Source organism: Pseudonocardia aurantiaca (genome assembly GCF_039526725.1).
In the GTDB taxonomy this organism is placed as follows: domain Bacteria; phylum Actinomycetota; class Actinomycetes; order Mycobacteriales; family Pseudonocardiaceae; genus Pseudonocardia; species Pseudonocardia aurantiaca.
Map to the genome: position 1 here is coordinate 1 of NZ_BAAAJG010000004.1, position 111,867 is coordinate 111,867.

Below are 111,867 nucleotides of genomic sequence, written 5' to 3' on the forward strand. Positions count from 1 at the left end.
CCGACCGCCCCGACCGCCCCGACCGCCCCGACCGCCCCGACCGCCCCGACCGCCGAGCTGACCGGATGGATCCGGAAGGCCTTCACCGGCGCCGGGATTACCCACGACTGCTTCGAGAAGGGCACCGGCCCCGGCGTTGTGCTGCTCCCCGAGGTGCCGGGCATCACACCCGAGGTGCTCGGCCTGGCCGAGCACCTCGTCGGCGAGGGGTTCACCGTCGTGATCCCGTCGCTCTACGGCGTGCCCGGCCAACGGGAAACGGTCGGATACACGATGCAGGTGATGGCCAGGCTGTGCGTCGCCGCCGAGTTCGCCGCGTTCGCCACCAACGCCCACCGCCCGGTCGCCGACTACGTCCGCGCGCTGGCCCGCGACCTCGCCGGCCGCACACCGGGCCGTGGGGTCGGGGTGATCGGCATGTGCTTCAGCGGTGGGTTCGCGCTCGCCGCCGCCGTCGACGACACCGTGCTCGCGTCGGTGCTCAGCCAGCCGTCGGTGCCACTTCCGCTCAACGCGGCCCGGCGGGCGGACCCCGGCCTGTCGGGTGGCGAGCTGGACCGGGTCGCGGAGCGCACCACGGCCGACGGCTTGTGTGTGCTCGGGCTGAGGTTCAGCGAGGACCGCCTCGCCCCCGGCGAGCGGTTCGCGTCGCTGCGCAGGCGGCTCGGTGACGCGTTCGAGGTGATTGAGCTCGACTCGTCGCGCGGCAATGCGGCGGGCTTCGGCCGGGCCGCGCACTCGGTCCTGACGAGGGAGGTCCGCGAGACGCCCGGACATCCGACGCCGGCTGTCCGGGCACGGGTGAGCGAGTTCCTTCGCGAACGGCTGGAGCTCGCGAACGAGTGAAGTCGTAGGGAGTAGAGCGGTGATCGTCGAGACGTGATGTGTGGGGGCGACAGATCCGTCGCCCCCACACCATTCCTGACGATCGTTCCTCGGGCGCGGCTACCTCGGGTGCGGTTACGAGCCGTCGAGCACCTCGCGCAGCCGCTTGGCGAAGCCGTCCGGCTCGCCGGGCATGCCGTACTCGTCGCCCAGGAACCCGCCGTGGTCACCCGGGAAGCGGACAAGCTCGGCCCCGATCGCCTTGGCGACCGCGTCCGCGCCGCGCGCGGCCATCGTCTGGCCGGAGGCCTCGCCACGGGCCATCACGATGCGGGTGCCCGCCGCCCGCAGTGCCTTCAGATCGGGCTCGAAGCTTGTGCAGTTGCGCAGGTTCTGCCCGAGGAGGACATCGTTGCGGCTGCCGTCGTCCTCCACCGGCAAGCCGAACTGCGCGGGGTCGACCGGCGGGTACTGGTAGCCCTCGGGCACCTCCCCGTCGTGACCGACGAGGATCATGAACTTCGCCATCCCCGGGCCGAGCCCGTCGCGCTGGTAGGTCTCGTGCATGTCCTCGATCGCCGCGGTGAGCGCCTTGTGGTCGGGCAGGATCGTGGCCAGCGGAGGTTCGTGGGCGACCAGCGTGCGCACCTGCTCGCCGTGCCGGGCCACCCAGGCCAGGGCGTTGACGGCGCCGCCGCTGCTCGCGAGCACGTCGACCGGCCCGCCGCCGATCGCCTCGACGAGCCGCTGCAGGTCACCCGCGTGGTCGTCCGGCGTGATCTCGCCATGTCCGTCCGTGCGCGTGCTGCGGCCGGTGCCCCGGGGGTCGTAGGTGATGACCGGGCGGTCGGTGAAGTGGCCTGCCAGCGTGGTGAATCCCGCCGCGTCCATCGGGGAGCCGATGAGCAGCAGGGGCGTGGCGTCGCCGAGCTCGCCGCGTACGTCGTAGGTGATGGTGGCGCCGGGCGCGTCGAGGGTGCGAGTGGTGAGAGCGGCGGTCAACGTGGCCTCCTGAGGGGTCGGTGCGTAGTCGCGGACAGCAGTGTGGACTCTCGGTTGGCCCAGAACTCATCGGCCCGCGCCGACCGGACGGCGCGGAGCCGGCAAGCGCGTTGACCGATTCCGGGGAAATGTGAAGACTCGCGGCGTGCCAACGACGGACAGCTCCCCACAGACCGGCTACGCCCCTGTGAACGGCCTGCAGATGTACTACGAGATCCACGGCTCGGGTGGTACACCGCTGCTCCTGCTGCACGGCGGGCTGTTCAACATCGACCTGCAGTTCGGCCGGCTGATCCCCGGGCTGGCAGCGACGCGCCAGGTGATCGCCGCCGACTTCCAAGGCCACGGGCGGACCAACGACATCGACCGGCCGCTCACGAGTGTCGACCTGGCCTCCGACCTCGTCGGCCTGCTTCAGCACCTGAACCTCACGCAGGTCGACGTCTTCGGGTTCAGCGTGGGCGGCGCGACGGCCCTCGACCTGGCCATCAAGCATCCGGAGCTGGTCCGCAAGCTGATCGTCTCGTCCACCTCGTTCCACCCGGACGGGAACCGCCCGGAGAACAGCGAGGCGGTGGGCCAGATGACCGTCGAGATGATCGCCGGCACGCCGATGGAGCAGGAGTACCGCGCCAAGTCCCCGCACCCGGACAAGCTGCAGGACCTGCTCGACAAGCTCGGCACGTTCAACGAGGGCTCCACCGGGTGGTCCGACGCCGAGATCGAGGGGATCGCTGCGCCGACGCTGATCACGATGGGCGACTGCGACGCGTTCAAGCTCGAGCACGCCGTCAGGTTCCTGCAGCTGCGTGGCGGCGACGTCAACGGCGACTTCGTCGGTGTCCCGTCCTCGCAGCTGGCGGTTTTTCCGGGGACCACGCATTTCTTCGGGCTCGCCCGCACCGAGCTGGTCCTGGACGTGGTGCGTCACTTCCTCGATGCCCCGATGCCCGCGCACTGACCAAGTGCGGAGCATGGCCCCTCCGTTCGCGGCCCGAGCCTTGCGGTAGATATTTACGCCGTTCGCCCCTATCCGAGGGGGCGTGCGGCGCAGCCGCCGTTCCAACTGTGCGGCGGATCGTCCCGTACGCACGGGCTCAAACGATGCGGGCTTCGATGGACGTGGCTCCGGCAGCGAAGACTAGGGCGGCCGCTCCAGCCCGGGACCGGGGGCTCCGGAGAGAGCTCGGCGACTGTCCACATTGCACACTCCGCCGTGCTAGTGTCCGATTCGTGCCCATCGTGCGGATCGCAACCGTCGTACAAGGCCCGGCGCTGCCTGGCTGATGGTTCGATCTTCCGTGATCACCCGGAGTGACGAGCAGGCGTGTCGATTTGCCGTCCGCCTGCCGACGGCCGCCCAGCAGCTCGCCTGCGATGGCGACACCCTGCGCCCGTCGACCGTCGCGCGGGTTCGCCTCCGCCCCGAATCGGCACCGCGGCACCACGTTCCTGTAGTGGCTCACCACCCCTGACCAAGGAGAAGACGTCACCGATGGTGTTCAAGAAGCTGCTCGGCGCGCTCGGCGTCGGCGGTCCGAGCGTCGACACCGTGCTGTCCACCTCAGCTGCGCGTCCCGGCGCGCTACTGACAGGACGTGTGGACGTCGTGGGCGGCACGCAGGCCGTCGACATCGAGCACATCACCTTGTCGCTGGTGACCCGCGTCGAGGTGGAGAGCGGGGATCACGAGCACGACCGCAGCGTCGAGTTCTACCGCGCACAGGTCGCGCGCTCCATGACGCTGCCGGAGGGGCAGCAGCAGTCGATCCCGTTCTCACTGCATGTGCCGTGGGAGACGCCGATCACCGACGTGTACGGCCGGCACCTGCGCGGCATGACCGTGGGCGTGCGCACCGAGCTCGCGATCGCCCGCGCCGTCGACAAGGGTGATCTCGACCCCCTCCAGGTCCACCCCTTACCCGCCCAGGAGGCCGTGCTGGATGCCATGGGCCGCCTGGGGTTCCGGTTCCGTTCCGCGGACCTGGAGCGTGGGCACATCCGCGGCAGCCGCCAGACCCTCCCGTTCTTTCAGGAGATCGAGTTCGACGCCGCCCCGCAGTACGCGCACGCCTGCAGCCAGGTCGAGCTCACGTTCGTCACCGATCCACACGTCGTCGGGGTCGTGCTGGAGGTCGACAAGCGCGGTGGGCTGTTCTCCGGCGGCCACGACGTCTACCACTCGTTCCAGGTCCCCCATGCCGGCGGCGACGGCACCGACTGGGCACAGGTCATCGACGCGTGGTTCCAGCGTGACGTCCTGTCGTACGGCCGCGGGCACGGCGGCGCTCATGGGTACGGGCACCACGGGCACCACGGCTCCGGCATGGGCGGGATCGTCGCGGGCATCGGCGCCGGGCTCGTCGGCGGCTATGTCGCAGGCGAGATCATGGACGAGGCCTTCGAGGGCGACGAAGAGGGCTGACCGTCCCACGGATGGTGGCTAGCTCCACGAACGTTGCCGGCGTGATCGCGGGATCAGGGGCGGCGGAACGGGGGCGGGCAGGCGTGCGTTCGAACTCCATGGACGGACCGCACGTCTCTGAGCGGCTCGCAGCGGAGCGGGAGGAGACGGCCGATCGGATTGCCGCGCTGGAGCGGCAGGTCGGGTGGTTGGCCGAGCAGCAGGCGCTCGACACGTACGACGACGAGCACGACCCGGAGGGCGTGACCCTCTCGGTCCAGCGTGCGCAGTTGCTGGGCCTGCTCGGCGGCGCCCGCCGTGACCTCGCGGCTCTCGACCGGGCGGCGGACCGCGTCGCGGCCGGTGTCTACGGAAGGTGCGTGCACTGCGGGGGAGACATCGGCGAGGCCCGGCTGGAGGCACTGCCCGCCGCCGAGACCTGCATCGCCTGCGCGGAGAGCCGGCGGCGCCCCCGGCGGTGAACGGCAATCCGCCAGTTGCGCATCGCGCAACTCGTTGACCGATCCGAAGCGCAGCGGTAGCGTCCTCGCACGCTGCGTGAGGCGAATTCGGGGCGATATCCGAATCGTACTCAACGCCGTGAAAGCCACTACGGACACCGGAGTCCGACTGCGGAGAATGTCGGGGCGTCCGTCGTCCCTAATACTGCCCGCGGTCGGTGAACTGATCCGGAATGATGGAGCCGTAGATGTCGAACGGTGCCCCCGCTGTCCTTCCCCACCACAACCAGCCCTCGGTCGACCAGTCCGACCGCTTCGTCCCGATCAACCTCCGCCAGACCGGCCCGACCCCCGTCGAGATGCTCATCTCCACGCGGATCCGGAAGTCGCCGTACTGGCACCTCTCGATGGCGGCCGGGTGCTGGCGAGCGGAGGTGTACAACCGTGTCTACCACCCGCGCGGGTACGTCCGCCCCGAGGACGGCGGCGCGATGGCCGAGTACGAGGCGCTCGTCAACGACGTCACGATGTGGAACGTCGCGGTCGAACGGCAGATCCAGGTCAAGGGCCCGGACGCCGAGGCCTTTGTGAACTTCGTGATCACGCGGGACGCCACGAAGATTCCCGTGATGCGCGCCCGGTACGTGATTCTCTGCAACGAGGACGGCGGGATTCTGAACGATCCCGTGCTGTTGCGGATCGCCGCCGACGAATTCTGGTTCAGTATCTCCGACTCGGATCTGATGCTGTGGCTACAGGGGGTCAAAGTCGGGCAGTCGGCGTTCGACGTGAAGATCACCGAGATCGACGTCGCGCCGGTCCAGATCCAAGGGCCCAGATCGGTCGACCTGATGACCGACCTCTTCGGTACCGAAATCGCCTCGTTGCCCTCGTACGGATTGATGGAGAGCACGGTCGCCGGGCTGCCGGTTGTGGTCTCCCAGACCGGGTTCACCGGCGAGAAGGGGTACGAGATCTACCTCCGCGACGCGACCCGGCACGCCGAGGAGATGTGGAACGCCGTGCTGGAGGCCGGGCGGCCGCACAACCTGAAGGTCGTCGCCCCCGCCCACCACCGGCGGGTGGCCGCCGGGATCATGTCGTGGGGCCAGGACATGGACGCCGAGACGCTGCCGTTCCAGGTCAACCTCGGGTACCAGGTGCCGCGGACGAAGGAAGCGGACTACGTCGGCAAGGCGGCGCTCGAGCGGGCCCGCGCGCTGATCGAGGCTGGCAGCCCGCCGTTTCGGATGGTCATGGTCGGCATGCGGGTCGGCGGCAAGCCGATCGACGACTACGCGCCCGACTTCTGGCTCGTCCGGCAACACCCCGACGCCGCGCCGGTCGGCTACCTGACCTCGCCGTGGTGGTCGCCGGAACTCGGCACGAACATCGCACTCGGATACGTGCCGGTCGAACTCTCAGGTCTGGGTACCGCGCTCGCGGTCGACCTCCCCGACCAGTTCGCCGACGTCGCGGGCCGTCCGGTGGAGGCGGAGGTGGTCGAGGTTCCGTTCCGGCCGTCGGTCAACCCGAACACGCGTGAACGGCTGAAGGAGCGCGGGCTCGACAGCGCGGTGTGAGCGCGGTCGGGCGCCATACGCGGGCCCGGCAGAGTCGGGTCCCTCGCCGAGCCCGGGCTGCGCGGGCAGGGTGGATGCATGCGCGCGTGGGTGGTGACCGATCCGGGTCCGATCGACGGTGGGCCGCTGCTTCAGGTCGAGCTGCCGGAGCCGGAGCCAGGATCTGGTGAGGTCCGCGTCCGGGTGCTGGCCTGCGGGGTGTGCCGCACGGATCTGCACCTGGCCGAGGGGGACCTGCCGCCGCGCCGGCCCCGGACGGTGCCGGGGCACGAGGTGGTCGGCGTGGTGGACGCCCGCGGTGCCGGGGCGGACCGGTTCGCCGAAGGCGACCGGATCGGGATCGCCTGGCTGCGCGGAACCTGCGGGCGCTGCCGGTGGTGCCGCACCGGCCGGGAGAACCTCTGCCCCTACGCGGTGTTCACCGGCTGGGACGCCGACGGCGGCTACGCCGAGTACGCCGTGGTGCCCGAGGCGTTCGCCTACCGGCTCCCCGCCGAGCTCGGGGACGCGGAGGCGGCACCGATGCTGTGTGCCGGGATCGTCGGCTACCGGGCGCTGAAGCGGGCGGAGCTGCCGCCGGCCGGCCGCCTGGGGATCTACGGGTTCGGCGCGTCCGCTCACCTCGTCGCGCAGGTGGCGATCGCCCAGGGGGCGCGCGTGCACGTGCTGACCCGGTCGGAGGATGCGCGGAAGCTCGCCATCCGTCTTGGTGCCGCGTCCGCGGGCCCGGCCGATGCGGCTCCCCCCGAACCGCTCGACGCGGCGGTGCTGTTCGCACCTGCGGGCGAACTCGTCCCGGTCGCGATGCGAGCCCTCGACCAGGGCGGCAGCCTCGCGATCGCGGGCATCTACCTCACCGACGTGCCGCGCCTCAACTACGCCGAGGAGCTGTTCCGGGAGAAGCAGATCCGTAGCGTCACGGCCAATACCCGCGCGGACGGTGAGGAGTTCCTGCGTCTTGCGGCGGCGCTGCAGGTGCGGCCATCGGTCACGATGCGGCCGCTGGCCGAGGCCGACCGGGTGCTGGCGGACCTGGCCGCGGGCCGGATCACGGGCGCCGCCGTACTCGTGCCCTGACCTCTCGCGCTGACTCCCGGTCAGCTCGCGGAGCCCTCCGGGCGGCACAGGGTGAGCGGCAGCATCCGCAGCGCGCGGGCGTGCAGGTCGGTCAGCGCCGTGGGCGCGCCCGTCAGGTGGCGGAGCAGTGCGTACTGGAAGAGCCCGTCGAACATCGCATAGGCCTCCGGCGATGTGACGGTGAGCGGCGCGCCGCTCAGCTCCGCGTGGCGCGTGACGATGCGCCAGATCATCTGCTCCAGGCCGGCGTCGAGCTCGAGGACGTCCGCCCGGAACGACTCTTCGAACAGCGCCTGGGAGCGCATGTCGTACCAGAGCCGGTGCAGGTACGCGTCCTCACGCAGCGTGGCCACCAGGGCGTCGGCGAAGCCGTGCGCGAGCCCGTCGGCCGTGCGCGCTGAGGTCACGATCTCGTCGTAGCGCAGCACGCACTGCGTCTTGTACTGCCGCACGCAGTAGGTGATCAGCTCGATCTTGTCGGCGAAGTAGTAGTGCAGCACGCCGTGGGAGAAGGCGGAGTTCTGCGCGATCTCCCGCAGGCTGGTGCGCGCGTAGCCGAGCTCGGACAGCGTCTGGATCGCCGCCTCGGCCAGCTCGCGGCGGCGCTCGGCGAACTTGTCGACCTGGCGGCGGGAGACCCGGTCAACCCTTTCGTCGGCTCTCGTCACGCGGGAATCGTAACTCAGCCCTGCCGCACCGCAGGCTGGAACTTGACAACTGTCCAAGAAAATCTTGACAAGTGTCCAGAGATCTCCCTACGTTGTGGTCCGCATCACTGGCGATGGCGAGGAGTGTCGGATGAGCGTTTTCGAACTGACCGGGCGGCGAGCCCTGGTGACCGGAGGGGCGCGCGGGCTCGGCGCGGGCATGGCGCAGGCGCTGGCCGCCGCGGGCGCATCGGTCATGATCGCCGACATCCTCGAGGACGTCGGCGAGCAGACCGCCAAGACGATCTCGGCCACCGGCGCCACGGCCGGGTTCGTGCGGCTGGACGTCACGAGCGAGCCCGACTGGGAGGCAGCCGTCGCGCACACCGTCGGTGAACTCGGCGGGCTCGACATCGTGGTCAACAACGCGGGCATCGAGGTGACCCAGCTCATCGTCGACGCCGACCCCGACGACGTACGGCGGATGCTCGAGGTCAACGTGCTGGGCACGACCCTGGGCATCAAACACGGCCTGCGCGCCATGCGTCCCGGCGGCGCGGCGGGCAACGGCGGCACGATCATCAACATCGCATCGGTCGCCGCCACCATCGCCTTCCCCGGGATCTCCGGCTACTCGGCCACGAAGTCCGCCGTCGACCGGCTCACCCGCGTCGCCGCGATGGAGTCCGGCAAGCTCGGTTACGGCGTGCGCGTCAACTGCGTCTACCCCGGCCTCGTGCCCACGGACATGGGCATGAAGCTCGCCGTCGAGACGGCCGGGCTCGGCCTGTTCGCGGGCCCGGAGGAGGCCGTCGCCGCCGTCGTCGAGCTGACCCCGTCCGGGCGGCTGGGCGAGGTCGCCGACATGGCCGACGCCGTGGTGTTCCTCGCCTCCGACGCGTCGCGGTTCGTCAACGGAGTCGGCCTGCCGGTCGACGGCGGAATGGGGATGTGATCGGCCGTGACTGAGCCCACCAGCAAGCCCGTCGTCGTCTACGGCGTCTCCGGCTACACCGGCCGGCTGATCTGCGAGTACCTGCGCGAGTACAACGTCCCGTTCATCGCGGCCGGCCGCGACGGCAAGAAGGTGCAGGAGGTCGTGGACCGGATCCCCGGTCTCGACACCGTCGACCACGAGGTCGTCGAGGTCGCCCACGACGTCGAGTCGCTGACGTCGCTGTTCCGCGGCGCCTCGGTCGTCTGCAACACCGTCGGCCCGTTCATCAAGTTCGGCGGCGAGGTCGTCGAGGCCGCACTCGCGGCCGGCTGCCACTACCTAGACACCACGGGGGAGCAGGACTGGGTGCTCGACGCGCAGGCGCGCTTCGGCCAGTCCTACAAGGACGCGGGGCTGCTGCTCTCGCCCGGCGTCGCGCAGATGTACACCACGGGCGAGATCGCTGCGAACATCTGCCTGGAGACTCCGGGGCTCGACACCCTCGACATCCTGGTGCTCTGGAAGGGCTTCCCGACCTACGCCTCCACCCAGACGATCTTCACGATCCTCAAGGCCGACTGGTTCCGCCTCGAGCAGAACCAGTACGTCGCCTGGGACCACACCACCACCCGCGAGTGCGTCGTGCCCGGCCAGCACGGCACGGCGCTGACCGTCCCGTGGGGCGGCACCGCCCACCCCGTCTGGTTCAAGGACGACCCGCGCGTCTCCACCGTCACGGCCACCGGCGGTGTGCTCGACCGCGCGGTGATGGACGGGGTCGTCGCGACCACGGCGATGTTCGAGGAGCAGATCCGGCCACTTGACCCAGCGGCGCAGGAGGCCGCGCTGGCCGACATCGCAGCGGGCCTGCAGGCCGGGATGCCGCCGCGGGAGAACCCGCGGATCAACACTTCGGTCGACTCGGTGCATGCGTCCGGGCCGCTGGGCCGCGCGCACTGCGTGATCCACGGCAACAGCAACTACAAGCAGACTGGGCTGCTGCAGGCCTACGCCGCCTACTCGCTGCTGCAGCAGCCGCCCCGGCGCACCGGGCTGGCGTCGGCCTGCCAGGCGTTCGGGCATCGGGAGCTGCTCGGCGCGCTGCGCAGCTTCGGTCTGGTGCTGGAGCCGGTCCTCACGGTCCACTCCTGACATGAGCCTGACCCAGTACCTGGACAAGGGCGCGTCGCTCGGACGCGAGGCGCCCTGCCTGACCCTCGGGGACGACACGCTGTCCTACGGCGACGTCCAGGACCTGAGTTCGTCGGTCGCCCGGGCGCTGCGGCGCTCGGGCGTCCGGCCCGGGGACAAGGTCGGAATCCTTTCGGGCAACGACCCGGTCGCGTTCGCCTGTGTCTTCGGCATCGCGCGCCGCGGCGCCGTTTGGTGCCCCATCAACCCTCGTAATGAGGCCGAGGAGAACCGCGAGCTCCTCGACCTGTTCGACTGCACGTGCCTGATCTTCCAGAGCGCGTTCGCGCCGCTCGTGGCGCGGATAGCCCCGCAGCTTCCGCAGCTGACGGTGCTGGTGTGCCTCGACGCCGACCTGCCGGACGCACCGTCGCTGCAGGGGTGGCTCGCCGAGGCCGGCGCGGACCCGGCTGGTGACGCGGCGGGGGACCCGGCGGACGCGCCCCCACCCGACGACGTCTCGCTGATCGTGGGTACCGGCGGCACCACGGGACGACCCAAGGGGGTGGTGCTCACCGGCCGCAACATCGAGACGATGTCGGCGCTGACGCTGATGGGCTACCCGTTCGACGGGCGGCCGGTCTACCTGGCGCTGGCCCCGCTCACGCACGCGGCCGGGGTGCTCTGTTTCCCGATCATGGCGCTCGGCGGGCGCGTGATCGTCATGGCGAAGCCCGACCTCACCGAGTTCCTCGCGCTCGTGGCTCGCCACGGTGTCACCCACACGTTCCTGCCGCCGACCCTGATCTACATGCTGCTGGCGCACGACGACCTGGCGTCGACGGACCGATCGTCGCTGCAGTGCTTCTGGTACGGCGCCGCGCCGATGTCGGCGGCACGGCTCGAGGAGGCGCTCACCGCGATCGGCCCGATGGCGCAGCTGTTCGGGCAGAGCGAGGCGCCGATGATGATCGCGATGATGTCGCCTGCCGACCACTACCGCCCCGACGGCACCGTCGCGACGGAGCGGTTGTCGTCGGCGGGCCGGCCCGCGCCGCTGGTCACCCTGGCGATCATGGACGGCGAGGGACGGCTGCTGGAGCGGGGCGAGCGCGGCGAGATCGTCGTCCGCAGCTCGCTGGTCATGGCGGGCTACTACAAGAACCCCGAGGCGACGGCGGACGCGTCACGTCACGGCTGGCACCACACCGGCGACATCGGCTACCTCGACGACGACGGCTTCCTGTTCATCGTCGACCGCGCCAAGGACATGATCATCACCGGTGGCTTCAACGTGTACTCGGCGGAGGTGGAACAGGCGCTGATGGCGCACCCGGACGTCCGGGACTGCGGGGTCGTGGGCCTGCCCGACGACAAGTGGGGGGAGCGGGTCACGGCGGTCGTCCAGCTCCAGCCCGGGGGCACCGCCACGGCCGACGAGATCGTCGCGTTCGTGAAGGTGAGGGTCGGGAGCGTGAAGGCGCCCAAGCAGGTGGAGATCTGGCCGGACCTGCCGCGCTCGAAGGTCGGGAAGGTGCTCAAGGCCGACATCCGGGCGCGGCTGCTGCCGGTCGCGACCGAATGAGCGTCCACCTCGGACGAGCTTCAGCGGCGCTCGCGGCACCGATGTTCGTGACCGGGGTCGCGCTCGGCGCAGACGCGGCACGGCTGGCCGTCCGGAGCGACCATCGAGGCGGGTGTGACGACGTGGCCGCAGACCGCGGAGTAGTAGCCGTTCTGGTAGCTGTTGGCCGAGGCGATCTCGGTGTCCCGCACGGCGTGTGACAGCCCGTCCGAGATGCACGTGATGGACACCGTAGCGGGCCCCGTCCCTACCAGTTCGTGCCCAGCCAGGTGGTGCGCTGCCGTTCGCCACGCCGGATTGCCCACGATCCCCACTCCGCCAGTCGCCGGACAGCTCCGCTCGCGCTGGGAGCGCCCAGAGCACGCCGTCGGGGACAGCTTGTCGGCTGCGGCGTGGATCGGCAAGCGCGCCTGTGTAACAACGTCTGCACGTGCGTCTGCAAGATGCGTCGAGCAGGGTTGACACGCCGGCCCCACGGTCGGGAGACGACCTGTCGCGAATCGGGAGGCGTCGGCACCGATGGGCCGGGCGGCGAACCGGACATGCAGGTCAGGCGCTACGGGTGTGCTCCGGCGAGACGTTCACTGTGGACGGTGCCTGGACAGGCGTTGTCATTGCGGTAGCATCTCCGCGCCGTGGAGTCGATCAACTACCGCCCGTGTTGCACCGGCTCGATGCCTAGCGGCTCCCCGCTGACCTGCCCCGGACAGGAAGGACACGATGCCGTCGCCCGCCCCGCCCATTCCGCACGGTGAGCCCCACCAGAATGGCTACTTCAAGGGGCGCGCGTCGCCCGAGAGAAGTGCGCAGGTCGTGGCGGAGGCCAAGGTGAGAAGGTCACGGTCCGGCCTCCTGACGATCGGCTGGGTACTGCTGGCCGTGTTGGTTGTCGGCGCCGCTGCAGCCATGGTGGCGATCTCGACCGGCACCGTCATCTCGTCCGCGATGGCGCTCGTCGTCATCGCCTCGACGGTCCTCGTTGTCGTCGTTGCGCTGGTCTGCGCACTGGTGGTCGTCCGAAAGGCGCTCGCAGCGGAGGGAGACAACTCTCCGCAGGCCGGCGCCGAGACAAGTGACGACAATCACGAGCAGCGCCCGGCAGCCCAGAGCTCCGACGAATCCGGTGGGCCCGAGCCCGCGGTAGGGCAATGGGAATCGGGGCAGCCGGGGGTCGAGCAGAACCACGAGGTATTCGGCCGGATTGCGAGCCGCCTGCAGGCGAAGGTTGCCAGGGCGTTCGTCGACCTTGACACCCTGGAACGGAGCATCGAGGACCCTGAGCTCCTGGCCACGGTTTTCAGTCTCGATCACCTCATCACGCGCATTCGGCGTGAGGTGGAGAACCTCTCCGTTCTGGGCGGCGATACCCCGCGGACCCGCTCGAGCCAGCCGGCCGAGGTCAACCAGGTGCTGCGGCTCGCCGTCGCTTCCACCGAGGACTACCAGCGGATCATGACGTTCCCACTGCGTGGGACCAAGATCCATGGTCACGTGGTCGCCGAGCTCATCAACCTCCTCGCCGAGCTGCTGGACAACGCGACGACGTTCACCCCGCCGCAGGCGCCGAAGATCGCTCTCAGCGCGTCGCGGGTCGCGGCCGGCCTCGCTATCGAGGTTCACGACCGCGGCATCGGCATGCCTCCTGAGGACATCGAGCGGGTCAACCGCCTGCTCGCCGGCTACGCCGACGTCGACCTGCACCAGCTGTTGGGGGAGGGGCGCATCGGCTTCGCGGTGGTCAACAAGCTGGCCCCGCGGCACAACATCAGGGTGCAGCTGCGTGCCAACATCTTCGGCGGTATCGACGCCGCGGTGGTCATCCCGCAGAACCTGATCAGCGAGCCGGAGGAGCTGTACGGGCCCGCCCATGCGCGGGGGACGTCGATGCGCCTGGAGCCAGGCGCCGGCCGCACCCAGCCTCCCTTGACGGGCGGCCAGCAGCCCCAGCCGCGATCCCGGTTGGCGGAGTGGCCGCCGGACGGGCGGCGGAGCGATCCGGCTACCGCCGCAGCGGCCGGCAACCAGCCCTCTCCGTTCCCACGATCCTGGTCGCGGGAGTCCGAGGACGGGCAGGACGGGCCGCGCCCACCGCGCCCGGCGCCCGGCGACGCGGCCCGGCCTGCGGCTGTTCCGCCCGCGGAACGCCCGCCGCTTCCCCAGCGCGGGTCCGCGACCTACCTTCGGCCGGAGCTGCGTGAGCCACCCCGGATCCCCAGGACCAGCGTCGGCCACAATCCCGACCTCTTGGTCGACGTCATGCGCGGCCGCGAGGACGCAGAGCTCGAGAACAGCGATGGCGGGCAGTAATGGATGATCTCAACTTTCTTCTCGAGGACCTCGTCAAAACCGTTCCCCAGACCAGGTGTGCAGTCCTGCTGTCGGTGGACGGGATCAAGACACACTGGAGCGGCGTCGGGGCCGACGACGCCGACGTCCTGGCCGCAATGGCTTCCGGCATGATCTCTCTCGCCCACCAGGTGGGCGCGAAGTTCGGCGGCAACCAGGACAGCGGCGTCCGTCAGGTCATCACGGAACTCAGCGGTCTGTACCTTTTCGTCACGGCGGCCGCAGGCGGCACGGTGCTGACGGTACTGGCCGGGCGCGACGTGAACACCGGGGCCATCAGTTTCGAGATGGCGAAGCTGTGCAAACGGGTTCCGACCCGCATCGCCACACCCGCCCGACGGAACACGGCCACCGGCACTGGAATTCGCTGAACGATGATTGACGGCGATAGCGACCCCGAGCTCAACCCGGACGGACATTCGCAAGCCGGAATCGAAGCCGATCCGTGGCGGGCGCGGCCGTTCACCGTGACGAACGGGAGAACGGAACCGAGCGCGAGCCTCGACCTGATGACGTTGGTCAGGGCATCCAGTCGCGCGACTCCGTCGTCCGACTGGTTGGGGATCGACCACGGCCCGGTCTTCGATCTGTGCCGCTCCTCGATATCGGTCGCCGAGGTCGCCGCCCGTCTGGGGCTCCCGCTCACGGTCGCGAAGATTTTACTCGCCGACCTCGTCAAGTTAGGAGTTGTCATCACCAGGGCGCCGACCGAACTCAACGAAACCGACCTCACCACCTTGGAGGCAGTCCGCGATGGTCTCCGGGCCCTATGAGGAGCGGGAGCAGTTTCCGACGCAACTGAAAATACTCATCGCGGGTGGATTCGGCGTCGGCAAGACGACCTTTGTGGGGTCGGTCAGTGAGATTCCACCGCTGACCACCGAGGAACACCTCACGGCCGTCAGCGCCGGCACCGACAAGTTGGTCGGTATCGAGAGCAAGACCACCACGACGGTGGCGATGGACTTCGGCCGCGTCACCCTTCAGGGCAACATCAAGCTGTACATGTTCGGAACGCCCGGCCAGGACCGCTTCTGGTTCATGTGGGACGAACTCTGCCGGGGCACCCTCGGGGCCGTTGTGCTCGCGGACACGCGACGGCTCGCCGACTGCTTCCCGACCATCGAGTTCTTCGAGTCCCGCAACATAGGCTTCCTGGTCGCCCTCAACGAGTTCGACGGAGCCTTCCGGTACGACACCGAAGAGGTGCGGGCCGCGCTGCATCTCCACCCGCTCGTTCCGATCATGCATTGCGACGCCCGAAGCTTCGATTCCGCCAAAAGCGTCCTCGTGTCGTTGCTCGACTTCGTGATCAAGCGAACCCGAGCCGAAGCAGCGACCGGCGACGACCCGATCACAACGGTCAGGAGCATGTAATGACCTACGACCCGGCTGGCAGCTTGGCCGACGCGCTCGACAACCGATTCGTCGCCGCTCCCAGCGACCCCGCCGCCCACCACCGGGTGCAGCGGTTGCGCGCGCTTGGCCTCGGCACCGCGCCGGACCCCGAGTTCGACGAGCTTGCCGCCAAGATCGCCCGGATGGCCGGCACGCCGTACGCCATGGTCAACTTCGTCCTCGACACACATCAGTTCTTCGCCGGGCTCTACGAGGCGTCGTCCACAGGTGCTCCCGCGCTCGAAGCCGCGCAGGCGGCAGCACGCGGTCCTGTGGCCCGCACGATGGACCTCGAGCACGGCTTCTGCCCACACGTCGTCGACATCAAGCACGCCCTTGTGCTCGACGACGTGTGCGCGTGGCCGCGGTTCGCCGGCAACCCTGTTGTCGACGAGATCGGCATCCGGTCCTACATCGGGGCGCCGCTGGTCGACAGCTCCGGCATGGTGCTCGGCACGGTGTGCGCCATCTCCAGCCGCCAGAGCACATGGGGCAGCCCCGGCGTTGAGATGATCAAGTCGATGGCGGCCGAGGCCATGGAGCTGATCGCCCGACGCGAGCGAGGGGGGTCCTGAACAACTCGGGACTACTGCGCGAAGCCAAGGCGGCGCCATCGCCGCGGTGGAGTCGGGCCCGATACAACAGTGGTATCGGGCCTCCCAGGACGCCGCCCGCTACGGCCGGAGTCGTTCAGGACTGCTTGGCCTAGGCAACTCGCAACGCAGCGCTGCTGGCCCGCAGCTCCGCGGCCAGCAGTTCCGACCACTCAGTGCGTTGCGGCGCTGAGTGGAGGGCTGCCTCGGCAAGGCGCAAGCGCTGAATGTCCGAGGTGCCCGCCGGGGCATAGATGTGGTACGCGTCGCGGACGAGGCGTTCGAGTCGACCGTCGGCGGACAGCCCGTGTGCGGCGTGCACCTCCATCGCGGTGCGCGCGGAGTCCAGCGAAAGCTCCACGTTCTGCAACTTCGCGTTCATGAGGTAGGGGTCGCAGGGGATCCCTTCGTCCAGCATGTGCGATGCGTGGTAAGCGAGCACTCGCGCGGTGATGAGCGAGGCGTTCATCTGACCCAGCTTCTGCTGGATTGCGGGCTCCTTGCTCAGCTCGTAACCGCCGTGCCGGCGGTTCGCGACGAACTGCCCGGTCTCCTCCAGGAGCGCTTGATGGATGCCGAGTGACACCGCGGCCAGATTCAACCGCCCGTACAGGACGCTCGACGAGTAGGCCACGTTGAGACCGCCGCCCTCCGGGCCCAGCCGGTTGGCTGCCGGAACACGACACTCGTCGAAGATGAGCTCGCCGAAGCTGAATCCGTTGAGCCCCATGGTGGGCCGGTACTCGCCCAGCGACAGGCCGGGCCGGTCGGACTCCACGATGAAGGCTGTGAGCCCACGGGAACCCGAGTCGGTGCGGACCACGACGCCGTGCAGATGGCCGATGTGGCTGTTGCCGACGAACACCTTCCCGCCGTTGAGGACGTACTCGTCGCCCTCACGCCGAGCCGTGCTGGTCATACCGAGAACGTGACCACCCGACTTGTGCTCGGTGACCGCGATGGTGGGCAGGTACTGACCGGCCGCGATGCCGGGCAGCAGGCGGTCCTTCTGCTCCTCCGTGCCGAAGTGAAGGATCTTCGCCACGCCGAGCATCGATGCCTGGGCCATCGCGCCCATGGCTCCGGAGACCCGCGCCAACTCCTCGATGATGATCGTCTTGGCCAGGTGGCCGAGCCCCATCCCGCCGTACCCGGGCCCGATGGTCACGCCGATCCAGCCCTGCCGGGCGATCTCCGTGGCCAGTTCGACCTCGATCGACCGGGATTCCTCCATGTCCGCGATTCGGGGTTGAATGACCGTTTCGGCGAAATCCCGGACCTTTTCCCGAAGTTCGTCGTGAATTTTCGTGGTGAAGGTGCTGGACGGTATTCCCTCGGATGTCACCTGACGGCCCCCCTGATTTGTCGCTGCCCCGACAAGGCTCCCCAGCGGCTGGGTCGCCTGATCATTTTGCCACTACCTGGAGAATATCGCAACGGTGTGAACGAGACGTTCCTGTGATCGTCGGCTCATGTCGGCGTCCAGGTCTGCGTGCCAATGCAGCACTCGACACTATTCGCAATGGCCGTTGACATCCCGGCGCGGTCATACTGCTCCGCGCGTGGCGTCGCCGAGTTCCGCAGATCAACCATAATGCGCGAATTGCCGGAGGGAAGGATCCCGCCGCTCGGCGTGGCTACCGTGCCCGCGGCGGAGCGCGGCTCGATGGGTGCCGGCAGCAGCAGCGGTGGTGCCCGTAGCGGCGGGCGAGTGTCTCGCGACGCGGAGTGGGGACCGCTGCGGAGAGTGCGCTGCCCTCGTCGCGAACCAGCCGTGTGAGCCGGCTCGCTCCGGCAGTTGCCAGGTTCATCGTCGACCCCGCACGGTCCGGGTGGCACGGGGTGGGGTGCTCGGAGCCACGTCGGCGTGTCGGTCGGCGCGCTGCTCGGCTCGGCCGCGCATGAGTTCCAGCCTGGATGTGGTGACCATCGGTCGGTGCTCCCCCTCCAACATGCACCGGCCGGTTTCCTCACCCGGTGCCACCACCCCTGGTGAACTTCAAAGAGTAATCGCTGGCGTGCGGATGGTCATGGGGCCGAACGGGTTCTGGTGACGGCGCGTGTTCGGGCGTATGTAGTTCGGTGGCGAGACCGGGCGAGCCGACCCGTACGGCTCAACCCGCTCACAGCGCGTGACCGTCGCCGGACCACAGCCGGAGGCCACCGCAGTGCCCCGAAGGTGACCACGGACGCACAGAGATCAATCGGATGGATCGGCCCATTGCCGCCCTTTTCCGGCCCGGATCCACACGTCGCGCACACTCCTGAAAGGCGGGGGTAAAGTCGGGCCCTAAGTGGGGCGCGTCACGCCGGCTCGTCCGCCCGCTGCATTGTCGCTAGGCTCGCGAATTTGGAATCGGCGGGTCTGGAGGCTAAGTGGGTCATGGATTGGATTGGTCGACCGAGTGGTTGATGAGCATTGTGTGGATTGTGGGTGTCGGCGCGGCGACGGCTGTCGGGTGTGCCGTTGTCGCCGTGCTGGTCACCCGCTTCACGGTCTGGGGTAGGCAATTCCGGCGCTTGGCCTTCGCTTACTTCTCGGTGCGCGTCGGCGGGTGGCGACCTCTGCTCACCGTGCTGCTCCTGCTGCTCCTGACTGTCGCCTCCGTGCGCCTCAGCGTGCTCTTGTCGTACCAGTCCAACGGCATGTACACGGCGCTCCAGAACCTCGACGGGGCCACTTTCGCCCGTTATGTGGTCATCTTCGGGGTCCTGGCCACGCTGTACGTCGTCCAGACGCTGATGTCGTACTACGTGCAGCAGGCGCTGGTCATCCCCTGGCGGGTGTGGCTCAACGACCGCGTCGTCGGCGACTGGCTCGACGGCCGGGCCTATCACCGAGGCCGGTTCACCCCTTCCGCGGTGGACAATCCGGACCAGCGCATCCAGGAGGACATCGCCACGTTCCCGGCCGACTCCGTCACCCTCGCCGTCGGCGCCGTGAGCGCGCTCGTCTCACTCGTGTCGTTCACGATCATTCTCTGGCAGCTCTCCGGGCCGCTGACCGTCTTCGGGTTCGGCATCCCGAGGGCGATGACGTTCATCGCGTACATCTTCGTGATCATCGCTTCGGTGATCGCGTTCCGCATCGGGCGCCCGCTGATCCGCCTGAACTTCCTCCAGGAGCGGTTCAGCGCCGCGTTCCGCTACGCGCTCGTGCGGATGCGGGACAATTCGGAGAACATCGCGTTCCACCGCGGCGAGCGCGTCGAGCACGACACCCTGTCCGGGCGGTTCCACGACATCGTCGGCAACGCCTGGGCGATCGTGTTCCGGAGCCTGAAGTTCCAAGGCTTCAACCTGGCGGTCAGCCAGATCTCGGTGGTGTTCCCCGTGATCATCCAGGCCCCACGCTACTTCGCCGGGCAGATCACGCTCGGCGACGTCCAGCAGACCGCTACCGCCTTCGGCCAGGTGCACGACTCCCTGTCGTTCTTCCGGAACGCCTACGACCAGTTCGCGAGCTACCGGGCCGTCCTGGACCGCCTGGTCGGCCTGCTCGACGCGAACGACCAGGCCCGCGCACTGCCCTCCGTCTCGATCGAGAAGGGCGAGGGCCTGGAGGTGCGCGACCTCACCGTGCGGTTGCCTGCGGACGGCCGGACGCTCGTCGATGCGTTGGATCTCAGCGTCGCCCAGGGCGGATCCCTGCTGGTCACGGGCCGGTCCGGCGGCGGGAAGACCACGCTGTTGCGCAGCATGGCCGAGCTGTGGCCGTGGGCCTGGGGGATGGTGCGCCGCCCGCTTGCAGAGGAGTCGCTCTTCCTGTCGCAGCAGCCGTACGTGCCGCTCGGGGACCTCCGGACCGCGCTGGCCTACCCCGGTCCGGCCGACCGCATCGACGATGTCCAGGCCGTGGAGGTGCTGCACAAGGTCCAACTGCCGCACCTCGTCGACCGGCTCGACGAGGTGGCTGACTGGGCCAGCCGGCTGTCGCCCGGCGAACAGCAGCGCCTCGGCTTCGCCCGCGTCCTGCTGACGCGCCCCCGCGTCGTGTTCCTGGACGAAGCCACCTCGGCACTGGACGAGGGCCTCGAGCACACCCTGTACACGCTGGTGCGTGAGGAGCTGCCCGACTGCACGGTGGTGAGCATCGGGCACCGCAGTTCGCTGCGCCAGTTCCACGACGACGTCCTCGAACTGCTGGGCGACGGCACCTGGCATACGGGAGCAACGCCGCGGTAGCCCAGCCCTCGTCGAGGTCCGCCTCATCACCTACTAGGTGGCTGGTCACTTGACACTGGTGACCAGCCACTCGTAGTTTGTGTGCCAGCTCATAGTCCGCGGTTGCGGCCGCTGCCTGGGGCGCCGTCGCTGTCCGGGCCGCCCGGCGCACGTCGAGAGGGGCGCGTCCATGGAAGAGAACACGGACCGGCCGCGGGCATACCGGCGGATCGACCGGGTGCGCGCAGCCGACCAGATCCTCGAGGACCTGCGCGATCGGATCCTGCGGGGCGAGCTCCCACACGGCTCGCGTTTCCCGGCCGAGCGGGACCTCGCGGAGCAGTACGGGGTGAGCTCGGGCACCGTGCGCGAGGCGGTGCGGGCCCTCGCCGCGATGGGGCTGGTGCGGGTGCGGCACGGCAGCGGGTCGTTCGTCACCGTGCGGTCGGAGACCATGATCGCGGTTTCGATGGCCTCCGCCATCCAGCTGGAGGGCTCGCCGGCCACCGACGTGATGGACATCCTCGGGATCCTCAACTCGCACGCCGCCGGGCTGGCCGCACGCAACGCGACCGACGGGGAGATCGCGGCGCTCCGGGAGGCGGCGGAGCGCCTGGCCGGCATCGACGACCTGGATCGCGCGATGACGGACCTGCTGCATTTCCTGCGGCAGCTCGCCTCGATCAGCCACAACGCGCTCCTCGCGGCGATGTGCGCCTTCCTCGCCGAGATCCAGGTGAATCTGGCGATCGAGCTCTCCGAGCGCCGGCTGCTCCCGCTTCAGGAGGTGGCGGGTGCCCTCTACCGAGACCGGATCGCGGTCGTCGAGGCGCTGGAGGCGAGGGACGCGGACCGAGCGGTACGGGTCACGAGCGCCTACCACGACCACGCCATGGAGCTGATCACCTCGTCGCCCACCGCCCGGCAGATCCGTGCCTCGGATCCGAGCTACTCGCAACTCCTCTCGTCGTTGATGAGCACCAAACTCGCGTCCTTCACCGGCTGAGGGTTCGCCTACGGCCGTTCGGCCACGCGGGCCGAACGGAGATCACAGGGTTTGTTCAGTGCCGAACATCTGAGGAGCCGCCATGAGCGCTGCCGGAAGACCTGACCTCGAGTCGATCATCAATCGCGGCGGGACGTCCCGCCTCCAGACGCTCATCATCGCCATCTGCACGGCGGTCATGATCGTCGACGGCTTCGACACCCAGCTCATCTCGTTCGCTGCCCCCGCCATCGCCGCGAGCTGGCAGGTCCCGCCCGCAAGCTTCGGCTTCGTCTTCGCCATCGGCCTCTTCGGCGGGCTGATCGGTGCGATCACCTCCGGTGTGATCGCCGACCGAATCGGCCGCAAGCCGACGCTCCTGATCACGGTTCTGCTCTTCGGGCTGGCCTCCCTCGCCACCCCGCTCGCCGGCTCGATGGCAACGCTGGGATTCATCCGGTTCATCACCGGCCTCGGCGTCGGCGGCGCGCTGCCCGGTGCCATCGCGATCGCCGCCGAGTACGCGCCGAAGCGGGCGCGGGCCACCGTCGCTGCGATCACCTTCTGCGGCATCCCGCTCGGTTCCGTGATCGGCAGTGTGCTGTCCTCGCAGCTCATCCCCGCCTACGGCTGGCAGAGCGTCTTCATCGTCGGTGGCCTGCTCCCGCTGCTGCTCGTCCCGCTCGTCGTCGTGTGTGTGCCGGAATCCATCCGTTTCCTGGCCCTCCGACAGGATCGGGAGGCGATCACGAAGCTGCTCACGCGGATGGGCGTCGCGGAGGAGGAGGCCGCCCGCGTGGAGATCAGCTCGGACGCCGAGCCCCCACGCGCCCCCGTGCGGAGCCTCTTCACCGAGGGCCGCGCGCTCGGGACCACGCTGCTGTCGCTCGCCCTGTTCCTGACGCTGCTGATGGCGTTCCTCATCGTCAACTGGATCCCCACACTCGCCACCCAGTCCGGGATCGGGACGTCGGCGGCCATCCTCGGCGTCGCGGCGCTGAACATCGGCGGCATCGTCGGCGCCCTCGTCATCAGCCGGATCTCGCTGCGGCGGCCGCAGGGGATGGTGATCAGCCTGTTCTACGCGCTGGGCGCGGTGGGCATCGCCGCTGTCGGGCAGGCCGGTTCGTCCGGCACCTGGTTGCTGGTCAGCGCGTTCCTCGCGGGCTTCTTCGCCATCGGCGCCCAGATGTGCACGGTCTCGCTGCTCGCCATCTACTACGACACCCGGTTGCGGGCGACAGGTGTCGGCTGGGCCATGGGCTGCGGCCGGATCGGCGGGATCATCGGCCCCGTCATCGGCGGCTCGCTGCTCGCCGCCTCGATCGGCATGGGGGCCATCTTCGCCGTCGCCGGCCTCGTCTGCGTGGCCTGCGCCGTCACCGTATTCGCCATCGGCCGGTTCGTGCTGCGCACCGCGTCGGACGACACTGCCCGGCCCGGCCTCGCCGCGGAGAGCGCCGCATGAAGATCGTCGCCTTCGACGACAGCGCCTGGGTCCAGGACCACCCGCTCGGCACGGTCTCCTTCCAGCACCTGCTCAAGGGGCAGCCGGACGCGCCGGACAACTTCATGTACATCCTGGGCCGGCAGGACGCCGACTTCTGGATGCCGCGGCACCGGCACAACTTCGAGCAGATCCGCCTTCCGGTCCGCGGGGACATGAACCTCGGGCGCGGCACGGTCCTGCGGGAGGGCGAGGTGGGCTACTTCCCGGAAGGCTTGGCGTACGGGCCGCAGGACGACCCGCTCGGCGACGCCGCGCCGGGCGAGCGCCTCCAGCTGGTCCTGCAGTTCGGGGGCGCGTCGGGCTGCGGGTTCATGAGCATCGAGCAGCGCCGCCAGGCCAGGAAGGAGCTCTCGGAGACCGGGAGGTTCGACGGCAACTACTACTGCCGGTCGGACGGCAAGGCGCAGTGGGGTCTCAACGCCATCTGGGAGCACGTCTATGGGGAACGGCTGCGGTATCCGCGGTCGCGCTACAAGGACGTGATCATCGCCGATCCGAAACGGTTCAACTGGCTTCCGGTGCCGGACGCGGACAACGTCCACCGCAAGCACTTGGGCTCGTTCTCGGAGCGGGGGGTGTGGATCGAGATGATCAGGCTGCGGCCCGGATCCCGCTGGTCGTCGGCCGATCCCCGCGGACGTCGGCTGATGGTCGTGCTGTCCGGCACGGGAGCAGGCGGGGAGACGCCGGTAGAGCGGCTGGCGGCCATTCAGGTCGAGTCCGGCGAGACGCTCGAACTCTCCGCCGAGACCGAGACCGAGATCTTCGTCGTCGGCCTGCCACCGGTGGACCTCCCGCAGGAGGAGTCGAAGGAGTTCGACTATGTGGAGATCAGCGACGCCGAAGGGGAGACGGCACAGGTCGCCGCTGAGGCCTGATCGGAGCCGAGGTGCGCTACCAGGCTCTGCACACATCCACGCACCGAGTGGCTCCGCGAGATGGACACGAGGGCTGTTCGATCAAGATCGAACAGCGCTGGTGCGAATCTCACGTGGCGCCCACGCCCCAACTGGACGCGTATGTGTGTGCAGAGCCTGTGTCAGAGCTGACGACACAAGGGCGACACAACTCTCTGTAGCACGTCGCCGCACGCGAGTACCCGCAGGCAGGGGCGGCGTCGTTCCGGCCAGCATCCAGGGGCTATGGCCGCTTGCAGTGATGCGGCTCATAGGGCTTCGCGTTGATGCTGGCAGAGCTGCGATCCGTGTTCGACCTTCAGGGCACCCGGGCCGCGGACGTACTTCATCCGATTTGCGGACCTGGGAGGCTCGAATGATCATCTGCGAACGCTGTGGCTGGCTGATCGCCGACGACTGCACCTGCCGCCGGCGCGCCGACTCGCTCTCGGTGGTCCGGGCCAGAAGCGTTGTGGAGAGTAGGCATCGGGAGGCGGTCGCCCGCGCGTACGCGGCGGGATGGCCCGCCCGGAGCTACCTGCAGCTGGGCCCGGAGCGCCGGGCCGCAGGGTGAGCTCAGGGGTGGGGGGTGTCGGCCACGCCGTGCGCGCGGCGAGGTAGGTCGACTCTCACCCAGCCACGTCAACCGGCCGTGCGACGTGCCCGAAGGTCGCGGCGCGGGGCGCGCCGGGGACCGCTGCGACGACGAGCGACCGCACCTCGTCGCGGGTGGTTTGGGCGCCGAGCGCGTGTTCGGCGGCGAAGCGGTCCACGCCCAGTGCCGCACGCACGAGCGCGGTGATCCGTTCGATGTCGGCGCGTTCGGTGGGCGCCGCGTGTTGGCCGCTCGCGGTGCGCGCCGCGTCGGCCGAGCCGAGTAGCCGGGCGGCGCGCTCGTGGTGCCCGGTGAGGGCCAGCGCGCCCGCCAGCCCGTCCACGGCGATCGTCAGATCGCGGGCGTCGGAGAACCGCGCCATGAGGTCGAGCGCCTCCAGGTGCGCCGTGACCGCGCCCACCGCATCACCGCGCTGCTCGGCGACGAACCCGAGTTCGGTCATGATCATGGGAAGGTGCGGGGGAGGGGTCTGTTCGGCGTCGGCGCGGGGGGTCCGGCTCAGCACGTCGCGCAGGTGGGTCTCGGCGAGATCGAGTCGGCCGTCCCGGCGCGCGACGAAGGCGAGACCGATCAGGGCGAAGATCTGCCCGCCCCGGTGCCCCTGCTCGACGGCGAGCCGCAGTGCCCGCTCACAGTGCGCCACTGCCTGCACATGTTCGCCCCGCTGCAGCGCGAGCCAGCCGAGCCAGCCCAGCCGGCCGGCGACCTCCGTCCACAGCCCCAGTTCCTCGGCCAGTCGCAGGCCGTCGCGGTGCTCCCGCTCGGCCCGGTCGTAATCGCCGGCCATCTCGGCAAGCGCACCGAGCCAGCCGGTGGCTTCCAGCCGGCCCCAGCGGTCGCCGACCTCGCCGAACATCTCAGCGCTCCGTTCGGCGTCGCGCTCGAGAGCGACCAGGTCGGCGCGAACGTGCGCGAGCTTCGCCCGGCCGGCGAGGGCCGCGGCCGTCCCCCACCGGTCGCCGAGCTCCTCGAAGACCGGCAGCGCCCGGCTCAACAGCTCCTCGGCGACGGTCATGTCGCCGAGGTCGATCCCGGCGTAGGCCAGGAACCACTGGGCCCGGGCCCGGCCGGCCGGATCGCCGGCGTCCTCGTAGCGGTCCAGCGCCGCCCTGCGGCGCTCGTCCCGGTCGGCGAGGTCGCCGTGGAGGAACCCGATGCCGGTGTGCCAGGCCAGTGCCCTGGCCCGCAGCGCGGGGGCTGCGGCATCCGGACCGGTGGTGTCCAGCGCCGCAGCCAGCGACCGACGCGCCTCGGCGAGCCTTCCGCGCAGGAACCAGTACCAGGTCAGCGCGTTGACGAGCCGCAGCGCTCCCTCGGCGTCGCCGTCCCGGACGGCCGCGCCGAGGGTGGCGCGCAGATTGGCGGTTTCGGCGTCGAGCCGGCGCAGCCAGCGACGTTGGTCGGACCCGTACAGGTGCGGCTCTGCCCGCTCAACGAGGTCGAGGTAGAAGCGCTGGTGCCGCTGCCGGATGCGTTCGGTCTCGTCCGCGTCCCGCAGGCGATCGACGCAGTAGGCCGCCACCGACTCCAGCAGCCTGTACCGCGGCAGGCCGGGGCCGTCGACGACGACCACGAGCGATCGGTCCACCAGCCTCACGAGCTGGTCGAGCACGCTCAGGCCGGCGTCCCCGCAGACGGCCTCGGCGGCCTCCAGGGTGCAGCCATCGGCATGCACCGCCAGCCGGCGCAGGACGGTCCGCTCGGGGCCGGTCAACAGCTCCCAGCTCCAGTCGATCATCGCCAGCAGGGTTTGCTGGCGCGGCGGGGCGCCGCGGTGCCCGGTGGCCAGCAGCCGGAACCGGTCGTCGAGCCGGTCGACCAGACCGTGGACGCCCAGCGCCCGCACGCGCGTCGCCGCCAGCTCGAGGGCCAGCGGGATGCCGTCCAGTCGGCGGCAGAGCACCCCGACGGCGCGTGCCGTCTCGTCGTCGAGCGTGAACCCCCGGGATGCGGCGGACGCGCGGGCGACGAACAACCGCACCGCACCGGCCCGGGTCAGCGTCGGGAGGTCGGCGCCGAGGTCGGGCACCTCCAACGGCGGGACGCTCCAGACCACCTCCCCGGCGAGCGCGAGCGGCTCCTGGCTGGTCGCCAGCAGCCGCAGCCCTTGGGCGCTGCGCAGCAGCAGCTCGCCAACCGCTGCGACCGACTCGACGACGTGCTCGCAGTTGTCCAGCACCAGCAGCAGCCTGCGCGACCGCAATACCTCCGCGAGCCGCTCGACCGCGCCCACCAGCTCCGCCGGATCCGGCAGGCCGGCGCCGATCCGGACGTCCAGCGCGGTCAGGATCATCTCCGCCAGCTGCGGCACCGCGTCCTGATCCGGGGGCCGCGCCAGCGCGGCCAGCTCGACGAACCACACGCCGTCGGGGAACGAGCCGGCCACCCGTCGCGCGGTCTCGACCGCGAGCCGGGTCTTGCCCACCCCGCCAGGTCCGGTGAGCGTCACCAGCCGGTCGCTCTGAAGCCGGTCGCACACGTCGGCGATGGCGGCGTCGCGGCCAATGAGGTCGGTGAGCGGCTCGGGCAGGTTCGAACCCGCCCAGGCCGTCGGAGGCGCGGCGACTGGCGCGACGACCGGCGCGGCGAGTGCGGGGTCCTGGGTCAGGATCGCGCGCTGCAGGGCGGCAAGCTCGGCGCCGGGTTCGAGCCCCAGCTCGTCGGCGAGCAGGGTCCGCAGCTCGTTGTAGCACGCGAGGGCTTCGCTCGGCCGTCCAGAGCGGTAGAGGGCGCGCATCTGCGCCGCGCGCAGCCTCTCGCGCAGCGGGTGCTCGGCCAGCAGTGCGCCGAGCTCTCCCGCCAGTGCGGCGTGCTCGCCCAGCTCCAGCCGCGCCTCCGCCCGGTCCTCCTGCGCGGTGAGCCGCTGCTCGGCCAGGCGAGTGATCGCCGCCGCGGCGAAGGGCTCGTCGGCGAAGTCGGCCAATGCGGCGCCCCGCCAGGTCGCCAGCGCGTCCGTCAGCAGCTCGGCCCTCGTCCGCGGGTCGGCGGTGCCCTCGGCCTCCGCGAGCAGCGACCGGAACGTGTCGGCGTCGGACGTCGCTCGCAGCAGGTAGCCGGATGGAGTGTGGACGACGAGGTCCCGGCCGCCCGGCTCGGCGTCCTCGAGCGCCCTCCGCAGCTGGGAGACCTTCACCGAGAGGGCCGCCGCCGGGTTGCCGGGCGGGCGCTCGCCCCACAGGTCGTCGATCAGCCGGTCGGCGGAAACCGGGCGCCCATCGTGCACCAGCAGGTCGGCCAGCAGGGCTCGTACCTTCAGACCCGGCACCGCGACGGGCACGCGGTCGGACGTCCACACGGCTACCGGCCCCAGCAACCCGAATCGCACGGCGGCCACGGTAACGGCCCGTTCTGGAGGGCCGTAAACCGGCGATAAACCTTCGGTAAGAGGCCCTGGGCAGGGTAGGTCAGGTCGAACCGGAGCCGATCGGAAGGAGGTTGATACATGGCGGACGACAAGCTGCGGTTGGCGGTGATCATCGGCAGCACCCGGGAGGGCCGATTCGGTCCGACGGTGGCCTCCTGGTTCGCCGCGAAGGCGCGTCGGCGCCCCGGTCTGAGCATCGACCTGATCGACCTGGCCGAGGCCGCGCTGCCGTCGACGCTCACCGAGTCCGACGACGCGCTACCACCGCCGGTGCGTGCCCTCGCGCCGAGGCTGGCCGCCGCGGACGCGTTCGCGCTGGTGACCCCCGAATACAACAGGAGCTTTCCGGCGCCGCTGAAGACCGCGATCGACTGGTACGACGCAGAGTGGAGGGCCAAGCCCGTCGCCGTCGTTGCGTACGGGAGGGAGTCGGGCGGCCTGCACGCCGTCGAGCAGCTGCGCCAGGTCTTCACCGAGCTGCACGCCGTCGCCCTCCGCGACGCCCTGATCCTGCCCCGCTACTGGGAGCTGTTCGCCGCCGATGGCACCTGGCCCAAGGCGTCCGCCGAGTGCAACTCCGCCGTCACGACCACCTTGGACCGACTGACCTGGTGGGCCCGCGCGCTACGCAACGCCCGTTCCGAACGCCCGTACCCCACCTGACCCCCGCATCTGATTCACACCGACCCGGAGGACGACCATGCGAAAGATCATCACTTCGACCTACGCCACGCTCGACGGCTACATCGACAACCCGCACCTGTGGTCGATGCAGTACATGGACGAGGAGGCCCAGACCTACGCCATGCAGCTCACCCTCGGCGCCGACGCCCTCCTGCTGGGGCGGGTCACGTACGAGGGCATGGCGCAGGCATGGCCGGCGATGGGGGGCAACCCCTACGCCGACCACGTCAACAGCATGGCCAAGTACACGGTCTCCTCGACCCTGGAGCCCTCAGCGCTGGCTGCCTGGAACAACTCGACCCTCATCCCGGGTGACGACCTGGTCACAGAGGTGACGAAGCTGAAGGAGCAGCCGGGCGGGAACATCCTCATCTGGGGCTGCGGCCGGCTCACCGACGCGCTCATGGAGCACGGTCTTCTGGACGAGTACCGCATCTGGGTCTGCCCCGTCATCCGCGGCGAGGGACAGCGCCTGTTCCGCGAAGGCGTCACCGCCTCCCTCGAGCTGGCCGATACCACGCCGTTCCGCAGCGGGAGCGTCGTGCTCAACTATCGGACCGTCAGCACGAACGCTGACACAGCGGCCACGGGCTGACCGAGGCTCGCCGATCGCGTGCAGCTTGTGGCCGAGCGCGGCTCACCCAGGGCTCCGCTCGTCTACCTGCTGTGCCGCTCGCGACGTTGTTTGTGGTCGGCTCGCGTTCGTCATCTTCGGTCGCCGGGCCGGTCGGCGGCTGCCCGAGCAGGTCGAGGCGGTCGCCTATTTCGCGATCTCCGCGGCGTTCATTGGACCCATCGGTAACCGTTCTCCGGCCGTCCGGTCTGCCCGTAGCGGGGGCGGACCTCCGCGAGCCCGGTCCGTTCCAGATGCTCCAGGTACCGGCGCGCGCTGACCCGGGCCATCCCGCACCGCTCCGCCACCTCGATCGCGGAGAGGTCGGCGCCGCCGGCCGCGCGCAGCGTCGAAGCGACGAGGTCGAGCGTGCGCGGCGAGAGCCCCTTCGGCAGGCTCTGCGGCGCGAGCGTGCGCTGCCGGGACTGCAGGATCCTGTCGACGTCGCTCTGCTCCAGCTTCGAGCCGGACTCGGCCGCGCGGCGGAGCAGGTCCTTGCGGGTCGCGGCATAGAGCTCCATGCGTTCGCGGAAGGTCTTCAGCGCGAACGGCTTGACGAGGTAGTGCACGACGCCGCCGGCCATGGCCCCGCGCACCGTCTCCATCTCGCGCGCCGCCGTGATGGCGATGACGTCGACGGGCGGCCCGGGGAGCGCCCGGATCCGGTGGAGCACCTCGATCCCGGACATCTCCGGTAGGTGGATGTCCAGCAGGACGAGATCGGGCGCGAGGGTGGCGACGGCCTCGAGGGCCTCCGGGCCCCGGTGCGCCTCGCCGACGACCTCGAAACCGGGCATCGACTCCAGGTAGCCGCGGTGGATCGCCGCGACCGCGAAGTCGTCGTCCACGACGAGCACGCGGACGGAGCCGGACGTCGAGGTCATCGGGCCGCCACCGGCTCGTCCACGTCCGCAGGCACGGAGAGCGGACCCAGCCGCACGATGACCCGGGTGCCGCCGAGCGGCGACTTCGACAGCACGGCAGCGCCGCCGCGGCGGCGGGCGATCCGGGCGACGAGCGCGAGCCCGATCCCGCGGCCGTGCGGGCGGCCGGCAGCGGCCTTCGTCGTCACACCCGCCTCGAACACCCTCTCGCGGTCGGCGTCGGGGACCCCGGGGCCGTTGTCGTCGACACGGACGAAGACCCCGCCGTCATCCTCCTGCTGGACGAGCACCTCGACCCGGCCGCCTGCGCCGACCGCGTCGACCGCGTTGTCGAGCAGGTTCCCCAGCACGGTCACGACGTCGTCCCCACCGGTGTCGAGCGCGCTGTCGGCGTCGAGCGTGACCCGCACCTGGCGCTCGCGGGCGACGGCTGCCTTGGCCACCAGCAGGGCGGCGACGGCGGCGTCCTGCACTTCCCCGAGCGCCGCGCCGTCGAGCAGCCGGCCGCCGCCGCCGATGCGCTCGATGAACCGCACGGCGTCCTCGCGGCGGCCCAGCTCGATCAGGCCCTGCAGGACGTGCAGGTGGTTGCTGAACTCGTGCGCCTGCGCCCGCAGGGTCTCGGTGAGGGAGCGCTGGCCGTCGAGCTCACGGAGCGCGGTGAACAGCTCGGTGCGGTCGCGCAGGGTGAGCAGGTCGGCGATGCGCCTGCCGCCGACCGTGGCTGTGGTGCGGTTCGCCAGCAGTGTGCGCTCGTGCGCCAGGACGAGCTCGTCGACGACAACCCGGTCGTCGGCGAGGAGGGGGAGCAGGGCCGGGTCCAGCACCTCGCGCGCCGGCCGCCCGGTCGGGTCGGCGTCGAGGCCGAGCAGGCGCAGCGCCTCGTCGTTGGCCAGGGCCACCTGCCCGCGCGCGTCGACGGCCAGCACGCCCTCCCGGATGCCGTGCAGCATCGCTTCCCGGGCCTCCAGCAGGCGGGCGATCTCGTCCGGCTCCAGTCCGTGGATGCGGCGGCGGAACATTCGCGCCAGCAGCGCCGACCCGAACGAGCCCAGCAGAGCCGCCCCGCCCAGCCACGCCACCACAACCGGAACGTCCTCGCGCAGGTCCTCGGCCAGCTCGCTCTCCAGGATCCCGACCGAGGCGGCGCCGATCACCCGGCCGTCCGGCGCGTGGACCGGGACCTTGGCCCGGAGGGTCTCGCCGAGCGTCCCCGTCTCGGTCCCGACGAACACCTCGCCCCCGAGCGTGGTCGCCGGGTCGGTGGAGACGAGCTCCCCGATGCGGGCGGGATTGGGGTGGGAGTAGCGGATCCCGTTCGCGTCGGTGATCACGACGAACGTCATGCCGGACGCCTCGCGGATCAGCTCCGCCAGCGGTTGCAGCGTCGCGGACGGGTCGGGCGTCGGGTACGCGTCGATCACGATCGGCAGCTGCGCGACGCTGGTCGCCACCGACAGCACCTGCTGCCGGTAGGCGTCCCGGATCTGCCGCTGCTGGAGGGTCAGGGCGAGGAGCCCTGCGATGACCACCGTGGCGAGGACGATCGTGACCTGCAGCAGGAGTAGCTGCAGTCCGAGCGGCATCCGGCGGCGCACGCGCCAAGTGTGCCCCACCGCGGCGCGCGTGATCGCGTGACCGAAAAGACCAGTATGAACGCTACGACCGCTAGATTTACCGATCGGCGATGCGTTCCTACCGTCCCCGCCAGCGAGCCGAACGGGGCTCCGGTCAAGGAGGATCGATGGAACGCACCCCTGCCCGTGGCTCCCGATCGCGGTGGGCGGCTGTGACCGCGCTCGGCGCGGCGCTCGTTGTCCTCGCCGGCTGCTCAGGCGGCACCGGCGGCTCGTCCGGGAACGCCACGGGGGACGCCGGCGCGATCAACCGGCTGCAGGTCATGGCCCCTGCCGATCCCGGCGGCGGATGGGACCAGACGGCCCGCGCGCTCGCCGCGTCGGCCGAGGACGCCGGGCTGGCCCGGAGTGTGCAGGTCTCGAACGTCGGCGGGGCCGGTGGCACCGTCGGGCTGGCCCAGCTCGCCAACGAGCGCTCCGAGGACTACCTGATGGTGATGGGCCTGGTGATGGTCGGCGCGATCGAGACCAACCAGTCCCAGGCCACCCTGGAGAACACCACGCCGATCGCGCGCCTCACGGCCGAGGACGAGATCGTGGTGGTGCCCGCCTCGTCGCCGTACCGCACGATCGACGACCTCGTCGCCGACATGGCGGCCCGCGGTCAGGCGGTGTCGATCGCGGGCGGGTCGGCGGGCGGCACCGACCACATCCTTGCCGGGCTCATCGCGCAGGCCGGCGGGGTGCCCGTGTCGAACCTCAACTACGTCGCGTTCTCCGGCGGCGGGGAGTCCCTCGCGGCGCTCCTGGGCTCGCAGGTCGCGGCCGGTATCTCCGGCATCGGTGAGTACGCCGAGCAGGTCCAGGCCGGTGCGCTGCGCGCGCTGGCGGTGTCCGGCGCCCAGCGCGTCGAGGGCATCGACGCGCCGACGCTGACCGAGGCGGGCCTGGACGTCGAGATGAGCAACTGGCGAGGTGTGGTCGCCCCGCCCAACCTCTCCGCGGAGACCCGGGCGCGGCTCACCACCCTGGTCGACCAGCTGTACGCCTCACCCGCCTGGAAGGAGCAGATGACGCGCAACGGCTGGACCGACACGTACCTGTCCGGCCCGGAGTTCGACGCGTTCCTGAAGGACGAGCAGGCGCGGGTCCGCGGGGTTCTCACCGATCTCGGCCTGGTGCAGTGAACGCGCCTGCTTCGTCCCCCGACCCGCCCGCTGCGCCCGACACCGGGCGGGTCCGGGGGTGGCCCTGGGCCGAGGTGCCGTTCCCGCTCGCGCTCGTGGCGCTCGGGTTGTTCACGGTGATCGAGGCGACCCAGATCACCGTGCCCGGGTCCACCAACGGGATCGGCCCGCGTGCCTTCCCGTACGCGATCGGCGCGCTGCTCGTCGTGACCGGGGTCGCGGTGCTCGTGGGCCTCGCCCGCGGGCAGCGCGGGGAGGCGGAGACCGGCGAGGACGTCGACGTCGAGGTCGGCACGGACTGGCTCCGGGTCGCCATGCTCGTGGGTTGCCTGCTCGCGCTCGTGGTGCTCATCGAGCCGCTCGGCTGGCCCATCGCGGCGACGGTGCTGTTCGGCGGGGCCGCTTGGACCCTCGGGGCCCGGCCGCTGTGGCGGCCGCTGCTGGTCGGCGCCCTGATCGCCGTGGTCACCCAGATCGTGTTCACGCAGGCGCTGGGTGCGTACCTGCCTGCGGGCCCGTTCGAGGGGGTGGCTTTCTTTGGGTGACATCGGGTTGCTGCTCGACGGCTTCGCCACGGCCATGCAGCCGGAGTACCTGCTCTACGCCCTGATCGGCGTGATCCTCGGGACGGCGGTCGGCGTGCTGCCGGGCATCGGCCCGGCGATGACGGTGGCCCTGCTGCTGCCGCTGACCTACAGCCTGGAGCCCACCGCCTCGCTGATCATGTTCGCCGGCATCTACTACGGCGGGATGTACGGCGGATCGACGACCTCGATCCTGCTCAACACGCCGGGCGAGGCCGCGTCGGTGATCACCACAGTCGACGGCAACGCGATGGCCCGGGCGGGCCGCGGGGCCGCCGCGCTTGCGACGGCCGCGATCGGGTCGTTCGTCGCCGGGACCATCGCCACCGTCGCACTCACCCTGGTCGCACCGACGGTCGCCAAGCTGGCGGTCCAGCTCGGCCCGCAGGACTACGTGGCGCTGATGGTCGTCGCGTTCCTCACGGTCGCGGCGCTGCTCGGCTCCTCGCCGGCCCGCGGACTGGCATCGCTCGCTATCGGGCTGTTCCTCGGACTGGTCGGCACCGACACCCTCACCGGGCAGCAGCGGTTCACGTTCGGCGTGCCCGCACTGGCCGACGGGATCGACGTCGTGGTGGTGGCGGTGGGTGTGTTCGCCGTCGGGGAGGCCCTCTACGTGGCGTCCCGGATGCGGCGCGGACCGATCCCGCTCACCCCGGTCGGGCGGGCGGGGATGACCCGGGAGGACTGGTCCCGGTCCTGGCGGCCGTGGCTGCGCGGCACCGCGATCGGCTTCCCGATCGGGACGATCCCCGCCGGTGGCGCCGAGGTCGCCACGTTCCTGTCCTACTCGGCGGAGCGGCGGCTGTCGAAGCGCAAGGAGCAGTTCGGCAAGGGCGCCATCGAGGGTGTGGCCGGGCCCGAGGCGGCGAACAACGCCGCGGCAGCCGGGGTGCTCGTGCCCCTGCTGACGCTCGGCCTGCCCACCTCGGCGACGGCGGCGATCATCATCGCGGCCTTCCAGAGCTACGGCATCCGGCCCGGCCCGCTGCTGTTCCAGAACGAGTCCGCGCTGGTGTGGGCGCTCATCGCCAGTCTGTACGTGGGCAACGTGATGCTGCTCGTGCTGAACCTGCCGCTCGCCCGGGTGTGGGTGAAGCTGCTGCAGATCCCGCGGCCGTACCTCTACGCGGGGATCCTCACTTTCGCCGTGCTCGGCAGCTACTCGGTCAACGCGCTGGCAGTTGACCTGCTGCTGCTGCTCGCGCTGGGTGTGCTCGGCTGGCTGATGCGCCGCTACGGCTACCCCATTGCCCCCGCGATCGTCGGCCTCATCCTCGGCCCCCTCGCCGAGGAGCAGCTGCGGCGTGCCCTGGCGATCAACCAGGGCGACCCGGTCGCGCTGGTCAGCAGCCCGTTCGCGATCGTCGCGTACAGCTCGATCGTGGTGCTGCTCGGTGTCGGGGTGTACCTCAAGCGCCGCGAGGCACGCGCCTCGGCCGAGCTCGCGGCGGCGCAGGACCGTCACCTGGTGGGGGAGCAGCGGTGACGGCAGCGGCGACCTCGGGCGTGCTGGTCGTGGCCTACACACCGCGGCCCGACGGCCGCGCGGCCCTGCACCGCGCGGTCGAGGAAGCGCGGCTGCGCGGGCTGCGGCTCGTGGTCATCAACGCCTCACGCGGCGACGCCCTCGTCGATCCCGGGTTCGCCCCGCCCGAGGACGTCGCCGAGGTTCGCACGTGGCTCGAGAGCACCGGCCTCACCTACGAGCTCCGCCAGCTGCCCAGCGGCGCCGAGCCCGCCGACCAGGTGGTCGATGCCGCCGCCGAGCTCGATGCCGAGCTGATCGTCATCGGCATGCGGCGGCGGTCGCCGGTGGGCAAGCTGCTGCTCGGCAGCACCGCGCAGCGCGTACTGCTCGACGCCGCGTGTGCGGTCCTCGCCGTGAAGCCCTGACCTCTGGGCAGACGGCTCGGCTTGTTCAGAGGACAGCCCAGAGCGCGACGACGGAGGCGGTGAGGGTGGCCGGCACGGCGAGCGCGCCGACAGCGCTGAACTCGGTGAGGCGCACCGGTTCGCCTGCCGCCCGCAGCACGTTGCGCCAGAGCAGGGTGGCCAGCGAGCCGGCGTAGGTGAGGTTCGGCCCGATGTTCACGCCGAGCAGCATGGCCAGGACCAGGCCCGGCGGGGCGTGCGGGCCGAGCACGCCGAGCAGCAGCAGCGTGGCCGGCAGGTTGTTGACGAGGTTGGCGAGCACGGCGGCGACGGCGGCGGTGACGAGCAGCCCGCCGAGGGTGGGCACGGTCGGTAGGAGAGTGGCGAGCGCGCCGCTCAGGCCATGCGTCCCGACCGCGATGACGACGACCCCGACGGCGAGGACGAACAGGCAGAAGAGCGGCGACGCCGTGCCCAGCAGGCGCAGCGGGGTGATCCGGCGCCGGACCAGAGCGCGCACGCCCAGCGCGGCGGCGCCGGCCGCGGCGGGCCACACCGGCTCGACTCCCACCGCGGACGTGACCGCGAACCCGGCGAGCGTGCACGCGAGCACGATCAGGGCGAACCGTGGTGCTCCCGGCTCGGCTCCGGCCGCGCCGGGAGCCGGGGTGGCGGGCGCGGGCCCCGAGGACTCCGACGCCGACGCCGGCGCGGCGAGCGACCCGCCGAACCACCAGGCGAGCACCGCGTACTCGACCGCCACCGCCGTGACCCACGGCAGCGCCATCAGTCCTGCGAACCCGAGGAAGGTCAGCTTCGAGGCGCTCAACGCGAGCAGGTTCGTCAGGTTCGACATCGGCAGCAACGTCGACGCGGAGTTGGCCAGGTGGCCGCACGCGTACACGTGCGGTTGTCGCGCGAGCCGTTCGCGGCGCGCTGTCGCCACCACCACCGGGGTCAGGAGCACGACGGTGGCGTCCAGGCTGAGGAAGGCGGTGGTCGTCGCGGCCGTGACGACCACCAGGGCGAAGAGCCGGCGCGGGCGCCCGGCGGACACGCGCGCCACCTGACGGCCCACCCAGGTGAACACCCCGTCGGTGTCGGCGAGATGGCCCAGCGCCAGCACCGCGGCGAGGAACCCGACCGTCGGGGCCAACCGGGCGAGCTCCGCGAGGGCGGCCGGGAGCCCGACCAGGCCGGTCGCGAGCGCGATCAGCGCCGCGGGCACCGCGCCGACCGCCTCGGGCAGGCCCGCCGGGCGGGCGACGGCCATCACGAGCACAGCCGCGAGCAGCGCCACCGACACCAGGAGTTGCGCGCCCAATGCTCCTCCGAGGACCGCCACGGGCGGCCGTCGCGCCCAGTTCCACGTAACCACCGCCGGCGTCGGCTATCGTCCCGGTCAGCGGGAGACTCAGGCTCCGGCCACCGGTAACGCGTGAGGGCGGCTGGCCGCGATGCCCGCCCGCGCAGCCGGGACGACGGTGGTGTCGTGCCCCAGGACGATGCGAGCAACCCCGAGCCGGCGGCGAGCCCCGCGGCGACGGGACCGGCGTCCCCAGCGGAATGGCAGCCCGATCCGAAGCGCTGGCGGGCGCTGGCCGTCACACAGATCGCCGCATTCATGAGCCTGCTCGACGTGAGCATCGTCAATGTGGCGCTGCCCTCGATCGAGCGCGGACTCGGCGCCTCCGCCGCGTCGGTCCAGTGGGTGGTGTCCGGCTACGCCCTGACCCTGGGGCTGGTGCTGGTGGCGGCGGGGCGGCTCGGCGACACGCTGGGCCGGCGCCGCATGTTCCTGATCGCCCTGTCGGCGTTCGTGGTGACCAGCGCGCTGACGGGCGCGGCGCCGACCATGCAGCTCTTGATCGTCGCCCGGCTGCTGCAGGGCATCGCCGGCGGGATGCTCATCCCGCAGAACTCCGGGCTGGTGCAGGACCTGTTCCGCGGCCCGGAGCGCGGACGTGCGTTCGGGATCCTCGGTGCCACCATCGGTCTCTCGACGGCAGCCGGTCCGATCATCGGCGGGCTGATCCTGTCGGCCTTTCCCGGTCCCGACGGGTGGCGGTGGGTGTTCTACGTCAACGTGCCGATCGGGCTGGTCGGGCTGTTGCTGGCCTCCCGGCTCGTGCCGGCCACGACCCGCGCAGCTCGGCGAGCCGCACATCTGGACCTGGTCGGAGCACTGCTGCTCGGTGGCGGCGTGCTCAGCCTGCTGTTCCCGCTCGTCAGCGCCGACACCGGCGACCTGGCCCGGGGGTGGCCGCTGTTCGTCGTGGCCATGCTGCTGTTCGCCGCGTTCGCCTGGTGGGAGGGCCGGACGGTCGCAAAGGGACGGGCGCCGCTCCTGGAGCCGCGGCTGGCGCGGACGTCGGGCTTCCCCGCGGGATCCGGTATCGGGCTGCTCTACTACATCGGCTTCGCAGGGATCTGGCTGGTGCTCGCGCTCTACTTCCAGGCCGGGCTCGGGTACTCGCCCCTGCGCTCCGGTCTGTCGGTGACGCCGTTCGCGCTCGGCGTGGCCGCCTCCGCCGCGATCGCGGGCCGGCTGGTGCCCCGGTTCGGGCGGCGGCTGACCGTCTTCGGGCTGGGGGCGACGATCGTCGGGCTCGCCGCCACGGCCATCGTGCTGCTGCACGTGCAGGGCGACGCGGCCGGATGGGCGGTCGCGGCTCCGCTGCTCCTCGGCGGGCTCGGCGCCGGGATGGTCACCTCCCCGAACATGACGCTGACCCTGCAGGAGGTGCCCGTGTCGATGGCCGGCGCCGCAGGCGGTGCGCTGCAGACCGCCCAGCGGATCGGCTCGGCGATCGGTACGGCCGTCCTCGCCGCCGTCTTCTACCAGGTGCTGAGCGGCACCGGATTCGACTACCAGGCGGCCGCGTCCGATGCGCTGCTGTTCGCCTGCGCGTTCATGGTGCTGGCGTTGCTGATGGCCGTCGCCGAGCTGGTGCTGCGCCGGCCCCGGCACCTGAAGCAGCCCGCGCTCGGCCAGGCGCACATGCACCACGTCTGACCGGCGGGCGGCGTGATCCTCACGAGTTCTTGACGCTCACTCCGGCCCCTGCCGGGGTTTGATGGTGACGTGCAGGTGGAGCCGTTCCTGCAGGCTCGTCGGTCGTTCGTCGTCGGTGTCGCCGCGGTGGTGCCGCTGGTGGCGTGCGCGGTGCTGAGCCTGTTCCGCGACAGCGTTGCGAACACCAACGCGGCCCTCGGGCTGGTGCTGGTCGTGGTGGCGGCGGCCGCCACCGGTATCCGGGCGGCCGGTGTGGTCGCCGCGCTGTCGAGCGCCGTCTGGTTCGACTTCTTCCTCACCCAGCCCTACCACCACTTCGTCATCACCGACCGCGCCGACATCGAAACCGCGGTGCTGCTGTTGATCCTGGGCGTCGCCGTGTCCGAGATAGCGCTCTGGGGCCGCCGTCAACAGGGGCGGGCCAGCCGCGAGCAGGGTTACCTCGACGGGGTGCTGACCACCGCGGCGACGGTCGGGGCCGGCCGCATCTCGAGTGGCGCGCTGATCGATCAGGTGTGCGAACAGATCGTCGACGTCCTCCAGATCGATCGCTGCCGCTTCGATCGGGGCACCGAACCCGTACTGGCGACCCTCGACGACCAGGGGACGGTGACGTACGACGGCCACCCGTTCAATGTCGACCGCTCGGGCCTGCCCATTGATGCGGAGATCGCGCTTGCGGTCCGGAGCGGCGGAATGGTTCATGGCCGGTTCCTGCTCACCGCGGCGACCCGGATCGTCAGGCCGTCATTGGAACAGCTCCGTGTCGCGGGCGCGCTCGCCGACCAGGTGGGTGCCGCACTCGCCGCATCGGGCCACCACGATCGCCGCCCGCCGGGCAACGCCCGCGCCTCGATGAACTAACTGAAAGGCGGGCGCAGAATGCCGGGATGGAGGGCATCTGCCTGATCCACCGGCTCTTCGCCGCGGCCGCCGTGCCCGACACGCGGCGCCACCGCTGATACGGGTGCGGCCGAGCGCTATCGCCGGGCGGCGGGGGTGGCGAGGACGGCGTACACCAGCCGCCGGGTGATCCCGAGGCGCGGGTTGTTCCGGCGGGCCCGTTCGACGATCTCGTCGGGGCGAAGGCCCATGTCGTGGTACAGGCGCACGACATCTTCCTGCGCGCGGGACCAACCCGGCCCCCCAGCAGGTGCGTGGCGGACCGCCGCGACCGCGGGCTGCTTCACCCCAGGCTGCTTCACCCCAGGCTGCTTCGCCCCGGGCTGTTTCACTGCGGGCTGCTTCACCGGCCGGTGGGGCGTCGGGACGCTCTCGCGGTAATCCAGCCCGAGGCGCGGGTCGCGGCCGGTGAACTCGCCGGACTCACCGCGCCTGACGATCTCGCGGTCGTCGCCGACCACCAAGGTGTCGGCGCTCTTGTGGACGCCGACCGTGGTGACCTTCAGGCCGCGGTGCCGCTTCTTCTGGCACATCGGTTCGGTGCAGTAGTCGTAGCCGAGCTCGACCCGCTCGTCGAGCAACACCTCACCGCACTCCGTACACAACACCCCGATAACAACGATTTGCCGGTTTCCCGTGTTCCGGCGGGTCACGGTCCGACTGGGACGCCTGCGTCCTTCCATTCGAGCGCGAGCGCGCGCGCCATGATCAACAGTATCGGCGGGCCCGAGACCAGAACCAGCAGCCCGCCGGCGAGCAGCGACACGTCGCCCATGATCGCTCCCGCTGCAAGCAGCAGCGTCGCCACGGCGGCCAACGCCCACGCGAACCGCCGGATCATGACCGCCATCCAGGACGGAAACCCGGGATGGCCCTTCAGCAGCCGCGCGAAAGCAGGGTCCTCAGCGGCCACGGCCCGCCCGAGCCTGCGCAGCTCCCTGCGCTCGGATCTGGTCAGAGGCATGCCTGAGCCCTCCGACGTGGGGTCCGGCTCGCATACTGCGCCCGTGTGCGCATTCATCCTCCGTCGGTAGGTCGACCGCGCGACCCTGTCGCGAGCATGGCGGGAGTCGGCCTATCCAGGGAGCCATGGCCAACGAGCTCGCCGACTGCTCGCGCCTGAGGGAGCGGCTATTCGATTCTGGCGGTCGGGGTGGGGCCAGCGCACTCACGAGTGGCGGGCGGCACAGCATGCGTGCCGCCGCGGCGGCCCGGCGATCAGCTGCGCGCGTACCCCGCACCACGAACGTGCTGTCGGGTGAGGGCGGCGGCGCACCCGGCAGGTCGCCCGGCCGGCCGACGGCGTGCGAGCGTCCGTTCGGAGGCTGTCGCCGTCGCCGTGGCGCTGCTGGCCGGGCTCCTTCCGATCCACTTCCTCGCCGAGATGACGAGCATCGGCACGCTCGTGGCCTTCCTGGTCGTCTCCGTCGGTGTGATCGTCCTGCGGCGCACTGCACCCGATCTGCCCCGCGGGTTCAGAGTCCCCGGCTACCCGGTCACGCCGATCCTGTCGATCGCGGGCTGTCTGTGGATCGTCGTCGGCCTGAGGCCGGTCACGATCGCGGTGTTCGCGATCTGGGTGGCCGCCGTGCTGGTCTGGTACTTCACCTTCGGGATCCGGCACTCGCGGCTGGGCGCCGCGGCCACGGAACCGCGCGAGGACGTGCTGTGACGCTTCTCGTCGGGCCGCTGCGCGACGACTGCGCGACCGCGGCCATGCACCTCGGCGGCATGCCGGCCCGCTCCCTCGTCGAGGACCTCGAGCGGCTGCCGCGCCGCCCGTCAGCGATCGAAATGGTGGTGGGCTGCGGCCACGACTGGGCGGAGGCGATCGAGGAGATCGGGTGGGAGGACGGGGACCTGCTGGGCGTCGGGTCCAGCACCGCCGGACCGCTCGACCGCGTTTTCATCGGCTCCCGCGCGTCGCGGATCGTCCGGCATTCGCCGGTGCCGGTGGTCGTGGTGCCGCGTGGCGCGGCGCACGCGCTCGCCCAGCGGGCGGAGCGCGCGTAGCCGCGGGGCGGTGGGGCACAACCCGTCGTGCTGCGATCTGTCGGCACGCCCGTCCTCGGGCGGGCGCCGTCGGATCACGTCCGGCCGCGCCAGGCCCGGTCGAAGTCGTGGGCAGCCCGCTCCAGCAACTTGTCGGCTCGCCGCTCCTCACGCACGACGCGCAGGGTGCCGTGCGGGTAACCGGCCTTGGCCGCCCGGTGCTCGGTCGCTTCGTAGAGGAAGACGAAGGAGTAGAGGAGCCCCACGATCGACCCGCCCAGGGCGCCCATCACCCGGACCCACAGCGGCCCCGGGACCACCGCGATCAGGACGGCGGCGACCGGCGCGAGCTGGGTGAGCAGCCGGGCCAGGTGCCGCAGCGGCCACGTCCGGCAGGTCAGGTCGTACAGGACCCACTCGCGGTACCGGCCGGGCAGCCGACCGCCGAGGGCGTACCAGAACCAGCGGATCGGGCCGGGCCGGCGTGCCGGCGCGTGCGGAGGGTTGCCCATGACGCTGCTCCCTGCGGCCACCGCCGACCGGCAGTGGCATACCCCAATCGTAGTCCCGGGGCCCCGCCGTCGTCCTGATGCTCCATGGCGATCTTTCGACGCGCAGCATCAGGGCGTGCACGCGGGTTGTGCTGACCAAGGAAGGCACTGCGGAGATCGGGAAACCGTCGCAGGGCGCGATCTCTTCACGGCGCAGGAAAGAAGATGCAAGATTGAAACCTTGCGCCCCGCCGCTGGGCCCGGCATGGTAGACCGCGCGTCGCGCGCCCTCCGAGGATCGGTCGGATCACGTTGATCTGAACCGAGGTCCGGGGTCGATTCGGGCTACCGCCCCGCATTGTGGCGGCGATCGGATGAGTCGGTGACGCCAGAGCGCCGCGCCTCATATACGGCGTCCCCCTGGAGGCGTGATGCGTCGTCGATTCAAGCTCACCTGCATCGCCGCCGCCGCCATCCTTGCGGCCGCCGTCGTGGTGAGCTGCTCCGTCGGTGGGCCTTCGCCCACGGCATCGGCACAAGCCGAGACGCCGCTGACGGATCCACCGGAGATCGTGAGCCAGAACGGGGTCTTGCGGGCGCAGATCGTGGTCGAGATGAAACCGGTGGACGTGGCCGGCCGCAACCTGTTGGCCCTGACCTACAACGGGAAATTCATGCCACCGACGCTACGATTCCGACCGGGAGACCGGATGGAACTGGCGTTGGAGAACCGGCTGGGAGAGAACACGAACCTGCATGTGCACGGGCTGCACGTGTCGCCGGCCGGCAATTCCGACAACATCTTCCTCCACATCCATCCCGGGCAGACGTTCCACTACTCGTATCAATTCCCGGAGAACCTCCAGCCCGGCACCTACTGGTACCACCCGCACCCGCACCCGACCAGCGCGCCACAGGTCGCCGGCGGGATGTCGGGCATCATCATCGTCGACGGGTTGAAGCAGTTACTACCGCCGGACCTGCGCGACATCACCGAGCACGTCATCGCGCTCAAGGACTTCCAGGTCGAGGGCGACGCGATCAAGACCGTGCCTCTGAAAATCAGCAAACCCACCAACCGCACGGTCAACGGCCAGCTGAACCCGACCGTGAAGATCCGGCAGGGCGAGGTCCAACTGTGGCGGCTGGCCAACATCAGCGCCAACATCTACTACAACGTCCACCTGCAGGGACAGCAGTTCCAGGTCATCGCCCACGACGCCAACCCGGTTGACCGGATCTGGGCGGCGGACTCACTCCTCCTCGCGGCCGGCGCCCGGTTCGACGTCCTCGTACGCGGCGGTCCGCCCGGCAGCACCCAACTTCAGACGCTGGCGTACAACACCGGGCCGGCCGGCAACCAGTTCCCGCAGGCGACCCTGGCCACCCTGGTCTCCGAAGGGGCGCCGGTGAGTCCGGTGGAGCTGCCCACCACATTCGGGACGTTCGAGGACCTCAGCAACGCCACGCTAGCTGCGCAGCGCACCATCGTGTTCTCCGAGACCAACAATCCCGACGCGTACTTCATCAACGGCAAGCTGTTCGATCCGAACCGGGTGGACATCCGATCCAAGCTGAACACGGTCGAGGAGTGGACCGTCCGCAATGACAGCGATGAGGAACACTCCTTCCACGTCCACACGAACGATTTCCAGCTGATGAGCATCAACGGACAACCGCACGAGGCCCACGGCTGGCAGGATGTTGCAAGCATTCCCGCCAAGGGGCAGATCGTCGTCCGGACCCACTTCCTCAACTACACCGGTAAGACCGTCCTGCACTGCCACATCCTCAACCACGAGGACCTTGGCATGATGGCGGTCCTGGAGATCGTCCGGTGATCAACGGTCCAGCAGTTGGGCAGCACCACGGAATCCGCGAAAGCCCGCGTCGACTCAGCTTCTCGCGTCGGGGGTGCCCAAGCGGCTGTTCGACCTGAGCCAGGAGGACAGGAAGGCGGCGAGCCCGGGGTCGGTCTCCCGGATCTCCTTGGCGCGCGGCGCGGATTGGGTCCGTGTGATGACCGCGTGGTGGTAGTCGTGAACGAGTTGGGCGGCCCGGGCGGCGTCCCGCTGCGCGATGGCCTCAACGATCTCCATTCGCATCTCGTGCAGGGCTCCCCCCACCTTCAGCCAGCCCTGGGGGCTGCCGCCGGAGAGCTCGACGGCGAGCCCGATCTGGATCTCCGTGATCACCCGGCACAGTGCGGCGAGCAGCGGGTTGTGGGAGATCGCGGACAGGGTCACGAAGAAGTGCTTGAGCGCGGTCGCCGACGACCCCACGTCCGGGCGTTCGCCCGCCTGCTCGGCCGCGTTCCGCAGGCCGGCGATGTCGTCGTCGGAAGCCCGCTCCACGGCCTGCTGCACGGCGTAGGAGTTGAGCGCCCCCAGCACGCCCAGGACGTCGATGGCGCTCATCTTCTCGAACTGGACGACCGAGGCGATGGACATCGCGAGGAGCGTGTAGCCGTCGGCGACGACCGTGGTCCGGCTGCCGTTCCTGGTGTTGAGCAGGCCCATGGCGGTCAGCACCCGTACCGCCTCACGGACGGTCGGACCGCTCACGTCGTAGAGGGCCGCCAGCTCACGCTCTGACGGCAGCCGGGCGCCGTCCGGCAGCGCGCCGCTGAGGATCTGGTTGCGCAGGTCCTCCACGATCTGGTCGGCCACCCGACCGCGGTACAGCTTGGCGGGTGGTTGCGGGGTCACCATGTGTGCTTCTCCTCGGACTCCCGGTACCGGCGGATCCCGGGGTGGGTGTGAATTCCCCGTCGGCTCACCGACCGTTCCAGGTGACCCTACCTGGTAGGCAGGGCGAATGCCTGTTTTGCGTCACCGCTCCCGGCGGCAGTGATCTCCGCGGCCGGCGCCGCGAGCCGTTCGGTGCGCCGGGCTGCGAGCTCGACCGCTGCGCCGCGTGTGGCCAGATCCCTCGCCGCCGTCGCACCGATCCCGCTCGACGCGCCCGTCACCAGCGCGCCCGTCACCAGCGCGCCCGTCACCAGCGCGACGGTTCCCTGCAGTCCCGCGGCCATCCCGGTACCCCTCTCGATCGTCCTTGGAGGTCTGGCGCCAGGCAAACGATCAAGCAACCTTCCTTGACAGTAACCTACCAAGAAGGTTTGATTCGAGCTGTCGGGAAGCAGCAGCGGACAGGCGGCCAGCGACTCCGGCCTTCCCAGCGCCACGCCGCGGTCGCGGCGGGCGCTCGCGTCCCGGAGAGGCGGGCACATCACAAGACGATTACGGAGGAACGCGATGAAGATCGCTCCGTTCGACGAATCCGGTTTTCACATGGACCACCCGAGGGGCACGGTGTCCTTCAACTACCTGCTGATGGGTGGGGAGCCCGAGAAGCTCGAGAACTACCGCTACATCCTGGGACGCCAGGAGGGCGACTTCTCGATGCCGCGGCACCGGCACACCTTCGAGCAGATCCGCCTCCCCCTGGTGGGCGACATGAACCTGGGCGAGCAGGGCATCCTGCGCGAGGGTGAGGTCGGGTACTTCCCTGAGGGGCAGACCTACGGCCCGCAGAACGACCCGCTCACCGAGCCGAAGCAGCTGCAGCTGGTGCTCCAGTTCGGCGGAGCGTCGGGCATGGGCATGGCCGCGGGCCGTGGCCGGGGACCGCGGTCCTCTCGCCCGCCGGCGGAGCGGAACCCGGAGCGGCGGCCCGTCAAGTTCCCCCGGCCCCGCTACCAGAGCGTCCTCATCATGAACCCCAAGCACTTCAACTGGCTGCCGGTCCCGGGTGCGGAGGGCGTCGAGCGCAAGCTTTTGGGCTCGTTCACCGAGCGCGGGTTCTGGATCGAGTTCATCAAGGTCGACGCCGGAGCGGAGTGGGTCTCGACGACCGACGCCGGCAGGCGCCTCATGGTCGCGCTGTCGGGCACGGCCACCGTCGAGGGCACCGAGATCGGGAAGCTGGCCGCGCTCCAGGTCGAACCCGACGAGAAGCTCCAGGTCAGCGCCATCGAGGAGACGGTGTTCTACAGCGTCGGCCTGCCTCCGATCCAGCTGCCGAGGGTTCCGTCCGACCAGTTCGACGTCGTCACGAGCGACGGCGCCATTCAGTTCGAGAACGCCCGCCAGTCGGTCTGACCACGCGCGCAGACGGCGGAGCAAGGACCGGGGCCGAGCTGGTCCGGGCAATCCCCGACCAGCTCGGCCCCGACCGGCCGCGACCCAGGCAAACGACACACAGGCAAACAGAGAGGAACCCGTGAAATGGCATTGTCACTGGCTCAGGCGTCCGACGTCGTCGACGCAGCGCTGCTCAAGGCGCGTGAGCTCGGGCTGCGCCCCCTGGTCATCACCGTGCTCGACCCCGGCGGGCACCCCGTGGTGATCAAGCGTGAGGACGGCGCTGGGATCCTGCGGCCACAGATCTCCCACGCGAAGGCCTGGGGATGTCTGGGCACCGGCTCGGGCGGCGCCGCGGGTGCCCGGCACGCGACCCGCGACCCCGCCTTCTTCGCGGCTCTCGCCGCCATCTCCGAGGGCCGCATCGCGTCCTCCCGCGGCGGCGCGCTGATCCGCGACAAAGAGGGGAACCTGATCGGCTCGATCGGGGTCAGCGGGGACCGCCCGGAGAACGACGAGGCGGTGGCCGTGGCCGGAGTGGAGAGCGCGGACCTGGTCGCCGACGTCGGCTGACCGCCCCGTATCCACGACACCAGCCTCTCAACGGCGGGCACCGGGCAGCGCTGCACGTCTGTCGCGCCGCTCGGTGCCGAGCACGACGTCCCCACCGCGGCGGTCCGCCGCTGTGAATCCCGCGTGTACTCGTCGAATTGTGGTGCCCTTGTGAAAACGGCCGAAGACATTCCTGGAACCGCTCAGCCCCAACGGTGGCATGCGCTCCTGATATGCCTAGCCGCCGGGTTCATGACCCTCCTCGACGTGAGCATCGTCAACGTCGCGCTGCCATCGATGGAGCACAGCCTGGGTTTGACTCCGGCCGATGTGTCCTGGGCCGTCGCCGGCTACGCGTTGACGTTCGGGCTGACGCTGGTGCCGGCGGGCCGGCTGGGCGACGAGTACGGGCGCAGAAAGATCTTCCTGATCGGCCTGTCGCTGTTCGCGATCACCGGGGTCATCTGCGGCGCGGCGCCGAACGCCACAGTGCTGGTCGTCGGAAGGCTCTGCCGTGGCGTCGCGGCCGGCCTGCTCGCGCCCCAGGCCATCGGGCTCATGCAACAGATGTACACCGGCCAGCGGCGGGGCAAGGCCTTCGGCTACTACGGCGCGACGGTCGGCCTGTCCACGGCGATCGGGCCGCTCCTGGGCGGGGTGATCCTGCAGGCGTTCGGACCGGCCGTCGGCTGGCGGTTCGTGTTCTACCTGTCGATCCCGATCGTCGTGCTCACCCTCGCCTTCGCGTACCGGGTGCTGCCCGCCGACCAGCCGGGCGGCGCCCACCACGGCATCGACCTCGTGGGTGTGCTGCTGCTCGGGCTCAGCGTCCTGGCCATCATGCTGCCGCTGCTGCAGACGACCGCAGCCTCCGGGTACCCCGGCTTGTTGTTGGTCGCCGCCGGGGGCGCTCTGCTCGTGCTCTTCCTCTTCTGGCAGCGGCGTCTCGGCTCCCGCGGCGGGCACCCTCTCGTGGACCTCAAACTGCTGACCGTGCGCAGCTACGCGGTGGGCGCCGGAGTCGCGACCGCTTTCTACTCGGGGTTCACCGCCATCTTCCTGGTCATGACCATGTACTTCCAGCAAGGACTGAAGTACACGCCGCTCGAGGCGGCGCTCTCCATGCTGATCTTCACCGTCGGCTCCGCGGTTTCGGCGATCATCAGCGGCCGGATCGTGCACCGGACGGGCCGGCGGAACGTCGTGATCGGCAGCGCGGTCGCGACGCTCGGACTGACTGCCGTCGCCGTGATGGCGCACTCGTGGACCGGCCCGGCCGCCGCGCTCGTCCTGGCCTTGCCGCTGCTGGTCGCGAGCTGCGGATGCGGCTTCGTCATCTCGGCGAACCAGACGCTCACCCTCCGCGAGATCACCCGCAGGGATGCCGGGGTCGCCGCCGGCGTCTACGAGACCGGGCAGCGCATCGGCACCGCCCTCGGCACCGCGTTGGCCACGGGGCTCTTCTTCGGCGCGCTCGCCCGGACGCACGGCGACTACCACGTCGCCGTCGGGCTCGGCCTCGCCGGCCCCGCGGTGCTGGTCGGCGTGGCCTTCCTCATCAGCCTCGTGGACTTCCTGCGACCGGTACGCGCCGACGTCCCCGCGGTCGAGGCCGCCAGGTAGGCCTCGCGCTCCGCACCACGGCCAGGGGCCACGTTCCTGCACTCGCCCCCTCATGCGGGAGCGTGGCCCCATTCTCGTCACCGCGTGTCGGCTGCCGCAGCCGGAGATCGGCCGCTCGCCGGGACCGTGGTCGCAGCGTCCGAGTCGCGCGCCGCCAGCGCAGGCCAGACGGCCAGGAGGGCGAGCGCGGCGACCACGAGAAATGCGACGCGGTAGGTGCTGACGTCCCCCGCGCGGGTTGCTCCGGGGGAGCCTGCTTCGACCAGCACCATGGTGGTCGTTGCGGCGGCGATACCGAGAGCGCCGCCGAGTCGCCGTCCGACGTTGAAGATCGTCGACGCGCGCCCGGACGACGCCTGCGAGATCGTGGCGAACGCGGCCGCCTGGGTCGACACGAACACGTGGCCGACGGAGAGGCCCATGCAGAGCAGCAGGACCCACACGCACCACAGGGTCGAGCCAGGTGCCAGCGACCCGAGCAATGCGATGAAGAGGCCCGTCCCGGCGACGCCCCCGGCCATGACCACGCGCGGCCCCAGGCGCGGGTACAGCAGGCGGCTCGCGATCTGCGATCCGAGCATCACGCCGAAGGCCTGCGGCAGGATGCTCATGCCGGCGACGAGCGGGCTGAGGCCGCGCCCGTCCTGCAGGTAGAGCGACACGGTGTAGACCGCACCGAGGAACGCGACCGACTCGACGGTCATGACCGTGGTGCTGGACCGGAACAACCGGTCCCGGAACAGCCCGATGTCAATCATCGGGGCCCGCCGCCGCAGCTCGAACAGCACCATCGCGGTGAGCAACACCGCGCCGACGGGGACGCTGAGCAGCACGGGCACGGCGGTCCATCCGAGGTCGGGGCCCTCGGAGATCCCGTACATGAGCAGTCCGAGGCCGGCCGCCGAAAGCACGAAACCGGCGACGTCGAAGGGTTCGGCGCGCCGCTCGCCGACGTCCCGGACGAACAGCAGGGCGAAGACGAACGCGCAGACCCCGACGGGAGCGTTCACGAAGAACACCCAGTGCCACGACAGGTTCGTGACCAGGAGCCCGCCGAGCGTGGGGCCGATCGTCGGGGCGAGGGCCGTGGCGATGGTGATCGTGGAGAGCGCCCGCACGCGTTCGGCCGGCGCGAAGCTCCGGAGCACCATCGCCATGCCGACCGGCGCGAGCATTCCCCCGCCGAGGCCCTGCAGGATGCGGTAGGCGACGAGCTCGCCGAGGCTCGAGGCGAGACCGCAGAGCACCGAGGCCCCGGTGAAGATCGCGATCGCGACCAGCAGGATCCGCTTGCCGCCGAAGCGGTCGCCGAGCCAACCCGACGCTGGGATGAAGACCGCGAGGCTGACGAGGAAGGAGATGGTGATCGAGTCGACAGATGTCGAGGGCACCGAGAAGGCATCACCGATGGACGGCAGCGCCACGTTGACGATCGTGGTGTCCATCGTGCTGAGGAAGATCGCCGCGACGTAGACGACGACCACCGCCGTCGTCGGCCGGATCATGGGGCGCATCTAGTCGTCGGTGCCGCGACGCACGGTTGCGAGGTCGGCTGCCCAGGACGACAACTCGTCGAGCATCTCCCCGGCGCTGTCGTCCAGGCGGGGGTTCGGGGTGAACTCGCCTTCGGCGGTGATGAGCCGGTTGATCAGCGGGATGTTGACCGAGCGCGCCGCGGGGATCATGCCCAGCACCGCGACGACCGGAATCAGGCCCTGGATCGATCTGGCCCCGCCGGCGGCAGCGCCGTAACCGACGAATCCCACCGGCTTGCGCCGCCATTCGTTGCAGAGATAGTCGAGGGCGTTCTTCGTCGCGGCGTTGTAGCCGCGGTTGTACTCCGGGACGACGAACACGAACGCGTCGCCCTCGCTGATCGTCGCGCTCCACCGCTTCGTGTGCTCGTGGACGTATCGGCCGAGGCGGGGATGGTTCGGCTCGTCCAACAGCGGGAGATCGATGGCGGCCAGGTCGAGGATCTCGACCGTGAACGCGTCGTGCTTCACCGCGATGTCCCGGAACCAGCGTGCGACGGCTTCGCCCGCACGGCCGGGCCGGGTGCTCCCGATGATGATCTGGAGATGCGGCTTCTGCATGTCTTTCCTCCGTCTGTTCACAGCTCACAGGGCACAGCCCGGCTCTGGGCTGCACCCTGTGGGCATTGCAAATGGTGTGGCGGGCCGCTCGTCAGTCCTGCAGCCAGGCCAGCGCGCGCCGCTGGAACAGGCCGATGATCTCGCTGCCGACGACGACCATCGCCACGATGATCACGAGGGCGGCGAACAGCCCCGCCGAGTCGAACTGCTGCGTCGCGGCCATCGAGTAGTGGCCGAGCCCCTCGTCCGCCGAGACGAACTCGGCCGCGATGACGCCGATCATGGCGAGCGGGACCCCGCCCCGCAGCGCGGCGAACAGCGGCACGCTGACCGACGGCAGGGTCACCCTGCGCACTATGTACGCGCGGGACGCACCCATCGACTTGGCGACGTCGACCAGTGGCTTCGGCACGTTTCGCATTCCGGCGTAGACGTTGTTGAACACCAGGAAGAACACGATCATGCTGGCGATCGCGACCTTCGAGCCGATGCCCAGCCCGAACCAGAGCAGGAACATCGGAGCCAGCGCGACCTTCGGGATCCCGTTGACGGCGATGATGATCGGCTCGAGCATCTCGCCGAGGAACTTCACCGTGCCGATGCACCAGCCCACCGCGGCTCCGGCAGCGGAACCCAGCGACCAGCCGAGGACGAGCTCCTGGGCGGTGACCGCGATGTTGTGATGCATTTCGGGGTCGCCGAGCACCTCGACCAGCTTCACGGCGACGTCGATCGGATTGCTGATGAGGAAGTCCTCGATCACCCGGCCGCTGAGGAACTGCCACGTCGAAAGAATGAAGAGAATGAATGCGATCCGGCAGACCATGATGAGCCGGTGCCGGCGGCGCGCGTCCGCCCCCGCCACACCGGAACCGCCGGAACGCTTGACCGGCAGCCGTACGTGCCCATGGCCGCCGCGCTGGGTATCCATATTCGAAGTCATCGCCGCAAACCCTCCTCAGGACTCGAGCTCGTTCTCCAGGAGCTGCCACAATTCGCGGCGCAGCTCCTTGAAGGTCGAGAGGTCGGTGATGTTGTAGACGTCCCGGGGCCGCTCGATGTCGACGTCGACGATCGCCCGGATACGGCCCGGTCGGCCGGTCATGACGGCGACGCGGTCGGAGAGCGCGATCGCCTCCGTGAGGTCGTGCGTGATGAAGATGACCGACGTCTGCCGTTTCTCCCAGAGCTCCAGCACGGTCTTCTGCAGAGTCGACTTGGTGATCGCGTCGAGCGCCCCGAACGGTTCGTCCATCAACAGCACCTCGGGCTCGTAGACGAGCGTCCGCGCGATGGAGCACCGCTTCTGCATGCCGCCCGAGAGCTGCCGCGGGAAGTGGTTCTCGAATCCGGCCAGGCCCACGAGGCGGAGCCACTCGGTGGCTCGCTCCACGCGTTCCTGCTTCGGCACCCCGCGGATCTCCAGCGGCACCATGACGTTCTGGATCGCCGTCAGCCAGGGGAACAGGTTCGAGTCCTGGGTGATGTACCCGATCTCCTGCTGCTTGAGGTCGCGGTCGTCCTTCACCAGGCGTACGTCTCCCGAAGACGGGCGGAGCAGCCCCGAGGCGACGTTCAGCAGGGTGCTCTTGCCGCATCCGCTCGGCCCGACGACGGTGAACCACTCCTTCTCCCGGACCGTGAACGAGACACCCTGCAGGATGTCCATCGTTCCGCCGTCGGGACTCAGGAACTGGTGCGACAGATTACCCATGATGACCGCTGGATTCTCGGCTACGAGGCTGCCCTGCTCCGTCATCGACTTACCCATCCTTCTCTGGTGGTCGCGGCATGAGGTTGATGTGATCGAGCGCGTCAGTTCTGGTAGGCGGCCGTGTATGCCGCTCGGGTGGAATCGGGGGAGGGGGCCTGGTCGAACATGCCCATACCGGTGAGCACCTCGACTCCGTGGAAGAAGTCCGACTCGCTCATGCTCCCGTCCCGGGCCCACTTGTACGTCGGCATGGCATTCTTGAGGATCTCGGGATCAACGGGCATGACGCTCTTGAGAGCCTCGGCCGCCCCGTCGGGGTTGTCGTCGAGGAAGTTGTTGGCCCGGCCGATGGCGTTGCAGAACTTCTTGGTCATGTCGGGATTCGCCGCGGCGAACTTCGCCGACGTGGCGATCGTCGACCATGCGACGTTGTCCATCTCGGAGAACAGCGGCGAGTCGCCGATGCTGTAGAGGATCCGGCCGGGCACGTGGGAGAGGACCTGGTCGGGCTGCGGCTGGGGCTGGAAGATCACCCCGACCTGCTTGTTCTGAAAGGCTGCGGTCGCCTGCGATGCGCCCGCCATCGAGAGCACCCCGATCCAGTCCCCGGGCAGCCCGTTCTTCTCGAGGAGGGCCTCCAGGAGCTTCGCGCCCGGGTTGACGGTCCGGCCGCCGACGGCCGTGATCTGCTCGCCCTGGAGCGCGGTCAACTGGTCCTTCAGCGACATGGACTCGGTCAGCCCGCGCCGGTTCCACGTGTCGTCACTCACCGCGAGGACGTAGGACGGGTCGACCTGCGTCACGCAGACGCCCTGCAGGCCGATGTCCTCGGACGCCGACTGCATGAGCGTGTTGGTGTTGACCGCCCCGTACTGCACCTGGCCGGTGGCGACCTGCAGCGAGGCGTTGGCGATCTCCCGGACCTCGACGTCCAGGCCTTCTTCCTTGAAGTAGCCGAGGGTCTCGGCGAGGAAGATCGGAGCGGCCGACGGCGCGGCGATCGATACCGATACCAAGATCGGATCGCCTTCCGCGACCGCGGCGCTCCCGGATCCGCATGCGGAGGCGGCGGCCACGGCCAGCGCTGCGGCCACGACCCGCACCCGGCGTCCGAGCCGTGGCCGTCGACGTGCACCTGCGAAACGGCGGTTCTCTGAAGCGGCGTCGCTTCGGTTCATCCCTTGACTCCTGACAGACGGCATCGCTGTGGCGTGTGGTGAGCACGCTCGTCATCTGGGAATTCGTGCGAGCTGGTTCAGGCCGGTGGGCGCCCGGGTGGTGGGCCCGCCGGTACGGCGGCGAGATGGCCCGACCTGCCGTGGCCGGCCGGGGCCGTGGAGACGCTCTGCCGTCCGAGGAACACGGCACTCGCCAGCGTCACGAGAAGGGCGACCGCGAAGATCGAGGTCGTGGTGGTCATGCCCATGGAGACAGCGGTGGGCACGTCACCCGAGGTGCCGGCGAGCCCGATGAAGTAGAGCGTCATGGCGAGCGGGACCCCGATGGACGAGCCGACCCTGAGCCCGGTCTGGTACACGCCCGCGGCCGTGCCGCCCTCCTGCTTGGGGATCTCCGACATGACCAGGGTCTGGTTCGGCGCGATGACCAGCCCGGCGCCCAGCCCGCCCACGAGCAACGAGCCCATCAGCAGGATGGTCGTGTCGCTGGTCCCGGTGCTCGCGACCGTCGCGGTCAGGCCCATTCCCACCGTGGTCACGAGACATCCCGCGGTCACGAGCCAGCGCCCGTACCGGTGCACGATGCGGCCGCCGACGATGGCCGTGATGGCGGATCCGACGGCATACGGCATGGTCGCCAGGGACGCCTGCAGCGGCGAGAACTGCATCCCGCGCTGGAAGTAGATCTGGCACAGCACGAAGATGCTGGGCTGCGCGGCGAAGAAGCAGAACCCGGTCAGCGCGGCCGTCGAGTAGCTGCGCATGCTCAGCAGCTTCAGCTTGACCAGCGGGTGCCGGTCCAACTGTTCGAGCCGCCGCTCCCAGACGAGGAACGCGGCGAAGATCGCGAAACCGACGGCGATGAGCCACCAGCTCGGCGTCGTCTCCGCCTCCCCGGCCTGGATCACCGGGAGCAGGACGGACACGACACCCAGCCCGAGCAGCCCCGCGCCCACCAGGTCGAGCCGCCCGCGTGTTCCCGGCACCTCCTGGCGCGGGAGGAGCCGGATGGCGAGGAAGAGGGCCGCCAGACCGATCGGCACGCTGACGTAGAACACGAGGCGCCAGCCGATCTCCGGGCCGGCGAGGGACATGATCGACCCGCCGATCAACGGCCCGACCGCGGTGGAGATGCCGACCGTCGCCGCGTACAGGCCGAAGGCCTTGCCGCGCTCCCGGCCGGTGAACATCTGCTGGATCAGGCCGACGATCTGGGGGTTCAGCAGGCCTGCGGTGAAGCCGCGGGCGACCCGCGAGACGAGCAGCCACGTGCCGCTCTGGGCGGCGCCGCAGAAGAGCGCGCTGATCAGGAACAGGACGATGGCGATCAGGAACATCCGTCGCCTGCCGTAGTCGTCACCGAGCCGGCCGGCCGTCACGAGGGTCAGGCCGAACGCCAGGATGTACCCCGAGAGCGTCCAGGTGACCTCGGTCGGAGTGAGATCCAGGCTCCGCTCGATGGACGGGAGCGCGACGTTGATCATGCTCCCGTCGAGGAGCACGAGGAACCCGGCGAGCAGGCAGGCGACGAGAGCTGCCCAGCGGCGTGGATCTGGTTCGGTCGCGGCGTCGTGCGCTGATGTCGTCATCGTCATCAACTACTTCCACGTGTGAATACAACAGTGGATATCGGTAGGACGGCGGGTGGACCGCCTGTCGAGCTGCCCCCGAGACAACGCCGCCGGGAAAACGCCGCGGAGCAGTGCTCAGCCGCAGCAGGCGACCGGACCTGCGCTCCCGAACGCGCAGGTCAGAACGGGTACTGCTGGATCGTTCCCTGCATCGTGAGCCACTGGGCCTCGGTGAACGCGTCCACATTTGCCGAAGCGCCGCCGAACCGGGATCCGGTCCCCGACGCACCGACCCCGCCGAAAGGTGCCACGGCCTCGTCACCGACGGTCTGGTCGTTGATGTGGACGATGCCGCTCGGAATCTGTTCCGCAATCGCCAGAGCCGCCATGACGTCCTTCCCGAGAATCCCGAGGGAAAGCCCGTACTCGGTGTCCCTGGCCAATGCCACCGCCTCGGCGACGTCGCCGAAGCTGATCACCGGCGCGACCGGACCGAAGACCTCCTGGGCGTACGCCGGCGTGGCCGGCGTGACGTCGGCGAGCACCGTCGGCCGGTAGAAGAGCCGGTCATAGGTGCCACCCGCGACGAGCCGGGCACCTGCGTCCACGCTCGCCGTCACGAGCGCATGGATCTTGTCGCGCTGGTTCGTGTCGATGATCGGCCCGAGCGCCACCTGCTCGGTGGCCGGATCGCCGACGGGCAGGTGGTCGGCTTTCTCGGCCAGGCGCGCGAGGTAGGGCTCGAGGACGTGCTCGTGCACCAGGTGCCGCCCGGTGGTCATGCAGATCTGGCCCTGGTGGAGGAACGACCCCCACGCGCCCGCTGACGCGGCGAGGTCGAGGTCGGCGTCGTCCAGCACGATGAGCGCCGAGTTGCCGCCGAGCTCGAGGTGCGCGCGCTTCAGGTGGCGGGCCGCCAGCTCCCCGACCCGCCTGCCCGCGGCCGTCGACCCGGTGAAGCTGATCGTCCGGACGTGCGGGTCGGCGACCAGCGCCTCGCCTGCGTCGGCGCCGCCGGGGAGGACGTGCAGCACGCCGTCGGGGAGCCCGGCCTCCTCGAAGATCCGGGCGATCGACACCCCGCCGGAGACGGCCGTACGCGGGTCGGGCTTCAGCACGACGGCGTTGCCGAGGGCGAGCGCCGGCGCCACCGATCGGATGGCCAGGATCAGCGGGAAGTTGAACGGCGCGATGACCCCGACGACCCCGACCGGGCGGCGCCGAACCAGGCTCAGCCGCGGCTGCGCGCTGGGGATGATCTCCCCGAGCGAGTGCGAGGCGAGAGCGGCGGCCTCGTAGCACTCCTGCGCCGCCGTCTCCGTCTCCACGCCCGCCTTCGGCGGGATCGAACCCGCCTCCCGCACCAGCCAGTCGCCGACGTCGCCCGCATGCTCCTCCCAGAGCTGCCCGGCCCGCCGCAGCACGGCGGCCCGCTCCAGGTAGGGCTGCGCTGCCCAGGCCCGCTGGGCCTCCGCCGCGCGGCGGGCGGCACGGGCGACGTCGTCGGCGTCCGCGATGCCGATCCGGCCGATCTCCGCGCCGGTTGCCGGTGCCGTCACGGCGGCCTCGCCTGCGGCCTTGACCCACCCGTCGCTGTAGACGGAGGCGTGCCAGGTGCTGTCGTCAAGGAAGCTCATGAGGTTCCTCCGGGCTGGGTGGCCGCCTCGTCGCCGGCCACGGAGATGTCGAGCAGCAGGGGTTCGGTCCGGGTGCTGAGACCGGGCAGGACGTCGTCGAACGTGCTGATCAGCTCGGTGTGTGAGGTGATGCGGCGAGCCGGGCAGTTCAGGGACCGGGCCAGCTCTGTGATGTCGATCTCGCCGAACGCCGGCCACGGGGGTTTGCCCCCGGCGTCGCTCGCGAGCCGGTCCATGATCGCGTAGCGACCGTTGTTCAGGACGATGTAGAGGACCCCGCACGCGTAGCGGGCAGCGCTCCACAGCCCCTGCACCGCGTAGAGCGACGAGCCGTCGCCGAGCACGGCCACGACGGGACGGCTGGGATCGCCCAGCCGCAGCCCGGCGGCCGCCGGCAGGGCGAAGCCGAGGCCGCCCATCGCGGCGCTGACGAATCCGCGAGGTGCGCGCGCAGGTAGCCAGCGGTGCAGGTCGGGGCGGGTGGAGGGGGTCTCCTCGACGAGCACGGTGTCGCGGGGCAGTCGCTGGGCGAGTGCCGCGAAGACGTTTGTGGGGAGCAGCCGCTCGTCGGCGCGGGGTGGTTCCAACTCCGGCGCCGGACGCGGGGCGGCGGTGAACGGACGCGGCCGCAGCCGTGCGGCGATCGCTGCGCACGCCGCCGCCACGTCCGTCAGCACGGCGACATCGGCGTGGCTGTGGTGCAGCTCGTCCGGGTCGTCGGAGATCACGGCCACGGTCAGCCCGTCGGACACCAGGGGCCCAGGCTCGTAGGCGTACTGCCGGAACGCGCCGGTGCCCACGACGAGCGCCACGTCGTGCGGGGCGAGGACCGACCGCAGGCCCGATCGGTTGGACGGCAGGTGGCCGGCGAACTGGGGGTGATCCTGCGGGAAGCCCGCGCGGGCGCCGAACGCCTCCTGCCACACCGGCGCGCCGAGGCCGCGGGCCAGAGTCACGAGCTCCGCCCAGGCCTGCGGTTCGTCGGCGCCCGCGCCCACGATCAGGACGGGGGACTCCGCCGATTCGAGCAGGCGGACCACGTCGTCGACGGCGGGTCCCGGTTCCAGGCGGCCCCGCGTGAGCGTGACCGGCCCGGCCGATCCCAGCGCGGGGTCGGACTCCGCCGACCAGTCGTCCATCGGCACTACGACGATGGCCGGGCCGCGGTGCTGCACCGCCTCGTGCCACGCCCGCCGCACCGCGCCGGGAACGTCCTGCGGCCGGACGGGCTGGTGCTCCCACACCGGATACCTGCCTGCGAGGCCCTGCAGCCGCCCGGCCAGGAACGGCTCCGCGGCCAGGTGGCGGCGATCCTGCTGGCCGACCAGCACCACCAGGGGAGCGCGGTTGACCCGTGCGGTCGCCAATGCGCCGACGGCGTTGCCCAACCCGGCTGTCGTGTGCAGTACGACCAGCGCCGGCTTCCCGGCGGCGATGGCGTAGCCGGTCGCCATACCCACGACGGTGCCCTCGTGCAGGCCCAGCACGAACTCGAGATCGTCGGGCAGGTCGGTCAGGAAGGGCACCTCGGTGGAGCCCGGGTTCGCGAACATGCGGTTCATCCCGCACTGGCGCAGGACGTCGAGCGTGGCGTCGCGGACCGTCGTCACGTCGCCGCCCCGTTCGTCGCTGGTCCCGTCGTGGCCGCGACCCGAGGCCCGGACGGGTCGAGGACCACCGCGTTCTCGTGGAAGCCGAGCCCGTCGATCTCTCCGCGCAGTTCGTCCCCGGGGTGCACCCGGCTCACCCCGGGCGGTGTGCCCGTCGAGACGACGTCGCCGGGTGCGAGCGTGAGTGCCTCGGTCAGCCAGGACAGCTGCTCAGGGATGTCGTGGAACATCTCCGACGTGTTCCCGTCCTGGCGGAGCTCGCCGTTGACCCAGAACCGGATGCCCAGCGCGTGCGGATCGGGGATCTCGTCCTTCGTGACGAACCAGGGGCCGACGATGCCGAACGTGTCGAACCCCTTCCCGCGGTCCATACGGTGGTTGTCCAGCTCGGCGACGTCTCGCGCCCCGATGTCGACGAAGGCGACGTACCCGGCGACCGCCGCCATGGCCGTCTCGCGGTCGAGGCCCCGGGAGCGGCGGCCGATGACCACACCCAGCTCCAGCTCCGGATCGACCCGCTCGCTCATCGCCGGGTAGCGGAGGCTGTCGTACGGGCCGGCCAGCGCGCCGGGTGCCTTCAGGAAGCCCTGGAGGCGACGGCGCGGCGTCCCGTTCTCCGGGGGCGGCGCCTGCCGGTCCCGCGGGTAGTTCGAGGTCATGCCCCAGATCGTGTGCGGACGGCCGACCGGCGGGCCGTAGCGCTCCGGCTCGGCGGACCACGTGCAGTCCTCCGCCAGGTCGCCGGCGCCGGCCGCCGCCGACGCCCACTCGTGCACCGCGCGCACGACCGCGAGATCCGGGTCTGTCTGCAGCAACTCCGGGAGGGTCTCGGCGATCTCCCGTCGCGAACGCGGTATCGCGTCCTCTCGGTGGCTACCGCGCGCCTCGAGCATGCGGGCGTAGGCCGCCTGCACGTCCACGAGGCGGCCGTCGATGACGTCCGGGAAGCTGAGCCGGTCGCCGAGGTAGGTGCGCCTGATCGCGAGTTTCACTCAGACTGCCTTCGTCAGGTTCTCGGGCTGGACGGCGTGCCGAGCCATATGCCACGCCGTGTCGATCGGAACGACCACCATGTCGAACCTCCAGGCTTTCCACGATGTCGAAAGTGCTCCTGACTCCGCCAAATCCCTCTGGCCAGGAGTTCTCTTATGGCGGACGCTAACCAGAGGCCCTCGAAGCGGGCAAGGATCGAACCAAGGATTTCCACGATGCCGAAGGATGAGCCCAACGACGCGGTGAGCAAGTCTCTGCGGGCGCTGCTCGTGCTCGCCGCCCACGAGTCGTTGGGGGTCAGCGAGCTGAGCCGCGAGCTCGACGTGGCGGTGTCCACCGCGCACCGCCTGCTCAACATCATGCGGCTGCACGATTTCGTGGAGCAGGACATGGACTCACGCCGGTACCGGCTGGGCCCGGCGGCGTTGAACCTCGCCTCGCAGGCGAGGGGTGACCACGACCTGGTCGCCGTCGGCCACCGGCATCTCGCGCAGCTGTGCGTGCAGCTCGACGAGACCGTCAACCTCGTCGTCCTAGAAGGGCCGGACGCGCTCTTCGTCGACGGCATCCAGTCCCGGCAGCCGCTGCGCGTCGCCACCCGTACCGGCGCCCGGCTGCCCGCCTACGCCACCGCGGGCGGAAAGGTCCTGCTGGCGCACACGCCGCCGTCGATCCTGCGCTCGTACTATCCGGCGGAGCTGCGGAAGGTCACCAGGCACACCCTGCCTGACCGGCAGGCGCTCGAGCGCGAGCTGGAACTGACGCGCGAGCGCGGCTACGCGCTCAACCTCGGCGAGCACCTCGCGGAGGTCTTCGCGATCGCCGTTCCCGTCAACGGCCGGCATGGCCGCCCGGCCGCGGCCCTCACGGTTGCGGGGCCGAGCACGCGGTGGACGCGCAGGCGGCTCATCGCCGCCGCGCCCATGCTCACGGCCACCGCGGCCGCAATCACCCGCGACCTTCGCGAGTACGGCGCCTGACCCGCCGGCGCCGCCCGTCACGGGTCACCCCGGCCGCTGGCGGCAGTAGTTGCGATGCCTCACGCTGTGGACCGGGTGCGGTTCGCCAGAACGATGGCGATGACGATCAGGCTGAGCAGCAACAGGACGACGGTCACCGGTAGCAGGATCAGCGCCAGAATCAGCACGGCGACCACTATGGCCTTTGTCCCCGGGCTCAACGCCGAGAATGCGCCCCTGATCGCTCCCCAGACTGGACTGCGTCCTTCGAGAGCAGCCTGGGCGCCACCGAACGCGGCGTGCAGAGTGATGCCGCCGCGGGCCGCGATCTGATCGAAAGTGCGGGCGAGCTGTTCGATCTTGTCGAGCGCGATCCCGAACCCGCGCTCGATCAGTGTCGCGAGCAGTGTCCGGAGGCTGGCCTTCAGCTGCTCGGTCGGCGTGGGTTGTGGTTCCTCCGCAGAGACCCGACCGGTGTCGTACTCCACTCGCACGGACGGTCTGGACAGCCGTCTGGGCTCCGGCCCGGTCGGGTCAGGCCGTCTCCGGGGGCGTGCGGTCATCGGTGACTCCTCCGGGCAGCGGTTCGGGTCCCGTGTCGATACGGCTTTGCGCACCTGCAGACGCGGCATACCCGGCACGCATCACGCCCAGACACACGTCCAGTCGTCCCCCGGTCCGCAGGCGGACGGCGGCCCTGCCTTCAGCGGCCCTCCCGCGCGGAAGGTGGCACCGGGCGGCCGGGCCCCGAGCCCCGGGCGGCGACGCGCTGGGCACGGCGGCGTTCCGTGGGGCGTTGCCGGCGCTCGCTCGGTTCGCCGGCCTCACCTGCGTCGTCCTGCTCCGGCCCGATCTCGTCTGCATCGGCAGCTTCCCCCTCGGAGGGTGCCGTGCGGGATCGGCGAGCGAGGCGCCGCAGAGCCTCGAGCACCTGCATGGCCAGGCGCTGCAGGAATTGCAACAGCTGAACGGCGCGGGCGACGACGAGGCTGAATGCGGCGCCCATCCGTGCGCGCACCACCGTTCCGGTCGCCTTCGCATCCTTCCGGTCCGACCGCGGCGTTGCGGGCCTGCCGGTCAGAGCCGCCCTGACGCCGGTACCCCCGCTCTCCGCGACGCGGTCGAGCCGGTCGGCGACACGGTCGACCCGCGAGACGGCCGTGTCGACCACCGCCGCGAGCACCGCATTGCCTGCCTTGCTCAGCACCTGGCGGGCGGCCCCGCTCGCAGCGCGGTCGGCGGCCCCTCGGCCGGCCTGCTCCGCACCGCCGGTGGTGCGTGTCACTGTGCGCGTCACGGTGTTGGTCATCAGGTCACGTCCCTTCTCGTGGCGCAGCGGTTTCGCGTCATCGGTGCGCCCGGTCCGTCCGCCTGGTCACCCGTGTCACGGGCCGGGCGGGGGAGGTCTCCCTGCTACCGAGCCTGGCCCTGGGAGACATGCGATGTCCACCCGTCGGTCTGCTATCCGGTCGTCACGCCGCTCACCCTTGCGTTCGGCGCTGCTCTGGCGCGCTTTGATCAAGCGAGACGAGAGTCAGGAGCGAGGCTCGCTGACCGCGGCAGGACGCCGTCCAGTGGCCAGCAGGACGCCCAGGACGACCAGGCCGACCACCAGCCAGGCAAAGCCGAGCGTCTGCGCCGCGACCTGCGCGTTCACCACGACATAGGCGAGGATCGCGAACCCGATCACCGGTACGGCGACGTGGCGCCAGTAGTCCGTGCTGCGCTGCCGCACGGCGTAGTGCACGACCACCGAGACGTGCAGCACGAGGAACGCCGAGAGCGCGCCGAAGTTGACCAATGTGGACAGCAGCGTGATGCCGTCGTCCCGGGTGCTCATGGCGATGCCCAGCACCAGCGAGACTGCGGCGACCAGCAGCGTGGCGTTGACCGGCACCCGGCGGACGGGGTGGACGCGGGCCAGCAGCGCGGGCAGTTGGCGGTCGCGGGCCATGGCGAACAACAGCCGGGACGTCGCAGCCTGCGCGACGAGGGAGTTGGCGAACCCCCAGGCGATCGCGGTGGCGACGGCGGTCAGGGTCGCGAGCCACGGCCCCCCGGCCACCGCCGCGGCGTCGTAGAAGGCGGTGCCGTCCGGGTCGCCCTCGGCGATCAGCCTGGCCGGGTCCGGCACCAGCAGGGCAGCGACCCAGGTCTGCACGATGAACAGCGTGCCGGCCAGCGCCAGCGCGGCGATCATCGCCTTGCCCAGCGAGCGGGCCGACTCCCGGTTCTCCTCGGCAAGGGTGGAGATCCCGTCGAACCCGAGGAAGCTCAGCACCGCGATCGAGACCGCACCGAACACCAGGCCGATCGAGAACGTGCTGCTGTCGTAGACCGGGCTGAAGTCGAACCCGTGCCCCGCTCCGGCCACCAGCGCGACGACGCCGAGGACCAGGAAGATCGCCAGCACCACGAGCTCGGCTACGAGCATGACCTTGTTGACCCGAGCGGTCGTCTCGATGCCGAAGTAGTTGACCACCGTGTTGAGCACCACGAACGCCACGACCCACAGCCACACCGGGACGGCCGGCACGATCGAGTTCATCGCGATCCCGGCGATCAGGTACAGCAGGCCGGGCACCAGCACGTAGTCCAGCAGCACCATCCAGCCGGCGAGGAAGCCGACGGGTTGCGCGATGCCCCGCCCCGCGTAGGCGTACACCGACCCGGCCATCGGGAAGGCCCGTGCCATCTGCGCGTACGAGGCCGCGGTGAAGGCCATGGCCAGCATCCCGACCGCGTAGGCCAGCGCGACCATCCCGCCGGAGGCCTGGAAGACGCTGCCGAAGATGCCGAACGGCGCGATCGGCACCATGAAGATCAGGCCGTACACCAGCAGGTCGGTGAAGCTCAGCGTCCGCTTGAGCTCCTGGCGGTAGCCGAACTCCTCCACCCCGCCGGACCCACCGCGCTCGGAGGTGCTTCCCGGGTCGTCCATGACGATCTCCTCCCGCCGGCGAGCAGCGTAAACGAGGGATGCCGATCACCGCTGTAGGCAAGGCGGGTGGGATGACGGGTGGGCTCGGGTAGGTCCAAGCGGCTCAGCGCAGCGCGGCGCTCACCCGCTCCGCCGCCGCCGCGACCGCCACCGGCCCCAGCTCTGGTCGGCGATCGCCCAACGCCGCTCCCGCACCTCGCGCAGCTCGGCCGTGAGGGCCTCGCGGTCGGTGATGGTCTGCGCGGAAAACCGCTCCAGCCAGCCGGTGAGCAGCCGGTCGACCTCGGCGTCGTGATACGGCACGATCGGGGATCGCGATGACCGTCGGACGGACGCTGGTGTTCGTTCCGGGTGACCGTCCGCGGCGCATCGCGACCGCGCTCGCGTCGGACGCCGAGAGCTCGCGCCCGCCATGCGCTGGCTCTCCACGGGAACGCCTGCCGGTCCGGTGCGCACCTGCCGACCGGGGCGCCCGGCGACCTGGTGGCCGAGCGCGGCACGGTCTCCGGGCTCGGCAAGTACACCGCCGCCGTGCTGGCCAGCTGGAGGAGGAAGGAGAACGATGACCGTCCACAACCGATGGCATGGCCGCGTCTACAAGGATTTCGTGGTGGGTGACGTCTACGAGCACCCGCTCGACCGCACGATCACCACCACGGACAACAAGCGCGGACACGGGCCGCGCGCCGAGATGGCATGAACCTTGCCGAGGAGAACGCCGCCCACAACGACACGGCGGCGAAAGCCGAGCTGCGCCGTGACCTGCGCGGGCTCGTCGAGCAGATCTGCGCCGACTACCCCGACGCGTATTGGCGCGAGGTCGACGCGGCCCGCCGCTACCCGGAGGAGTTCGTCGCGGCGCTGACGGGCACCGGGTGCCTCGGTGCGCTGGTGCCCGAGGAGTACGGCGGGCTGGGCCTGGGGCTCGGTGACGCGTCGGTGCTGCTGGAGGCGATCAACGCAGGCGGCGGCAACGCGGGGCCCGTTCACGCGCAGCTCTACACGATGGGCTCGGTGCTGCGGCACGGCAGCGAGGAGCAGAAGCGCCGCTACCTGCCCGGCATCGCCGAGGGCACGCTGCGGCTGCAGGCGTTCGGGGTCACCGAGCCGACGGCGGGCACCGACACCACGAGCATCACGACCACGGCCCGCCGCACGGACGACGGGTACGTCGTGAACGGGCAGAAGGTGTTCATCTCCCGCGTGCAGCACTCGGACCTGATGCTGCTGCTGGCCCGCACGACCCCGCGGGAGCAGGTGGCGCGCAAGTCCGACGGGCTGTCGTTGTTCCTGGTGGATCTGCGTGAGGCAGAGGGCGTCTCGCTGCGGCCGCTGCGCACGATGATGAACCACGAGACGAACGAGGTGTTCTTCTCCGACGTCCACCTCCCGGCCGACGCGCTGGTGGGCGAGGAGGGTAAGGGCTTCCGCTACGTCCTCGACGGCATGAACGCCGAGCGGATCCTCATCGCGGCGGAGTGCATCGGCGATGGGCGCTGGTTCGTGCGGCGGGCGTCGAAGTACGCGTCCGAGCGGGAGGTGTTCGGCCGGCCCATCGGGCGCAACCAGGGTGTGCAGTTCCCGATCGCCCGCGCGCACGTCCACGTGGAGGCCGCGGACCTGATGCGCTGGAAGGCCGCCGATCTGTTCGACGCAGGGGAGTCGTGCGGCGCCGAGGCCAACATGGCCAAGCTGCTGGCCGCCGACGCGTCATGGGAGGCCGCGGACGTGGCGCTGCAGACGCATGGCGGCTACGGGTTCACCGCCGAGTACGACATCGAGCGCAAGTTCCGGGAGACCCGGCTCTACCAGGTGGCCCCGATCTCGACCAACTTGATCCTGTCCTACGTGGGCGAGCACGTGCTGGGAATGCCCCGATCGTTCTGAGAACCGGAGGCGGGTGATCGACAGATCGGGTCCAGGGGGCCAAGCTAGTGTCCCGCGGAGCACTGGTCGACGACGATCGGGGGAGCCGACGTGGGTGGGAGCGACGGTTCGCCCCTGCTGCAGGCGCGCGAGCTGCGCAAGAGCTACGGCTCGGTGCAGGCGCTGCGCGGAGCGTCGTTCGGCCTCGCCGCCGGTGAGGTGGTCGCCCTGATCGGCGACAACGGGGCAGGCAAGTCGACGCTGGTCAAGTGCCTGAGCGGGGTCGAGCGGCCGGACGCGGGCGAGATCCTCATCGACGGGGCGCCGGTCGTGCTGGACTCGCCGACCGCCGCCCGTGCGCGCGGCATCGAGACGGCCTACCAGGACCTGGCCGTCGCGCCCGACCTCGATCCCGCCGCCAACCTGTTCCTCGGCCGTGAGGTGCGTCGCCCTGGACTGCTCGGCGCACTGGGCATGCTGGACAAGGCCGCGATGCGCCGGCGGGCCGCCGAGGAGTTCGCGCGCCTCGGCGTGACCCTCCAGGACATCGACGTCCCGATCGGATCGCTCTCCGGCGGGCAGCGGCAGAGCGTGGCGGTGGCCCGGTCGGTGGTGTGGGCCAGCCGGGTGGTGTTCCTCGACGAGCCGACGGCCGCGCTCGGGGTGGTGCAGCGCGAACGGGTGCTCGACGTCGTCCGCCGCGTGCGCGACACGGGCGTCGCGGTGGTGCTGATCAGCCACAACATGCCCGAGGTGCTGGCCGTGGCCGACCGCATCGAGGTGCTGCGGCTCGGTGCGCGGGTCGCCCGCTTCACCGCAGCCGACGCCACGCTGGAGCAGTTGGTTGGAGCCATGACGGGCGCGCTCGCCCACGAGGAGGACCGGTGACCGACGTCGAGTCCCGCCCCGGCACGTCGGATGTGGTGCGGCGCCGTCCGGTGCAGCGGCTCCTGGGCGTGTCGACGGTCTGGATCGCGCTCGTGCTCGTGGTGCTGTGCGTGCTGTTCAGCGTGTTGCGACCGGATGCTTTCCCCACCCTGTTCACCTTGCAGACGCTGCTGATCGAGGCGTCGGTGCTGCTGGTGCTCGCGGTCGGGATGACATTCGTGATCATCACTGCCGGGATCGACCTCTCGGTCGGGTCGGTGCTGGTGTTCGCAGGCGTCATCGCGGCCACGCTGATGGAGGCGCTCAGCCCCGGCGGTGACGCCTCCGCCGCCGGGCCGGGCGTGGTGCTGCTCGGCCTGCTCGGCGCGCTCGCAGGCGGGGGAGCATGGGGTCTGCTCAACGGGCTGCTCGTGGCCCGGGCGAGGATCCCGCCGCTGATCGTCACCCTCGGGTCGTTCGGTGCCGCGCTCGGCGCCGCCCAGCTCATCACGGACGGCGTGGACGTGCGGACGGTGCCGCGGGCGCTGCGCGACGGGCTGGGCTTCGGCCAGACCGCGCAGGTCCCGCACATGGTCGCGCTCGCCGCGGTCGTGACGCTGGTGGGCGCGTGGCTGCTGCACACCACGCGGTTCGGCCGCCGCACCTTCGCCGTCGGGTCCAACGCCGAGGCCGCGCGGCGGGCGGGCATCCCGGTGCGCGGGCACCTCGTCCGCGTCTACACGGGCGTCGGCCTGCTCGCGGGGCTTGCCGGTTTCATGTCGCTGGCGTATTTCGGCACCACAACGATCAGCGGGCACTCCACGGACAACCTGAACGCGATCGCCGCCGTCGTCCTGGGCGGGACCAGCCTCTTCGGCGGTGTCGGGACCGTGTTCGGGACGGTCATCGGCGTGTTCATCCCGGCGGTGCTCACGAAGGGTTTCGTGATCGTCGGGGTGCAGCAGTTCTGGCAGCCGGTGGCGATCAGCGCGGTGCTGGTGGCCGCGGTGTGGTTCGACCAGGTGCGACGGCGGTCGCGGGACCGCGCTTAGGTCCGTGCAGCAGTTCCAGCGGAAGGGTCGAGGAGGACCGGGATGAGGCACAGGGTGGCTGGAGCGGCGGTTGTGGCGGCGCTGGTGGTGCTCGCCGCCGGCTGCGGCGGCGGCACGATCGGCCAGGGTTCCGGCGGCGGCCAGGCCGCCGCCCCGGCGAACAAGAACCTGGTGCTCATGCCGGGGGTGAAGGCGGAGCCGTTCTACATTTCGATGCAGTGCGGCGCCCAGGAAGAGGCCGCCCGGCTGGGTTACCAGCTGACCACGCAGGCACCGGACAAGTTCGACGCGGCCCTGCAGACGCCGATCGTCACCGGCGTCCTGTCGACACGGCCCGCGGGCGTGCTCATCGCGCCCACCGACGACATCGCGCTGGCGAACCCGATGACCCAGCTCAAGAACGCCGGCATCCAGGTCGTGGAGGTCGACACCCGGCTGCAGGACCAGTCGGTGGCCCTCTCGACCGTCTCGTCGAACAACGAGCAGGGCGGGGCGCTCGCCGCGCAGACGGTCGCGCGGCTCATCGGTGAGCGGGGGAAGGTCATGGTCCTGAACACGAAGGCCGGCACCTCCACCACCGACGCCAGGGCCGCCGGCTTCGAGCGGGAGATCGCCAAGTTCCCCGGCATCACCTACCTGGGCCAGGAGTACACCGACAACGAGCCGTCGGTGGCGGCGCAGAAGGTATCGGCGAAGCTGTCCAGTGATCCGGACCTGGCCGCGGTGTTCGCCACCAACCTCAACTCCGGTGAGGGTGCGGCCACCGGGCTGCGCAACGCCGGCCGGACCCAGCAGGTGCGCCTCGTCGGCTTCGACGCCAGCCCCAACCAGGTGGAGGACCTGCGTGCGGGCGAGGTGTCCGCGCTGATCGCCCAGGATCCGGCGACGATCGGGCGGCAGGGTGTGCAGCAGGCCGTGGCGGCGATCGAGGGCAAACCGGTGGACCGCGAGATCCAGACCGATCTCGTCGCGCTCACGCAGGCCGACATGGAGGCGAACTCGCAGTACTTCTATCGGACGGCGTGCTGACCGACTGGTGGTTCCAGCCCGGTGCGGCGCGCCCGCGCGGGTTCTTCGAGGTGTTCGTGGTCAGCGACGTGTGCGCATGTCGTACGGTCACTCGTGTCGCCGGCGCGGGCGGCGCCCAAAATGTGACGTGTCCCCGCCCGGTGTATTGCTTCGTGTAGGTATCTGTCGGCTCGTGTGAATGGAACGTCCTTGGCGCAACACGTCTTGACCCGGTTGGTTGACGATCTCGACGGTTCGGAGGCCGTCGCGACGGTGTCGTTCTCGTTGGACGGTGTCAGCTTCGAGATCGATCTCTCGGAGGGGCACCTCGCCGAGTTCCGCGCCGCGTTGCATCCCTTCGTACGAGTGGCCCGGCAGGCGTCGGGTGACCGCGAGACGGAGCGGACCACCACGCGGACCGGGGCGAGCGCCACCACCCCGGCCCCGGCGGTGGCTCGGGGGCCCGAGGTCCCGAGGGAAGAGCGCGACACGCCACCCCCACCCCCACCACTTCCACTTCCACTTCCACCGGCACCGGCACCGGCACCGGCGCCGGCGCCGGAGCGGGAGGTGGTGGACGAGGTGGCGCTCCCCACGGCACCTCCGAAACGCAAGCGCGCGCCATTGGTGACCGACCCGTTCAACCCGATGCGCACCGGCTGAGTTCTGGACGGCGAGGGATCGCGGGACGTACGGAAACGTGCCTGTCGCTATCACGATCTGGTCACAGTCTCCCTGGTGGCGAACCTGACCGCGGCTGCGGGGCGGCCGGGCTACCCGCCGAGGACCCGACGACAACCGGCTGCCAGACCTGCGTCATCAGTGCATAGCCCTTCCCGCTCGAGTGCGCGCCCTCGGGGATCTGGTCGCCGGCCTGTGGCCCGCCTGCGCCCATGTCGGCCGGCAGGACGCGCTCGCCCGCGGCGGCTCGTTCGGCCACCAGGCGGGCGAACGCCGCGGTGGGACCCGTACGCGTAGCCGTAGGTGATCGACGCGCCCAGCGGGAGTATTCGGACGGGCCCGCCCGGCAGGGGCTGCGCAGTCGCCCGGGGCAGGGATTGGACGGTCGGTCCCACAGGCGGCGACACGACGGTCGGAACCCCCGGCCGGCGCCACCATCACCGCGAGCGCCTCGTCGCGCCTTTCGTTCGTGGCGATTGCCGCCCACACGTTCGTGCGCAGATGCGACACGGAAGGGTGTTCGCCGACGGCCTTGACACGACCTCCGAGAGCCCGGCAAGCTGCGCTCTGCAAATCGATTTGCATCGTGGGCTGGGAACTCGGGCACGAGGAGGTGCGATGAGGCAATCGGTCACCATCAGCGACGTCGCGGCTCGTGCCGGGGTCAGCCCCACGACCGTGTCGCACGCCCTCAGCGGGCGCCGATCGGTCTCTGCCGCGACGCTCGCCCGGGTCCGGCAGGCCGCCGACGAACTGGGGTACCGCCCGAGTCCGGTCGCCAGCAGCCTGCGCACCAAGCGCACGCACATGGTCGGACTCATCGTCCCGGACATCGCCAACCCGTTCTACCCGGCGGTGGCGCGTGGCCTGCACGATGTGATCGCCGCCGACGGCTACTACACGATCATCGGCAGCACGGACGGGCAGCGGGACACCGAACTCGGGTTCCTCGACGGGATGGTGCGCCGCTCCGTGGACGGGATCGTCATGTTCTCGTTCGCGATCGAGGAGAAGGACCTCACGAAGGTCGTCCCGGCCCGCACCCCGTTGGTCGTGGCCACCGGAAACCTGCCGAGCGGGCACGACCGGGTGGGCACGGACGACGCCGGGGGTTCGGAGGCGGCGACCCGTCACCTCCTGGCGCAGGGCATCACGGAGATCGCCTTCGTCAGCGGGCCGAAGGGGAACGGGCCGGGCGACCGGCGCCTGGCCGGCTACACCCAGGCGATGCTCGCGGCAGGCCTGGCCCCGGCCGAGGCCGACATCGTCCGCAGCGACTACACCGTCGCGGGTGGACGCGAGGTCGTCGGAGAGCTTCTCGGCCGGCGGCGGCCACCGCGTGCCGTCGTCTGCGCCAACGACCTGATCGCGATCGGCGCGCTGGAGGCCGCGCAGGCCGCCGGCGTGCCCGTCCCCACTGCGCTCGCGGTGATCGGCTTCGACGACATCGACGCCGCGAGCCTCGTCGCTCCACCCCTGACCACCGTGGCCAACCCGGCCTACGAGTTCGGCAGGCAGACCGGACAGCTGCTGCTGGACCGCCTGCTCGACCGCTACGACGGTCCACCGCGGACCGTCGTCGTCCCGACGCGGCTGGTCGTTCGCGCGACCGCCTGAACCCGGCACCACCGTCCCGACGCCCGTGACCTGTGGCGGGCCACCTCGGCCCACCGGACTCGCTCCGCCCTGCCCGCACCCGGAAGGAACCGTCCTGATGCACGACGCTCTCGACATGTCCGCCATGTTCTGGGACGAGATCGCCCAGCGCCGCGAGACCGGGTACCTCGTGGACGCGGCGGTCGCCGCCGCCGCGGACGTCGACTTCGCTGACCGTGACGCGGCCTCGGCGTTGGTCGACTCGCTGCAGGCGCTGCCCCGCTCCTCGGACTGGGGGTACGAGGAGCCGAACAGCCTCGAGGAGATCGTGGCGCTTCTGCCCGCACCGGCCCCGGCGGGTCCGCCCTCACCGGGCGAGGTCGAGGACAAGATCCACGCCGCGTGGCTCGGCCGGATCGCGGGCTGCAACCTCGGCAAGCCCGTGGAGCTGGGGACGCATTGGACGTCCGCGCACCTGAAGGAGTACCTCGAGCTCGCCGGCGCCTACCCGCTCCTGGACTACATCCCGGTGCTCGACCCGATGCCCGAGCGGTTCGAGCTGCGGGAGAACTGGCCGCAGACCACTCGCGGCAACGTCGACGGCTCCGCCCGCGACGACGACATCGACTACCCGATCCTCGGCCTGCACCTGCTCGAGAAGCACGGGAAGGCGCTCAGCCCGGAGCACGTCGCCAGTGCCTGGCTGCTCCTCCTGCCGTTCCATCAGGTCTACACCGCTGAGCGCGTGGCCTACCGCAACCTCGTCCACGGCCTGACCCCGACCGAGACGGCGACCTACCGCAACCCGTACCGGGAGTGGATAGGCGCCCAGATCCGCGGCGACGTCTACGGATGGGTGCACCCCGGAGACCCCCGCGCCGCGGCCCTGCTGGCCTACCAGGACGCCTCGCTGTCGCACACCGCGAACGGCATCTACGGCGAGATGTGGTCCGCGGCGCTGCTGGCCGGCGCCTTCACGGCCGGGACGGCCAGGGAGGCGCTCGAGAGCTCGTTGGAGCACGTGCCGCCGCGCTCGCGTCTGGCCGAGGTGATCCGGGACGTGATGGACCAGCACGCCCGGGGTGGCACCTGGGACGACGCTCTGGTGCACATCCAGAGCCGCTACGGCCATTACCACTGGGTGCACACGCTCAACAACGCCGCGCTCGTCGTCGCCGCCCTGCTCTGGGGCGAGGGGGACTACGCGCGCACCGTCGGGCTGACGGTGCAGGGCGGCTGGGACACCGACTCGAACGGCGCGACCACCGGATCGGTCGCCGGCGTCCTGCTCGGCACGGCCGGGCTCCCCGCCCGCTTCGTCGACCCGCTCCACGACCGCACCCGCTCGGCCCTTTTCGGGTTCGACAACTCCCGGATCTCCGATCTCGCCGCGCGCACGGCCCGGCTCGCACTCGACGGCCTGCGCTAGAGCCCCTCACCGACCGCACTCCTGCAGCCCATTCGACAACGCCGTCAGGCACGAGGAGGAGTCACGTGATCATCTCGCGGAGGAATTTCCTGATCTTGTCCGGGGCGGCAGCCCTCACCCCGGTGCTGGCCTCCTGCGGCTCCGGTTCCGGAGGAGGCCTCCAGTACTGGGGCGCGTTCCAGGACCAGCAGCAGCAGGACTACTTCAAGAAGGAGCGGGTCGACGCCTTCCGGGGTTCGGCGCAGGTCCGTATGACGGTCAAGCCGAACGACACCATCGACCAGCTGACCCAGACCGCACTCGCCGCGGGCACGGGACCGGACCTCGTCCTCACCCCGGGCCCGGCACAGGTCGCCGCCTACGCCGGCGCGGGCTACCTGCTACCGCTGGAGCAGTACTCCCAGAAGTACGGATGGGACTCGGCGCTGGCCTCGTGGGCGCTCGAAGCGAGCCGGGTCGACGGCAAGCTCGTGTGCCTGCCCGCCGGGTACGAGACGATGATGTTGATCTACAACCCGGCGACGCTGGAGCAGCACGGCTGGAAGGTGCCCACGAACCGCACCGAGTTCGAGGCCATCTGTACCGAGGCCAAGGCCAAGGGGCTCATGCCGGTCGCCGCGGGCAACGCAGACTGGCGAGCGGCGTCGGAGTGGTGGGTCACCTTCGCGCTCAACCACTACGCCGGGCCCGACGCGGTCTACTCGGCCCTGCAGGGTCAGACGCCGTGGACCGACCCGGTCTTCGCCGACGCGATCAACCTGCTGAGCGGGTACTACCAGCGTGGCTGGTGGGGCGGCGCCGTGGACTCCTACTTCACCAACACGTTCCCGAACCTCTACGCAGCGCTGGCGTCGGGGGACGCGGTCTTCATGATCACCGGCTCATGGGCGACGAGCGAGATCCTCCCCTACTTCGGCGCGCCCGCCGGGAACGACGCCACATGGGACTGGGCCCCGCTCTTCCCCCTGCGGGACGGGGTGCCTGCGGAGGTCTGGGACCTCGGCATCGGCCAGACCCTGTCCATCAACGCCAAGTCCGCGAACCCGGACGCCGCCGCCGAGTACCTCAACTTCCTCGAGACCGACCCGAAGCGCCAGGCCCAGGGCATCGCCGAGGCGTCGTTGCAGCCGGCTCCCGTCCATCTGTCGGAGGCCGACTTCCCGGCGTCGGTGGACGAGCGACTCGTCCGGCTCTACACGAAGCTGAGCAACGCGGCGACGATCGGCTACACGACCTGGACGTTCTGGCCGCAGCAGACGGACACCGACCTGTACACCAACTTCGACAAGGTGATCACCGGGCAGCTGAGCACCCAGGACTACCTGGCAGGCCTGGACGGGGTCTTCCGCAACGAACTGGCGGCCCGGAAGGTCCCGCCCGCCCCCACACCGACCGGTCTCGCGCGGTGAGCACCGCAACCGCCCCTCCTGTCGCCGCGCGGCCTGCCGCCGCACACGCGCGGCGGGGCAGGCGCCGCTCCGGCCTCGCACGCCGCCGCGCGGTGATCGCGTGGGCGTTCATGCTTCCCCTCATCGGGGTCAACGCGCTCGTCGTGCTGGGGCCGAGCCTCTTTGCCGTCTACTACTCGTTCACGGACTGGAACGGGATCGGCGGGGCACAGTGGGTCGGCCTGGCGAACTACGCCGAGCTGTTCGGTGACGCGGACTTCCGCAACGCGCTATGGCACAACGTCCTGTGGACGATCTTCTTCCTGGTGGTGCCGATGGTGATGGGCCTGTTCGGCGCCTACGCCCTCACCCGCATCCGGCGGTTCCGCCTGGTCTTCCGCGTCGCCTACTTCCTCCCCTACATCGTGGCCAGCGTCGTCACGGCCGCGATCTGGGAGAACCTCCTGTCGCCCGATGTCGGGGTCGGCCGGATCCTGCAGGTGAACTTCCTCGGGAGCCAGACCCTCGCGTTGCCCACGGTCGCCTTCGTCAACAACTGGGCCTGGTGGGGCTTCCTGGTGGTGGTCTTCCTCGCCGCCATGCAGGGGGTCAGCCCGAACCTGTACGAAGCGGCGGCGCTCGACGGCGCCGGGCCGTTCCGCCAGTTCTGGTCGATCACCCTGCCGAGCATCCAGCCAACGTTCATGTTCCTCGGGCTGATGACCATCATCTGGTCGTTCCTGTCCTTCGACTACGTCTACATCCTCACGCAGGGCGGCCCCGCCGGGGCGACGGACGTGCTCAGCACGCTGCTCTACCGGGAGGCGTTCGCCTCGCTGCGCGCCGGCTACGCCTCGGCGGTCGGCATCGTGATGGCGCTGATCAGCGGCCTGGTCGTGGCGGCCTACCTCGTCATCCGCAAGCGGAAGGACTGGGCAGTATGACGACCTCGCCCACCTGGGCACGTGCGGCCGGCCGGGCCCCGGCGCGGCATCCGGTCACCGGCCGTGTCAGCTCACTCACCTACGTCCTGCTGTGCGCGCTCCTGCTCTTCGCGCTGGGCCCGCTGGTGCTCTTCGTCTTCAGCGCCCTGAAGACCCAGTCGGAGCTCGCGACCAGCCCGCTGTCGTTCCCCTCGACGCTGCGGTGGAGCAACTTCGCCACCGCCTGGGAGCAGGCGAACATGGGCGCAGGGTTGCTGAACAGCGTGATCATCGTGGCCGGAACGGTCGCGGGCGTCTGCGTCATCTCCGGTTGCGCCGCCTATGCGATGGCCCGGCTGGACCTGCCCGGGTCGGGCACGTTCATCACCTACCTGCTGGTGACCAGTTCGCTGCCCACCCAGATGTTCCTGGTCCCGCTGTTCTACCTGTGGACGACACTGCACCTGTACGACTCGCTGTTCGGCCTCGTCGTCATCTACTGGGGCCTGTTCTCCCCGTTCGCGACCCTGCTCCTGCGCTCGTTCATGATGACCATTCCGCGCGAGTTCGAAGAGGCGGCCCGCATGGACGGAGCGGGGGAGCTGCAGGTCCTGTTCAAGGTTGTGCTCCCGAACGCGCTCCCGGGTTTCCTGACGATCGCCCTCGTGACGGCCCTGTCTGCCTACAACGAGTTCCTGTTCGCGGTGACCTTCATCCAGGACTCCTTCCTGCTGCCGGTCTCGACGACCTTTTTCACCTTCCAGCAGGGTTTCACGCAGGACTACACCCTGATCGGTGCCGCCGGGGTGATCATGATGTTGCCGATGCTGCTCCTCTTCCTGGCCCTGCAGCGGCGGTTCATCGAAGGCGTCTCCGCGTCCGGGCTCGGCGGGGTATGAGCATCGCTGTCCTGATGCCGACGCCGGTGTCGACCTCGTGGAATGCAGCCCCCGCACGCGTCGACCGGTCCTAGGCTGGCCACGTGGGCAGACTGCTCCTGGTCGAGGACGACGAGACCATCGGAGCTGCCCTGTGCCGCCGCCTGCACGGTGAGGGGCACGAGGTGGTGTGGGTCCGGGCCGGGCGGGCGGGCCTGCGTGAGGCGGCGGCACGCGAGTTGGATCTGGTGCTCCTCGACCTCGGCCTTCCCGACTTGGACGGCGTCGAGGTCTGTCGGCAGCTGCGGGCCGCCGCGCCCGCGGTCGTGATCGTGATCATGACGGCCCGCGGTGAGGAGGTCGACGTCGTCGTCGGCCTCGAGGCGGGCGCCGACGACTACCTGGTCAAGCCGGTCCGGTCCGCTGAGCTGCTCGCGCGCGTCAGAGCGCACCTCCGGCGCGGCGCGCCCGTGGCGCCGCCGCCGTCGATCCGCCCGGTCGGGGATCTCGTCGTCGACATGACGAGCAGGCGCGCCGTCGTGGGCAGATGCGAGCTGACCTTGCGGGCGAAGGAGTTCGACCTGCTCGCGCGACTCGTCGCCGAACCAGGGACGGCGATCAGCCGGGCGACGTTGATGGCCGAGGTGTGGGACGAGCAGTGGTTCGGATCGACCCGGACGCTGGACGTCCACATCGCCGTCCTGCGGCGCAAGCTGGGCGAGGCCGCACGGTGTGGCGCTGTCCCGGAGATCGTCACGGTGCGCGGGCACGGGTACCGGTTGCAGCAGCCCTCAGACTGAGGGCGCCTTCGTCCCCTCGAGGCGCGGCGGGCCTGCTGGTCGGAGGTGCGCCCTCTCCACTCCGGGTAGGAGCAGGGTGAACGTGGCCGGGTGCGCATTCGTCAACCGGAGCCGGCCGCCCTCGGCCTCAGCGAGTCTGCGTGCCAGCGGCAGGCCGATGCCATGCCCTCTTGCCGTGTCCGCGCGGCGCACGAACAGGTCGGTCTCGGGAACGGCCACCCCCGGTCCTTGGTCGGACACGTCGATCGCCAGCACCTCGCCGGCGTCGCGAGCGGTCACACTGACCGCGCCGCCACCGTGTGCGGCGGCGTTGTCGAGCAGCACGGCGAGCACCTGCCGCACGGCGGTGCCCGACCCCACGCACGTGGGTACGTCCGGGTCGATCGTGACGTGGATCGGCCGCTGCGCGGTGGCCGGGCGGCGGTGCCAGTCCCGCTCGAACTCGTCGAGGACCTCGTGGACGTCGATCGGCTCGACGTCGCGGCGGTTGTCCCTCGCAAGCGCGAGCAGCCTCTCGACCATCTCTCCCAGCCGGTCGAGCGAAGCGACAGCCGAGACGAGCGCCGGCCGCACGTCGGCCGGTGGGCTGTCCATGGCCGCCTCCAGTTCGAGCCGGAGCCCGGCAAGCGGCGTGCGCAGTTGATGAGAGGCGTCGGCGGAGAAGGAGCGCTCGCGTTGCACCAGGTCTCCGAGCCTCTTGGCCGTGGAGTTCAGCGAGTCGCCCACCGAGTCGATCTCCGGGATCGCCGCCGAGGGCGCTCGGACGCTGAAGTCGCCGTCGCCGAGGCGGTAGGCGGCGCGGGTGAGGTCCTCCAGGGGCCGGGCGATCGTGCGGGCCTGCCTCCTTGCGACCACGTAGACCGCGGCGATCGCGGCAGCGGCCAGCGCGGCCATCCCCAGCCACGCCACCCACACCATGCGGTCGACGTTCACGGCGGGGGCGGCGGCGCGGACCACGCCGATCACGTCGGCGTCGTGCGTGACCGGCACGGCCACAGCGAGGGAGCCCCCGATGTCCCCGCCGCTGACCTCCGCGTTCAAGGCCCGCCGGACGTGCCCCCCTGCGTCGTGAGGACCGCTCCCCAGGATCAGCACGCCGTCGCGGTCGTAGATCCCGATGTCCGCGTCGTCGGCCTTGTCGGGAATGTGACGCGGAACGGAACCCTCGAAGAGATCCCCTGCCACGACGAGCGCGGTGGCCTCGGCGACCCGCTCCAGGTCACGAAGCTCGTTCGTCTCCGCGTACTGGCCGATGGCCAGCGCGAGCGGGAGGCCGAAGAGCGCCACGGCCAGCATTGCGGCCGCCACGGCGAGATGGACGAGTCGTCGGCGCATGCCGGGCTCCCTCCTGCGCTGCGGCGAGGTGGAACCGCATCGCGGTGCGTCCGGCGCACCTGCCCGCCGAGCCGAGCTGCGTTGCCGGTCGCGTACCCGAGATTGTGCTCGTCCTGACGCCCGCTGCCGTAACGTCCCAGCCTTCAATGCAGCTCAGGGTCGATGCGACTCAGGACGAGCGCCGCGGCCACGGACCTGTCAGCTCACGCTCCGGGTCGAGCGACCCTTTCCACCGGACGGGGTGCGTCGCCCTCGCGCCCGGTGCCAGGAACCAGCCTCACCGGAGGCTTTCCTTCGACCTGTGGCGGCGCCGGACGGACCACGAAGCTGCCGCTCTTCGAGATCGAGTCGAAGCCGTTGTTCGCGAACTCGCGTGCGGCTCCCTGGCGTTCGGCCGCGATCAGGCCGTCCGCGACGCCCTTCGCGAGGACCGACCAGACGCGTTGCAGCAGGAAGTCGAGGAAGGGGTGTTCGGCCTCGCAGTTGCGGGGCAGGTAGGCCTGCGCTGTCAGCCGATGCTCGTCGGGAGCGCTGTCCTGGTCGTCCTCGGTCCAGCTCAAGACGATGTAGCAGGTCTGACCGACGCTCTCTCCGGTGTCGGGGTCGCGCCGGGCCGGCCCGGGGCCGGTGTCGAGAAGCCCATTCAGCAAGACGTCTTGGGCGACGAGATCGAGCACCACGGAACGAACGTCCATTGTCGTCCTCCCGCACGGTGTCACATGGTCCGACCGGCGGCGGCTCCGCGCTCCCGCTGGCTCCGGGTAACGGTCGTCATGCGAGTCGATCCGGCTCAATGGGTTCAGGCCCCCTCGAAGCTACGCGGCCGAATGTCAAGACGAGTTCAGTCAGTGTTAGCGCGCTGTAAATCCCGACGAGTGAGTTGCCGACGGCGGGCCGGCGCTGCCACCCGCGGGGCCCGGGCAACGCTGGTCGCGGTACGAGGTGCCCGGCGAGAACCAGCACCGGCCGCGGCCGGGACGCGCGAGGATTCTCATCGGTACTCCCCGTCGGCGCCGTCGGCTCGCCTCTGGTGCGGCCCCTGGCGCGAATTGGTACACGATTGCGGAACGAGACTCATGTTGTGTACCCCGCTCATGGGGATACCTGAACCCCCACAAGTTCGGTAGCCACATCCGGGCAAGGGTGTACGGACAGGTGCTCTCCGGATAACGGGCGCACGGAGCCGGGTCCCGCACTAACGTTGCCCCGGGCAGGTCGACCCCGCACGTCCGGCGTTCCGACGTGGGCGACCATGTGTGTGGACGGGCGGTGGCGGTGGCCGAGGATCCGGTCGAGGGCGGAGCCGTACCCGTCCTGGTCGCCGGCGCGGGCCCGGCCGGCAGCACGACCGCGCTGCTGCTTGCCCGGCTCGGCGTGCCGTGCACGGTGGTCGAGCGGCGCGGCGACATCCACCCGCTGCCCCGGGCGGTGCACCTGGACGACGAGGCGGTGCGCGTGCTCCAGCGCATCGGCCTGGCCGATGCCTTCGCGCGGATCAGCCGTCCCGCCACCGGGCTGCGGCTGGTGGACGCGCGGCTGCGCCCCTTCGCCGAGTTCCGCCGCGACCGTGCCGCCGGGAGCCATGGGCACCCGGAGTCCAACCTGTTCGACCAGCCGGACCTGGATCGGGTGCTGCGCGCCGAGCTCGTCCGCCACCCGCTGGTGAACCTCCGGGTCGGCACCGAGGTGACCGGGCTCGACCAGCCCCCGGACGCAACCGCCCCGGTCCGCGTGGAGCTGTCCGCTCCGGGTGGCGCGGAAACGGTGTGCGCGCAGGCCGTGGTCGGCTGCGACGGCGCGGGCAGTGCAGTGCGGGCCGCCATCGGGAGCCGGCTGCACGACCTGGGGTTCACCGACCGGTGGTTCGTCGTGGACGTCCGCTCCGCGCGGCCGATCCCGACCTGGGGCGGGGTCGAGCAGGTCTGCGGTGCCCGGCGGGCGGCGACCTTCCTGCCACTGCCGGGTGACCGGTACCGGTGGGAGTTCCGCATGCGCGCGGACGAGACTGCCGAGGAGCTGGCGCGCCCCGCGCGGATGGCCGAGCTCATCGGGCCGTGGCGGGTGCCGCCGACGCAGCTGGAGGTGCTGCGGGCCGCCGAGTACACCTTCCGTGCCCGGCTCGCGGACCGGTGGCGGGTGGGCCGGGTGCTGCTCCTCGGCGACGCCGCACACCTGACGCCCCCGTTCATCGGGCAGGGCCTCGGGGCGGGCCTGCGCGATGCGCACAACCTCGCGTGGAAGCTCGCCGCGGTGCTGGCCGGCGGGGTTCCGGGAGTGGCTCCAGAGGAGGTCCTCGACTCCTACCAATCCGAACGGGGCGCGCATGCCGAGGCGGTGATCCGCGGCGCGGTGCGCGTCGGGCGGGCGATGACCGGAGGGGCCGGGGTGACCGCCGCCCTGCGGCGACCGCTCACCGGGATGCTGCTGCGGCTCCCCGGCGTCCGGGCGCGGGCGGAACGCGGGATCGTCCCGCGCTTCCCGGCCGGACCGCTGGTGGACCGCGTGCGGCACCGCCACGATCTGCCGGGATCGGTCTGCCCGCAGCCGACCGTCCGGGCCGACGGCGTGGCCACGCCACTCGACGAGGTGCTCGGCGACGGGTACGCGCTGCTGACCGCCGGCCCGGTCGACGCGGGGCTGGCGGCACGCGCCAGAACGCTCGGAGCGCGGACCGTGCGGCTGGGCCACGACCTGGCCGACGACGGCACGCTGCTCGCGTGGCTTGCCGCGGGCGGCGCGTCCGCAGCGCTGGTCCGGCCGGACCGGGTCGTGCAGGCCACCTCGCCGCGAACCTGATGTGACGAGGCTCAGCTGCCGCGCAGCAGGAGCGTGTAAAGCGTCAGGCCGGGCCCGAACGCCATCGCCATCGCCGGTCGGCCGGGCCGTGGCCGCCCGGCGGCGCGCAGCGCGTCGAGCACCAGGAGCACCGTCGCCGACGAGCAGTTGCCCCGCTCGGCGAGCACGGCGTACGACGGGTCCAGGGCGCCGTCGGGCAGCTCCAGCCGCTCGGCCACCGTGCTCAGGATCCGGGGGCCGCCGGGGTGCACCGCCCACCCGTCCACGTCGGCGATGCTGAGCCCGTGCCGGTCGAGCAGCCCGGTGACCATCCCCCGGACGTGGCGGGCCAGCACCGCGGGCACCTCGGGGGAGAGGCCCATCCGGAACCCGAGGTCGGTGACGTCCCAGGTCATGTGGTCGGTGGTGGCGGGATCGGTGAGCGCCGCGACATCGACGACCTCCAGCGCACCGGCCGAGGGAGCGCCCGGCGCGACCACGACCGCCGCGGCCGCGTCCCCGAACAGGGCGTGCGAGACGACCTGCCCGCGGTCGATCCGCCCGTCCCGGTCGGTGAGTGGCTGCAGGTGCAGCGAGGTGAGCTCCAGGCACAGGGCGACCGCCGGGCGGCCGCGCGCGACGACGTAGTCGGCGACGGCACCGAGGCCGGGGATCGCGGCGTAACAGCCCATGTGCCCGACGATCAGCCGCTGCACGTCCGTCGCCATCCCGAGGTCGGCGGCCACGTGGATGTCGAGCCCCGGGGTGGTGTACCCGGTGCAGGAGATGACCGCGAGCAGTCCCACCTCGTCGGGCCGCAGCCCCGCGTCGTCCAGCGCCGAGCCCACCGCCTCCTTGCCCAGCGGCAGCCCCTCCGCCAGGTAACGCCGCATCCGCCGCTCGGTCGACCAGTGTGAGACGTCCTCCACCAGCGGGTTCACCGCCGCGTGCCGACGTTGCACCCCTGCCGAGCGGAAGATCCGCTCGGCGACCGGGTCGCCGTCCAGGCGCGGGGCGAAGTAGCCGTGCCAGATCTCGCTCTGCGAGAGCGGGCCGCCCGGCATGGCGGTTCCCATCCCGGCCACGTAGGCCGAGGGGCGCGCGTTCCTAGGCACGCCGGCCCACAGCCTGGAACAACACCGCGGTGGTGGGCACCGGCACCATCGGGACGGTCTCGGCGCGACCGGCGAGCCAGCGCGCCACCCCGGGGACCGACGGGCGGATGCCGCGCAGGCGAAGGGTCACCCCGTGGCGCGCGCACTCGCGGACCAGCACGGCGCGGTCGACGAACAGCGTCGGGTCGTGGATGCCGTGCGGGGCGGCGCCGGGCACCCGCTCGGCCAGCGTCACCGCGACGAACCGCGCCAGCGCCGTGGCGGCGAGCGTGTCGATCACGAGCAGGCCGCCCGGCCGCAGCAGGCGGCACGCCTCGCGGACCGCGGCGGGGAGGTCCGTGACGTGCTCCAGGATCTCGCCTGCGGTCACGACGTCGGCGCAGCCGTCCGGCATCGGCACCGCCGTGACGTCACCGCGCACCACCGTCACGCCGTGCGCCGCGGCCTGGGCGAGCGCGGACGCGGTGATGTCGACGCCGACGTGCCGGTACCCGTGGACGTGCGGCGCCAGCAGGCCCGCCCCGCACCCGAGGTCCACGAGCACCGCACCTTTCCGCGGCGCCGGCGGCACGAGCGCCCCGCGGGCGGCCGCGAGCCAGTGCAGCATGGCGAACGGGCCGCGGGGCCGCCACCAGTGCTGCGCCAGCTCGTCGTACTGGGCGGGATCGTTCCGCAATAGCGGCACCTCGCCAGGCTGCCAGACTGGCGCGCATGGCGCCCCTCGTCGCGGCCCCGCTCGCGCTGGTGCGCGCCTGCCATCCGGAGCCGACCGTCGCGGTGACCCTCATGGTCACCGGTCTCGCCCTGACGACGGGCCGTGACGCGCGGGGTGTGCTGCTCGTGGCCGCGGCGGTGCTCGCAGGGCAGCTGTCGGTCGGCTGGCTCAACGATGCCCTCGACGCCCGCCGGGACGCCGCGGCCGGCCGGGCCGACAAGCCTGTGGCCAGGGATGAGATTTCCGCGCGGACCGTCGGTGCCGCGGCCGCGGTCGCCGCACTGGTGTGTGTGCCGCTGTCGCTCGCGTCCGGGCTCGCCGCGGGCGCTGTGCATCTCGTGGCGGTGGGTGCCGGGTGGGCCTACGACCTCGGGGTGAAGTCCACGGTGTTCTCGGTGTTGCCCTACGTCGTGGCCTTCGGGCTGCTGCCGGTCTTCGTCGTGCTCGGGCTACCCGGGGCGCCGTCGCCGTGGTGGGTGGCGGCGCCGTGGTGGCTGCCGGTGGCGGCAGCACTGCTCGGGGCGGGAGCCCACTTCGCGAACGTCCTGCCGGACCTGGACGACGACGCCGCCACGGGCGTCCGCGGGCTCCCGCACCGGCTCGGGGCCGCACGCAGCCGGATCGCCGCCGCGACGCTGCTGTTCACCGCGACCGTGGTGCTGGCGATCGCCGCTCCGCTGCCCGCCGCCGTCACCGTGGCGGTGCCGGTCCTCGCGATGTTGCTGCTCGCGGCCGGGTTCCGGGCCGGGCGCACGGCCGGCTCGCGAGCCCCGTTCCGGGCGGTGATGGGCGTCGCCCTGCTCGCCGTCCTGCTCCTGCTGGCGTCCGGCGCGGCACTGTCGTGATGTCACTCGCCGAGCGTCGGCGTGAAGCGACGCGCCGGGCGTCAGGTCATGAGCGGAGGCGCAGCCAGTGCCGCCGGCGGCGGGGCGGCGATGAGAGCCTTTCGAACATCAGGGTGGTCACGGCCCCGAAGGCCAGGTGCGGCACGAGATCGGAGATCCAGTCGGCAGCCGACCAGGTCCGCGGGTCGCTCACTCCCATCGCTGCTATCGGCGCCACGCTGCCCACGTTGGCGAGGAGCCCCGCCCCGAGTGCCAGCACCGGCAACGGGACCTCGCGTCCGAGACGCGATCGCACGAGTCCGTAGACCGCGCCGGCGCCGAGCCCGGTCGCGATGCCCAGCAACGCGCCCAGCCCTTCGCGCCGGTTGGCCGCTGCTTCGCTGTCGGGCCCGTCCGCGGACAGCGGCAGGTGGGTCACGTTCTCGATCTTCCGGACCGTGTCCTCCGGCGTGCTGGACGCCGGCCGGGCGCGCAGCACCATGTCCAGATACGTGACGGCGTTCAGTGCGGTGGTGGCGGCCGCTCCCGCCAGCACCCCGCTCACCACATCTCCTCGCACGTGCCGGGCGTACCCCCATCGTCGCCCCGGAAACCCGCGCCGCCGGGCCGGGCGCGGTGACAACCGGGCCGGCGGCGCGTCCCGCTACTCGGCGAAGGCGGGGGCGGTGTCGGCCGCCCTGGCGCGTCCGGGCCGTCGGACGACCCCGGAGAGGGCGACGACCAGGCCGACGACCGCGAAGCCGGTGATCACCACCAGCGCCGGGGTGAACCCGGCGAGCAGAGCTTCCGGTCCGGTCCGGCCCTCCCCGTTGGCGACCAGCACGGCCGTCACGACGGCGAGCCCGATGGCACCGCCCACCTGCAGCGAGGTGTTCAGGAGCCCGCCTGCCAAGCCCTGCTCGTCGTCCGGGATGCCTGCTGTGGCCTGGATGTTGAAGGACGCGAACGCGAGGGTGAAGCCGATCCCGAGCAGGATCATGCTGGGCAGGACCCCGACGACGTAGGGCGCGCTGCGGTCGACGAGCAGGAACAGCAGGTATCCGGCGACGTGGGCTACGACTCCGGCCGCGATCGTCCGGGACGTCCCGACCCGGACGATCAGGGTTTCCATCCGCGGCGACCCGAACGCGACGATCAGCGCCGCAGGCAGGAAGCCGAGCGCGGTCTGCAGCGCGGACCAGTGCAGCACGGACTGCAGGTAGAGCATCACCACGAACTGGAATCCGAGATATGCCCCGAAGAACATCGTGACCCCGAGGTTGGCCCTGGCCAGTGGGCCGGAGCGGAGGATGCCGAGGCGCACCAGCGGATGCGCGCTCCGGCGTTCGATCGTCACGAAGGCGGCCAGCAGCAGGGCGACGGCCACGAACTGGATCACGGTGCGCGGCGCCGCCCACCCGGCCTCCGGGGCCTCCACCACCGTGTAGACCAGCAGCATCATCGCGGCGACCCCGGTGATCGCGCCGGGGAGGTCGTACCCGCCTGAACGCTGCGGGCGGTCCCGTGGCAGGAGCCGGTAGGCCGCGACCAGCGCGACGAGGGCGATCGGCACGGGCAGGAAGAACGTCCAGCGCCAGCCGACCTCGGTCAGCAGGCCGGAGAACACCAGCCCCGCGGAGTATCCGCTCGCCCCGAAGACGGCGAAGATCCCGAGCGCCTTGTTGCGGGCAGGACCTTCGGCGAATGTCGTGGTGATGATCGAGAGCGCCGCCGGCGCCGTGAACGCCGCGGCGGCGCCCTTGAGCAGGCGGCTGGCGATGAGCAGGGCTCCGGAGTCGACCAGCCCGCCGATCAGCGAGGTCACGGTGAACACGCCGACGGCGACGAGGAACACGCGCCGCCGGCCGAGCAGGTCGGCGGTGCGCCCGCCGAGCAGCAGGAGGCCGCCGTAGGTGAGGACGTAGCCACTGACTACCCACTGCAGGACGCTGGTCGAGAGGCCGAGGTCGGCCTGGATGACGGGAAGAGCGACGCCGACCATCGACACGTCGAGTGCGTCGAGGCCGACGACGAGCGAGACGGTGAGAAGGACGCCCCAGAGCCGGGCGTCCCACCGTGTCGAGGTCGTGGACAAGTGCTGTGTGGTGGACACCGGCGCGACGCTACATGCGTGTGCATCAAAGTCCAACGCATTTAATGCAGGAGCATCAGATGCTTGCGCATGCTACGATCGCGGCCGTGAGCGAGGTCGCCGAGGACGTGCTGGTGCGCGAGTGGCGCGCCCTGCTCGCCCGGCACGCCGCCGTCTACAACGCGCTCGAGACCGAGCTGCGGCAGCGGCACTGCATCGGCGTCAGCGAGTTCGAGGCCCTCGAACGGCTCGCCGGATGCGAGATGGGGAAGTGCCGCGGTTCGGAGCTCACCGACACGGTGCACTTGAGTCAGAGCGCCGCGTCCCGGCTGGTCGCCCGGATGGAGCGCGACGGCCTCGTCGAGCGCTCGATGTGCGAGATGGACCGGCGCGGCATCTTCGTGGTGCTGACCGAGAAGGGCCGGGAGCGCTATCTCGAGGCGAAGCCCACCCACCGCGCGGTGCTCGCCGCCACCATGTCCTAGCGGATGAGGAAGCGCTCGACCAGGAGGGCGGCGCCGACGGCGATCATGCACGCGCCGGACAGCCGCGAGACGACGCGGGCCGTGTGCGGGCGGGAGCTCTGGATGCGCCCGGCCGAGGAGCCGACGATCAGGTAGACCACGGCGCAGGTCAGCGCGAAGACAACGCCGAGCGCGCTCATCTGGCCGGCGACCGGCCATGCCGCGTCCGGGGTTGTGAACTGGGGCAGGGTCGCGAGGAAGATGACGAGGCCTTTCGGGTTCAGCAAGCTCACTCCGACGCCCTGGGCGACGGTGGTCGCCGGCGTGCGCGGGGCATGCTCGGCGACCTGTGTGGCGGGCGGTTCTGCGGGGTGCGGGACAGTGGTGGCGCCCGAGCCGGATGAGGTACGCGGCGCCGATCACGGTCAGGGCGGTGAGCGCGATCGGGCTCGACGCGACAAGCGCGCCCACGCCCGCGGCCACCACGACCGTCATGGCGGCTGAGCGTGTCGCCGTGTCACCGCCGCCTGCGGGAGCTCGAACGCACCCGCGCGATCCGCGGCTACCGCGCCGTCGTGGACCCGGCCGCGCTCGGTCTGACGTTCGAGGCGCTGGTGTTCGTCACCATGCGCCAGGAGGATCGGGACACGCTGCTGGGCTTCGAGGAGGCCGTCAGCCGGATCCCGAACATCCTGCTGGCGCAGCGGTTGTTCGGCGACCCCGACTACCTGCTGCGGATCGTCACCGCCGACCTTGCGGCGTACCAGCAGCTCCAGGACGAGGCGCTGTCGGTGCTGCCGGGGGTGGCACGGATGAACTCGACGCTGGTCATGAAGCAGGTCGTCGACAACCGTCCGCTCCCGGCCTAGTGCCGCGGTTCGTCACCGGCGGCGGCGCAGGCCGTCGAGGACCACATCGAGCAGGTGCCGGGCGCGAGCGTCCCACTCCGCTTCGCCGAGTCGCGACAGGTAGCCGATGAGGAGGATGACGTCACGGGCGTCGACGTCCGGGCGGATGGTTCCGTCGGCCTTGCCGGCGTCGAGGAGTGTGGTCAGCGCATCGCCGATCGGGCCGAGGCTGTGCGCGGACAGGTCCTTCCACACCGCCACCTCGACCGCGGCGAACACTCCGCGCTTGACCCGGGCGTAGTCGGCCACCTGGTCGAACCAGCGGGCCAGCGCAGCGACCGGCTCGTGCTCGGCGAGGAGGGCCGGGGCGGCTGCAACGAGCTCGTCGACGTCCTGGCGGTAGACCTCGGCGAGCAGGTCCTCCCTGGTCGGAAAGTGGCGGTAGAGGGTGCCCTGGCCGACCCCTGCCTGCTTGGCGATCGCGTTCAGCCTCAGCTCGTCCGAGCTCGCGATGACCGCTCGTGCAGCCTGGATGATCCGGGCGCGATTCTCGGCGGCGTCGGCACGACGTACAGGTGAGCTCATCTGTCCTCTGCATGACGGACTGGAGAACCGGACACGTGTCCGCTAGCCTGGAACAGGCGGACACGTGTCCATTTTACGTTGGAAGGGGGCCTTGATGTCAGCGATGTCAGCCATCGAGGGCAAGGTCGTCGCCATCACCGGAGCGAGCAGCGGCATCGGCGCGGCCACCGCGCGGGTGCTGGCCGAGCGCGGCGCGGCGGTCGTACTTGGTGCGCGCCGGACGGAGCATCTCGCCGAGGTCGCCACGGGCATCGGTGATCATGGCGGTCGTGCTGTCACCTGCACCACCGATGTCACCCGCCGCGAGGACCTGGATCGTCTCGTCGGCATGGCAGTCGAGGAGTTCGGCCGGCTCGACGTGCTGGTGTGCAACGCCGGCATCAGCAAGATCGGGCCCATGGCGGAGCTGGACGTCGAGGGTTGGTCGGCGATGATCGACGTCAACCTCCGTGGAGTGCTCTACGGCATCGCGGCGGCACTCCCGGTGTTCCGCAGGCAGGGCCGGGGGCACCTCGTGACGACGGTGTCGACGTCCGGGCTGAAGATCGTCCCGACTCAGGCGGTCTACGCCGGGACCAAGAATGCGGTCCGCACCCTCCTGGAAGGTCTTCGGCAGGAGTCGACCGACGGTGTGCTGCGCACGACTTCGGTGTCTCCCGGGTTTGTCAGCACCGAGCTCGCCGATTCCATCGACAACCCCGAGGTCCGTGCACAGATCCAGCGGAACATGGCCGAGCTCGCCATCGCGCCGGAAGCCGTCGCCCGAGCCGTCGCCTTCGCCATCGAACAGCCCGACGACGTCGAGATCGGCGACATCACCATCCGCCCGACTGTCCAGGGCTAGTGTCCCGCGCCGCAAGCCCACCACATATCTCGACGGCCCAGCTCCCCTCTGGGCGCACCGGCGAACGGCCCGAGTACGCCCGGTACGAGGGCCGTCCGCCGGCACACCCAGCGGAAACCTGGATCCGCCGATATACGCACCGGACCTCCGGCGCGGGACACGAGGCCAGGTCATGCCATGCCGGCCCGCGCGGGCGGAGGCACAGGTGCGCGCCCGTTGAGCGCTCGGGGTCGTTGCGGAACAGCCTGTCGAGCAGCTTGTCCTGGCACCTGAGCTGAATGGGCGGCTGCGGCGGAGGTCGTGCGCATATGCACCCTCGGTGCAGGGCGCACCGCGCCCGTTGGTCCCGCGAGGGTCAGGAACGACCGCCGCTAGGGGACGAAAGTCACCATGAAGCCACGATCCGCCTTTCGCCTTCCAGGGGAGCCGATGACCAGCACTGACATCGTCCGTCGGACCGAGCGGATCCCTGCCGCGGGCGTCGTTCTCGACGCGGACGTCAGCGTGCCGGCATCGCCGCGGGGAGCCGTGCTGTTCGCGCACGGCAGCGGCAGCGGCCGGCACAGCCCTCGCAATCGCTACGTCGCCGACGTGCTCAGCCGGGCCGGCCTGGTGACTGTGCTGGCCGACCTGCTCACCCCGGAGGAGGAACAGACCGACCTGCGGACCGCGGCGCTACGGTTCGACATCGAGCGGCTCACCGAGCGGGTGACGGCGCTGACCGACCGAGTGGCCGGGAGCGAGCCGCTCAGCGGGCTGGGCATCGGGCTGTTCGGGGCGAGCACCGGTGCAGCGGCCGCGTTGTTCGCCGCTGCCTCCCGGCCCGGGGTCGTGCGGGCCGTGGTCTCCCGCGGCGGGCGGCCTGACCTCGCCGGGCCCGTCCTGCGCGACGTACACCAGCCCACCTTGCTGCTCGTCGGAGGGCAGGACCCGCTCGTCCTCGAACTCAACCGGGAGGCGGCACGGGAACTCGGCGGCGAGGCGCGCCTGGTCGTCGTTCCGGGTGCGACGCACCTGTTCGAGGAGCCCGGGGCCCTCGAGAAAGTGGCCGGGCTCGCGCGGGACTGGTTCCTGCGCCACCTGTCGGCGTCTGCCTGAGCCGCACGCCGATGGAGGGCTCCTGTCGATCGCCGGACCCGAGCCGGTTTCACCTGGGTGAGGTGAGGGGCGACGGGCCGCTGCGTGCCACGCTGCCGCGGAGCCGACGCCGGACCTCGGCGGGCGGCGGGCACGGAGGGGAGCACGACGATGCCGACAACCGGCACTGCGTCGACGACATCGCCGACGGCGCCGACATCCACGACCGATGGGACCGGGGGGACCGGCGGGACCGGCGCGGCGACGCAGGCTGCGGCGAGAACGCTCGAGCAGAACTCGCTCCACGTCGAGGTGCCCGGCGTCGGCCGCATCGAGCTGCCGCCTCCCGATCAGCTCGTCTTCTTGGGCGGCATTGCGACCCTTGTCGTGCTCCAGATCATCGAATGGCCGGTGGCGGCGGTGCTCGCCGTTGGACACGTCCTCGCCCACAACCGGCACCACGCTCTCCTGCGCGGCTTCGGGGAGGCGCTCGACGAGGCCTGACTCTGGCCGTCGGCACAGGCTTCGCGGTTGTTCTTGCCCGGAGCTTGCTTCTCTCTGGCCGGCTCGAGGGCCGCGGTTTCCTAACCTCGGCCTCGGCGACGGCCCGCACCGCTGCCGGCCCCGCCGGTACCGGGGCCGTGCGGGCCGCAATGACGCTCGAACCGGAGGACGACCCGATGACAAGTGCCGACAGTGCCGCCCATGCCGCTGCAGCCCCGGACACCTCGGCGCCGCAGGCGGGAGCGATCAGGTGTTCGAACGCCGAACGCGAGCGGGCCGCCGCGGTCGTGCAGGAGGCGGCCGGCGCCGGGCGGCTGACGATGGAGGAAACCGAGGAACGTCTCGGCAAGGTCTACGCCGCGCGGTACCGCCACGAGCTCGAGGCCTTCACGGCCGACCTTCCGGCAGTGCCGAAGCCGGCCGGGTGGGGGCTGGTCTTCGCGATGGCCCGTGAACAGTTCGCCGACAACCTCACCTCGCTGACCTCACGCGACCGGGGTCGCCGGACGGTCGCCGCCCGGACGGTCGTGATCGCGCTCGCCGTGCTGATGTTCGTCATGACCCTGGCCTTGGTCGTCGTGCACAGAATCGTCCCCGACGGTCCCGAGTACGGCGGCGGGTTCCGCTAGAGGTTCCCACAATTCGATTCGGGGCAGTCGGTTCGGCGCAGTCGGTTCGCCGCAGTCAGTCGACGCAGGGGACGCCGCCGGCGGTGATCGGCGGGTCCCCGGCGGGCGGCGCTCCGGGGGCGTCGTCGCCGGGGGTAGGGACGGCGTTGGATCCGCCTGCGGTGGATCCGGCGCGCGCCTGTGGAGTGCTTCCGCCGGTGTCGGAACCGCTGTAGTCGCGGCCCAGTAGCACCTGGACGTGCCCGGCGGGGACGGTGGCGTCGGCCTGCACCGGGATACCTCCGAGGAGATCGGCGACCTGCTGCGCGCGCGCCCGGTCGGCGGTCGCGGCGCGGACGACGGAGCGGGATGCGGTGGGAGCGTTGCCGAGGTCCCCGGGGACGATGCCGCCGTCGTTGAGCACACCCTGGACGGCGGCGGCGAGGCCGGTGCGGCCGGAGGCGTTGCTGACGTCGGCGATCAGCGGAGCGGCCGCCGGATCCGGTGCGGTGGTCCCACCGCCGGCCAGGCCGGCGAAGAACTGGCGGACCAGCGTCGGGTCGACCTGAACAGCGACGCCGTCGGACGGGGTCTGCAGCGCCGGGGTGCCGGTGGGGATGGTGCGGAAGGTGATGTTGCCGCCGGTCAGTCCTTGGGCCTGTTTGGCGAACCCGAGCAGGTCCCAGCCCTGGTCGAGCACCACATAGCGGCTGATCGCGCTGATGAGCCCCGAGAGCGCCGACGGGTTGGCGAGGGTGCCGGCGGAGAGGACCTGGTGGGCGAGGCTGGCCAGGAAGGCCTGCTGACGCACGATCCGGTCCAGGTCGCCGTGGGGCAGGCCGTGCCGCTGGCGGACGAAGGCGAGCGCGGGCGCGCCTTCAAGTGTCTGCGGGCCGGCGGGGAAGTCGGCACCGGAGTAGGAGTCGCTGACCGGGGCGTTGAGGCACACCGGAACCCCGCCGACGGCCTGGGTGATCTCGGCGAATCCGACCAGGTTGACCTCGGCGTAGTGGTCGACCGAGGACCCGGTGAGCTTCTCGATGGTCGCGATGAGACTGCGGCGCCCCGCCTGGGTCGACTGCTGGTCCAGCGCGGCGCCGGTGACGCCCTGTGCGGCCAGCCGTGTCCGTTCGGTGGCCGCCGCTCTCGCGTATGCGGAGTTGATCTTGTGGGTGCCGTAGCCGGGGATGTCGACGTACGAGTCGCGCGGGATGGAGACCGCCGTGGAGGACTTGGACGGGTCGTTGGGGATGCGGACCAGGATGAGGGTGTCGGTGTTCAGCATGCCGGTGTCGGGTCCCGCGTTGAGCTGGTCGAGGACCTGCCGGGGGAGAGGGTTGCCGTTCGCGTCGGTGCGGCTGTCCAGCCCGACGAGCAGGATGTCCGTGGCCCCGTCAGGCGCTGCCGTCGGACCGAGGACGTCGCTCGTGACCAGGCTGGTGTTCAACTGCCGGTAGACCGACCAGCCGTACCCGGTGATGAGCAGGGTCAGGGCCGACAACAGCACGACTGCCGCGCGCACGCCCCTGGCGAGGAGGTGCCGCCGGCGCCGTGCCGGGGGAGGTGCCGGGTGAGGCTGGTAGGGCGGCGGAGGTCGTCTCGGCGGAGCGCCTCCCATGGGGGGCGGGACCGGCCGCGTCGGGCGGACCGGCGGCTGCGGCATCCACCGCTCGCCTCGGGGCGGCCGCGCTGTCACGCCGGGTGCGCCGGTTGTGCCGCTCCGCCGTGAACGGGATCATGCTGACACCGATGACGAAACGCCCGGTGCGTCGAAATCGACGCGCCCATACCTGCCCTTCCTGCCGAAGCCGTGGCCCCCCGGGTGACATTAATGCAGGCGTCCGGACTGCTGATCCGGTGTGTATCGGACTGACCTGTGCTGCCGCTGTCGGATAACCGGCGAGGCGACCCAGCCAGCCTGAGTATTTCTCATCTGTGCAGGTCAGGGACCCAGCTGCGGAGAACTCCACATCGCGCCGACCGTCGGTCCGATGCGGCGGGCGCCCCGCCGGAGGGCCGGCTTGTGATCATTGTCATCGGCTCCGGAAATTGTGGTTCGGCCATTGCCGACGGTCGGTACAGAACCGGCGTGTCGGGCGGTCGGGCGGAAATACTCATGGCGGCACGGCTCGGGCGGGTTGACCTCATCCGCGCTGGTGGGACAGTAGGGACGCTGGCTGCGCCTCGCCTCCCGTCTGCCGGAAGGAGGTGGCCGACGTGTCCGCTGTGCCTCCGGACGGTCTCCAGATCTCGCTCACCGCGCCAAACCGCCTGCTCGTGGCCTGGATGCTCGCTGCCTTCGTGTTCACGTTCCTGATCACGCGGCTGATCACCCGGTTGATCCGGAGCGGCCGCGGGCCGTTCCGGGACACCACCGTCGGCGGCGTGCACATCCACCACGAGGTCTACGGCATCTTCCTCCTCCTCGGCACGGGAACGGCCGAGTTCGCCTACCGGCCCGGGGACCCGTGGGTGCAGGTGATCGCGGTGCTGTTCGGCGTGGGTGCCGCGCTCACACTCGACGAGTTCGCCCTCTGGGTGCGGCTCGACGACGTCTACTGGGGCCCCGAGGGCCGGCGCTCGGTCGACGCCGTGCTGGTGGCGGTGGTGATCGGGGGACTGCTGCTGGTCGGCGCCTCGCCCGTCGACGACGCGGACGTCGGCGGCGGCTGGGTCGTGCTCTCGGCCACCATCGCGGCCAACCTGCTCCTCGCGCTCGTGGCGATCCTCAAGGGCCGGACGTTGCTGGGGGTGGTGGGCGTGTTCGTACCGTTCGTCGCTCTGGTCGCGGCGCTCCGGCTGGCCATGCCGGGGTCGCCGTGGGCGCGGCGCCGCTACCGACCCGGCTCCGCACGCCTGCGCCGGTCCGAGCGCCGGTTCCCCGCGGGCCGGCGCAACCGTTGGGATCCGATCGTCGACCTGTTCGCCGGCAGCGCCCCGCAGGCCGCTGCCGACGGGGATCCATCAGGGGAGACCCTGCCGGCTGCCCGGCGGCGCCAGGAGAGCTAGACGGTGAGCTAGTGGGCTTCGTGGAGCAGGCCGTGCGCCGCGTCGAGCGCGGTACTCCACATGACGTCGTTGGGCACCGGGTCGCCTACCACGTGCAGGCGGTTCGTGGCGAGCACGACGCACGCCCGGTGCGCGGGCAGGACCGCGAACGTGCACCCGGTGAACCCGGGGTGGCCGAAGGCAGTGGCGGTACAGCCCACGAGGGACGTCGACCATGATCGGAACCCGCGGGACTGGCCCGCGTCCGGCCCTCCGGCCAGGAACGCGCCCAGGACTCCGGCGTCCCACGGCCCCTCGCCCGCGGCGCTGCGGCCGAGGGCGCCGCCGAGTAGCAGGAGGTCTCCGACCGTCGAGAACAGCCCGGCGTGCCCGGACACGCCGCGGAACGTGTGGAACGCGTTGCCGTCGTCCACCTCCCCGACGAGGACGTGGCTGCGCCACCCCGTGAAGTCAGCGGCCGAGCGCGGCACCGAGTACGGCTCGCCGGTGTCCACCATCCGCCGCTCGATGACGTCGCCGGTGCCACTCGCCGCGACCTCGGTACCGACCGGTCGCGCGAACGCGGTCGCGTCCATCCCCACCGGTCCGAGCACCAGCTCGCGCACCGCGGCGGGCAGCGGGCTGCGTGCGACCGCCTCGACGACCTGGCCCAGGAGCATGAAGCCGAGGTCCGAGTAGTGACGTCCGGTCCGCGGCAGGTAGCGCAGCGGCAGGTCCCGCACCAGCTCGCGCCCCTCGTCGGGGTCGGTGACGTCGCAGTAGGTCGGCCACCACTCCCACAACCCAGCTCGGTGCAGCAGCAGGTCCTCCAGCGTCAGCTCGTCGCGGCCGTCGCCGCGGAAGCCCGGCACGTACCGGGTCACCGGGTCCGCGAGCCGAAGGTCGCCTGCGTCGGCGAGCGCCACGAGCGCGGTGGTCGTTGCGGCCACCTTCGTGACGGACGCGAGGTCGTGGCTGGTGTCCGCGCTCATCGGGAGCGGTTCGTCGACGCCGAGCACCTGCCGGTGTCCCGTCACGGCGAGCGCGTCGACACCCGGCGCCCGCACGGCCAGGCACGCGCCCGGCGGCGGGGCGCAGTCTCCACGCCCCCGGAAGGTGCCCGTGACGAGCGCGTGCACGGCGTCCGTGAGCGGTCCGGCGCTCACGTCAGCACCCGTGCGAGCTCGACCTCCGGCACTCCGTACTCCGGCTCGACCCGCTGCTCGCCGGTGGGCTGCCAGCCATGGCGGGCGTAGAAGGCGCGCGCCGGCTCGTTCGGGGCGAACACCCACAGCGTTGCGCGCGATGCGCCCGCGGCCAGCAGGTGGTCGGTGCACGCCGCCAGCAGTCGTCCGCCCAGGCCGCTGCCCTGCGTGCGGGGATGGACGTAGAGGCTGTCGACGCGGCCGGTTCCGCGGCCGACGAGCGTGCATCGCGCGACCCCGATCGCGCCGCCACCGTGCTCGGCGACGAACGCCGTCGGGTCCGCGAGCGCTGCGCGCCAGAGCGCGGTCGCGGTCTCCCGGTCCATGACGGCATGCGCCGCCGCGGGGAGGAGGGGCGCGTAGCTGATCGTCCAGCAGGCCAGGAAGACCTCGACGACCGCCTCCAGGTCGGCAGCCCGGGCCTGCCTGATCAACGTCTGCCCGATCATTGGCTGCCCGATCATCGGCTGCCCGTCAGGGAACGGGCGGCGACGTGGCAGGCCGCCAGGTGTTCATCGCGGATCTCCTCCAGCGGGGGTAGCGCGGTGCGGCACACGTCCTCCGCGAGGGGGCAGCGGGGATGGAACGGGCAGCCCGAGGGCGGGGCGACCGGGTTGGGCACCTCGCCGACGACGGTGGCCGCCAGCGGCTGCGCGACGGTCGGGTCCGGCACCGGGACGGCACCGCGCAGCCCAGCGGTGTAGGGGTGCAACGGGTCTCCGCCATGAACACTGAGCACCGACTTCCACCCGCCCTGCTCGACCACCCGCCCGAAGTACATGACGGCGACCCGGTCGCTGATCTGGCGCACCATCGCCACGTCGTGGCTGATGAACAGGTAGGCGAGCTGCAGCTCGGAGCGGAGGTGGACCAGCAGGTTCATGACCTCCGCCCGCACCGACACGTCGAGCGCGGACACCGGTTCGTCCAGCAGCAGGACGCGCGGCTCGGGCGCGAGTGCCCTGGCGATGCCGACGCGCTGGCGCTGCCCGCCGGACATCTCGTGGGGGAGTCGCTGGGCGAAGGCGGGGGAGAGTCCGACGAGATCGAGCAGCTCGGCCACGCGGCGGGTCCGGTCCGCGTCCGAGGAGCCGATCCCGTGGACGGTCAGCACCTCGTCGAGCGCCGCGCCCACCGACTGCCGCGGGTCGAGGGAGGAGTACGGGTCCTGGAAGACCATCTGGATATGTCGCCGGTGCGCGCGCAGCCGCCGCCCGCGCAGCTCGGTGAGGTCGACGCCGTCGAGGACGACCCGCCCCGAGGTGGGGTCCTCCAGGCGCACCAGCACCTTCGCCAGCGTCGACTTCCCGCAGCCGGACTCCCCGACGATGCCGAGCGTCTCGCCCGCCGCCAGGCTCAGCGACACGCCGTTGAGGGCGTGGACGAGCGCGTCGGATCCACGGACGGGGAAGTGTTTGACCAGGTCGATCGCCTCGAGCATCAGCGCGCCTCCCGGATCGGGGTCCAGTCCTCGACGGGCACCCAGCATGCCGCCCGGCCCGCGCCGCGCTCCCGCAGCGGGGGAGTTTCGAGGCAGGCGTCGCGCGCCTGCGCACAGCGGGGCCGGAACGCGCATCCCTGCACATGCTCGGTCGGCAGCGGGGGCCGGCCGGGGATCTGGGCGAGCGGCGGGCGGGCGTCGTCGGCGGGGTTGGGCAGCGACGCCAGCAGCCGAGCGGTGTAGGGGTGCTGCGGCGCCGCGAAGATCTGCCGCACCGGGGCGTCCTCGACGACGTGCCCGGCGTACATGACGACCACCCGCTCCACGAGCCGTGCCACCACTCCGAGGTCGTGGGTGACCCAGATCGTCGTCATGCCCATCTCACGCTGGAGCTCGGCCACCAGGCTGAGGATCTGCTGCTGGATGGTGACGTCCAGCGCGGTGGTCGGTTCGTCGGCGATCAGCAGGGTCGGGCGCAGGGCGAGCGCCATCGCGATGACGACCCGCTGCCGCATGCCACCGGAGAACTCGTGGGGGTAGGAGCGGGAGGTGCGCGCGGGGTCGGGGATGCCGACGCGGGCGAACAGCTCCAGGCAGCGGGCCGTGGCGGCGTCGGTCTCGGTGCCGTGGACGCGCAGCGCCTCGATCACCTGGTCGCCCACGCGCATGAAGGGGTTCAGCGAGGTCATCGGGTCCTGGTAGACCATCGCGATCTCGCGCCCGCGCAGCGACCGCATCTCCGGCTCGCTCATCGTGGCGAGGTCGCGGCCGTTGAACCGCACCTGTCCGCGGGTGATCCGCAGCGGGTCTCCGAGCAGCCGCATCAGCGCCAGCATCGTGACGGACTTGCCCGACCCGCTCTCCCCGACCACCCCGACGGTCTCGCCGCGACGCAAGGCGAGGTCGATCCCGTGCACGATCTCGACGGGACGGCGGCGGCCCGCCGACACCGCGAGGTCCCGGACCTCCAGCACCGGCCCGTCCACCGTCGAAGGGGCCGTCCGCACGGTCTCCGGGCCGCTGGTCACGCCACCCCCTCGGCGACGGTCAGCCGCAGCGCCGCGGGCGCCGCCGTCACCGGCTCGGGCAGGCGGAGCGGTTCCCGGCCGGGGGTGATCGCGCCGAGGACGCGGGCCGCTCTCGCGCCGGTGGCGCTGGGCAGTGTCGCGGGGAGCCCGTGGAGCGTCTGCCAGCCGATGAGGGCGAACGCGATGGCCTCCTTGAGGTCCGGCGGGGCACCCAGCTCCGCCGAGGTCGTGAGGCGCACCCCGGGCAGGCGGTCGGCGATCAAACGCATCATGGTCGGGTTGGCGCACCCGCCGCCGGAGACCACGAGCGTGTCGACACCTGCGGCGCGCACCGCGTCGGCCACGGTCTGCGCGGTGAGCGCGGTGAGGGTGGCGATCAGGTCGGCCGGCCCCACGTCCTTGCCGTGGCGGGCCAGCGCGGCGGCGACGTACCCGTGGTGGAACAGCTCCTTGCCGGTGCTCTTCGGGGCGGGCAGCCGGTAGTAGGGCTCGGTGAGCAGGTCGGCGAGGAGGCCCTCGTCGACCCGGCCGCGTGCGGCGATCGCGCCGTCGGCGTCGTAGCCCGCCGGGTGCGCGCCGGTGTCGAGCACGGTGGCGTCCACCAGGGCGTTGGCGGGTCCGATGTCCCAGGCCAGCGGGCCACCCGCGGCACCGGGCACGGTCATGTTGGAGATGCCACCGAGGTTCAGCGCGGCGGGGCGGCCGGGGAGGCCGCCGAGCAGGAGCGTGTCGAGGTAGGACACGAGCGGGGCGCCCTGCCCGCCCGCCGCGATGTCGCGGATCCGCACGTCGGCCACCACCGGGACGCCGAGCCGCTCGGCGATCCACGCGGGCTGCCCGATCTGGAGAGTCCCCAGCGCAGACGTGCCGGAGGGGTCGACCCAGTGGAAGACGGTCTGGCCGTGCGAGCACACCGCGTCGACCCGGCCGGCCGCCCCGATCCCCGATGTGACGGCTTTCTCCGCCACGTCCGCGAACGCCTGCCCGACGAGCGTGTCCAGCTCGCAGACCTCCGCGAGCGTGGTGGCGGCCGGGGGCAGCGCGGCGAGGATCCGCGCGCGCAACGGCGGGTCGTAGCCGGTGCTCGACGCGGAGGTCACGTGCCCATGCAGCACATCACCCCGCAGCGTGAAGTCGACCACCGCCGCGTCGATCCCGTCGTGCGACGTCCCGGAGATCATGCCGAGGACCTTCATCGCTCTCCCTCCAACGCCGCCCGCAGATGACCGCCCGCGGCGACGAGCCGCTCGGTCGCCTCCGCGTCGTCGAGCCCGCGCTCCAGGCGCAGGATCGCGAGCTTCACGTGCATCCCGGACGACTCCAGGGCAGCGGCCGCGCGCTCCCGGGACACCCCCGTCACCGTGGTGACCGTCCGGATCGCGCGCTCGCGCAGCTTCGCGTTCGAGGCCTTGAGATCGACCATGAGGTTCCCGTAGGTCTTGCCGAGCTGGACCATCACGATCGTCGAGAACATGTTGAGCACCAGCTTCTGCGCGGTGCCCGCCTTGAGCCGGGTGGACCCGGCGACGACCTCCGGGCCGACGACGACCTCGATGGGGTGCTCCGCGGCGGCGCTGAGCGGGGTGTCCCGGTTGCAGGACAGGCCCACGGTGAGTGCGCCCCGGCGACGTGCCTCGGCGACCGCCGCCACGGCGAACGGTGTGCGCCCGCTGGCCGCCAGTCCGAGCACCGCGTCCGCCGGGCCGACGCCCTCGGCCGCGATCGCGGCGCGTCCGGCGTCCTCGTCGTCCTCGACGCCCTCCTGCGCGGTGAACATCGCGTCCGGCCCGCCGGCGATGACCCCGCGCACCAGCTCAGGAGGTGTGCCGAACGTGGGTGGGCACTCCGAGGCGTCCAGCACCCCCATCCGGCCCGCCGTGCCCGCGCCGACGTAGAGCAGCCGCCCGCCGGCGCGCATCCGCTCGGTCACCGCCGCGATCGCGGGCACGATCCGCGGCAGTGCCGCGTGCACGGCCTGCGGGACGCTCCCGTCGGCCTCGTTCATCAGCACGGCGAGCTCGCCGACGCTCGAGAGGTCGATTCCGGCGTACCGGGGGTCGGCCTGCTCGGTCGCCAGCGCAGCCAGCCGCTCCGGCACGTGGTCGACGGGCCCGGTCACCGGCGTTCTCCGTTCTGGGGGTCGAGTGCGTCGCGAAGGCCGTCGCCGAGCAGGTTGAGCCCCACCACCAGCGCCACGATCACGGCGCCGGGGGCGGCCATCGTCCACCAGGCCACGTTCACCAGCACCCGCGCTTCGAGCACCATCGACCCGAGCGACGGGGCTGGCGGCGGGGTGCCCAGGCCGAGGAAGCTGAGCGACGCCTCGGTGAGCACGGCCCAGGACAGGGAGAGCGTGACCTGCACGATCACGATCGGCGCGATGTTGGGCAGTACGTGCCGGGTGAGCGTCCGGAGCGGAGAGAAGCCGAGCACGGTCGCGGCGCGGATGAAGTCGGCCTCGCGCAGCGACAGCACCGGCCCGCGGGTGACCCGCACGAAGATCGGCGTGTAGACGATCGCGATGGCGGCCGCCACCGTGAGCCAGGTCCGCTCGAATGCCGACGCGAGCGCCAGGGCCAGCAACAGGGGCGGGAACGCGAACAGCACGTTCGTCACGCCGAGGATCGAGCGGCCCGACCACCCGCCGAAGAAGCCCGCGACGACACCGGCCGCGGTCCCGGCCGCCGTGGCGATCGCCACCGCCACCACGGCGATGAGCAGGGAGTTCGCCGCGCCCTCCGCGCACCGCGCGAACACGTCCCGGCCGAACTGGTCCGTGCCGAACCAGTGCTCGACCGACGGCCCGGACAACCGGTCGGCGGGCGCCTGCGTCACGGCGTCGTGGGGGAGCGCGCCGGCGACGGCCGCGAGCGCCGCGGCGACCACGATCCCGACGAGCACGGTGCCGACCAGGCCGCTACGGCTCGCGAGGGTCCTTCGCAGGAGGTTCTGGCGCCCCGGTGCCGGCGCCGCCGGGACCCCGGACACCACGTCCGTGGTCACGATGCCCTCACCCGTGGGTCGATGACCCGGTACAGCAGGTCTGTCGCCAGGTTCACCAGCACGAACGTCAGCGCGATGACGAGCACCGTGCTCTGCACGACCGCGTACTCCTTCTGCTGGATGCCGATCAGCACCTGACGCCCGATGCCCGGCACGGAGAAGATCTGCTCGACGACCACGGCCCCGCCGAGGAGGTAGCCGAACTGGAGGCCCGTCATCGTCACGATCGGGACGAGGGCGCCGCGCAGGACGTGCCGGAAGAGCACCCGCTGAGGTCCGGCGCCCTTGCCGTGGGCGGTGCGCACGAAATCCTGGGACCGCACCTCCAGCAGCGCCGAACGCGCTGTCCGCATGATCGGCGCCGCGAGACCGAACCCGAGCACGAGCGCGGGCATCAGCATCTGCTGGATGTTCAGCGCCGGGTCGGCGAAGAACGGCGCGAACTGCTCGGCGTTGGGGTTGTAGCCGAGGAACCGCGCTGACAGCGCCAGCATCGCCGAGCCGAGCAGGAACGCGGGCACCGAGAGCCCGGCCAGCCCGACCGACTGGCCGACGGCGTCGCGGGCCGAGTTCGGCCGCGACGCCGACAGCATGCCCGCGGCCACCCCGAGGACCAGCCCGATGAGCAGCGACAGCACCGCCAGCTCGAGCGTGATCGGGAGGGACGCCGCGGTCATCTCCAGCACCGACTGGCCGCTGCGCTGCGACGCGCCGAGGTTGCCGGTGACCACGGCCCCGAGCCAGGTGAAGAACTGCACGACGAGGGGCTGGTCCAGCCCGTAGTACGCCGTGAGCGCCTCCCGCTGCGCCGGCGTGAGCGCGGCGGCCTCGGTGCCGAGGGTGGCCGTGATCTGGTCGCCGGGGATCGCCCGGAGCATGACGAAGACCAGCACGGCCACCCCGAGGAGCGTCAGAACGGCCTCCAGGACCCGCCTGACCAGCGGGTGCCGAACCGGGATCATCCGCTGACGGTGGTCTCGCGCAGGAACTTCAGCGAGTTGTTGGGCATCGGGGTGAACCCGGTGACCCCGGGGGCGGTCGCGGTGTAGGTGAAGCTGGTGAAGAGCCACACCCAGGCGGCGTTGTCCTCCAGCTCGGCCGAGACCCGCTCGTAGATGGCCTTGCGCGCAGCGGGGTCGGCCGTGGCCTTGCCCTGCGCGAACAGTGCGTCGAGCTCCGGGGAGCTGAACCCGGCCACCTTGTTGAGGTTGCCGGTGCTGGTGAAGTAGCGCCCGTACATGCCGTCCGGGTCGGGCCTGCCGCCGTTGAGCGCCACCGCGGTCTGGAAGTCGGCCGCCACCCAGCGGTCCACGAACGCGCCGGACTCCAGCACCTCCAGGTTCAGCGTGATGCCGGCCTCGCCGAGCTGGGCCTGCAGGTTCGTCGCCTCGTTCACGGAGGTGGCGTACTCGCCCTGGGAGACGATCGTCGAGATGGTCAGGCCGCCCTGGTGGCCGGCCGCCGCGAGGTAGCGCTTCGCCGCCTCCACGTCCCGCTGCGGGCACGGGCGCGCCGCCGGGTCGGAGCGGTAGGCCGGGGAGGTGATCGGCCCGGTCACCTCACCCTCGCCCAGCGCCGCCGTGTCGAGCACCTGCTGGCGGTCCACCGCGCACTGGATCGCCAGCCGCACGTTGACGTCGTCGAGGGGCGCCTGGCGGGCGTTGAGCTGCAGCGCGTGGTACGACAGCTGGGGCGTCTTGGCGATCGTGGTCCCGGAGCCCTCCGCGCTCTGCGCGACCAGCGGGTCGTCGAACACGGCGAACTGGACGTTGCCCGACTGCAGCGCGGACACGATCGACGTCTCGTCGGGGATCACCCGGAACTCGACGGACGGCAGCGTGGGCGCGCCGCTCCAGTAGGACGGGTTGGCCGTCAGAGTGATCGACTCGTTCGGCTTGCGCTCGGCGAACGTGAACGGGCCGGTCCCGTTCGGCGTGGTGGCGAGGGTCTGTTCGGTGTCGTCGCTGGAGAGCATCGCGAGGTTCACCGATGCCAGCGCGGCGAGGATGCCGGCATCCGGTCCGGAGAGCCGCAGCACCACCGTGGACGGGTCGGGGGCGTCCACCGTCGTCACCGAGGCCAGGCTCGCGGCCGCCACGGCGCCCGTCGCCTCGGCCTTGATCCGCTCCAGGGAGCTCTTCACGTCGCCGGAGTCGAACGTGCTGCCGTCGGCGAACGTCACGCCCTGCCGCAGCGTCAGCGTGACGGCCGCGCCGTCGGGGGCGACCTGCCAAGACTCCGCGAGCCCCGGCACGACCTCGAGGTTCGCGTCCAGCTCGGTCAGGGTCCCGTAGAGCTGCTCGACGACGTTCACGGCCTGGAACTGGGTGGCCTTCCAGGGGAACAGCGTGTCCGGGTCGGACGTCGCGCCGATCACGAGACCACCGGACCCGGAACCGCCGCCCGTGCCGCCCGTGCCACCGCCGGCTCCCGAGCACGCGGTGAGCAGCACCGCGCCGGTCACGGCGAGCGCGCCGAGCGTGGCGCCCCGTCCTCTCCAGATCGCTCGTCGAGCCATGTCGTCCGGAACCTCCAGCGTCGGGGAGTCACGGCACGCGAGGCGCACCGGTGCGTTGGCGGGTACCGCATCACAGCCGGGATCGGAAGGTCAAGAGTTATCACAGGACGAGGCATACTCGTAACAAATTGCCGGGCGGGCGATATCGTCCGCGTCATGGCCTCCGACCCGGCTCGCGGCGTCCTGGTGCGCATCCGCGCGGTACTGCCGTCCCTGCGCCCCGCCCAGCGCCGCGTGGCCGACGCCGTGCTGCGCGACCCGGCGGGCACCGCCGAGCTGTCGATCGGCCGGCTGGCCCAGGAGTGCGAGACGTCCGTGGCGACGGTGCTGCGTTTCTGCCACTCGGCGGGCTTCCAGGGCTACCCCGACCTGCGCCTCGCCCTGGCCCGGGAGACGAGCCGGGAGGCCGCGGGGAAGGCCGACGCGACGGCGTTGTCGCCGGACATCGAGCGGGACGACACGTTGGCCGACATCGTCGCCAAGATCGCGTTCAGCGACGCCAAAGCGGTGGAGGACACCGCCGCCACGCTGGACCTGGCCGCGCTGGGACGGGCCGTCGAGGCCGTCGCCGACGCCCGCCGCATCGACATCTACGGGCTCGGGGCGAGCGGGTTCGTCGGCCAGGACCTGCATCAGAAGCTGCACCGGATCGGCCTGCTCGCGTTCGTGTGGCCGGACCCGCACGCGGCGCTCACCTCCGCCGCCCTCCTCGACGCCCAGTGCGTCGCGATCGGGATCTCCCACACCGGCACCACGATCGACACGGTCGACGCCCTGCGGGCCGCGCGCGAGTCGGGCGCGCGCACCATCGGGATCACGAACTTCGAGCCGTCCCCGCTCACCGACTGCGCGGATCTGGTGCTCACCACCGCGGCCCGCGAGACCACCTTCAGGTCCGGCGCGATGGCCAGTCGCATCGCCCAGCTCGCGGTGATCGACTGTCTGTTCGTGGGGGTCGCGCAGCGGTCCTACGACCGGACGGTCTCCGCCCTCAGCCGCACCTACCGCGCAATCCAGTCGAGACGGACCCCGGCGCAACCGGCCGCGCGGCTGCGCGACCACTGACGAGCAGGCAGCGTCAGGGGTGCCAGTCGCGTGGGACCGGGGACGCGTGGGGTTTGCGGATCAGGAACGGCGGCATCACCAGCGCGTGGATCCCGGTGCTCGTCAGGCAGGCCAGGGAGTCCTGCGGGGCCTCCGTGAGCGGGTGGCCCTTGCGGTTCAAGGAGGTGTTGATCAGCACGGGACAGCCGGTCCGCTCCTCGAACGCGGTGAGCAGCGCGTGCAGGAACGGGGTGTTGCGCGGTTCGACGGTCTGGATGCGGGCGGTGCAGTCGACGTGGGTGACCGCGGTGAGCGCCGCGCGGTGCTCGGGACGTACGTCGATCGCGAATTGCATGAACCGGACCGGCCGGTCGACGTCGAAGATCGCCGGAGCGGCCTCGGCCAGCACGAGCGGGGCCAGCGGGCGGAACCACTCGCGGCCCTTCACACGGAAGTTGATGAAGTCGCGCATCGCCGGGTGGCGGGCGTCGCCGATGATGCTGCGGCCGCCCAGCGCTCGCGGGCCCGACTCGCTGCGGCCCTGGTGCAGCGCGACGACGTACCCCGCCTCCAGCAGGTCCGCCGCCGCGGCGGCGAGATCGGGCGGCCGCTTCACCACGAGACCGGGATCGTCAGCAGCAGAGCGCACCGTGGCCGCCACGGCGTCGGCATCCGGTTCCGGACCGAGGAAGTCGTTCGTCCACCGGAAGTCGCTGGTCTCGCCGAGGCACTCGATCATCCCGTACAGCGCGCAGCCCAGCGCGGTGCCGCCGTCGTGGGCGCTGGGCGGGATGAACACGTCGTCGAAGGCGCTCTCGCGCAGGATGCGCCCGTTGGCGGAGCAGTTGAGCGCGGTCCCGCCCGCGAACACCAGGTCCTGCGCACCCGTCTGCTTGTGCAGCCACGCGGTGACCTGCAGCAGCGCGGTCTCGAACGCGCGCTGGCCCTCGGCCGCGAGGTCGGCGCAGTCGGTGAAGGAGCCCGGGCCGCCCAGGAAGTGGGAGAACCGGTTCCGTTCGGCGAAGATGGCCAGCCACTCCTGCGGGATCAGGACTCGGTGCTCGTCGACGACGAGGTCCGGCAGCCCGAAGGTGCTTAGCTCCCCGAAGGGCGCGAGGCCCATCACCTTCCCCTCACTGCCCTCGCCGGTGAACATCACGCGAGTCAGCAGGTAGAAGAAGCAGCCCAGCCCGGCCGGGCGGTCCCAGTCGCCGTCCCACAACTGCTTCGCGAAGCACTCGGGCGGCCTGCCGCGCTCGCACCGGTAGAACGACGACACCTCCAGCAGGTCCGACGGCGTCTCCTCGCCGATGCCGCGTTCGTACGGCGGCTCGGTCATGTCGCGCACCGGGCTGCCCTGGGTGTCGATGATCATTCCGGCGGCGGCCGGGAACGGTGAGGGCGGGAACGCGCTGTAGAGGTGCGAGAGATGATGGGACATCGTCACGATCCGCGGCTCGCCCCGGAACCGCAGCGTGTCCCGCACCTCTTCGTGGTAGGCGTCGATGTGCTTGATCTCGTCGTCGGAGGAGAAGCACTCGACCACGAGGTCTACCGGCTCGTGCAGTGCCGCCATCCGGGGCAGGTACAGGTTCGGCAGGTCACCCAGCCGGCCCCACTGGTGCTTGCGCCGGGTCAGCCGCTCCTTCTGGAGGCTGTACACCGTGGCCGGGCCGCGGGCCACCGCGATCGACCCGTCCTGGGTGCGGTTGATCCCGACGACGGCGGGCTCGTGGTCATCCATCGGCACTGCTCCTGGTCATCGGGTGGGTCGGGGTCCATACACGCCGGCCGGGGCGCCTGCAGCAGAGGCGGCCGTGAAGCTCGCGGTTACCCGGATCCGGGCGTCCCACCCGCCGCCCAGCCGGTCGAGCACGTTGTGGGTGACCAACTCGTGGCCGACGAGGTACTCGCCGGGCCCGTCGCCGAACGAGGCCGTCCGGGCGTCCGTGGACGGGGCCGCGTCGGGCGGGCGCAGCAGGAACCCCGCCCGTCATCGACAGCTCGTACTGGCTGGATCTCGGCACCCCTGCGGGCACGCCGTCCGCACGCGGGTCGGCCAGTCATTCACCAAGGCCGAAACGGCCGCGACGGGGGGACGAGGTGCTGGGTGTGATCAGGCGATGACCCCATCGGGGCCGATTTCGACTGGTCCGACCCTGTTGTATCCGACATCGTCGAGAATGGTGGCGATTTCTCAGGGAGTCCAGTCGCCAGGCCCGGTGCAAGTGATGGAATCTCTACCCGAGTGTCACCTCGTCGCCGCGCCGGATCATTCCGGGCCGGCGCACCTCGGCGTACACGCCGACGTTGACGTCGTTGTGCCGGGCCGCGGTACGAAGGATCTCCCGGTCCTTGGGCAGGTCGCCCTGGGGAAGTGTCGTCATGACGCAGCGCGGACAGGGTTCGGTGATCTGCAGGATCACATCGTCACCGATGTGCATCTCGCGACCCAGCCATTTGTTCTCCACGAAATCGACCACATCGTCGCTGACCTGCACGACGATGTTCGGCCGGAACCGCCGGACCTCGAACCGCCCATGCGGGTTGAGCGCACGAAGCCGGTCGATAGTGCTGGTGGTGAGTACATGCACTCCGGCGAGATCGAAGAAGGTGCCCTCGGGCATCGCCTCGTCGGTCACGGTGTCCTGGTGGTCCAACTCTGCCATGTCGGGCCAGTACTCCTCCAGGACCGGTTGCGGCGCGCCTGCGGCAGCCAGCATCACGCGCCTGCCGAGAACGGCGGAAACGGTCTCGGCGAAGCGATTGTCCGCCGAGCTCATCACGGAGCCGTCCGGGAGGGTCACCGCGGCCGGCGGGAGCGGGTCGCCCGGCTGTGGCGGCGTGGTCAGCACCGCCCGGAAATCGAAGATGCCGGTCCACTTCCTCGGGTTCTTGGCACTCACGACCTTCCCGGTTTCGGCATCGACAAGGGCGAGTGCGCGATCACCGAGTAAACCACGATCATTCACATGAGAGGCGTTGAGTTCCTCTCCCTGCATCGACTTGACCGGGTACCGCCACAACGTGAGGACCGCTCCGTCTGTCATGTCGACACTCCTCCCCGGGCCGTCTCGTGCTCAGGGACTGTACGCGCGGATCCGGCGCCCGGGCGTCGTCCGTGCGGCGCAAATAATTCTGCTGTCGCCGCGCTAGGAGTGGAGCACAAGTGGAGCGACGAACTCCAGTCATCCGAACAGCACGATCGCGGCCCACAGGGAACCGATGGCCGCCCCGAGGTAACACAGCAGATTGATTGGCGTGCGCAGCCGCTTTAGCTGCAGGCCGTCGAAGAGGGTGTAGCGGAACCGGTGTGCCCAGTGCATCAGCGCGAGCACACACAGTGCGAAGAGCACGACCCGGGTGAGCGGATGGCGCAGGACGGCCAAGATATAGGTGTGGTCGGGCGCTGCCAGCAGGCCCAGCGGGAACACCACTCCGAAGAACAACAGAAGCACGGGGACGAGCAGCGCGGACGCCATTCCGCCTGCGCTGAACAGCAGCCACGCGACCGCTTCGGACGAGGACCGCCTGGCCATCACAGCCCGCCCAGCACGATCCAGGCCACCACGGCGGAGGCGAGCGCCCACGCCGTGAAATGCGCGGCCGCGACCGACCGGGGCGGGACCTGCCGTCCTGCCGCCCTGACCACGATCGCCTTCGGGGCCAGGTTGAACCATGTGATCGCGTGCAACAGCACGAAGGCCAGCGCGACGATGTTGAGCACCAGCACCCAGGGAAGCCCGCTCCATTCGAGGAACCGCTGGTAGGAGCCGCTGCCGCGGTGGACGGAGGTGACGAGCAGCAGCAGGTACACCACGAACCAGGCGACGAAGACGCTGGACAGCTCACGGAGCACGAACAGCAGGTAGGACCGGCGGTGGAGCCACCAGAACCGCGAGGCCCGCGGCCGGTACAGGCGGGCGTCCGAGGTGGTCATCGCGCGGCCCGCGGCAACAGGAACGACCGGAGTGTCCGCGTCGCCGCGGTGAGCTTGTAGCGCTGGATCGCGCCCGCCGGGTCCACACCCTTGGGGCAGGCGTTGGTGCACTCGCCGACGTAGGTGCAGGCCCACACCCCGTCCGCGGTGGCGAGCACGTCCAGTCGCTGGTGCGCGCCCTGGTCGCGGGAGTCGAGGTTGTAGCGCTGGGCCAGCGCGATCGCCGCCGGGCCGAGGAAGTCCGGCTCGATGGCGTACACCGGGCACGCCGCGTAGCAGAGCATGCAGTTGATGCACATGCTGAACTGCTTGTACGCGTCCAGCTCGGCCGGCGTCTGCAGGAACTCGAGGTCGGCGACCGCCGGCTCCTCGTCGCGCACCAGCCACGGTTTGACCTTGGGCAGCTTGCGCATGAAGTCGTCGATCTCCACGACGAGGTCGCGGATGACGGGGAAGTTCGCCAGCGGCTCGACCCGGACGGGTCCGGGCGCGTAGTCGGACAGGAACGTGCCGCAGGTCAGCGCGGGGTCGCCGTTGACCGTCATGCCGCAGCTCCCGCAGATGCCCATCCGGCACGACCAGCGGAACGACAGTGTCCCGTCGATCTGGTCCTTGATGTAGTTCAGCCCGTCGAGGACCGCCCACTCCTCGCGGAACGGAACCTGGTACTCCTGCAGGGTCGGTGCGCCCGCCTCCGGCCGGTAGCGGGTGACCTGCAGAGTGATGGTGTCCGGCATGCCGCTCACCTCCCGTAGATCCGCTCGCCGGGTGGCCAGCGGGTGATCGTCACCGGCATGTACCCGACGCGCGGAGACCCGGTCGGGTCGCCGGAGACCAGCGAGTGGGCCAAGAACCGCTCGTCGTCCCGCTTGGGGAAGTCGGTGCGCTGGTGCGCGCCGCGGGACTCCTCGCGGCGCAGCGCGGAGGCGACCATCGTCTGGGCCACGTCCAGCATGAAGTCCAGTTCGAGGGCCGAGACGAGCTCCGTGTTGAAGGTGTGGCTGTCGTCCTCGATGGTCGCCTTGCCGAACCGCTCCCGCAGCTCCCGGAGCTTGTCGGCGCCCCGCACGAGCGACTCGCCATCCCGATAGATGCCGGCGCTGCCCTCCATCGTGTGCTGCATCTCGGTGCGGATGTCGGCGATCCGCTCCCGGCCGTCCCGGCGGGCCAGCAGGTCGCGCTCCAGGCGGCGCCGCTCGTCGGCGACCTGGGCCCGCACGGCAGGACCGGGCCCGGCGCCGCCCGCCGCCGCGAGCTCGGCGGCCGCGATCCCGGCCCGGCGGCCGAACACCAGCAGCTCCGGCAGCGAGTTGGAGCCCAGGCGGTTGGCGCCGTTGATGCTCACGCAGGCGACCTCGCCAGCGGCGTACAGGCCCGGGAGCGCGGTGGCGCCGTCGATGTCGGTGTGGACGCCGCCCATCATGTAGTGCTGGACCGGTCGCACCGGGACCAGTTCGTGCACCGGGTCGATCCGCTCGTACTGCAGGCACAGCTCCCGCACGAACGGCAGCTTGCTGTCGATCACCTGCGCTCCGAGATGACGCAGGTCGAGGTACACGACCGGGCCGTTCGGGGTGTCGACCGTGCGGCCCTTCTCCTGCTCGTGCACGAACGCCTGGGACACCCGGTCGCGGGGACCGAGCTCCATGCTGCGCATGACGGGCGTGGGCGACGGCGTGCCGAGGTCGTAGTCCTGCAGGTAGCGGTAGCCGTCCTTGTTCAGCAGCCAGCCACCCTCGGCCCGGGCGGCCTCGGTGATCAGGATTCCGGTGAACGGCAGGCCCGTCGGGTGGTACTGGATGAACTCCATGTCCTTCAGCGGGGCGCCCGCCCGGTAGGCCAGCGCCATCCCATCACCGGTCTTGATGTTGCCGTTGGTGGTGAACGGGAACACCCGCCCGCACCCGCCCGTGCACAGGACGACGGCCCGGCCCGTGATCGCTTCGATCCGCCCGGTGGCCAGGTCGATGCCGACCACGCCATGCACCCGGTTCTCGTCGACCAGCAGCGTGGTGACGTACCACTCGTCGTAGCGGGTGATCTGCTCGTACTGCAGCGTCGTCTGGAACAGCGTGTGCAGCAGGTGGAAACCCGTCTTGTCCGCCGCGAACCAGGTGCGCATCTTCTTCATGCCGCCGAACGCGCGGACGGCGACCTGCCCGTCGGGCGTGCGGCTCCACGGGCAGCCCCAGTGCTCCAGCTGCAGGAGCTCGCGCGGCGCCTCGTCGACGAACGCCTCGACGGCGTCCTGATCACAGAGCCAGTCGCTCCCGGACACAGTGTCGTACGCGTGCTCGTCCAGGCTGTCGTCGGACGCGATGACCGCCGCCGCGCCGCCCTCCGCCGACACCGTGTGGCTGCGCATCGGGTAGACCTTCGACACGATCGCCACGCTCAGCCCGGGGTTGGCCTCCACGATCGCGACGGCCGCGCGCAACCCGGCTCCGCCGCCGCCCACCACCACCACGTCATGGTCTGGCATCTCCGGGCCCGCCCCGGCTCATTCGGCGTGTTCGGCGGAGAGCTGGTTCAGCAGCATCCGGCCGTCGTGCCGGATGACCCGGGTACGGCAGCTCCCGTCGTGGAACTGGTGCTGGATCGTCCGGCAGCCGCAGGCGAAGTTGACGTCGTCGAACACCATGCCCGAGCTGTCCTCGTCATGGTGGCGGCTGCCCTTCACCTGCCTTCCGCAAGGAGCTTTCTCCTTCGTGAAGCTGGTACTCGTGCCGACCACGACCCACCTCCTGCGGAGAGGCCGGGCCGCCACCATTCGCGGCGTGAGGGTCGTGGCGGGGGTGAACCGGCCGTCGGGTGACGCGTGAGTCACGCGTCGGCTCCCATGGCACAACCTCCCGGTAACCGCGTCAAGCACGAAATCTGGCCTGACTGTCCCCACGCCGGGCTGCACAGGGGGAGCGACGCGGCTCCTACCTCTGGCCGGCGGGATCGGCCTCGTGCTCGGCGTGCTCGGCGTGCTCGGCGTGGTCGGCGTGGAAGAGGGCCTCGGTGAGCAGGCGCCGGACGTGGTCGTCGGCTGCCGTGTAGTAGACGAACGTGCCCTGGCGGCGCCCGCGGACGATCCCGGCGAGCCGCAGTTTCGAGAGGTGCTGGCTGACCGCCGTGGGTGCGGCGCCGATCAGCTCCGCCAGGCAGGCGACGGACGTCTCGCCCTGGAGCAGCGCCCACAGGATCTTCATGCGGGTGGGGTCGCCGAGCAGACGGAATGCGTCAGCCGCGCGTTCGACCTGGTCGTCGGTCGGCATCCGGAACTCCGGTAGCGCCGTGTGCATAGCGCGAGCCTAGCCACGGCTGCACAGATGTCCAGCTGTTCAGTTATCCAACTCACTATTTATCTGCGCAGATACGCAGATAACGTTTCCATCGTGACGGTGCTGGAGGATCGGTCCCGGGTCGTGCGCCCCCAACGCCCGGTGCTCGCGCGGATGTGGGACGTGACCGAGGTGCGGTGGGCGGGGATCGCCACCGTCCTGTTCGCGCTCGGCGGGCTGGCCCAGCTGCTCGGCGCGCCCGCGCCAGTGTGGTGGGCGCTGTACTTGGCCTGCTACGTGACCGGTGGTTGGGAGCCGGCGCTGGCCGGGCTGCGTGCGCTGCGGGAGCGGTCGCTCGACGTCGACATGCTGATGATCGTGGCCGCGCTGGCTGCCGCTGCGATCGGGCAGGTGTTCGACGGCGCCCTGTTGATCGTCATCTTCGCGACCTCCGGGGCGTTGGAGGCGTTCGTGACGCGCCGCACCGCCGACTCGGTGCGCGCCCTGCTGGATCTGGCACCGGAGCGGGCCACGCGGCTGCGACCCGACGGCGTGGAGGAGGTCGTGGACACGGCCGAGCTGGCGGTCGGGGATCTGGTGGTGGTGCGGCCGGGAGAGCGGATCGGTGCCGACGGAGCCGTGCTCGACGGTGTCGGCGAGGTGGACCAGGCCTCGATCACGGGGGAGCCGCTGCCGGTGGTCAAACAGCCCGGTGACGAGGTGTTCGCCGGGACGCTCAACGGCACGGGCGCGCTGCGGGTACGGGTCGGACGGGCGGCGGCCGACTCCGTGGTGGCCCGCATCGTGGCGCTGGTCGAGCAGGCGTCCGCCACCAAGGCCCGCACGCAGCTGTTCATCGAGAAGGTCGAGCAGCGTTACTCGATCGCCGTGGTCGTCGCGACGCTGGCGCTCGTCGCGGTGCCGCTCGCGTTCGGGGCGGCGTTCGAGCCGACGCTGCTGCGCGCGATGACGTTCATGATCGTGGCCTCGCCGTGCGCCGTGGTGCTGGCGACCATGCCGCCGCTGCTGTCCGCGATCGCCAACGCCGGCCGGCACGGTGTCCTGGTGAAATCGGCGGTGGTGATGGAGAAGTTCGGGCAGGCCACCGTCGTGGCGTTCGACAAGACCGGCACGCTCACCGAAGGCACTCCCCGAGTCGTGGAGGTCCGGCCCGTCCCCGCGACCGGGCTCGACGCCGTGGAACTGCTCGCACTCGCCGCCGCGGCCGAGCGCCTGAGTGAGCATCCGATCGCCCGGGCGCTCGTGGCCGCCGCTGACGACCACGGGGCCGAGTCACTCGCTGCCGAGGAGTTCAGCTCCGTCCCGGGACGGGGGGTGTGCGCCACCGTGGCCGGGCGGGTCGTCCGGGTCGGCCGTCCCGCGCTGCTCGACACCGCTGCTGCGACCCTCGATCGGGGAACGGGGGCGACCCGGCAGACCCTCGACCTCGTCACCCAGCTCGAGGCCGGCGGCCGGACGGTTGTCGTGGTTCTCGTCGACGACGTCCCTGCGGGTGTGCTGGGTGTGGTCGACCGGCTCCGCCCCGGAGCGCGGGACACCGTCGCGGCCCTCGCGGCCCTCACCGGGAACGTCCCGATCCTGCTCACCGGCGACAACCATGCTGCCGCGGCGGCCCTGGCGGCCGAGGTCGGCATCAGTGACGTCCGCGCGGGCCTCCTGCCCGCCGACAAGGTCGCCGCCGTGGCGGCCCTGCAAGCCGACGGGCACCGCGTGTTGCTGGTCGGCGACGGCGTCAACGATGCCCCCGCGATCGCCGCGGCGCACCTGGGTGTGGCCATGGGCCGCCACGGCGCCGACCTCACGCTGGAGACCGCCGACGCCATCGTCGTGCGCGACGAGCTCGCCACCCTGCCGCACATGATCGGGCTCTCCCAGCGCGCCCACCGCGTGGTCCGGGCCAACCTCGTCTTCGCCGCCACCGTGATCGTCGCGCTCGCCACGTGGGACATCGTCGGCACCCTGCCCCTGCCCCTGGGCGTTGCGGGCCACGAGGGATCCACCGTCGTCGTCGGCCTCAACGGACTGCGCCTGCTGCATGCACGCGCCTGGCGCCTCGCCTCACCCGGTAGGCAACGGGGGGACGCAGCCGCCTAGGGCGTGTCCGGTGGATCTTGTTCGATGAGAGCCGTGATGCAGGTGGTTCCTGGCGGCGCCGCCGGATCGCCCTCATACCGGGCGTATCCGGGCGATCCGGCGGTGTCGACAGGGGCCGCCTGGGCGCGGCTATCGCGGACGAAGATCCGCCGGACACGCCCTAGTAACCCTTGTTGTGGTTAGGGATGTCGTTCAGCGCTGGACAAGGGCGCCGTGTCCGCCCTGGCGGTTAGCCGTTCGCCGCGGACGCCGCGGCCTCCGAGACGGTGATGTCCTGCTCGACGGTGCCGGCGCTGACACCGACCGCACCGACCAGCTCGTTGTCGCGGTATATCGGGACCCCGCCGCCGAAGGCGACCATCCCGCCTGCGGTCTGCTCCAAGCCATAGAGCTCGGCACCGGGCTGGACCAACTCCATGAGCGCAGCTGTCCGGGCGTTCATCAGGACGGACGTGAGTGCCTTGCGCTGCGAGATGTCGATGCTCGCGCGGATGGCGCCGTCCTGCCTGCCGAACGCGAGTAGGTGCCCCCCGGCGTCGACGACGGCGATGTTCATCGGCTGGCCGATCTCATCGGCCTTGGCAAGCCCAGCGGCCAGGATGTGCTGGGCGTCGGCGAACGTGAGTGTAGGGCTCATGCCGCACAGCAAACCGCGTTCGCGAGCGGTGGCACAGCCTGTGTCCGGGGTTCCCGGTGACTGGGCTCGGCCTTTGCAAGGGAGGCGCATGGTGGTACGTGTCGGAAGAGGTCGGC

Annotated in this window: 110 protein-coding genes and 1 pseudogene; 57 read left to right on the top strand and 54 right to left on the bottom strand. The window is 71.0% G+C overall.

All coding sequences use genetic code 11. The features are described from left to right. Positions 1 to 846, top strand: an 846-nt coding sequence (locus tag ABD143_RS07775; RefSeq protein ID WP_343973441.1) for a dienelactone hydrolase family protein, incomplete at its 5' end; no start/stop codon positions are given. 114 nt (positions 847 to 960) lie between these two features. Here ABD143_RS07775 and ABD143_RS07780 read toward each other — a convergent pair. After that, the gene (locus ABD143_RS07780) at positions 961 to 1,827 is read right to left on the bottom strand and encodes an alpha/beta fold hydrolase (RefSeq protein ID WP_343973444.1); all 867 of its coding nucleotides are present in this window, start codon (positions 1,825 to 1,827) and stop codon (positions 961 to 963) included. A 145-nt stretch (positions 1,828 to 1,972) separates the two neighbouring features. Here ABD143_RS07780 and ABD143_RS07785 point away from each other — a divergent pair, with 145 nt between their 5' ends. The 5 genes from ABD143_RS07785 (at position 1,973) to ABD143_RS07805 (ending at position 7,352) form a co-directional block, all read left to right on the top strand. Next, on the top strand, positions 1,973 to 2,788 hold the full coding sequence (locus ABD143_RS07785; RefSeq protein WP_343973449.1) for an alpha/beta fold hydrolase: 816 nt from the start codon (positions 1,973 to 1,975) through the stop codon (positions 2,786 to 2,788). Positions 2,789 to 3,322: 534 nt separating this feature from the next. Beyond that, positions 3,323 to 4,252 (top strand): sporulation protein, encoded by a 930-nt coding sequence (locus tag ABD143_RS07790; protein WP_343973452.1) that lies wholly within the window; start codon positions 3,323 to 3,325, stop codon positions 4,250 to 4,252. 11 nt (positions 4,253 to 4,263) lie between these two features. Next, positions 4,264 to 4,713 carry a TraR/DksA family transcriptional regulator gene (locus ABD143_RS07795; RefSeq protein WP_343973455.1) on the top strand — a complete coding sequence of 150 codons (450 nt, stop codon included), beginning with the start codon at positions 4,264 to 4,266 and terminating at the stop codon, positions 4,711 to 4,713. A 227-nt stretch (positions 4,714 to 4,940) separates the two neighbouring features. Beyond that, entirely contained in the window at positions 4,941 to 6,275 is a 1,335-nt protein-coding gene (locus ABD143_RS07800; protein ID WP_343973458.1) for an aminomethyl transferase family protein, read from the top strand. A gap of 78 nt (positions 6,276 to 6,353) precedes the next feature. Then, positions 6,354 to 7,352, top strand: coding sequence for a zinc-dependent alcohol dehydrogenase family protein (locus ABD143_RS07805; protein ID WP_343973461.1), 999 nt, complete (start codon positions 6,354 to 6,356; stop codon positions 7,350 to 7,352). Positions 7,353 to 7,372: 20 nt separating this feature from the next. Here ABD143_RS07805 and ABD143_RS07810 read toward each other — a convergent pair whose 3' ends face one another. After that, positions 7,373 to 8,020, bottom strand: coding sequence for a TetR/AcrR family transcriptional regulator (locus ABD143_RS07810; RefSeq protein ID WP_343973464.1), 648 nt, complete (start codon positions 8,018 to 8,020; stop codon positions 7,373 to 7,375). Positions 8,021 to 8,150: 130 nt separating this feature from the next. Here ABD143_RS07810 and ABD143_RS07815 point away from each other — a divergent pair, with 130 nt between their 5' ends. Genes ABD143_RS07815 through ABD143_RS07825 form a run of 3 tightly spaced genes read left to right on the top strand, consistent with a single transcriptional unit; the run spans position 8,151 to position 11,652 of the window. Next, positions 8,151 to 8,954 carry an SDR family NAD(P)-dependent oxidoreductase gene (locus ABD143_RS07815; protein WP_343973467.1) on the top strand — a complete coding sequence of 268 codons (804 nt, stop codon included), beginning with the start codon at positions 8,151 to 8,153 and terminating at the stop codon, positions 8,952 to 8,954. A 6-nt stretch (positions 8,955 to 8,960) separates the two neighbouring features. Beyond that, positions 8,961 to 10,088: a DUF5938 domain-containing protein gene (locus tag ABD143_RS07820; RefSeq protein ID WP_343973470.1), complete on the top strand. Its 1,128-nt coding sequence runs from the start codon at positions 8,961 to 8,963 to the stop codon at positions 10,086 to 10,088. A gap of 1 nt (position 10,089) precedes the next feature. After that, positions 10,090 to 11,652: an AMP-binding protein gene (locus ABD143_RS07825; RefSeq protein WP_343973473.1), complete on the top strand. Its 1,563-nt coding sequence runs from the start codon at positions 10,090 to 10,092 to the stop codon at positions 11,650 to 11,652. Positions 11,653 to 11,672: 20 nt separating this feature from the next. Here the strand turns inward: ABD143_RS07825 and ABD143_RS07830 are convergent, their stop codons facing one another. Continuing rightward, positions 11,673 to 11,882, bottom strand: a complete 210-nt coding sequence (locus ABD143_RS07830; protein WP_343973476.1) for a hypothetical protein — start codon at positions 11,880 to 11,882, stop codon at positions 11,673 to 11,675. A gap of 490 nt (positions 11,883 to 12,372) precedes the next feature. Here ABD143_RS07830 and ABD143_RS07835 point away from each other — a divergent pair, with 490 nt between their 5' ends. From ABD143_RS07835 to ABD143_RS07855, 5 genes are read left to right on the top strand one after another with little or no spacing between them, the layout of a single operon-like run. Beyond that, positions 12,373 to 13,959 (top strand): sensor histidine kinase, encoded by a 1,587-nt coding sequence (locus ABD143_RS07835; RefSeq protein WP_343973479.1) that lies wholly within the window; start codon positions 12,373 to 12,375, stop codon positions 13,957 to 13,959. Then, entirely contained in the window at positions 13,959 to 14,369 is a 411-nt protein-coding gene (locus tag ABD143_RS07840) for a roadblock/LC7 domain-containing protein (protein ID WP_343973482.1), read from the top strand. The genes ABD143_RS07835 and ABD143_RS07840 overlap by 1 nt, the downstream gene beginning before the upstream one ends. A 3-nt stretch (positions 14,370 to 14,372) precedes the next feature. Then, positions 14,373 to 14,771, top strand: coding sequence for a DUF742 domain-containing protein (locus tag ABD143_RS07845; RefSeq protein ID WP_343973485.1), 399 nt, complete (start codon positions 14,373 to 14,375; stop codon positions 14,769 to 14,771). Next, positions 14,752 to 15,375, top strand: coding sequence for a GTP-binding protein (locus ABD143_RS07850; protein ID WP_343973488.1), 624 nt, complete (start codon positions 14,752 to 14,754; stop codon positions 15,373 to 15,375). Before ABD143_RS07845 ends, ABD143_RS07850 begins: the two co-directional genes overlap by 20 nt. Then, on the top strand, positions 15,375 to 15,971 hold the full coding sequence (locus ABD143_RS07855) for a GAF domain-containing protein (RefSeq protein WP_343973491.1): 597 nt from the start codon (positions 15,375 to 15,377) through the stop codon (positions 15,969 to 15,971). Before ABD143_RS07850 ends, ABD143_RS07855 begins: the two co-directional genes overlap by 1 nt. A 130-nt stretch (positions 15,972 to 16,101) precedes the next feature. On the opposite strand, the gene ABD143_RS07860 is transcribed toward ABD143_RS07855, so the two are convergent. Continuing rightward, positions 16,102 to 17,334 (bottom strand): acyl-CoA dehydrogenase family protein, encoded by a 1,233-nt coding sequence (locus ABD143_RS07860; RefSeq protein WP_343973494.1) that lies wholly within the window; start codon positions 17,332 to 17,334, stop codon positions 16,102 to 16,104. A 1,067-nt stretch (positions 17,335 to 18,401) separates the two neighbouring features. Between ABD143_RS07860 and ABD143_RS07865 the strand changes: the two genes are divergently transcribed. The 5 genes from ABD143_RS07865 (at position 18,402) to ABD143_RS07885 (ending at position 24,118) form a co-directional block, all read left to right on the top strand. Continuing rightward, on the top strand, positions 18,402 to 20,174 hold the full coding sequence (locus ABD143_RS07865) for an ABC transporter ATP-binding protein/permease (protein ID WP_343973497.1): 1,773 nt from the start codon (positions 18,402 to 18,404) through the stop codon (positions 20,172 to 20,174). 169 nt (positions 20,175 to 20,343) lie between these two features. After that, the gene (locus ABD143_RS07870; RefSeq protein WP_343973500.1) at positions 20,344 to 21,159 is read left to right on the top strand and encodes a FadR/GntR family transcriptional regulator; all 816 of its coding nucleotides are present in this window, start codon (positions 20,344 to 20,346) and stop codon (positions 21,157 to 21,159) included. Between the two features lie 82 nt (positions 21,160 to 21,241). Next, positions 21,242 to 22,606: an MFS transporter gene (locus tag ABD143_RS07875; protein ID WP_343973503.1), complete on the top strand. Its 1,365-nt coding sequence runs from the start codon at positions 21,242 to 21,244 to the stop codon at positions 22,604 to 22,606. Next, positions 22,603 to 23,526, top strand: coding sequence for a hypothetical protein (locus tag ABD143_RS07880; RefSeq protein ID WP_343973506.1), 924 nt, complete (start codon positions 22,603 to 22,605; stop codon positions 23,524 to 23,526). The genes ABD143_RS07875 and ABD143_RS07880 overlap by 4 nt, the downstream gene beginning before the upstream one ends. 394 nt (positions 23,527 to 23,920) lie before the next feature. Beyond that, a complete protein-coding gene (locus ABD143_RS07885; protein WP_343973509.1) occupies positions 23,921 to 24,118 on the top strand; it encodes a hypothetical protein in 198 nt (65 codons plus the stop codon). A 55-nt stretch (positions 24,119 to 24,173) separates the two neighbouring features. Here the strand turns inward: ABD143_RS07885 and ABD143_RS07890 are convergent, their stop codons facing one another. After that, on the bottom strand, positions 24,174 to 27,485 hold the full coding sequence (locus tag ABD143_RS07890) for an AfsR/SARP family transcriptional regulator (protein WP_343973512.1): 3,312 nt from the start codon (positions 27,483 to 27,485) through the stop codon (positions 24,174 to 24,176). A 117-nt stretch (positions 27,486 to 27,602) separates the two neighbouring features. Here ABD143_RS07890 and ABD143_RS07895 point away from each other — a divergent pair, with 117 nt between their 5' ends. Together ABD143_RS07895 and ABD143_RS07900 are read left to right on the top strand one after the other, a co-directional pair. After that, positions 27,603 to 28,187 (top strand): NADPH-dependent FMN reductase, encoded by a 585-nt coding sequence (locus ABD143_RS07895; protein ID WP_343973515.1) that lies wholly within the window; start codon positions 27,603 to 27,605, stop codon positions 28,185 to 28,187. 37 nt (positions 28,188 to 28,224) lie between these two features. Next, positions 28,225 to 28,803 carry a dihydrofolate reductase family protein gene (locus ABD143_RS07900; RefSeq protein WP_343973518.1) on the top strand — a complete coding sequence of 193 codons (579 nt, stop codon included), beginning with the start codon at positions 28,225 to 28,227 and terminating at the stop codon, positions 28,801 to 28,803. Between the two features lie 188 nt (positions 28,804 to 28,991). Here the strand turns inward: ABD143_RS07900 and ABD143_RS07905 are convergent, their stop codons facing one another. Both ABD143_RS07905 and ABD143_RS07910 read right to left on the bottom strand, forming a co-directional pair. Beyond that, positions 28,992 to 29,705, bottom strand: coding sequence for a response regulator (locus ABD143_RS07905; RefSeq protein WP_343973521.1), 714 nt, complete (start codon positions 29,703 to 29,705; stop codon positions 28,992 to 28,994). Further along, positions 29,702 to 31,303 carry an ATP-binding protein gene (locus tag ABD143_RS07910; protein WP_343973524.1) on the bottom strand — a complete coding sequence of 534 codons (1,602 nt, stop codon included), beginning with the start codon at positions 31,301 to 31,303 and terminating at the stop codon, positions 29,702 to 29,704. Before ABD143_RS07910 ends, ABD143_RS07905 begins: the two co-directional genes overlap by 4 nt. 146 nt (positions 31,304 to 31,449) lie before the next feature. Here ABD143_RS07910 and ABD143_RS07915 point away from each other — a divergent pair, with 146 nt between their 5' ends. Genes ABD143_RS07915 through ABD143_RS07930 form a run of 4 tightly spaced genes read left to right on the top strand, consistent with a single transcriptional unit; the run spans position 31,450 to position 34,949 of the window. Continuing rightward, on the top strand, positions 31,450 to 32,469 hold the full coding sequence (locus ABD143_RS07915) for a Bug family tripartite tricarboxylate transporter substrate binding protein (RefSeq protein WP_343973529.1): 1,020 nt from the start codon (positions 31,450 to 31,452) through the stop codon (positions 32,467 to 32,469). Further along, entirely contained in the window at positions 32,466 to 33,014 is a 549-nt protein-coding gene (locus tag ABD143_RS07920; RefSeq protein ID WP_343973532.1) for a tripartite tricarboxylate transporter TctB family protein, read from the top strand. Before ABD143_RS07915 ends, ABD143_RS07920 begins: the two co-directional genes overlap by 4 nt. A 34-nt stretch (positions 33,015 to 33,048) precedes the next feature. Continuing rightward, positions 33,049 to 34,542, top strand: coding sequence for a tripartite tricarboxylate transporter permease (locus tag ABD143_RS07925; protein ID WP_343973862.1), 1,494 nt, complete (start codon positions 33,049 to 33,051; stop codon positions 34,540 to 34,542). After that, complete coding sequence (locus tag ABD143_RS07930) at positions 34,539 to 34,949, top strand: universal stress protein (protein ID WP_343973535.1); 411 nt, start codon at positions 34,539 to 34,541, stop codon at positions 34,947 to 34,949. The genes ABD143_RS07925 and ABD143_RS07930 overlap by 4 nt, the downstream gene beginning before the upstream one ends. 25 nt (positions 34,950 to 34,974) lie before the next feature. Here the strand turns inward: ABD143_RS07930 and ABD143_RS07935 are convergent, their stop codons facing one another. Continuing rightward, the gene (locus ABD143_RS07935; protein ID WP_343973538.1) at positions 34,975 to 36,252 is read right to left on the bottom strand and encodes an SLC13 family permease; all 1,278 of its coding nucleotides are present in this window, start codon (positions 36,250 to 36,252) and stop codon (positions 34,975 to 34,977) included. A 273-nt stretch (positions 36,253 to 36,525) separates the two neighbouring features. Between ABD143_RS07935 and ABD143_RS07940 the strand changes: the two genes are divergently transcribed. Further along, positions 36,526 to 37,944, top strand: a complete 1,419-nt coding sequence (locus ABD143_RS07940; RefSeq protein WP_343973865.1) for an MFS transporter — start codon at positions 36,526 to 36,528, stop codon at positions 37,942 to 37,944. 69 nt (positions 37,945 to 38,013) lie between these two features. Continuing rightward, positions 38,014 to 38,808 carry a DUF4118 domain-containing protein gene (locus ABD143_RS07945; RefSeq protein ID WP_343973541.1) on the top strand — a complete coding sequence of 265 codons (795 nt, stop codon included), beginning with the start codon at positions 38,014 to 38,016 and terminating at the stop codon, positions 38,806 to 38,808. 116 nt (positions 38,809 to 38,924) lie between these two features. Here ABD143_RS07945 and ABD143_RS07950 read toward each other — a convergent pair whose 3' ends face one another. Beyond that, positions 38,925 to 39,431, bottom strand: a complete 507-nt coding sequence (locus tag ABD143_RS07950) for a BLUF domain-containing protein (RefSeq protein ID WP_343973544.1) — start codon at positions 39,429 to 39,431, stop codon at positions 38,925 to 38,927. A 65-nt stretch (positions 39,432 to 39,496) separates the two neighbouring features. After that, a complete protein-coding gene (locus tag ABD143_RS07955) occupies positions 39,497 to 39,811 on the bottom strand; it encodes a DUF3040 domain-containing protein (protein WP_343973547.1) in 315 nt (104 codons plus the stop codon). 294 nt (positions 39,812 to 40,105) lie between these two features. Here ABD143_RS07955 and ABD143_RS07960 point away from each other — a divergent pair, with 294 nt between their 5' ends. Both ABD143_RS07960 and ABD143_RS07965 read left to right on the top strand, forming a co-directional pair. Continuing rightward, positions 40,106 to 40,519, top strand: coding sequence for an amino acid permease C-terminal domain-containing protein (locus ABD143_RS07960; protein ID WP_343973550.1), 414 nt, complete (start codon positions 40,106 to 40,108; stop codon positions 40,517 to 40,519). Further along, entirely contained in the window at positions 40,516 to 40,860 is a 345-nt protein-coding gene (locus ABD143_RS07965; RefSeq protein WP_343973553.1) for a universal stress protein, read from the top strand. The genes ABD143_RS07960 and ABD143_RS07965 overlap by 4 nt, the downstream gene beginning before the upstream one ends. A gap of 74 nt (positions 40,861 to 40,934) precedes the next feature. Here ABD143_RS07965 and ABD143_RS07970 read toward each other — a convergent pair whose 3' ends face one another. Continuing rightward, complete coding sequence (locus tag ABD143_RS07970; protein WP_343973556.1) at positions 40,935 to 41,351, bottom strand: DUF5313 family protein; 417 nt, start codon at positions 41,349 to 41,351, stop codon at positions 40,935 to 40,937. A gap of 410 nt (positions 41,352 to 41,761) precedes the next feature. Between ABD143_RS07970 and ABD143_RS07975 the strand changes: the two genes are divergently transcribed. After that, positions 41,762 to 43,171 carry a multicopper oxidase family protein gene (locus ABD143_RS07975; protein ID WP_343973559.1) on the top strand — a complete coding sequence of 470 codons (1,410 nt, stop codon included), beginning with the start codon at positions 41,762 to 41,764 and terminating at the stop codon, positions 43,169 to 43,171. A 54-nt stretch (positions 43,172 to 43,225) separates the two neighbouring features. Here ABD143_RS07975 and ABD143_RS07980 read toward each other — a convergent pair whose 3' ends face one another. Further along, positions 43,226 to 44,041: a FadR/GntR family transcriptional regulator gene (locus tag ABD143_RS07980; RefSeq protein WP_343973562.1), complete on the bottom strand. Its 816-nt coding sequence runs from the start codon at positions 44,039 to 44,041 to the stop codon at positions 43,226 to 43,228. 86 nt (positions 44,042 to 44,127) lie between these two features. Then, entirely contained in the window at positions 44,128 to 44,364 is a 237-nt protein-coding gene (locus tag ABD143_RS07985) for an SDR family NAD(P)-dependent oxidoreductase (protein WP_379659812.1), read from the bottom strand. A gap of 223 nt (positions 44,365 to 44,587) precedes the next feature. On the opposite strand from ABD143_RS07985, the gene ABD143_RS07990 reads away from it, so the two are divergent. From ABD143_RS07990 to ABD143_RS08000, 3 genes are all read left to right on the top strand, one after another. Then, on the top strand, positions 44,588 to 45,433 hold the full coding sequence (locus ABD143_RS07990; RefSeq protein WP_343973565.1) for a cupin domain-containing protein: 846 nt from the start codon (positions 44,588 to 44,590) through the stop codon (positions 45,431 to 45,433). Between the two features lie 126 nt (positions 45,434 to 45,559). Then, positions 45,560 to 45,988 carry a GlcG/HbpS family heme-binding protein gene (locus ABD143_RS07995; RefSeq protein WP_343973568.1) on the top strand — a complete coding sequence of 143 codons (429 nt, stop codon included), beginning with the start codon at positions 45,560 to 45,562 and terminating at the stop codon, positions 45,986 to 45,988. Positions 45,989 to 46,219: 231 nt separating this feature from the next. Continuing rightward, complete coding sequence (locus ABD143_RS08000; protein WP_343973571.1) at positions 46,220 to 47,590, top strand: MFS transporter; 1,371 nt, start codon at positions 46,220 to 46,222, stop codon at positions 47,588 to 47,590. A gap of 77 nt (positions 47,591 to 47,667) precedes the next feature. On the opposite strand, the gene ABD143_RS08005 is transcribed toward ABD143_RS08000, so the two are convergent. The 9 genes from ABD143_RS08005 to ABD143_RS08045 form a co-directional block, all read right to left on the bottom strand. Then, positions 47,668 to 49,095 carry a DHA2 family efflux MFS transporter permease subunit gene (locus tag ABD143_RS08005; protein WP_343973574.1) on the bottom strand — a complete coding sequence of 476 codons (1,428 nt, stop codon included), beginning with the start codon at positions 49,093 to 49,095 and terminating at the stop codon, positions 47,668 to 47,670. A 9-nt stretch (positions 49,096 to 49,104) separates the two neighbouring features. Beyond that, positions 49,105 to 49,686, bottom strand: coding sequence for an NADPH-dependent FMN reductase (locus ABD143_RS08010; RefSeq protein ID WP_343973576.1), 582 nt, complete (start codon positions 49,684 to 49,686; stop codon positions 49,105 to 49,107). Between the two features lie 91 nt (positions 49,687 to 49,777). Further along, positions 49,778 to 50,617: an ABC transporter permease gene (locus ABD143_RS08015; protein WP_343973579.1), complete on the bottom strand. Its 840-nt coding sequence runs from the start codon at positions 50,615 to 50,617 to the stop codon at positions 49,778 to 49,780. A 27-nt stretch (positions 50,618 to 50,644) separates the two neighbouring features. Beyond that, positions 50,645 to 51,445 (bottom strand): ABC transporter ATP-binding protein, encoded by an 801-nt coding sequence (locus tag ABD143_RS08020; RefSeq protein WP_343973582.1) that lies wholly within the window; start codon positions 51,443 to 51,445, stop codon positions 50,645 to 50,647. 56 nt (positions 51,446 to 51,501) lie between these two features. Continuing rightward, positions 51,502 to 52,494, bottom strand: coding sequence for an ABC transporter substrate-binding protein (locus ABD143_RS08025; RefSeq protein ID WP_343973584.1), 993 nt, complete (start codon positions 52,492 to 52,494; stop codon positions 51,502 to 51,504). Positions 52,495 to 52,655: 161 nt separating this feature from the next. Beyond that, the gene (locus ABD143_RS08030; RefSeq protein WP_343973587.1) at positions 52,656 to 54,167 is read right to left on the bottom strand and encodes an MFS transporter; all 1,512 of its coding nucleotides are present in this window, start codon (positions 54,165 to 54,167) and stop codon (positions 52,656 to 52,658) included. Between the two features lie 161 nt (positions 54,168 to 54,328). After that, complete coding sequence (locus tag ABD143_RS08035) at positions 54,329 to 55,786, bottom strand: benzaldehyde dehydrogenase (protein ID WP_343973590.1); 1,458 nt, start codon at positions 55,784 to 55,786, stop codon at positions 54,329 to 54,331. Then, positions 55,783 to 57,396: a thiamine pyrophosphate-dependent enzyme gene (locus ABD143_RS08040; RefSeq protein ID WP_343973593.1), complete on the bottom strand. Its 1,614-nt coding sequence runs from the start codon at positions 57,394 to 57,396 to the stop codon at positions 55,783 to 55,785. Before ABD143_RS08040 ends, ABD143_RS08035 begins: the two co-directional genes overlap by 4 nt. After that, positions 57,393 to 58,388: a fumarylacetoacetate hydrolase family protein gene (locus tag ABD143_RS08045; RefSeq protein ID WP_343973596.1), complete on the bottom strand. Its 996-nt coding sequence runs from the start codon at positions 58,386 to 58,388 to the stop codon at positions 57,393 to 57,395. Before ABD143_RS08045 ends, ABD143_RS08040 begins: the two co-directional genes overlap by 4 nt. Before the next feature lie 216 nt (positions 58,389 to 58,604). Between ABD143_RS08045 and ABD143_RS08050 the strand changes: the two genes are divergently transcribed. Further along, entirely contained in the window at positions 58,605 to 59,369 is a 765-nt protein-coding gene (locus ABD143_RS08050; RefSeq protein ID WP_343973599.1) for an IclR family transcriptional regulator, read from the top strand. A 59-nt stretch (positions 59,370 to 59,428) separates the two neighbouring features. Here ABD143_RS08050 and ABD143_RS08055 read toward each other — a convergent pair whose 3' ends face one another. The 4 genes from ABD143_RS08055 to ABD143_RS08070 all read right to left on the bottom strand — a co-directional run bounded on the left by ABD143_RS08055 (position 59,429) and on the right by ABD143_RS08070 (position 62,592). Continuing rightward, positions 59,429 to 59,836 (bottom strand): hypothetical protein, encoded by a 408-nt coding sequence (locus ABD143_RS08055; protein WP_343973602.1) that lies wholly within the window; start codon positions 59,834 to 59,836, stop codon positions 59,429 to 59,431. Positions 59,837 to 60,051: 215 nt separating this feature from the next. Continuing rightward, the gene (locus ABD143_RS08060) at positions 60,052 to 60,657 is read right to left on the bottom strand and encodes a hypothetical protein (RefSeq protein WP_343973605.1); all 606 of its coding nucleotides are present in this window, start codon (positions 60,655 to 60,657) and stop codon (positions 60,052 to 60,054) included. A 225-nt stretch (positions 60,658 to 60,882) separates the two neighbouring features. After that, the gene (locus ABD143_RS08065; RefSeq protein ID WP_343973608.1) at positions 60,883 to 62,289 is read right to left on the bottom strand and encodes an APC family permease; all 1,407 of its coding nucleotides are present in this window, start codon (positions 62,287 to 62,289) and stop codon (positions 60,883 to 60,885) included. A gap of 120 nt (positions 62,290 to 62,409) precedes the next feature. Further along, positions 62,410 to 62,592 carry an IclR family transcriptional regulator domain-containing protein gene (locus tag ABD143_RS08070; RefSeq protein WP_343973611.1) on the bottom strand — a complete coding sequence of 61 codons (183 nt, stop codon included), beginning with the start codon at positions 62,590 to 62,592 and terminating at the stop codon, positions 62,410 to 62,412. A gap of 259 nt (positions 62,593 to 62,851) precedes the next feature. Here ABD143_RS08070 and ABD143_RS08075 point away from each other — a divergent pair, with 259 nt between their 5' ends. The 6 genes from ABD143_RS08075 (at position 62,852) to ABD143_RS08100 (ending at position 67,745) form a co-directional block, all read left to right on the top strand. Then, positions 62,852 to 62,989 (top strand): hypothetical protein, encoded by a 138-nt coding sequence (locus ABD143_RS08075; protein WP_379659811.1) that lies wholly within the window; start codon positions 62,852 to 62,854, stop codon positions 62,987 to 62,989. Beyond that, the gene (locus ABD143_RS08080; RefSeq protein WP_343973614.1) at positions 62,986 to 64,176 is read left to right on the top strand and encodes an acyl-CoA dehydrogenase family protein; all 1,191 of its coding nucleotides are present in this window, start codon (positions 62,986 to 62,988) and stop codon (positions 64,174 to 64,176) included. Before ABD143_RS08075 ends, ABD143_RS08080 begins: the two co-directional genes overlap by 4 nt. Positions 64,177 to 64,266: 90 nt before the next feature. Further along, positions 64,267 to 65,043, top strand: a complete 777-nt coding sequence (locus ABD143_RS08085; RefSeq protein ID WP_343973617.1) for an ATP-binding cassette domain-containing protein — start codon at positions 64,267 to 64,269, stop codon at positions 65,041 to 65,043. After that, positions 65,040 to 66,074 (top strand): ABC transporter permease, encoded by a 1,035-nt coding sequence (locus tag ABD143_RS08090; RefSeq protein ID WP_343973620.1) that lies wholly within the window; start codon positions 65,040 to 65,042, stop codon positions 66,072 to 66,074. The genes ABD143_RS08085 and ABD143_RS08090 overlap by 4 nt, the downstream gene beginning before the upstream one ends. A 42-nt stretch (positions 66,075 to 66,116) precedes the next feature. Beyond that, a complete protein-coding gene (locus ABD143_RS08095) occupies positions 66,117 to 67,103 on the top strand; it encodes an ABC transporter substrate-binding protein (protein ID WP_343973624.1) in 987 nt (328 codons plus the stop codon). A gap of 204 nt (positions 67,104 to 67,307) precedes the next feature. After that, positions 67,308 to 67,745 (top strand): Lsr2 dimerization domain-containing protein, encoded by a 438-nt coding sequence (locus ABD143_RS08100; RefSeq protein WP_425563740.1) that lies wholly within the window; start codon positions 67,308 to 67,310, stop codon positions 67,743 to 67,745. Between the two features lie 61 nt (positions 67,746 to 67,806). On the opposite strand, the gene ABD143_RS08105 is transcribed toward ABD143_RS08100, so the two are convergent. Continuing rightward, positions 67,807 to 68,022: a hypothetical protein gene (locus ABD143_RS08105; protein ID WP_343973630.1), complete on the bottom strand. Its 216-nt coding sequence runs from the start codon at positions 68,020 to 68,022 to the stop codon at positions 67,807 to 67,809. 359 nt (positions 68,023 to 68,381) lie between these two features. On the opposite strand from ABD143_RS08105, the gene ABD143_RS08110 reads away from it, so the two are divergent. From ABD143_RS08110 to ABD143_RS08135, 6 genes are all read left to right on the top strand, one after another. Next, a complete protein-coding gene (locus ABD143_RS08110) occupies positions 68,382 to 69,380 on the top strand; it encodes a LacI family DNA-binding transcriptional regulator (protein WP_343973633.1) in 999 nt (332 codons plus the stop codon). Positions 69,381 to 69,477: 97 nt separating this feature from the next. Next, positions 69,478 to 70,788: an ADP-ribosylglycohydrolase family protein gene (locus ABD143_RS08115; RefSeq protein WP_343973636.1), complete on the top strand. Its 1,311-nt coding sequence runs from the start codon at positions 69,478 to 69,480 to the stop codon at positions 70,786 to 70,788. Between the two features lie 65 nt (positions 70,789 to 70,853). Further along, positions 70,854 to 72,197: an ABC transporter substrate-binding protein gene (locus ABD143_RS08120; protein WP_343973639.1), complete on the top strand. Its 1,344-nt coding sequence runs from the start codon at positions 70,854 to 70,856 to the stop codon at positions 72,195 to 72,197. Then, positions 72,194 to 73,120 carry a carbohydrate ABC transporter permease gene (locus ABD143_RS08125; protein ID WP_343973642.1) on the top strand — a complete coding sequence of 309 codons (927 nt, stop codon included), beginning with the start codon at positions 72,194 to 72,196 and terminating at the stop codon, positions 73,118 to 73,120. Before ABD143_RS08120 ends, ABD143_RS08125 begins: the two co-directional genes overlap by 4 nt. Then, positions 73,117 to 73,998, top strand: a complete 882-nt coding sequence (locus ABD143_RS08130; protein WP_343973645.1) for a carbohydrate ABC transporter permease — start codon at positions 73,117 to 73,119, stop codon at positions 73,996 to 73,998. The genes ABD143_RS08125 and ABD143_RS08130 overlap by 4 nt, the downstream gene beginning before the upstream one ends. An 83-nt stretch (positions 73,999 to 74,081) precedes the next feature. Beyond that, positions 74,082 to 74,777: a response regulator transcription factor gene (locus ABD143_RS08135; protein WP_343973648.1), complete on the top strand. Its 696-nt coding sequence runs from the start codon at positions 74,082 to 74,084 to the stop codon at positions 74,775 to 74,777. On the opposite strand, the gene ABD143_RS08140 is transcribed toward ABD143_RS08135, so the two are convergent. Both ABD143_RS08140 and ABD143_RS08145 read right to left on the bottom strand, forming a co-directional pair. Then, complete coding sequence (locus ABD143_RS08140) at positions 74,769 to 76,112, bottom strand: sensor histidine kinase (RefSeq protein ID WP_343973651.1); 1,344 nt, start codon at positions 76,110 to 76,112, stop codon at positions 74,769 to 74,771. The two genes, ABD143_RS08135 and ABD143_RS08140, sit on opposite strands and share 9 nt — an antisense overlap. A 203-nt stretch (positions 76,113 to 76,315) precedes the next feature. Then, positions 76,316 to 76,792: a hypothetical protein gene (locus ABD143_RS08145; RefSeq protein WP_343973654.1), complete on the bottom strand. Its 477-nt coding sequence runs from the start codon at positions 76,790 to 76,792 to the stop codon at positions 76,316 to 76,318. Between the two features lie 589 nt (positions 76,793 to 77,381). Here ABD143_RS08145 and ABD143_RS08150 point away from each other — a divergent pair. Further along, positions 77,382 to 78,908 carry a bifunctional 3-(3-hydroxy-phenyl)propionate/3-hydroxycinnamic acid hydroxylase gene (locus ABD143_RS08150; RefSeq protein ID WP_343973657.1) on the top strand — a complete coding sequence of 509 codons (1,527 nt, stop codon included), beginning with the start codon at positions 77,382 to 77,384 and terminating at the stop codon, positions 78,906 to 78,908. 11 nt (positions 78,909 to 78,919) lie between these two features. Here the strand turns inward: ABD143_RS08150 and ABD143_RS08155 are convergent, their stop codons facing one another. Further along, the gene (locus ABD143_RS08155; protein WP_343973660.1) at positions 78,920 to 80,002 is read right to left on the bottom strand and encodes a type III polyketide synthase; all 1,083 of its coding nucleotides are present in this window, start codon (positions 80,000 to 80,002) and stop codon (positions 78,920 to 78,922) included. Beyond that, a complete protein-coding gene (locus tag ABD143_RS08160; RefSeq protein WP_379659810.1) occupies positions 79,995 to 80,678 on the bottom strand; it encodes a methyltransferase domain-containing protein in 684 nt (227 codons plus the stop codon). Before ABD143_RS08160 ends, ABD143_RS08155 begins: the two co-directional genes overlap by 8 nt. Before the next feature lie 35 nt (positions 80,679 to 80,713). Here ABD143_RS08160 and ABD143_RS08165 point away from each other — a divergent pair, with 35 nt between their 5' ends. Beyond that, positions 80,714 to 81,562, top strand: coding sequence for a UbiA family prenyltransferase (locus ABD143_RS08165; protein WP_343973666.1), 849 nt, complete (start codon positions 80,714 to 80,716; stop codon positions 81,560 to 81,562). A 46-nt stretch (positions 81,563 to 81,608) separates the two neighbouring features. Here ABD143_RS08165 and ABD143_RS08170 read toward each other — a convergent pair whose 3' ends face one another. Both ABD143_RS08170 and ABD143_RS08175 read right to left on the bottom strand, forming a co-directional pair. Beyond that, a complete protein-coding gene (locus ABD143_RS08170; protein WP_343973669.1) occupies positions 81,609 to 82,106 on the bottom strand; it encodes a hypothetical protein in 498 nt (165 codons plus the stop codon). A gap of 99 nt (positions 82,107 to 82,205) precedes the next feature. Next, positions 82,206 to 83,654, bottom strand: coding sequence for an MFS transporter (locus ABD143_RS08175; protein ID WP_343973672.1), 1,449 nt, complete (start codon positions 83,652 to 83,654; stop codon positions 82,206 to 82,208). Between the two features lie 86 nt (positions 83,655 to 83,740). Here ABD143_RS08175 and ABD143_RS08180 point away from each other — a divergent pair, with 86 nt between their 5' ends. Continuing rightward, entirely contained in the window at positions 83,741 to 84,118 is a 378-nt protein-coding gene (locus tag ABD143_RS08180) for a MarR family winged helix-turn-helix transcriptional regulator (protein ID WP_343973675.1), read from the top strand. Here ABD143_RS08180 and ABD143_RS08185 read toward each other — a convergent pair. Then, positions 84,115 to 84,411: pseudogene (locus ABD143_RS08185) on the bottom strand (LysE family translocator); the annotation flags it as partial. The gene ABD143_RS08180 and the pseudogene ABD143_RS08185 sit on opposite strands and share 4 nt — an antisense overlap. 192 nt (positions 84,412 to 84,603) lie before the next feature. Between ABD143_RS08185 and ABD143_RS08190 the strand changes: the two are divergent. Continuing rightward, entirely contained in the window at positions 84,604 to 84,966 is a 363-nt protein-coding gene (locus tag ABD143_RS08190; RefSeq protein ID WP_343973678.1) for an Lrp/AsnC family transcriptional regulator, read from the top strand. A 12-nt stretch (positions 84,967 to 84,978) separates the two neighbouring features. Here the strand turns inward: ABD143_RS08190 and ABD143_RS08195 are convergent, their stop codons facing one another. Then, a complete protein-coding gene (locus ABD143_RS08195; protein WP_343973681.1) occupies positions 84,979 to 85,530 on the bottom strand; it encodes a TetR/AcrR family transcriptional regulator in 552 nt (183 codons plus the stop codon). 103 nt (positions 85,531 to 85,633) lie between these two features. On the opposite strand from ABD143_RS08195, the gene ABD143_RS08200 reads away from it, so the two are divergent. From ABD143_RS08200 to ABD143_RS08215, 4 genes are all read left to right on the top strand, one after another. Continuing rightward, complete coding sequence (locus ABD143_RS08200) at positions 85,634 to 86,374, top strand: SDR family oxidoreductase (protein ID WP_343973868.1); 741 nt, start codon at positions 85,634 to 85,636, stop codon at positions 86,372 to 86,374. 429 nt (positions 86,375 to 86,803) lie between these two features. After that, positions 86,804 to 87,472, top strand: a complete 669-nt coding sequence (locus ABD143_RS08205) for a dienelactone hydrolase family protein (protein WP_343973684.1) — start codon at positions 86,804 to 86,806, stop codon at positions 87,470 to 87,472. 150 nt (positions 87,473 to 87,622) lie between these two features. Next, entirely contained in the window at positions 87,623 to 87,955 is a 333-nt protein-coding gene (locus ABD143_RS08210) for a hypothetical protein (protein WP_343973688.1), read from the top strand. A 176-nt stretch (positions 87,956 to 88,131) separates the two neighbouring features. Next, positions 88,132 to 88,584 carry a DUF1707 SHOCT-like domain-containing protein gene (locus ABD143_RS08215; protein WP_343973691.1) on the top strand — a complete coding sequence of 151 codons (453 nt, stop codon included), beginning with the start codon at positions 88,132 to 88,134 and terminating at the stop codon, positions 88,582 to 88,584. A 55-nt stretch (positions 88,585 to 88,639) separates the two neighbouring features. Here ABD143_RS08215 and ABD143_RS08220 read toward each other — a convergent pair whose 3' ends face one another. Then, positions 88,640 to 90,085: an LCP family protein gene (locus ABD143_RS08220; RefSeq protein WP_343973694.1), complete on the bottom strand. Its 1,446-nt coding sequence runs from the start codon at positions 90,083 to 90,085 to the stop codon at positions 88,640 to 88,642. Between the two features lie 695 nt (positions 90,086 to 90,780). On the opposite strand from ABD143_RS08220, the gene ABD143_RS08225 reads away from it, so the two are divergent. Beyond that, positions 90,781 to 91,572, top strand: coding sequence for a hypothetical protein (locus ABD143_RS08225; protein WP_343973697.1), 792 nt, complete (start codon positions 90,781 to 90,783; stop codon positions 91,570 to 91,572). 8 nt (positions 91,573 to 91,580) lie between these two features. Here the strand turns inward: ABD143_RS08225 and ABD143_RS08230 are convergent, their stop codons facing one another. From ABD143_RS08230 to ABD143_RS08270, 9 genes are read right to left on the bottom strand one after another with little or no spacing between them, the layout of a single operon-like run. After that, positions 91,581 to 92,717, bottom strand: coding sequence for a serine hydrolase domain-containing protein (locus ABD143_RS08230; protein ID WP_343973700.1), 1,137 nt, complete (start codon positions 92,715 to 92,717; stop codon positions 91,581 to 91,583). After that, the gene (locus ABD143_RS08235) at positions 92,714 to 93,220 is read right to left on the bottom strand and encodes a GNAT family N-acetyltransferase (protein WP_343973702.1); all 507 of its coding nucleotides are present in this window, start codon (positions 93,218 to 93,220) and stop codon (positions 92,714 to 92,716) included. Before ABD143_RS08235 ends, ABD143_RS08230 begins: the two co-directional genes overlap by 4 nt. Continuing rightward, complete coding sequence (locus ABD143_RS08240) at positions 93,217 to 94,197, bottom strand: ABC transporter ATP-binding protein (RefSeq protein WP_343973704.1); 981 nt, start codon at positions 94,195 to 94,197, stop codon at positions 93,217 to 93,219. Before ABD143_RS08240 ends, ABD143_RS08235 begins: the two co-directional genes overlap by 4 nt. Continuing rightward, positions 94,197 to 95,225, bottom strand: coding sequence for an ABC transporter ATP-binding protein (locus tag ABD143_RS08245; RefSeq protein WP_343973707.1), 1,029 nt, complete (start codon positions 95,223 to 95,225; stop codon positions 94,197 to 94,199). The genes ABD143_RS08240 and ABD143_RS08245 overlap by 1 nt, the downstream gene beginning before the upstream one ends. Then, positions 95,222 to 96,421 (bottom strand): anhydro-N-acetylmuramic acid kinase, encoded by a 1,200-nt coding sequence (locus ABD143_RS08250; protein ID WP_343973709.1) that lies wholly within the window; start codon positions 96,419 to 96,421, stop codon positions 95,222 to 95,224. The genes ABD143_RS08245 and ABD143_RS08250 overlap by 4 nt, the downstream gene beginning before the upstream one ends. After that, positions 96,418 to 97,344: an N-acetylmuramic acid 6-phosphate etherase gene (gene murQ / locus ABD143_RS08255; protein ID WP_343973712.1), complete on the bottom strand. Its 927-nt coding sequence runs from the start codon at positions 97,342 to 97,344 to the stop codon at positions 96,418 to 96,420. The genes ABD143_RS08250 and murQ overlap by 4 nt, the downstream gene beginning before the upstream one ends. Beyond that, positions 97,341 to 98,228 (bottom strand): ABC transporter permease, encoded by an 888-nt coding sequence (locus tag ABD143_RS08260; RefSeq protein ID WP_343973715.1) that lies wholly within the window; start codon positions 98,226 to 98,228, stop codon positions 97,341 to 97,343. Before ABD143_RS08260 ends, murQ begins: the two co-directional genes overlap by 4 nt. Further along, positions 98,225 to 99,190 (bottom strand): ABC transporter permease, encoded by a 966-nt coding sequence (locus ABD143_RS08265; RefSeq protein ID WP_343973718.1) that lies wholly within the window; start codon positions 99,188 to 99,190, stop codon positions 98,225 to 98,227. Before ABD143_RS08265 ends, ABD143_RS08260 begins: the two co-directional genes overlap by 4 nt. Then, entirely contained in the window at positions 99,187 to 100,746 is a 1,560-nt protein-coding gene (locus ABD143_RS08270; RefSeq protein ID WP_343973721.1) for an ABC transporter substrate-binding protein, read from the bottom strand. Before ABD143_RS08270 ends, ABD143_RS08265 begins: the two co-directional genes overlap by 4 nt. 156 nt (positions 100,747 to 100,902) lie before the next feature. Here ABD143_RS08270 and ABD143_RS08275 point away from each other — a divergent pair, with 156 nt between their 5' ends. After that, complete coding sequence (locus ABD143_RS08275; RefSeq protein WP_343973724.1) at positions 100,903 to 101,811, top strand: MurR/RpiR family transcriptional regulator; 909 nt, start codon at positions 100,903 to 100,905, stop codon at positions 101,809 to 101,811. A 13-nt stretch (positions 101,812 to 101,824) separates the two neighbouring features. Here ABD143_RS08275 and ABD143_RS08280 read toward each other — a convergent pair whose 3' ends face one another. The 8 genes from ABD143_RS08280 to ABD143_RS08315 form a co-directional block, all read right to left on the bottom strand. Continuing rightward, positions 101,825 to 103,534, bottom strand: a complete 1,710-nt coding sequence (locus ABD143_RS08280; RefSeq protein WP_343973727.1) for a carbamoyltransferase C-terminal domain-containing protein — start codon at positions 103,532 to 103,534, stop codon at positions 101,825 to 101,827. A 496-nt stretch (positions 103,535 to 104,030) separates the two neighbouring features. Further along, positions 104,031 to 104,816, bottom strand: a complete 786-nt coding sequence (locus tag ABD143_RS08285; protein ID WP_343973730.1) for an MOSC domain-containing protein — start codon at positions 104,814 to 104,816, stop codon at positions 104,031 to 104,033. Positions 104,817 to 104,978: 162 nt separating this feature from the next. Next, complete coding sequence (gene frdD / locus ABD143_RS08290) at positions 104,979 to 105,329, bottom strand: fumarate reductase subunit FrdD (RefSeq protein ID WP_343973733.1); 351 nt, start codon at positions 105,327 to 105,329, stop codon at positions 104,979 to 104,981. After that, positions 105,329 to 105,730 carry a fumarate reductase subunit C gene (locus ABD143_RS08295; RefSeq protein ID WP_343973736.1) on the bottom strand — a complete coding sequence of 134 codons (402 nt, stop codon included), beginning with the start codon at positions 105,728 to 105,730 and terminating at the stop codon, positions 105,329 to 105,331. The genes frdD and ABD143_RS08295 overlap by 1 nt, the downstream gene beginning before the upstream one ends. Continuing rightward, complete coding sequence (sdhB, locus tag ABD143_RS08300) at positions 105,727 to 106,467, bottom strand: succinate dehydrogenase iron-sulfur subunit (protein WP_343973739.1); 741 nt, start codon at positions 106,465 to 106,467, stop codon at positions 105,727 to 105,729. Before sdhB ends, ABD143_RS08295 begins: the two co-directional genes overlap by 4 nt. 5 nt (positions 106,468 to 106,472) lie before the next feature. Beyond that, a complete protein-coding gene (gene frdA / locus ABD143_RS08305) occupies positions 106,473 to 108,212 on the bottom strand; it encodes a fumarate reductase (quinol) flavoprotein subunit (RefSeq protein WP_343973743.1) in 1,740 nt (579 codons plus the stop codon). 18 nt (positions 108,213 to 108,230) lie between these two features. Continuing rightward, on the bottom strand, positions 108,231 to 108,464 hold the full coding sequence (locus ABD143_RS08310; protein ID WP_343973746.1) for a hypothetical protein: 234 nt from the start codon (positions 108,462 to 108,464) through the stop codon (positions 108,231 to 108,233). Positions 108,465 to 108,657: 193 nt separating this feature from the next. Next, entirely contained in the window at positions 108,658 to 109,020 is a 363-nt protein-coding gene (locus ABD143_RS08315) for an ArsR/SmtB family transcription factor (protein WP_343973749.1), read from the bottom strand. A 153-nt stretch (positions 109,021 to 109,173) separates the two neighbouring features. Between ABD143_RS08315 and ABD143_RS08320 the strand changes: the two genes are divergently transcribed. Continuing rightward, positions 109,174 to 111,114: a heavy metal translocating P-type ATPase gene (locus ABD143_RS08320; protein ID WP_343973872.1), complete on the top strand. Its 1,941-nt coding sequence runs from the start codon at positions 109,174 to 109,176 to the stop codon at positions 111,112 to 111,114. Positions 111,115 to 111,343: 229 nt separating this feature from the next. On the opposite strand, the gene ABD143_RS08325 is transcribed toward ABD143_RS08320, so the two are convergent. Then, the gene (locus ABD143_RS08325; protein WP_343973752.1) at positions 111,344 to 111,751 is read right to left on the bottom strand and encodes a GlcG/HbpS family heme-binding protein; all 408 of its coding nucleotides are present in this window, start codon (positions 111,749 to 111,751) and stop codon (positions 111,344 to 111,346) included. Between the last annotated feature and the right edge of the window lie 116 nt (positions 111,752 to 111,867).

What these genes read in the sequence shown, in the direction of transcription:
- ABD143_RS07790 (WP_343973452.1), top strand. Translation starts at nt 3,323, where the DNA reads ATGGTGTTCAAGAAGCTGCTCGGCGCGCTCGGCGTCGGCGGTCCGAGC.
- ABD143_RS07795 (WP_343973455.1), top strand. Translation starts at nt 4,264, where the DNA reads ATGGTGGCTAGCTCCACGAACGTTGCCGGCGTGATCGCGGGATCAGGG.
- ABD143_RS07800 (WP_343973458.1), top strand. Translation starts at nt 4,941, where the DNA reads ATGTCGAACGGTGCCCCCGCTGTCCTTCCCCACCACAACCAGCCCTCG.
- ABD143_RS07805 (WP_343973461.1), top strand. Translation starts at nt 6,354, where the DNA reads ATGCGCGCGTGGGTGGTGACCGATCCGGGTCCGATCGACGGTGGGCCG.
- ABD143_RS07815 (WP_343973467.1), top strand. Translation starts at nt 8,151, where the DNA reads ATGAGCGTTTTCGAACTGACCGGGCGGCGAGCCCTGGTGACCGGAGGG.
- ABD143_RS07825 (WP_343973473.1), top strand. Translation starts at nt 10,090, where the DNA reads ATGAGCCTGACCCAGTACCTGGACAAGGGCGCGTCGCTCGGACGCGAG.
- ABD143_RS07835 (WP_343973479.1), top strand. Translation starts at nt 12,373, where the DNA reads ATGCCGTCGCCCGCCCCGCCCATTCCGCACGGTGAGCCCCACCAGAAT.
- ABD143_RS07840 (WP_343973482.1), top strand. Translation starts at nt 13,959, where the DNA reads ATGGATGATCTCAACTTTCTTCTCGAGGACCTCGTCAAAACCGTTCCC.
- ABD143_RS07845 (WP_343973485.1), top strand. Translation starts at nt 14,373, where the DNA reads ATGATTGACGGCGATAGCGACCCCGAGCTCAACCCGGACGGACATTCG.
- ABD143_RS07850 (WP_343973488.1), top strand. Translation starts at nt 14,752, where the DNA reads ATGGTCTCCGGGCCCTATGAGGAGCGGGAGCAGTTTCCGACGCAACTG.
- ABD143_RS07855 (WP_343973491.1), top strand. Translation starts at nt 15,375, where the DNA reads ATGACCTACGACCCGGCTGGCAGCTTGGCCGACGCGCTCGACAACCGA.
- ABD143_RS07865 (WP_343973497.1), top strand. Translation starts at nt 18,402, where the DNA reads ATGAGCATTGTGTGGATTGTGGGTGTCGGCGCGGCGACGGCTGTCGGG.
- ABD143_RS07870 (WP_343973500.1), top strand. Translation starts at nt 20,344, where the DNA reads ATGGAAGAGAACACGGACCGGCCGCGGGCATACCGGCGGATCGACCGG.
- ABD143_RS07875 (WP_343973503.1), top strand. Translation starts at nt 21,242, where the DNA reads ATGAGCGCTGCCGGAAGACCTGACCTCGAGTCGATCATCAATCGCGGC.
- ABD143_RS07880 (WP_343973506.1), top strand. Translation starts at nt 22,603, where the DNA reads ATGAAGATCGTCGCCTTCGACGACAGCGCCTGGGTCCAGGACCACCCG.
- ABD143_RS07885 (WP_343973509.1), top strand. Translation starts at nt 23,921, where the DNA reads ATGATCATCTGCGAACGCTGTGGCTGGCTGATCGCCGACGACTGCACC.
- ABD143_RS07895 (WP_343973515.1), top strand. Translation starts at nt 27,603, where the DNA reads ATGGCGGACGACAAGCTGCGGTTGGCGGTGATCATCGGCAGCACCCGG.
- ABD143_RS07900 (WP_343973518.1), top strand. Translation starts at nt 28,225, where the DNA reads ATGCGAAAGATCATCACTTCGACCTACGCCACGCTCGACGGCTACATC.
- ABD143_RS07905 (WP_343973521.1), bottom strand. Translation starts at nt 29,705, where the DNA reads ATGACCTCGACGTCCGGCTCCGTCCGCGTGCTCGTCGTGGACGACGAC.
- ABD143_RS07915 (WP_343973529.1), top strand. Translation starts at nt 31,450, where the DNA reads ATGGAACGCACCCCTGCCCGTGGCTCCCGATCGCGGTGGGCGGCTGTG.
- ABD143_RS07925 (WP_343973862.1), top strand. Translation starts at nt 33,049, where the DNA reads ATGCAGCCGGAGTACCTGCTCTACGCCCTGATCGGCGTGATCCTCGGG.
- ABD143_RS07955 (WP_343973547.1), bottom strand. Translation starts at nt 39,811, where the DNA reads ATGCCTCTGACCAGATCCGAGCGCAGGGAGCTGCGCAGGCTCGGGCGG.
- ABD143_RS07970 (WP_343973556.1), bottom strand. Translation starts at nt 41,351, where the DNA reads ATGGGCAACCCTCCGCACGCGCCGGCACGCCGGCCCGGCCCGATCCGC.
- ABD143_RS07975 (WP_343973559.1), top strand. Translation starts at nt 41,762, where the DNA reads ATGCGTCGTCGATTCAAGCTCACCTGCATCGCCGCCGCCGCCATCCTT.
- ABD143_RS07980 (WP_343973562.1), bottom strand. Translation starts at nt 44,041, where the DNA reads ATGGTGACCCCGCAACCACCCGCCAAGCTGTACCGCGGTCGGGTGGCC.
- ABD143_RS07985 (WP_379659812.1), bottom strand. Translation starts at nt 44,364, where the DNA reads ATGGCCGCGGGACTGCAGGGAACCGTCGCGCTGGTGACGGGCGCGCTG.
- ABD143_RS07990 (WP_343973565.1), top strand. Translation starts at nt 44,588, where the DNA reads ATGAAGATCGCTCCGTTCGACGAATCCGGTTTTCACATGGACCACCCG.
- ABD143_RS07995 (WP_343973568.1), top strand. Translation starts at nt 45,560, where the DNA reads ATGGCATTGTCACTGGCTCAGGCGTCCGACGTCGTCGACGCAGCGCTG.
- ABD143_RS08000 (WP_343973571.1), top strand. Translation starts at nt 46,220, where the DNA reads ATGACCCTCCTCGACGTGAGCATCGTCAACGTCGCGCTGCCATCGATG.
- ABD143_RS08005 (WP_343973574.1), bottom strand. Translation starts at nt 49,095, where the DNA reads ATGATCCGGCCGACGACGGCGGTGGTCGTCGTCTACGTCGCGGCGATC.
- ABD143_RS08010 (WP_343973576.1), bottom strand. Translation starts at nt 49,686, where the DNA reads ATGCAGAAGCCGCATCTCCAGATCATCATCGGGAGCACCCGGCCCGGC.
- ABD143_RS08015 (WP_343973579.1), bottom strand. Translation starts at nt 50,617, where the DNA reads ATGGATACCCAGCGCGGCGGCCATGGGCACGTACGGCTGCCGGTCAAG.
- ABD143_RS08020 (WP_343973582.1), bottom strand. Translation starts at nt 51,445, where the DNA reads ATGACGGAGCAGGGCAGCCTCGTAGCCGAGAATCCAGCGGTCATCATG.
- ABD143_RS08030 (WP_343973587.1), bottom strand. Translation starts at nt 54,167, where the DNA reads ATGACGACATCAGCGCACGACGCCGCGACCGAACCAGATCCACGCCGC.
- ABD143_RS08035 (WP_343973590.1), bottom strand. Translation starts at nt 55,786, where the DNA reads ATGAGCTTCCTTGACGACAGCACCTGGCACGCCTCCGTCTACAGCGAC.
- ABD143_RS08050 (WP_343973599.1), top strand. Translation starts at nt 58,605, where the DNA reads ATGCCGAAGGATGAGCCCAACGACGCGGTGAGCAAGTCTCTGCGGGCG.
- ABD143_RS08060 (WP_343973605.1), bottom strand. Translation starts at nt 60,657, where the DNA reads ATGACCAACACCGTGACGCGCACAGTGACACGCACCACCGGCGGTGCG.
- ABD143_RS08065 (WP_343973608.1), bottom strand. Translation starts at nt 62,289, where the DNA reads ATGGACGACCCGGGAAGCACCTCCGAGCGCGGTGGGTCCGGCGGGGTG.
- ABD143_RS08075 (WP_379659811.1), top strand. Translation starts at nt 62,852, where the DNA reads ATGACCGTCCACAACCGATGGCATGGCCGCGTCTACAAGGATTTCGTG.
- ABD143_RS08080 (WP_343973614.1), top strand. Translation starts at nt 62,986, where the DNA reads ATGAACCTTGCCGAGGAGAACGCCGCCCACAACGACACGGCGGCGAAA.
- ABD143_RS08095 (WP_343973624.1), top strand. Translation starts at nt 66,117, where the DNA reads ATGAGGCACAGGGTGGCTGGAGCGGCGGTTGTGGCGGCGCTGGTGGTG.
- ABD143_RS08110 (WP_343973633.1), top strand. Translation starts at nt 68,382, where the DNA reads ATGAGGCAATCGGTCACCATCAGCGACGTCGCGGCTCGTGCCGGGGTC.
- ABD143_RS08115 (WP_343973636.1), top strand. Translation starts at nt 69,478, where the DNA reads ATGCACGACGCTCTCGACATGTCCGCCATGTTCTGGGACGAGATCGCC.
- ABD143_RS08130 (WP_343973645.1), top strand. Translation starts at nt 73,117, where the DNA reads ATGACGACCTCGCCCACCTGGGCACGTGCGGCCGGCCGGGCCCCGGCG.
- ABD143_RS08140 (WP_343973651.1), bottom strand. Translation starts at nt 76,112, where the DNA reads ATGCGCCGACGACTCGTCCATCTCGCCGTGGCGGCCGCAATGCTGGCC.
- ABD143_RS08165 (WP_343973666.1), top strand. Translation starts at nt 80,714, where the DNA reads ATGGCGCCCCTCGTCGCGGCCCCGCTCGCGCTGGTGCGCGCCTGCCAT.
- ABD143_RS08195 (WP_343973681.1), bottom strand. Translation starts at nt 85,530, where the DNA reads ATGAGCTCACCTGTACGTCGTGCCGACGCCGCCGAGAATCGCGCCCGG.
- ABD143_RS08200 (WP_343973868.1), top strand. Translation starts at nt 85,634, where the DNA reads ATGTCAGCCATCGAGGGCAAGGTCGTCGCCATCACCGGAGCGAGCAGC.
- ABD143_RS08205 (WP_343973684.1), top strand. Translation starts at nt 86,804, where the DNA reads ATGACCAGCACTGACATCGTCCGTCGGACCGAGCGGATCCCTGCCGCG.
- ABD143_RS08210 (WP_343973688.1), top strand. Translation starts at nt 87,623, where the DNA reads ATGCCGACAACCGGCACTGCGTCGACGACATCGCCGACGGCGCCGACA.
- ABD143_RS08215 (WP_343973691.1), top strand. Translation starts at nt 88,132, where the DNA reads ATGACAAGTGCCGACAGTGCCGCCCATGCCGCTGCAGCCCCGGACACC.
- ABD143_RS08235 (WP_343973702.1), bottom strand. Translation starts at nt 93,220, where the DNA reads ATGATCGGGCAGCCAATGATCGGGCAGACGTTGATCAGGCAGGCCCGG.
- ABD143_RS08240 (WP_343973704.1), bottom strand. Translation starts at nt 94,197, where the DNA reads ATGCTCGAGGCGATCGACCTGGTCAAACACTTCCCCGTCCGTGGATCC.
- ABD143_RS08250 (WP_343973709.1), bottom strand. Translation starts at nt 96,421, where the DNA reads ATGAAGGTCCTCGGCATGATCTCCGGGACGTCGCACGACGGGATCGAC.
- ABD143_RS08265 (WP_343973718.1), bottom strand. Translation starts at nt 99,190, where the DNA reads ATGATCCCGGTTCGGCACCCGCTGGTCAGGCGGGTCCTGGAGGCCGTT.
- ABD143_RS08270 (WP_343973721.1), bottom strand. Translation starts at nt 100,746, where the DNA reads ATGGCTCGACGAGCGATCTGGAGAGGACGGGGCGCCACGCTCGGCGCG.
- ABD143_RS08275 (WP_343973724.1), top strand. Translation starts at nt 100,903, where the DNA reads ATGGCCTCCGACCCGGCTCGCGGCGTCCTGGTGCGCATCCGCGCGGTA.
- ABD143_RS08280 (WP_343973727.1), bottom strand. Translation starts at nt 103,534, where the DNA reads ATGGATGACCACGAGCCCGCCGTCGTCGGGATCAACCGCACCCAGGAC.
- frdD (WP_343973733.1), bottom strand. Translation starts at nt 105,329, where the DNA reads ATGGCCAGGCGGTCCTCGTCCGAAGCGGTCGCGTGGCTGCTGTTCAGC.
- ABD143_RS08295 (WP_343973736.1), bottom strand. Translation starts at nt 105,730, where the DNA reads ATGACCACCTCGGACGCCCGCCTGTACCGGCCGCGGGCCTCGCGGTTC.
- sdhB (WP_343973739.1), bottom strand. Translation starts at nt 106,467, where the DNA reads ATGCCGGACACCATCACTCTGCAGGTCACCCGCTACCGGCCGGAGGCG.
- frdA (WP_343973743.1), bottom strand. Translation starts at nt 108,212, where the DNA reads ATGCCAGACCATGACGTGGTGGTGGTGGGCGGCGGCGGAGCCGGGTTG.
- ABD143_RS08315 (WP_343973749.1), bottom strand. Translation starts at nt 109,020, where the DNA reads ATGCACACGGCGCTACCGGAGTTCCGGATGCCGACCGACGACCAGGTC.
- ABD143_RS08320 (WP_343973872.1), top strand. Translation starts at nt 109,174, where the DNA reads ATGTGGGACGTGACCGAGGTGCGGTGGGCGGGGATCGCCACCGTCCTG.
- ABD143_RS08325 (WP_343973752.1), bottom strand. Translation starts at nt 111,751, where the DNA reads ATGAGCCCTACACTCACGTTCGCCGACGCCCAGCACATCCTGGCCGCT.